This is a genomic window from Actinomadura citrea (assembly GCF_013409045.1).
In the GTDB taxonomy this organism is placed as follows: Bacteria; Actinomycetota; Actinomycetes; order Streptosporangiales; family Streptosporangiaceae; genus Spirillospora; species Spirillospora citrea.
This window is the reverse complement of record NZ_JACCBT010000001.1, coordinates 1966621-2077845: the sequence shown is the minus strand read 5'-3', so window position 1 is coordinate 2077845 and position 111225 is coordinate 1966621. Positions and strand designations below refer to the sequence as shown.

Below are 111225 nucleotides of genomic sequence, written 5' to 3'. Positions count from 1 at the left end.
CAGGTCGCCCAGCGGTTCTACGAGGTCCAGGACCGGCTGCTCGGCTTGTCGACGATGTACAAGATGGACCTGCTCCACGAGGGCGGGAAGGCCGGTGCCATCCCGGTGGGGCAGGCTTCCGCGGCCGTCCAGGACGCCCTGGAGAGGGCGCACCCGGGGGCCACCTGGGTGATCCTCGGCTGGCAGAGCAACCCGCGCCCCGAGACCGTGGCCGCCGTCGACCGGAGCAGGATGCTCGTGGTGGACGGCCTGTCCGACCGGGCGCTCAAGGTCGACCGCGACACCGACTGGAAGGGCGCGCCGTACGCCTTCGGGTCGATCTGGAACTTCGGCGGCAACTCCACCGTCGGCGCACCGATCAAGGCCTGGAACGAGCGGTTCTGGGACTGGCGGGCACGGCGGGCGAGCGCCCTCGACGGCATCGCGATCATGCCGGAGGCGAGCTACAACAACCCCGTCGCCGTCGAGTTCCTCGCCGAGCTGCCCTGGCACGACGGCCCTGTCGACCTCCACCGGTGGTTCGACGACTACGCGGACGCCCGCTACGGGGGCGTCGACCCGCAGGCCCGCGCCGCCTGGCGGGTGCTGGCCGACACCGCGTACGCGATCCCTCCGACCGGGGGCCGGTCGTCCGGCCACGGCGGGCTCTTCGCCGCGGAACCGAACCTGGCGACGACCAGGCCGCACCGGTGGGCGCAGGCAGCGTTCGCCTACGACCCCGCCGCGTTCGCCCGTGCCCTGCCCGCGCTCCTGGCGGTCCGCGGGTCCCTGCGCCGCAGCGACGCCTACCGCTACGACCTGCTCGAAGTGGCCCGCGCGGCGGCCGACGACCGGTCCCGGACCCTGCTGCCGCAGATCAACGCGGCGTACCAGGCCCGGGACCTCGCCGCGTTCTCCCGGCTGACCGACGCGTGGATCGGCTACATCAGGGCACTCGACGACCTGGCCGGCACCGACCGGCAGCACAGCGTCGGGCCGTGGCTCCAGCGGGCGCGGCAGGCGGCCGCGACCCCCGGGGAGGCCCCGCGGCTGGAGTACGAGGCGCGCAAGCTGATCACGTCCTGGGGCGACCGCGACACCGACCTGCACGACTACGCCTATCGCGAGTGGTCCGGGGTGCTGCGCGACTACTACGCGCCACGATGGGAGCGGCTGTTCGACGGGCTGAAGACCGAGCTGCGGACGGGCGCCGCCGCCCCGGGCGTCGACTGGTACGCCATGGCCGAGGCGTGGGCGAAGGACCCCGGCGGGTACCGGACGAGGCCGGTCGGCGACACCTACACCGAGGCGTCCCGGATGCTGCGGCGGCTGACCGGCGACGACTACGACCTGCCGCTGTCGCTGCGTCCGCAGGGATCGCTCTCCGCCTCCGCCGGGGTGGCCGCCTCCGTGACCAACGCCAACTACTTCGCGCCGATGAGCGGCGTCACCTTCGGCGTCTCCGCACCCGCGGGGGTGGAGGCCCGTCCCACCGGTCCGGAGCAGGGGGAGATCGGCCCCGGCGCCACGCTGGAGCGGTCGTGGACGCTGCACCGGACCGGCGACCTCCCGGACGGGACGACGCAGGTCACGGTGCAGGTCACGGTCGGGTTCGAGCAGGCCGGCCGGCACGTGGTCCGCAAGGCGACCGCCGTGCTGCCGGTGGCCGCGGACGGCCGCGTCCAGCTCAGCGACCTGCCGTTCTCCTACTCGCGCAACCATGACGGCATCTACCCCGTCGCCCGCGACACCGTGACGCCCGCCACCCCCGTGGGCGACGGCAAGCCCATCCGCCTGGACGGGACCGCCTACAGCAAGGGGCTCGGGACCAACGCGAACGCCGACGTGCGCGTCGAGCTGGACCGCGGCTGCCAGAGGTTCACGACGGTCACCGGGATCGACGACGCGATGAACCACTCGGCCGACGGCGACGTGGTCGTCCGGGTCTTCGGCGACGGCCGGCTGCTGCACGAGTCCGGCGTGCTGCGCAGCGGGCTCGCGACCTCCGGAGCGGAGGCGGTCCGGCTCGACGTCGACGTGACGGGCGTCCAGCAGCTGCGCATCCAGGTCGACCAGTACGACGCGAACCGCTGGTTCGACGCCGTCTCGTTCGGCGTGCCGACGCTCGCCTGCACCTCGCCGCCACCGGCCCGGTGAGCCGTCCCCCGGGCCCGCGACCGCGAGCGGGCGAGCGGGCCCGGGACAGGGCCGATCCCTATACGCTCCCCTTGCAGGAGGTGGCGGCACGGCGCGGCGGACCGGCGCGGCGGCACGGCGCGCGGGGGAAGGCGAGGATGACCAGGTCCGTCCGGATCACCGAGAAGGCGACTCCCGCCGTCCTGCGCGAGCGCAACACCGAGCTCGTCCTGCAGAGCGTGCTGGCGGGCGGCGGCACCGTGTCCCGCGCCGACATCGCGCGGTCGACCGGACTGGCCCGCGCCGTCGTGTCGCAGATCATGGAGGGCCTGGTGTCGCGGCGGCTGGTGGTCGAGGAGGCCGGCCGGCCGAGCGGGCGCGGCAAGCCGGCCACGCTGCTCCGGATCGACACCGAACGGCACTGCCTGCTCATGGCCGACGTCCGCCCGGCCGAGGTACTGGGCGGCGTCGTCGGGCTGGACGGGGCGATCGGCGCGACGGCGCGCACGGCGCTGCCCGCCCGGCCGCGCGGCGCGGACGTGGTGGCCGCCCTCGTCCCGATGCTCACGGCCCTCGCCGGCGACGACCGGCGCGCGGTGCTGTCCGCCGGAGTCGCCGTCCCCGGCATCGTCTCCCCCGAGCAGCGCGTCATCGAGGCGCTGCAGCTGCGCTGGAGGGACGTCGACCTGGCCGGGCCGCTGGCGGCCGCGCTCGGGCACGAGGTCGTGCTGGTCAACGACGCGACCGCCGTGGGGATGTCGGAGCTGTCGGTGCAGAGCCGGGCCGGTGACAGCGTCATCGTGCTGCACATCGCCGGCGGCATCGGCTCGGCCATCCTGCTCGACGGCCGCGTGCACCTGGGAGAACGGCAGCGCGCCGGCGAGGTCGGCCACATCGACGTCGGGGTCAGCGACCGCCGGTGCGAATGCGGGCGGCGAGGGTGCCTGGAGACGGTGGCGAGCCTGCCGGCCGTCCTCGCCGGCGCCCCCGTCGAACTGCTGGACGCCGTGTCCTCGCCCGGTGGCGCGCTCGCGACACCGGAGCTCGAGGCGCTCGCGGCGCGGGTCGACCACGCGGGCAGGAGCCTCGCCGCCCTGCTCTGCGTGCAGGCCGCGATCCTCGACATCGGGGACGTCGTGATCGACGGTCCGATCCGCCGGGCCGGTGAGCGCCTGCTCGACGCCATCGAACGGGAACTGGCCGTGCGGCTGCCGCCGAGCGACGTCCGGCGTCCGCGCTTCTCCACGATGGCGGAGAACAGCATCATGCACGGCGCCGCCGCGACCGCGATGCACCACCGGCTCGGCGTCATCTGGCACATCGCCTGAACGGGCCGGCCGCCCGCGGCGCTCGCGATCCCGTGGACCCGCCGCACCGCACCGCCGGTGAGGCTCAGGCCCGTCCCTTCGGGGGCGCGTAGGTCAGGCCGAGCTCGACGGTCACCTCGCGGAGCATCAGCTCGAACATGGGGGCGGCGTCGCTCAGGGCGAACTCCAGGTGGCCGAAGACCTCCAGGCTGACGCCGCCCTGGAGCCTGATCCAGCACTTGAGGAACTGCTGGATCACGCCGAGCGGAAGGGAGATGCCGAGCACCTCGTCGCGGTAGCGGCGCAGTTCCTCGCGCAGGCCGGGGTCGATCTCCTCCTCGGCCATCACCGGGAACGGCTGCTTCCTCCACAGCTCCAGGAACAGGGACATGAACGTCCAGCCGAACTGGCGGGCGCACTCCTCGGCGAAGTCGACCTCCTCCTTGTGCGCGGCTCCGCGCACGGGGGTGCCGAAGAGCAGCGAGTACTCGCGGGGATGCGCCAGCGCCCAGAGGCGGAACTGGCGGGCCACCGTCATGAACTTGCCGCTCATGTCGCTCTTCGGCACCTCGTCCATGGCGACGTGCAGGTCGCGGGTCAGCTCGGTGAACAGGTCGCCGACCAGATGCCGCAGCAGCTCGCCGTGGCTGCCGAAGTAGCGGTAGAGCGCGGGGGCGGTCATGCCCATCTCGCGGGCGATGGCGCGCAGCGTCACCGCGTCGGGGCCCTCCTCCACGAGGATCCGCCGGGCGGTGTCGGTGATCTCCCTGACCGTCGCCGCCCGCAGACGATCACGACGCGATGCCACCTCGCCCCCTCTCTGCCGGGCCCGGCCGCCGCTCCGGCCGCCCTCGCATGATTCCTCAAAAACACCCTTGACGACAGCTAACGCTGTATGCCAAGTTAACGCTGTTCTCAGTTTACGCTGTTCACTAAAATTACTCAAGGTAACGAAGCTGAGGGAGAAGCGTCATGTTCGATCGATGGGGCAGGTGGGTCCACCGGCGCAGGCGGTGGGTCCTCGCCGCGGCCGGGGCGGCGCTGGTGTTCGCCGCGGTGTGGGGCACGGGCGTCTTCGGCGCGCTGACCTCCTCCGGCGGCTTCGACACCCCGGGCAGCCAGAGCGCGACGGCGGAGCGGATCGCCGAGCGCGACCTCGGCCGGGGCGCGGCCGACGTCGTGGTCCTCTACCAGGGCGGGACGACCGTCGACGACCCGGCCTTCCGGGCTTCGGTGGAGCGCGCGCTGGCCGCACTGCCGCCGGGCAAGGTCGCCAAGGCCGTCACCTACTGGACGACCGGCGCGCCGCAGTTCGTCAGCGACGACCGCAAGGCGACCTACGCCGTCCTGCAGCTCGCCGGCTCCGACGAGGCCGCCAGGGAGGACGCCTACACGGCGATCCAGGACGACCTCACCGAGGTCGGCGGCGGTCTCACCGCGAAGGTCGGCGGGGCGGTCGGCACCGAGGTCGCGATCAACGAGCGCGTCTCGTCCGACATCGGCCGGGCCGAGGGCATGGCCATGCCGGTGCTCCTGGTGCTGCTGGTCCTGATCTTCGGCGGGCTGGTCGCGGCGAGCCTGCCGCTGCTGGTCGGCGGCCTGGCCGTCCTCGGCTCGTTCACCGCGCTGCACGCGCTGTCCTACGTCACCGACGTGTCGATCTTCGCGGTCAACATCACCACGTTCCTCGGGCTCGGCCTAGCGATCGACTACGGGCTGTTCATGGTCAGCCGGTTCCGCGAGGAGATCGGCCGGGACGGCGCCTCCGCCGAGGACGCGCTGGCCGCGACGATGGCCACGGCCGGGCGCACCGTCGCGGTCTCCGGCGTCACGGTCGCGGTGTCGCTGTCCGGGCTGCTGCTGTTCGACCAGAACTTCCTGGTCTCCATGGGGTACGGCGGCATCGCCACCGTGCTGGTGTGCATGGCCGGGGCGCTGACCGTGCTGCCCGCGCTGATGGCCGTCCTCGGCCCGAAGGTGAACGCGCTGCCGATCCGGCGGCGCAGGGCGGCGTCCGGCGGCCGGTTCGACGGCTGGTGGGGACGGGTCGCGCGCAGCGTGATGCGCCGCCCGGTCGTCTACATGGTCGCGACCGTGGCCCTGCTCCTCGCGCTCGGCGCGCCGCTGCTGCACATCAACTGGGGCGGCGTGGACGCCAGGGCGCTGCCGGACGGCGCGGACGCACGGGTGGTGTCCGAGACGCTGGAGACCCGCTTCCCCCGCAACGCCACCAGCCCGATCGAGGCCGTCGTGACCGGGACGTCCGACCGGGCCGCCGTCCAGGCCTACGGGGCCCGCCTGGACGCGCTGCCCGGCGTCACGGACGCGACGGTGACCGGCGCCGGCGGGACGACGACCCGGATCGCGCTGCGCTACGACGCCGACCCGAACTCCGGCGCCGCACGCGACCTCGTCCAGCACGTCCGGGACGTCCCGCCGCCGCCCGGCGCGCGCGCCTACGTCGGCGGCGAGACGGCCGACGTGGTCGACCAGCTCGCCAGCATCGGCGCGACCCTGCCCTGGCTGGCCCTGCTCGTCGGCGGCGCCACGTTCGTCCTGCTGTTCCTGGCGTTCGGGTCGGTGCTGCTGCCGCTGAAGGCGATCGTCATGAACATGCTGTCGCTGTCGGCCACCTTCGGCGCGGTCGTGCTGGTCTTCCAGGACGGCCACCTGTCCGGCCCGCTCGGCTTCACCGCGACCGGCGCGATCTCCCCCGCGATGCCGATCCTCATGCTGGCGATGCTGTTCGGGATCTCGATGGACTACGAGGTGTTCCTGCTGTCGCGGGTGCGCGAGCAGTACGACCTGACCGGCTCCAACACCGCGGCCGTCGCCTCCGGCGTGCAGCGCACCGGCGCCATCATCACCAGCGCGGCGCTGCTGTTCATCGTCGTGATCGGCGCGTTCGCGACGTCCGGCATCACGTTCATCAAGATGACCGGCGTCGGGATGGCCGTGGCGATCCTGCTGGACGCGACGGTCGTCCGGGCGCTGCTCGTGCCCGCCACGATGCGGCTGCTCGGCCGCGCGAACTGGTGGGCGCCCGGCCCGCTGGCCCGGCTCTACGGCCGGTACGGGATCCGGGAGGGCGACGCTCCGGCGGCTCCCCCCGCACGGCTGGAGCCCGTGGGCTGAGCCCCGCCCCGGTGGCCGGCACATCGAAGTGCCGGCCACCAATCCCCCCGAACCGCTTGTGGTCTCCTCCACCCGGCGCAAGACTGAACGTCATTCCACCGGCTGCGCCCTCGCGTGACGCATCCCGCGACGGTCCCTGCCCGGCGGATCCCCGAATCCTTCCCGTGCCGGGATGTTCCTTTGGAGGCACCGTGTCCGTGCTGATGATCACCGAGGCCGAGACCGCGCTCGCGCACCTGGAGCGGCTCACCGACGTCCTGCGCTCCGCCGGCTGGGCGGTCGAGGTCGCCGCGCCCGCCGACCGCCGCCCGACCGCGCACATCGCCGACCCGCGCCTGCCGCGGGTCGGCGAGAGCGTCATCGCGGTGCGGGAACGTTCCGGCGACGGCTGGTCCTACTGCTACGGCTGGGGCGAGCGGATCGCGCCGTGCGCCGACCCGTCCGCCGCTGCCGCCGCCGTCGGGCGGGTGCTCGCCGCCCGCCGCGACAACTGAACCGGCCCCGGCCCGGCCGCGGGGTCACGCCGACTTGCGGCCGCGGCTCTTGGCCGGCTCCTTCTTCTCGCCGGACTTGGACGACGCCGTCTTGCGCGCGGCGGGCTTCTTCGCCGGCGCCCCCTTGCCGGACGCCGCCTTCCCCGACTTCTCGCCGCGGCTCTTCTTCGCCGCCTCGACGCTGGCGCGCAGCGCGCTGAGCAGGTCCGCGGCGGGCTCCTCCTCGCCCTCCTCGGCGGGCCGCGCCACCTCGCGCCCCTCGACCTTGGCGTCGATCACCGCCTGGAGCGCCTCCCGGTAGGCGTCCTTGTACTCGCCCGGGTCGAAGTCCCCCTCCATCGACTCGATCAGCGACGTCGCCATCGACAGCTCCTGCTTGCGGACCTCGATGTCCTCCTCCAGGAAGGGGAAGTCGGGGGTGCGGACCTCGTCCGGCCACAGCATGGTCTCCAGGACGAACACGCCCTCGCTGACCCGCAGCGTCGCGAGCGACTCGCGCTGGCGCAGCGCCACCTTGACGATCGCGACCTGCCCGGAGCTCTCCAGCGCGTCCCGCAGCAGCACGTACGGCTTGGCGCCCTGCGCGTCGGGCTCCAGGTAGTAGGACTTCGCGAAGTAGATCGGGTCGACCTCCTCGCGCTCCACGAACTGCAGGACGTCGATCCGGCGGCTGGACGACAGCGGCAGGTCGGCGAAGTCCTCGTCGGTGAGGATGACCATCTCGCCGCTCGGCAGCTCGTAGCCCTTGGCGATGTCGGAGTAGGGCACCTCCTCGCCGTCGATCGTGCACACCCGCTTGTACTTGATGCGCCCGCCGTCCTCCCGGTGCACCTGGTGGAAGGCGACGTCCCGCTGCTCGGTCGCCGAGTAGAGCTTCACCGGTATGGTCACCAGACCGAAGGAGATCGCGCCCTTCCAGATACTGCGCATGATCCGTCCTTACCCAGCACGTTCCTGCCCCTAGCGTCGCAACGTCCTTCGATTTGCGCCAGAACGGCGTCGTGATCCTTTCCCCGTGCGGCGGGACGGGGTAAGACGGCGGTATGACCATGCCGTGGCCCGTCGAGCCGATGATGGCCTCCACCGGAGACCTCCCCTCCGACGGCGGGAAGTGGGGCCTGGAGCTGAAATGGGACGGCGTGCGCGTCCTGTCGCACGTCTCCGCCGACGGCGCCCGCGCCGTCGGCCGGCGCGGCGGCGAGGTGACGAGCCGCTACCCCGAGCTGTCCGCCCTCGCCGACCTGCTGCCCGACCACGACGTCGTGCTGGACGGCGAGGTCGTCGCCTTCCAGGAGGGACGCCCCAGCTTCGAACGCCTCCAGCGCCGGATGCACGTCCAGCGCCCCGACCCCCGACTGATCCGCGAGGTGCCCGTCCGCTACGTGGTCTTCGACGTCCTCTTCCTGGACGGGCACGTCCTGTACGACGTCCCCTACGCCGACCGCCGCTCGGTGCTGGCGGAGCTGGACCTCGCCGGCACCGGCCCCGTGGAGGTGCCCCCGTACCTGCACGGCGGCGACCGGCTCCAGGTGGAGGAGCTGCTCTCCTTCACCCGCGAGCAGCAGATGGAGGGCCTGCTCGCCAAACGCCTCGACTCCCCGTACCGCCCGGGGCGCCGCGTCGACTTCTGGCGCAAGGTGAAGAACTTCATGACGCGCGAGATCGTCATCTGCGGCTGGAAGCCTGGAAAGGGCCGGCGCGAAGGCGGCGTGGGCTCGCTGCTGCTGGGCGAGTACGACATGAAGGGCAGGCTGGGTTTCGTCGGCCACGTCGGCACGGGCTTCAGCGACCGTGTCCTGGACGAGCTGTACGAGACGCTGTGGCCGCTGCGCCGTCCGACGAGCCCCTACGACGAGCCCGTTCCGCGCGAGTTCGCCCGCGACGCCCAATGGGTTGAGCCCCGGCTCGTCGGGGAGGTCGCCTACAGCGCCCGGACCAGGGACGGCCGCCTCCGCTTCCCGTCCTGGCGGGGCCTGCGCGACGACAAGGACCCCCTGGAGGTCACGAGTGAGCAGTAAGAGGACCGCCGTCGAGGTGGACGGCCGTCAGCTCTCCCTCTCCAATCTCGACAAGGGCATGTACCCGGAGTTCACCAAGGGTGAGGTCATCGACTACTACGCCCGCATCGCCCCGGTCATGCTCCCCCACCTGCACGACCGCGCCGCGACCCGCATCCGCTGGCCGGACGGCATAGACGGCGGCAAGTTCTTCGAGAAGAACGCCCCCTCCCACACCCCGGACTGGGTCCGGACGGCGACGATCCCCACCCCCGGCAGCTCCAAGGGCCGCGACACCCTCGACTTCGTCGTCGTCGACGACCTGCCCACGCTCGTGTGGTGCGCGAACCTCGCCGCGCTGGAACTGCACATCCCGCAGTGGAAGGTGGGGCCGCGCGGCAAGGTGCACACTCCCGACCTGGTCGTCTTCGACCTGGACCCGGGCCCGCCCGCCACGATCGTGGAGGCGTGCGAGGTCGCCGCCCTGCTGCGCGACGTGCTCGCCGAGGACGGCCTGGAGTCCTACCCGAAGACGAGCGGCAAGAAGGGCCTGCACCTCTACGTCCCGATCGAGGAGCCGAAGGAGGCCGAGCGGACGTCCGAGTACGCCAAGGCCGCCGCGCAGCGCCTGGCCGACGAGAACCCGAAGCTGGTCGTCGCGAAGATGGAGCGGCGGCTGCGCAAGGACAAGGTGTTCGTCGACTGGAGCCAGAACAACCCGGCCAAGACGACCGTCGCGCCCTACTCGCTGCGCGCCGCGAGCCGCCCGTCGGTGTCGACGCCGATCACCTGGGACGAGTTGGAGGCGTGCGAGGACCCCGCCGATCTCGTCTTCGGCCCCGAGGACGTCCTCGCCCGGGTGGACGAGCACGGTGACCTCCTGGAACCGCTTCTGAAGGACCACCGGCCGCTGCCCTGAGCGACTTCGGCGATCCCGGGTGCCCTATGTGTTCGAATCGGCACTCTCCGGGACCGCGTTCCGTCACCATGGTGCCTGGGGACACCACGGGTGGAAGGAAGAACCGTTGTCGCACAACCATCACTACGACGCCGTGGTGCTGGGCGGGGGGACCGCGGGGGAGCTGGTCGCGACCGGCCTCGCCCGCGCGGGACGGGACGTCGCGCTCGTCGAGAACCGTCTCGTCGGCGGGGAGTCGCCCTACTTCGCGTGCGTCCCGTCCAAGTCGCTGCTGATGTCGGCGCGCCGCGGCGAGACCTGGGAGATGGCCCTCGCCCGCCGCGACGGGCTGGCCGGGAACCGGGGCGACGACCCCGCCGTCGCACGGATGGCCGAGGACGGCGTGACCGTCCTGCGCGGCCGGGGGCAGATCCTCGACCACGGCCGGATCGAGGTGGACGGCGCCGTGCACGGCTTCGGCGACCTCATCGTCTGCACCGGCAGCGAGCCGGTCATCCCGCCCGTCGAGGGGCTGGCCGACGTGCCGCTGTGGACGAGCGCCGAGGCCCTCTCGGTCCCCGACCTGCCGCGCCGGCTGGTGATCCTCGGCGGGGGCCCGGTCGGCTGCGAGCTGGCGCAGGTGTACGCGGCGTTCGGCTCGCAGGTCGCGGTCGTCGAGGCGTCCGGGCGGCTGCTGGACGCGGAGGCGCCGTTCGCCGGGGAGGTGCTCGCCGACGCCCTGCGCCGGATGGGCGTCGACCTGCGGCTCGGCGCCGCCGTCGCCGACGCCGAGCGCAAGGACGTCGGCCTGCGGCTCTGGCTGACCGACGGCGGGACCCTCGACGCCGACCGCGTCCTCGTCGCCGCCGGGCGCCGCCCACGCGTGGAGGGCCTCGGGCTGGAGCACCTCGGCATCGACGTCATACCCGGCCAGGGAATCCCCGTGGACGAGACGTGCCGGGTGCCCGGCGCCGCGGGCGGCGTGTGGGCGGCCGGCGACGTCACCGGCGTCGCCCGCACCGCGCACGCCGCCCGCTACCAGGCGCAGGTCGCGCTGTCGAACCTGCTCGGGCACCGGCGCGAGGCCGACTACCGCGCCATCCCCCGCGTCGTCTACACGACGCCCACCGTCTACTCGGTGGGCATCTCCCCCAGGCAGGCGGAGGAACTCGGCATAGACCTCCTCACCGCCGGGTACGACCTCGCCGCGACGGCCCGGGCGGCGGTCGAGGCCGACGAGCGCGGCCGGGTGGAGCTGTACGCCGACCCCACCCGCGGACTGCTGGTCGGCGCCGCCGCCGCCGGACTCCACGCCGACGAGTGGATGAGCGAGATCGCGCTGGCCATCCGCGCGGAGACGCCGCTGAGCCTGCTCGCCGACGTCGTCCACGCGTTCCCGACCCACGGCGAGTCCGTCGAGGCGCCGCTGCGGGAGCTGGCCGGACGGCTGTGAACCTGGAGGAGGATCCCTGATGAGCGAGACCGACGACCTGGAACAGCCCGCGCCCGACGACGCCAACGAGGCCGACGCGGCGGAGCAGCGAGCCGCCCTCGACGAGGAGGAGGAGCGCGTCGAGCGCGGCCCCATTCCGGAGGACGCGAACGAGGCCGACGCGGCCGAGCAGCGGCGGGAGGTCCGGCTGGACGAGGACGACTACCGGTGACCCGCGTCCACCGGTGACCTGAATGTTGGCGCCCGGCACAGGAAGGAAGGTTGACAGAAAGATCGGGGCGGACCGCTCCCGGTTCCGGCGGGAATACACTGACCTGCGCGAAGGAACGACGGCGGGCGGTGCCCGTGACCAACGGAGTTACTCGCGCGTAGGATGATGAGATTGTTTCCCGGTGACGGACGACCCCCATCCGTCCCCACGATTCGGTGATCGGAGAGTGTGGTGACCGCGACCCCGGACGCCCGCCCCCGTGGCACGAGACTGCCGCGACTGGCGCGCCGCAAGCAGTTGCTCGGCGCGGCCCAGGAGGTGTTCGTCGCGCAGGGGTACCACGCCGCGGCGATGGACGAGATCGCCGAGCGCGCGGGCGTCAGCAAGCCCGTGCTCTACCAGCACTTCCCGGGCAAGCTGGAGCTGTACCTGGCGCTGCTGGACGAGCACGCCGAGGCCCTGGTGAAGATCGTCCGCGAGGCGCTGGAGTCCACCACGGACAACAAGCTGCGCGTGCAGGCGAGCATGCAGGCCTTCTACGACTTCGTGGCGGGCGACGGCGAGGCCTACCGCCTGGTCTTCGAGTCCGACCTGCGCAACGTCGCGCCCGTCCGGGCCCGCGTCGACCGCGCCAACCAGCAGTGCGCCGAGATGATCGCGCAGGTGATCGCCGAGGACACCAACGCCCCCGCCGAGGAGGCGCACCTGCTCGGCATGGGCCTGGTCGGCATGGCCGAGGTCAGCGCCCGCTTCTGGCTCTCCCAGCACCGGGCGATCCCCAAGGACACCGCCGAGAAGATCATCGCCCGGCTGGCCTGGCGCGGCATCTCCGGCTTCCCCCGCACCAACGACCAGGGCTGACGCCGCGAGTGATCCCGGCCGACGCCCCGGCGGCCGGTAACGGGCCTGTGCCCGTCCATCCCGCGGCCGGGGGACGTTCACCCTGGGCACAACCGGATGGCGGCACGTCCCGGCGATCTCCATGCGACCATCGGAGCCGGGCCCGCCGGCGGTCGGCGGGACGCACCCGACGACGGGAGGCATCGCGTGCAGGTTCGCATCGGGGTCCAGAACGTGGCCAAGGAGCTGGTGGTCGACACCGACCAGACGGCCGACGACGTCCAGGACGCGCTCGGGGCGGCGCTCGCCGACCCGCAGGGCGTGCTGGTGCTGAAGGACCGCCGCGCCGGCCGGGTCGTCATCCCCGCGGCCCGCGTCGGCTACCTGGAGATCGCCGAGGACGAGCAGCGCAGCGTGGGCTTCGGCACGCAGTACACCTGAGCCGCGCGCCTGCGCAGGCGCGATCCACCTGCATCATGCCGCGTACCTGCGGCTTTACCCTCTCCCCACGCGCCTTGACCTGGATTTTGTTTCAACCCGGCAGGCGGGGCATATCGATGACCGACCTCGGGCGACCGGCCCACGAAAGGAATGGTTGATCGACATGCTCACCACGATCCTTTGGTTCATCGTCGTCGGTGCCGTCATCGGTGCACTCGCGCGGCTGGTCGTGCCGGGCCGCAACCCGATCGGCATCCTGCTCACGGTCCTCGTCGGAATCGCCGGCGCGATCCTCGGCGGTGTCGTCGCGGACGCCCTCGGGGCGGGGATGCTCGTCGCCTTCGTCTTCGCGGTGGTGATCGCCGCGCTGGGCGTGGCCGCGCTCACCACGATGAACACGCGCGGCCGCGGCCGCGGCCACGGCTCGCGGACCCGCCGCCGGAGCTACTGACCCCCGGCACCACCCCGGCGCAGGCCCCCGCCTTCCACGGCGGGGGCCTGCGCCGTCGCGAAGTGTCCGGATGTGGCCGTCCCGCCCCGCTACAGACCGGGTCAGGAGGCCTCGCCGCGCCGGGCGCGTAACGCCTGGCGGGCCGGGGACGGAATAGATGAAACCATGGAAACGTTGGGCCGAGTGACCGGCTATTGGTGTAGGCAATCAACGGTCGGTACACTGCGTCGCGGAGTGTGACCGCACGCAGCCACAGTGAGTGACTGCTTTCAACCCCTGACTGCGGTCGCCGACAGATTTGTGCAACGGCTGGTCCCTCCCGCGCGAGCGCGCGGCCACAGGAACGGCGGACACGCCGGTTCGGCGGTGTCCCGCCGGCGAGCCGCGCCGCACCCGGGAGCGGAGACCCCGCATATTGGAGGCTGAAAGCCCTGACTACCTTTCGTGAACTCGGGGTCGTACCCGAGATAGCAGACGCCCTCGAAGCCGAAGGCATCGTGGACGCGTTCCCCATCCAAGAGCTCGCCCTGCCGATCGCGCTGGGCGGCCACGACATCATCGGCCAGGCCCGCACGGGCACCGGCAAGACCCTCGCGTTCGGCGCCGCGCTGCTGCAGCGCATCGAGCACGGCGGCCGCGAGCCGCGCGCGCTCGTCGTCGCGCCGACCCGCGAACTGGCCCTCCAGGTCACCGACGACCTTCTCGTCGCCGGCGGCAAGCTCGGCAGCCGCGTCCTGTCGGTGTACGGCGGTCGCGCCTACGAACCGCAGATCGAGGCGCTGCGCGAGGGCGTCGACGTCGTCGTCGGCACCCCGGGCAGGCTCCTCGACCTCATCAAGCAGAAGTACCTCGACCTGTCCAAGGTCGAGGTGCTGGTGCTGGACGAGGCGGACCGCATGCTCGACCTCGGCTTCCTGCCGGACATCGAGCGGATCATCGACCGGATCCCGGCGCGGCGGCAGACCATGCTGTTCTCGGCGACGATGCCGGGCGAGATCGCCGCGCTGTCGCGCCGGTACCTGACCCGCCCGACCAACGTCCGGGCCGAGTCGCACACCGAGTCGGACGCGACGCCGCAGGTCGTCCAGCACGTCTTCCAGGCCCACCAGATGGACAAGCCGGAGATGCTGGCCCGCCTGCTGCAGGCCGAGGGCCGTGGTCTGACCATGGTCTTCTGCCAGACGAAGCGGGCGTGCGACCGCGTGGCCGCCGACCTCGCACAGCGCGGCTTCGACGCCGCCGCCGTGCACGGCGACCTCGGGCAGAGCCAGCGCGAGCGGGCACTGCGCGCGTTCCGCAACGGCAAGATCGGCGTGCTGGTGGCCACCGACGTGGCGGCCCGCGGCCTCGACGTCGACGACGTCACCCACGTCGTGAACTACGAGTGCCCCGACAGCGCCGACACCTACGTGCACCGCATCGGCCGGACCGGCCGCGCGGGCAAGGAGGGCGTCGCCGTCACGCTCGTCGACTGGTCCGACCTCACCCGGTGGAAGCTGATCAACGGCACGCTCGATCTGCCGTTCGCCGCCCCGGAGGAGACCTACTCCACGTCCCCGCACTTCTTCGAGACGCTCGGCATCCCCGCGGGCACGAAGGGGACGCTGCCCACCGACATGCGCAACGGCCGCGCCGGGCTGGACGCCGAGGAACTGGAGGACATCGGCGAGACGGGCAAGGTCCGCAGCCACGACCGCGGCCGCGACCAGAACCGCAACCGGGAGCAGGAGCAGGAGCGTCCCCGGCCGCGCCGCCGCAAGCGCGACCGGACGCGCACGCGGGCGGGCCAGCCGGTCGAGGCCGCCGCGGCGGAGGCCGAGACGGCCGCGGACGACAACGTCGTCGACGCGGTCGCCACCGAGCGCAAGCGCAGCAGGCCCCGCCGCCGCACCCGCGCCGGCAAGCCGGCCGCGACCGCGGGCGGCACCGCGGAGGCGTCGCAGACCGCCTGATCGGCGGCGGAACACCCGACCGCGAGACTCGTGTCAGTCCCGCGGTCGCGTTCCGTCCGGGCCTCCACCCTCGCGCAACCTGAGGGCGAGGCCCGGATGGTCGGTCACGAGGACGGCGACGCGCGGGTCGCGCAGGAAGCGGTGCATGACGGGCTCGGCGTTGACCGTCCAGATCATGGCGGGGATCCCGGCGCGCCCGCACTGGCGCAGCACGCCGACGCGGGCGAGCCGGTGGTTGAGGGCGACCATGTCGGCGCCCGCCCGCCGGATCAGCCGCAGCGGCGCGAAGTCGTGCGCGGCGCCGCGCTCCCACAGGTTGCGGCCGACCGAAAGGGCCGTCCGCACCCCCGGGAAGCTCTTCTTGATCTCCACGAGAGACGTGATCTCGCTGGTCGTCACCACGAAGTTCCCGGTGCCGAACGCCTCGACCGCCAGCGCCACGGTCTCGTGCTCGCAGCCGCGCTCCTTGAGGTCCAGATGCCCCTGCGCCCGGCCCGCGATCACCTTCATGGCGTCGCCGGCCAGCGGGACGGGCCGTACCGCGAGCTCCTGGATCCGCTCGTAGGGGAGCCGGTTCAGCCGGAGCCCGGCGATCTCGGGATCGTGGTGGACGACGAGCCGGCCGTCCCCGGTCCGCCGGATGTCGATCTCCACGTACTCGGCGCCGGACGCGACGGCGTCGCCGAGGCCCGTGAGGCCCGCTTCGTCGCGACGGTGGGCGGAGATGGCAGGCATGGCGACCACGCTGGCGACGCTACCACCGAAGATTTCTTACCGAAGCCCGCAGGCTCCCATTGACTAAGGTTTCCACCGTGAGTACGCCCCGGTTCGTGAGTCTGCCCCCCGGTGTTCGCCGGACGACCGTCGAGACCTCCCGCGGCCCGTTCGCCGCGCTGGAGGCCCTTCCGGGATCGGGCGTGCCCGACCGCTGTCCCGCCCTCCTCGTCCCCGGTCTCACCGGCAGCAAGGAGGACTTCCTCGCCGTCCTGGAGACCCTGGCCGCGTCCGGGCGCCGCGTCGTCGCGATCGACATGCGGGGCCAGTACGAGTCCATCGGCCCGGACGACGAGAGCGCCTACACCCGCGCGGCCCTCGGCGCCGACATCGCCGCCCTCCTGTCGGCGCTGGGCCCCGGCCCCGTCCACCTGGTCGGCCACTCGTTCGGCGGCCTGGTGTGCCGCGAGGCCGTCCTCGCCGGGGCCCGTCCCGCGTCCTTCACGTTGATGAGCTCGGGCCCGGCCGCCGTCTCCGGTCCGGCAGCCGCCAAGGCCCGCGCCCTGCGCGACGCCATCCCCGAACTCGGCATGGCGCAGATCTGGGAGCTCAGCCTCGAACCCGACTACCTGGGACGGGGCGTCCAGCGCGAGGTCGTCGCCTTCCTCAAGGCCCGCACGCTCGGCAACTCCGAGAAGGGGCTGGCCTTCATGGCCAACGAGATCCTCACCGCCCCCGACCGCGTCGACGAGCTGGCCAAGCACTGCGCCGACACCGCCCTGCGCGTCCTGGTCCTCTACGGCGAGGACGACGACGCCTGGGACCCCCGCGCCCAGGCCGCCATGGCCGAACGCCTCAACGCGCCCAAGGTCGTCATCCCCGGCGCCGCCCACTCCCCCGCCTGGGACGCCCCCGAGACCACCGCCGCCGCCCTCCTCGCCCTCTGGGCCGACACCGAGCGCACCCTGAAATAGCGACGGGCGGTCGGCGCCCGGTCAGGCGGCCTTGAAGTAGTGGCCCTCCTCCAGGTCGTCGATGAGCCCGGGGCGGGTCGGCCGCCAGCCCAGCAGCTCCCTGGTCAGCGCGCTCGACGCCGGGGCGTCGGTGCCGGCGGGCCCGGCCAGCCAGCCGAAGTGCCCGGCGGCGTCCCCCGGGTCGACCGAGGCCGTCGCCACGCCGAGACGGCGGCCGATCACCTCGGCCACGGCGCGGAGCGGTACCCCTTCCTCGGCGTTCGCGTGCAGCACCGAGCCCGCCGGCGCCTGCTCCAGCGCGAGCCGGAACAGGCGCGCGGCGTCGAGCACGTGCCCGGCGGGCCAGCGCTGGGACCCGTCCCCGACGTAGCCGGAGACGCCCTGGTCACGGGCGACGCCGACCAGGGTCGCGATGAAGCCCTTGTCCCCTTCTCCGTGCACGGTCGGGGGCAGCCGGACGACGGACGACCGCACCCCGCGCGAGGCGAGCGAGAGCGCCAGCCGGGCGGTGCCGTGCCGCGTCCCGAACCCGGCCTCCAGGGACGGGTCCGTCCCGTCCCGTTCGGTCGCCACCCGTCCCGGCGCGAGGCCGAGCAGGCCGGAGGCGAGGACGAACGGCCGGTCGGAGCCCGCGAGCGCGTCGCCGAACGCCTCGACGGCGCGCCGGTCCGCGTCGGCGGCGTCCTGGAATCCGCCCGAGAACGCGATGTCGTGCTTGAACGCCAGGTGGACGACGCCGTCCGAGGCCGCGGCGGCGTCGCCGAGGACGCCGAGGTCGTCCAGGGTGCCGCGGCGCACCCCGGCGCCGGCCGCGGTGAGGGCGGCGGCCGAGGCGTCCGAGCGGGCGAGCCCGGTGACGCGGTGCCCCGCCGCGACGAGTTCGGGAACGAGCGCCGAGCCGATCCAGCCGGACGCCCCGGTGACGAAGACGTGCATGGAAACCTCCGATGATCCGCCGGGCACGGTCATGCCGGGCGGGCGCGAGCGATGTCAGTCACTGTCGTCAGCATACACACACCATGTCAGTGACTGTCATCGGCTAGGATTCCGGGCATGGGGCGATGGGAGCCGAACGCACGCGGCCGACTCGAAGAGGCGGCACTCGCCCTCTACGGCGAGCACGGTTACGACAGGACCACGGTCGCGGAGATCGCCCGCCGGGCGGGCCTCACCGAGCGCACGTTCTTCCGCCACTTCGCCGACAAGCGCGAGGTCCTGTTCGGAGGCTCCGCGCTGCTCCAGGACCTGCTCACGAGCGCCGTCGCCGACGCCCCGGCGACCGCGGTGCCGCTCGACGCGACGGCCAGGGCCCTGGAGGCCGTCGGCGCCGTCTTCGAGGGACGCCACGCCCACGCCCGCCGCCGCCAGGCCGTCATCGACGCGAACGCGGAACTGCGCGAACGCGAGCTGATCAAACTCGCCACCCTGGCCACGACGCTCGCCGAGGCCCTGCGCCGCCGCGGCGTCCCCGACCCGGCCGCCGCCCTCAGCGCCGAGGCGGGGATCGCCGTCTTCAAGGTCGCCTTCGAACGCTGGCTCCGCGACGGCCTCCAGGGCCTCTCCCACCACATCCGCGAATCCCTGGACGAACTCAAGGCCGTCACCGCCGGCAGGTGACCGGCGCTCCCCGGCCGTCAGATGAGGTCCGGGTCGCCGTCGACGGCGAGAAGCCGGTGAGCCAGGCGGCGACCCCGCTGGGCGACGCTCGTTCGCGGGCGGCAGCACGTCGTCCGAGGTCAGTCGAGGCAGAACTCGTTGCCTTCGGGGTCGGCCATCACGATGTGGCCGGCGCCGAGCGGGGGCTCCGGGTCGTGGCGCTGGAGACGGGTGGCGCCGCGGGAGACGAGGCGCTCGGCCTCGGCCTCCAGGGCCGCCATCCGCTCGTCGCCGTCGAGGCCGGGGGCGGCCCGCACGTCGAGGTGGACGCGGTTCTTGGCCTGCTTGCCCTCCGGGACGCGCTGGAAGAACAGCCGGGGGCCTGATCCGCCGGGGTCGACCACCGCCGAGGCGTCGTTCCGGTTCTCCGGCGGGATGCCCATCGCCTCCAGGGCCTCGTCCCACGACGCGAAGCCGCCGGGCGGGTCCTGCAGCCGGTAGCCGAGGGCCTCACCCCAGAAGGCCGCGAGCGCGGCCGGGTCGGCGCAGTCGAAGGTGATCTGAACGTCGCGGGCCACTTCAGCTCGCCTCCCGATGAGTGTGCAGGTAGAGGTCGCGGAGCAGGCACACCTCGGACAGGTGGTGGATCAGCTCCCGGTTGATGTGCAGGACCAACGCTGCCAGAGGCCGCTCGCCGTACGGTCCCTCGGCCTCCCCGCAGGGGCGGGCGAGGCCGGACTCGCCGAGGGAATCGACCCCGGCCAGCCAGGTCGCGTACTCGGCGTCGAGCTGCGCCAGCGCCTCGTCCGCGGTCCCGGCGTACTCGAACGCCCGGTAGTCGGTGGGCGGGCGCCCGAAGTGCGCGGCGCTGCGCACCGCGAGCACGCCGACGATCACGTGCGCGAGCCGCCAGGCGATCGTGGTGAACGGGGCCGGGTCGGGCTGCGGCATCGCGAAGTCGATGGTCATCGCGCCGGAGCCGACGCGCACGGGCGCTGGGCCGGCGCCGGGGCCTCGCGGGCGAACGCTCCAGCAGCCGGGCACCGGCTCCCAGAAGTACTCGTCGTCGGCGAGCCCGCTGATGCGGGGCCGAAGCTGGTTGTCCCAGTGCCAGGCGATCTGGTCCCGGAGCAGTGGGTTCCACGTCTGGGTCATGGGCCCAGTGTCACCGGAATACCGGACAGGTACGTTCCGCGTTTCGTGGGACGATGGGCGCGTGAGCGTCGAGGCGACGACCGAGCGGGTGCTGCGGTTGCTGGGACTGCTGCAGCGGCGGCCGTCCTGGACCGCCGCCGACCTCGCCGCCGAGCTGGGCGTCACCGACCGCTCGGTGCGGCGCGACGTGGAGCGGCTGCGCGCGCTCGGGTACCCGGTGCACGCGACGGCGGGCGTGGGCGGCGGCTACCGGCTGGGCGCGGGGACCCGGCTCCCGCCGCTGCTCCTGGACGACGAGGAGGCGATCGCGACGGCGGTGTCCCTGCGGATGGCCTCCGGCGGGACGGTCGCCGGGGCGGGCGATGCGGCCCTGCGGGCGCTGGCGAAGCTCGACCAGGTGATGCCGCCCCGGCTGCGCGCCGAGGTGCGGGCGGTGCACGGCGCCACCGACACCCTCGTCGGCCCGGGGGTCCAGATCGACGCGGAGCTGCTGGTGACGCTCGCGCGGGCCTGCCGCGACGCGGTGCGGGTGCGGTTCCGCTACCCGGGGCGGGACGGCGGGAACCGCGAGCGCACGGTCGAGCCGGTGCGGATGGTCGCCACGGGACGCCGCTGGTACCTGATGGCGTGGGACGCCGACCGCGACGGCTGGCGCACCTTCCGCCTGGACCGGATGCGCGAGGCGGTGGCGACGACCTGGCGGTTCCGGCCGAGGGAGCATCCGGACCCGGTCGCCTACGTGCAGCGGGCCGTGACCGAGGCGCCGTACCGGCATCTCGCGCGGATACGCGTCCGCGCCGGGCCCGACGAGGTGCGCGCACTGGTCCCGCCCCAGGTGGGACGGGTCGAGGACGATCACGACGGCTGGTGCGTGCTCGTCGTCGGCGGCGCGGACCTGGACGCGCTCGCCGTGCACGTGGCCCGGCTGGGCTTCGAGATGGAGGTGCTGGAGCCCGCCGCGCTGCGGGAGGCCGCCGCCCGGCTCGCCCGCCGCCTGGCGGCGCTGGCCGGCTAGGGCACCGGCTGGAGTTGCACGAGGATCATCCAGTTGCGGTCGTCCCGCGTGTGGGCGGCGCGCACGCGGTAGCGGCCCGGGGCCAGGTCGATCTTCAGGTGGTTGCCGGGTTCGGGGGTCGCGCCGGGCCAGGCGGAGTCGAAGAGGACGACGGCCCCGTCCACGTCCCAGTCGAGCTCCTCCTCCCACTCGACGCCGCGGACGGCCTCTCTGGCCGCGTGGACGAGCTCGGTCTCCGACTCGGCCGCCGCCCAGCGCAGGAAGAGGCGCTCCTCCGGCAGGTAGGTCGTCGTGGCGGGTTCGTCTCCGAGGACGAGGCCCTGCGCGCCCCCGATGCCGACCAGCCCGATGTAGCCGTCGACCGCGCAGGCGCGCCCGTAGTCGCCCCAGGTCTCCACGGGGGCGTCGTCGTCCTCGTCGTCGGTGGCGCCCTCCCAGCGGGCCAGCTGCGTCGCGGGCGCGGCCAGCAGCGGGCCCCCAGCGGACTCGACCCAGTCCATCGGCACACCCTCTCGTCTGTGGAGGCGTCACCGTACAACGTGCGTCGGACACCTTCCCCCTGACATGGGGATATGCGACGATTGTTATGGATTGTGACGGTGTGGCGGGAAGAACGGCCGGACGGGGCGCCGCCGACGGATCTCACCTCGCACGCGGGCGCCGGCCCGGCGAGGGGGAGACATGCGCAAGACGGCCGACTGCAGGGACATGCCGAGCGAGTCGGGCTGCACGCTCACCATCAGCGGCGAGGAGGACGAGGTCGTCCGCGCCGCCGCCGAGCACGCCGCCTCGGTGCACGGGCACGACGACACCCCGGAGATGCGGCAGGAGATCCGCACCCACCTCAAGGACGAGCGCGCGACGGTAGGGGGCTGAGCCGGATGGGCTTCGTACAGATCATCGACTACCGCACCGACCGCCAGGACGAGCTGGAGGGCCTGTTCGACGAGTGGGCCAAGGCCAGCGAGGGCACGCGCACGGCGACCCACGAGCTGCACACCAAGGACCGCCAGGACGCGTCCCACTACGTCGACATCGTCGAGTTCCCGTCCTACGAGGAGGCGATGCGCAACAGCGACCTGCCCGAGACCCGGCGCATCGCCGGGCAGATGGAGGCGCTGTGCAGCGACGGCCCGCGCTTCCTGAACCTGGAGGTCATGCGCGACGAGTCGCTGTGAACCGATAGTCCACCGGGCCCCGGGCGGCCGAGGACTCCTCACCGCCCGGAGAGGGGGCGGTGTCGCGGGCGGACTGAGGTAATGACACACTTACTTCAGTTTGTCTCATGGAGGTGTACATGCCGGCGACCGTCCAGCCCCCCGAGAGCGTCACGTGGCGCGTCCACATCGACCGGTCCATGTGGATCGGCGGGGTGCGCAGCCTCATGCTCCAGGCGCTGCACCCCATGGCGATGTGGGGCGTCTGGCAGAACTCCAACTTCCAGGAGGACCCGTTCGGGAGGCTCCAGCGCACCGCCGACTTCGTCGGGGTGGCCACCTTCGGGTCGCACGAGGAGATCGACGAGCTGGCGTACCGCGTCCGGGAGATCCACCGGAGCCTGCGCATCCTCAACCACGACACCGGCAGGCGGGAGCGCCTCGACCAGCCCGAGCTGCTGCGGTGGGTGCACTGCGCCGAGGTGTACTCCTACCTGGAGGTCGCGCGGCGGGCCGGGCTGCCGCTGACCGGCGCCATGGCCGACCGGTACCTGGACGAGCAGCGGCACACCGCTACCTACGTAGGGCTGCACGCCGACGACGTCCCCGGCAGCGTCGCCGAGATGGAGGCCTACCTCGCCGAGATGCGGCCCCAGCTGCGCGTCACCGAGGAGGCCGCCGCCACGGTGCGGTTCCTCATGTGGCCGACGATGCCGGAGAACCTCAGGTTCCTCGCGCCCGGGAAGCCGGGCTACTTCCCGTTCGGGGCGCTCTGCTACTACTCGCTGCCGGACTGGGCCCGCCGGATGTACGGGGCGCTGCCCGAGGTGCCGCAGCCCGCGGTGACGGCGGCGCTCCGCTCGTTCCGCCTCGCGATGAACGCGGTACCGGAGCGGCTGCACGACCACGCCTTCGCCAAACCCACCCGCGACATGCTGGAACGCGCCCGGCAGCGGCTCGCGGCCGACGGCTACGACCTGGGCAAGGGCCTCTACGGCCTCCGCGACCCGCGCCGCTGGCCCGGGCAGCCGGCCCTGGCCACCGCGTAGACGGCCCTAGACGGCGTCGACGGGGAGCGCCGCCCACGGCTCCTTGCGCGGGGCGGCCTCCCGGCCCTCCGGGCAGTGGCGGGCGAAGTCGCACCAGGAGCACAGGTTGCCCGGACGCGGCGGGAACAGCTCGTCGTGCGGGGCGTGGTCGACCTCCCCCGCACGGGGCTTCGGCACGTCGGCGCGCTTCCCCGCGCCGGCGCGGTACGCGTCGTCCGCGGTCGCGGCCTCGGCGGCGATCTGCTCCGCGCGCCGGATGTGCCGGGCCAGCGACTCGTCGGTGTGCTCCCACACCGCGACCTCGCCGGACGGCAGATGGTGCAGCTCGACCCGGCGGCACGGGCGGCGCAGGACGCGCGACGCCGCCACCGCGTAGATCGCCAGCGCCAGCGAGCCGCGGGCGTCGTCGGAGGTCAGGACGTGCCGCCCGGTCTTGTAGTCCACGACGACCAGCTCGGGGCCGCGCGCGTCCAGCCGGTCGATGCGCCCGGACACCGCGATCCGGTCGGTGCGGGTCGCCACGGTGCGCTCGACGCCGAGCGGCTCGTCGGACGGGTCGAGCCCGGCGACGTACCGCTCCGTCATCTCCCGGGCCCGCTCGCGCCACTGCGCGGACTGCGCCTCGTCCCGGAACCCGTCGGTCAGCCAGCCCCGGAGCAGCAGCCTCCCGGCCGCCTCAGGGCTGCGCTCGTCGACGGGCAGCCGCCACCAGGCGGCCAGCGCGTTGTGCACGCTCGCCCCGACGCTGTTGTGCGCCCATGGCGGACCCTTCGGCGGCATCGGACGATCGAGATACGTCATCCGGTACCGGCGCGGGCAGTCCAGCCACGTGTTCAGCCTCGACGGCGTGCACGTGTAGAGCCGCCGAGGCATCCCCTCGAACCCGAGCTGCTCCAAAACTAGTCGTCAGACTCCCGCGCCATGGAGCCCCAGCTCTCCCAGCGGGCGTCCTCGTCGCCGACCGTGGTCTCCTCGCCCTGCGCGGGCAGGACCCGCAGGTCCTTCGGCAGCGGGGTGAGCAGCGCGCCGATCGAGTTGAGCTGCTTGCGCAGGTCCTCGTAGACGCCGCCGACCGAGCCGGGACGGCCGCGGTGCAGGGTGTCGCCGGAGAACAGCAGGCCGAGCTGCTCGCTGATCACGCAGACGGCGCCGGGCGTGTGGCCCGGGGTGTGCACGATCTCCAGCTGGGCCTCGCCGATCTCGAAGACGCCGCCGTCCTCCAGCCAGATGTCGGGTTCGAGGGAGCGCAGCGCCTTGGCGTCGTCCTCGTCGTCCTCCTCCTTGGCGAGGCGGCCGAAGTAGTCGCGCCACAGCAGCCGGTCGGCGCGGTGCAGCGCGATCGGCGCCCAGTTGTCCTCGTCCTCCTCGCCGGCCGCGGCCACTTCGAGGACCACGCTGAGGCGGTGCTCGTTGCCGTCGGTCAGCAGGACGGCCATGACCTCGCGGTCACCGACCTCCTTGAGGATGGCCTCGGCGTCGTTGGCCGGGTCGATCACGATGACCTCGTCGTCGTCGCCGACGATGTAGGTGTTGTTCTCGACGTCGTACTCGGTGTCGTCCAGGGTGAGCTTCCCCGACGTCACCACCTGTTCGATGCGCGCGTCCACGCTTCGCACCCTACCGCGATTCGCCGCGCCGGTCGGGCAGACGGAGATCACCGCCGGTGGCGGCCGCGCGGAGCGTCTCGAAGGCGTCCGGCGCGGTGGTCTCGGCGCCGATCCGGTCGCCGGTGAACGCGCCGTGGTCGTCGCTGGAGCCGGTGACGGCGAGGCCGAGCGAGGCGGCCAGGTCGCGCAGGCGGGCGCGGTCCTCGGGGACGTGGTCGGGGTGGTCGGTCTCGACCCCGGCGAGCCCGGCGGCGGCGAGTCTCTCGATCACCTCGTCGCCGAACACGTACCCGCGGCGGCGCGCCCGGGGGTGCGCCAGGACGCACACTCCCCCGGCCGCGCGGACGAGCCCGATCGCCCGCTCGGTGTCGAGCGCGTACCGCTCGACGTAGGCGCGGCCGTCCTGCGCGATCCACCGGGACGTGAACGCCTCGTCCGCCGTCTCGATGACGCCCGCCTCCACCATGGCGCGCGCGATGTGCGGGCGCCCGACCGCCTCGCCCGTGGCCAGCGCGCGGACCATGTCCCACGTGACGCCGGCGCCGAGCTCGTTCAGCCGCTCCACCATGCCGCGCGCCCTGATCACCCGGTCGTCGCGGATCCGGGCCAGCTCGGCCGCCAGCACCGGCTCGCCCGGGTCGAACAGGTAGCCGAGCAGGTGCAGGCTCCGGTCGTCCTCCTTGCACGACAGCTCGATGCCGGGGACGAGCGCCAGGCCGTCCGGGAGGGACGCGGCGGCCTCGTCCCAGCCGGCGACGGTGTCGTGGTCGGTGAGCGCGACGACGTCCACGCCGTTCTCGCGCGCCCGGCGGACGACCTCCGCCGGGCGCCGGGTTCCGTCGGACGCGTCGCTGTGACAGTGCAGATCGATCCGCATGGCCCCTTCATACCAACCGGGGGGCCGCTCAGCCGTCGAGGCGGGGGCTGTACGCGCCGTAGGGGAGGTCGAGGTCCATGCCCGGCTCGCGGAGGTCGAGCAGGGTGAGGCGCTCCACCATGAGCACCCCGGCGTCGGCGGGCCACAGCACCGCCCACAGCCAGTTCCCCATCGCCTCGCCGACGTAGGCGGCGCGGTCGGGACGGTCGCCGACCGCCCACATCGGCACCGTCTGCCCGCAGGTGGCGGGGCCGCCGACATCCAGCTTCACGTGCGGCGGGCCGCCGTTGAAGGCGGTGCCGGGATCGGCGCCCGCGAGCCCCGCGAAGTGGGCGCCGAGGCCGATACCCGGCTCCTCGGCGATCAGGACCATGTCGGCGGGGCCGTGCAGCAGTCCCGGCCCGGACACCGCGACGGCGGTCGCGCGGGCGCCCGAGCGGTCGTCCCCGACGGTGGTGAAGCCCGTGACGAGCCAGGCCGCCGGAAGCGGCCAGGGCGTCCAGACGGGGACCCTCGCGTCCTGCAGGGCGACGGCCAGCCCCTCGGGACCGGGACGGTTGGACGGCTGCCTCGGCAGTACGGCGCCGTGCACGCCGCAGCTCCAGTCACTGGACCAGAGGCTCGGCTCGCTCAGTGGGCCCGCGCAGCGCGGGCATGTGGGCTCCGCCCTCATGAGTAACCACCCTGCGCGGCAACGTCCCGCCTCGTCAAGGGGCCGCGGGGGCGCGGCCCCGGAAAGTGGCGACAAAATGGGGTCATGCGAGTGCGCTGCGTGGGCGGGATCGTGCGGGACGGCGAGGGGCGGTTCCTGCTGGTCAGGCGCGGGCAGCCGCCGGGCGAGGGCCTGTGGTCGATCCCGGGCGGGCGGGTCGAGCCCGGCGAGGACGACGCGGCGGCGGTCGCCCGCGAGCTGAGGGAGGAGACCGGTCTGGACGTCCGCGTCGGCGCCCTGGCCGGGACGGTGGAGCGCCCCGGCCCCGGCGGCGTCGTCTACGAGATCCACGACTACACGGCCACCGTGGCCGGCGGGACGCTCCGTGCGGGCGACGACGCGTCCGACGCTCGCTGGGTCCCCCCGGACGATCTCGGCGGCCTCCCGATGACCCCCGGCCTCCTCGACGCCCTCACCGGCTGGGGCGTCCTATGAGGCGTGCGCCGGCGCCGCCTCCGCCGTGACCGGCACGCCGCCGTCCCCGGGGCCCGCCGTGACGGTCTGGACCCGCATCCGCCGCGCCAGCCACACGACGGCGGCCGCGTAGAGCAGCATCGGGACGATGTCCGCCACGACGACCTGCCAGGGGACGCTCCCCTGCTCGATGTCGAGTTGGCCGATCGCCGCGGGGCCGAGGAACGCCATCAGGTTGTTGAACACGTGCATGGCGATGCCGGACTCCAGCCCGCCCGTCCGAACCGCGAGCCACGCGGCGATCGCGCCGAACGCGAAGATGTCGAGGATCCCCCAGCCCGTGTAGCCGTGCCCGGCCGTGAACAGGGCCGAGCCCACGACGATCCCGGGCCACGGCGTGCGGAGGACGACGCTGAGAACGCGCCCGACGCGGTTCCTGGCGTTCTCCAGAGTGCACGCGCCCACGGCCTGGAGCATCCAGCCGCGGAACGCGTACTCCTCCGCCGCCGACTGGAGCGGCACCAGCAGGACGATGACGACGGCCGGGGCGAGGAACCGCCCCCACCCGACCCAGTGCTCATCGCCGCCCGACTGGTCGTGCATCGCGGCGGCGGCGGCGATCGACGTCCCGTAGGACACGACGCAGAACACGATCGCCAGGCCCGAGCAGGCGAGGAGCCAGCGCCAGCGCAGCCGTCCCGCGACCGAGGAGAGCGTGCCCGGCCGCCGCCGCTGGACGAGCCACGCCGCGGCCAGCGAGACCGGCAGGAACAGCGCCAGCGCCCCGAGGTTGTACGCCAGGTCGGCCGTCTGGTCGCCGAAGATCGAGTCCGTGTCCGCCCCGGAGGTGTCGGGGGCCTCGCCCGTGGCCACCACCCGGACGATGATGCCCGCGATCATCAGCCCGATGGCCAGGACCATCCCGACGGCCGCGATCCCGAGGGTCCCCACCAGCGGGCGCCACCACCGGTGCACCCCGTTGCGCGCCAGCCGGTGGAACGGGGCCGACTCGGGCGTCTCCACCGTCCAGGGCCGCTTGGCCGCCTGGATCCCGTACCCGGGGCCGTAGGGGGCCGGGTAGGGCCCGCCCGGCGGCTGCGCCGGTGTCCCGTCCCAGTACGGGGTCCCGGGCGGGTACCCCTGCCCCTGCGGCCCCCCGGGGCCGTACGGCTGGCCGGGGCCGTACGGCTGCCCAGGTCCGAAGGGCTGCTGAGCACCGTGGGGCTGCTGAGCACCGTAGGGCTGCGCGGCGCCGTAGGGCTGCCCGGCGCCGTACGGCTGCTGAGCACCGTACGGCTGCGCGGCGTCATGAGGCCGGGCCGGGTTCGGCGGCCAGGTGGCGGCGGGCGCCGGCGGCTCGCCCTCCGGCATCGGCCGAGGACCGGACGGCCGCGGGTTCCGCTGCGGCTCGCGTCCCAGATCGGGGTCTAGGGGCGCCCAGCCGTCGCCGTCCCCTGGTCCTCCCACGTGTGGCCCCTCCTGGTAGATCTCGTGTACGTGGGACGAATCGTACGGGGCCTTCAGTTCCCGGACGGATCGAAGCGCTCCGTCCGGGTCATCCCCGCGGCGCGGCCCTTGGCGGCGATGACGAGCGCCATCTTGCGGGACGCCTCGTCGATCATCTCGTCGCCGAGCCGGGCGGCGCCGCGGCCCTCGCCGAGCGAGTGCTCGTAGGCGTCCAGGATCAGCTCGGCGTGGTCGTAGTCGTCCTGGGACGGGGAGAACACGGCGTTGCCCGCCTCGATCTGGGACGGGTGCAGCACCCACTTGCCGTCGAAGCCGAGGGCGGCGGAGCGCTCGGCGACGCGGGTGAAGGCCTCCACGTCGCGGACGTTGAAGTAGGGGCCGTCGATCGCCTGGAGGTCGTGGGCGCGGGCGGCCATCAGGATCCGCATGAGGATGTAGTGGTAGGCGTCGCCCTCGGTGTAGCCGGGCGGCTGCTCGCCGACGACGAGGGTCTTCATGTTGATCGACGCCATGAGGTCGCCGGGCCCGAGGACGAGGGCCTCCAGCCGGGGTGAGGACGCGGCGATCGCGTCGACGTTGACCATGCCGCGGGCGTCCTCGATCTGCGCCTCGATGCCGATGCGGCCCGCGGGCAGGCCCGTCGCCCGCTCGATCTGGGTGAGCAGCCGGTCGAGCCACTGGACGTGGGCGGCGTCCGACACCTTCGGCAGCATGACGGCGTCGAGGTTGGCGCCCGCGCCCTCGACGACCTCGATCACGTCCCGGTAGGCCCAGTGGGTGTCCAGGTCGTTCACGCGCACCACCCGCGTCCTGCCCGTCCAGTCGCCGTCGTTGAGCGCGGCGACCACGGTCGCGCGGGCGCCCTCCTTGGCCGACGGCGCGACGGCGTCCTCCAGGTCGAGGAAGATCTCGTCGGCGGGCAGCCCCTGCGCCTTCTCGATGAAGCGGGGGTTGCTGCCCGGTACGGCGAGGGTGGTACGTCGTGAGCGCATGGCCCCGGATGCTATCCAGCGGTGTGAGACCCTCGGGGCATGGGTCTGAACAGGGCACTGCTGGAGGAGGCGGCCAAGAAGTCGGGGCTGCTGTGGCTGGACCTGCCCGGCCTGCCCCAGCCGCGCGCCGCCTGGCACGTGTGGCATGACGGGTCGGCTTACGTGCTGACCGGCGGGGAGGGCGAGCAGCCGCTCCCGGGGCTGCCGGAGGCCGCGCAGGTGACGGTGATCCTGCGCAGCAAGGACAAGGGCGGGCGGCTCCTGACCTTCGTCGCCGACGCCGAGCAGGTCGAGCCGGGATCGGCGCTGTGGGACGAGGTGGCGCCGGTCCTCGCCAAGGATCGCCTGAACGCCCGGACCCACGAGGGCCAGGTGGAGACGTGGGCCGAGAAGTCGTGGATCGTCCGGCTCACCCCGGCCGACGAGGTCGTCGAGGCGGACGAGGAGTACGCGACCGTCCGGCCGGTGCCGACGCCCGCGACGACCGCCGGGCCGCCGCCGCGCCTGTACGGCGGCAAGCGCCGGCACGTCGACCGGTAGCCCCGCCTCACGGGCGCCGGCCACGCCTCACAGGGGCAGGTGGCGCCCCTCCGCGAGGGCGCGGAGCTTGTCCGGGTTGGCCACCAGGTGGATGGCCTGGACCCGGCCGTCCGCGTCGACGTCGGCGGCGACGGCGCTGATCGGCCCGTTCGGGCCGTCCACGATGACCGCCGGCCCGCCGTTGAGGTCGACGCGCCGGATGCGCATGTCGGCCGGGTCGATCCCCTGGTAGGGCTGCCCGCCGATGCCGGCGAAGAAGCGGGCCACCTTCCCCGCTCCGAAGATCGCCCGGCGGGGCGCCCGGACCTTGCCGCCGCCGTCGGACCACAGCGCGACGTCGGGCGCGAGGACCTCCATGAGGCGGTTGACGTCGCCGCCGACGACCGCCTCGAAGAACCGCTCGGTGGCGGCGCGCCGCTCGGCGCCGCCGGCCTCGAAGCGGGGGCGCCGCGCCTCCACGTGCTTGCGGGCGCGGGTGCCGAGCTGGCGGACCGACGCCTCCGAGCGGTCCAGCGCCTGGGCGATCTCGGCGAAGGGGTAGCCGAAGACCTCCTTCAGCACGAACACGGCGCGTTCGAGGGGGCTCAGCGTCTCCAGGACGACGAGCATCGCCATCGACACCGACTCCGAGAGCTCGGCGTCCTCGGCGACGTCCGGGGAGGTCAGCATCGGCTCGGGCAGCCACGGCCCGACATAGGTCTCGCGCCGGACCTGCGCCGAGCGCAGCCGGTCGAGCGCGACGTTGGTGGTGATCCGGACGAGGTAGGCCTTGGGGTCGGCCACACCGGACCGGTCGCCCGCCGACCAGCGCAGCCAGGCGTCCTGCACGGCGTCCTCCGCGTCGGCCGCCGTGCCGAGCATCCGGTAGGCCACCGCGAACAGCAGGTTGCGGTGCTGCTCGAAGGGCTCTGCGAAGGCGTCGCTCACGGTCCTCCACCCTTTCACGTCCCTTTCGCCCCCTGGACGCCGGGTCACGGCCGGATGTGACATACCCGTCCGGATCAGCCGGGAGATCACGGGTAGTGTCCAGGTCATGAGCGGTGCTCCGTCACGGGTGTTCCTCGCCCGGCTCGCGGGCGTCGCGGTGTTCGACCCGGTGGGAGACCAGGTCGGCCGGGTCCGCGACGTCGTGGTCGCGCTGCGCCTCGCGCCCCGGGCGCCGCGGGTGCTCGGGCTGGTGGTGGAGGTGGCCACGCGCCGCACGGTGTTCCTGCCGATCACCCGGGTCACGGTGATCGAGGCGGACGCGGTCGTCTTCGACGGGCGGCTGAACGTGCGCCGCTTCCAGAAGCGCGAGTCCGAGACGCTGGTGATCGCCGAGATGCTGGACCGGACCGTCCGGTTCCGCGACGCCGGCGAGTCCGTCTCCGTCGTGGACGTGGCGATGGAGCCGACCCGCACCCGCGACTGGCTCATCACGAAGATCGCCGTCCGCCGTACGACCGGCCGGGGCCTGCGCAAGCGCGGCGAGAGCAGGATCGTGGACTGGGACGCCGTGGAGGGGTTCTCCGCCGTCGAGCTCGGGCAGGGCGCGGCCGGGCTGATCGCCGCGTTCGAGCGGATGAAGCCCGCCGACCTCGCCAACATCGTGCACGAGCTGCCCGAGAAGCGGCGCACCGAGGTCGCGGTCGCGCTGGACGACGAGCGGCTCGCCGACATCCTGGAGGAGCTGCCCGAGGACGACCAGATCGAGATCCTCGGCAAGCTCGGCGTGGAACGCGCCGCCGACGTGCTGGAGGCGATGGGCCCCGACGACGCCGCGGACCTGCTCGGCGAGCTGCCGACCGAGCAGCGCGAGCAGCTGCTGACGCTGATGGAGCCGCGCGACGCGGCCCCCGTCCGGCGGCTGCTCACCTATCCCGACCACTCGGCGGGCGGGCTGATGACGACCGACCCGGTGATCGTCCCGCCGGACGCGACGGTGGCCGAGGCGCTCGCGCTGATCCGCCGCCCCGACCTGAACCCGGCCCTGGCCGCGCAGGTGTACGTGTGCCGCCCGCCGGCGATGACGCCGACCGGCCGCTACCTCGGCACCGTGCACTTCCAGAAGCTGCTGCGCGAGCCGCCGCCCACGCTGGTCAGCGGGATCGTCGACTCCGCGCTGGACCCGCTGCGCCCCACCATGACGCTGGAGGCCGTCGCGATGTTCCTGGCCACCTACAACCTCGTCGCGGGCGCGGTCGTGGACGAGAACGGGCACCTGCTGGGCTCGGTGACGATCGACGACGTCCTCGACCATCTGCTGCCCGAGGACTGGCGGGAGGCCGCGATGGACGCGGCCGCCGAGGAGTCCGCCGATCCCGAGGAAGAGGCTCTGCGGGGGACCACATGACGACGACACGCGAGATCAGCGCGCGCCTCGACCAGCCGAGGGAGCTGCGCCGGACGCTCCTTCCGCGCCGCCTCTACTACGACCCCGAGTCGTTCGGGCGGGTGTCGGAGCAGATCGCCCGGTTCCTGGGGACGGCCCGCTTCATCGTCTACATGACCGTGTTCGTCGCGGTGTGGCTCGTGTGGAACGTGGCGGCGCCGGTGCCGCTCCGGTTCGACCCGTACCCGTTCATCTTCCTGACGCTGATGCTGTCGCTGCAGGCGTCCTACGCGGCGCCGCTGATCCTGCTCGCACAGAACCGGCAGGACGACCGGGACCGCGTCCAGTACGAGCAGGACCGGTCGCGCAACGAGCGCAGCATCGCCGACACCGAGTACCTCACCCGCGAGATCGCGGGGCTGCGGGTCGCGCTGAGCGAGGTCGCGACCCGCGACTTCCTGCGCTCGGAACTCCAGCAGATGCTCCGGGAGATGGACGCCAAGAAGCCCGTCCCCTAGGCCCCTCGGCTAGGCCCCCTCGTCGGCGAGCTTGTCCAGGATGTGGCCGAGGGTGCGCAGGTCCGGCTCGTCCAGGCGGCTCAGGAGGTGGTCGCGGACGCCCTGCCGGTAGGTGGGGGCGGCCTCGGCGAGCCGGGCCCGGCCCTCGGCGGTCAGGACGGCGAACAGCCCGCGCGCGTCGCTCGCGCAGGACTGCCTGACCACCAGGCCGTCCCCCTGCAGCCGGTCGACCAGCCGCGTCAGGCCGCTGCGCGACAGCAGCACGCGGTCGGCGAGGTCGTTCATCCGCAGCCGCCCGTCCGGCGCCTCGCCGAGGTGCACGAGCACCTCGTAGGAGCCGAGCGCGAGGTCGTGGCGGGCCGTCAGATCGGCCTGCAGACGGCGGGAGATCTGCGCCTGGGCGCGCAGCATGGTCCGCCACACGATCAGCTCGGCGGCGGCCGAGGCGAGGTCGGTGGTCACGGACCGATGGTAGGACGGGCGGGCCGCCCGCGCGATGGACCCGGCCGCCGCGTGTACGGCGCGTGTGACGACCGACACCCTGATTAGCAGGTTGGCGCGTCGGGTTCATACCATGGAGGCATGGCCTCCCTTCTGACGACCGAGCGGGTGAACGCGGCTCTCGCCACGGTGAACGATCCCGAGATCCGCAAGCCCATCACCGAGCTCGACATGGTCAAGAGCATCGACATCGACGCGGACGGCGCCGTCCGCGTCGGCGTCTACCTGACCGTGGCCGGGTGTCCGATGAAGGACACCATCACCAGGAACGTCACGGAGGCCGTGTCCAAGCTCGACGGCGTGTCCTCGGTGCGCGTCGACCTCGACGTGATGAGCGAGGATCAGCGCAAGGACCTGCAGACCAAGCTGCGCGGCGGGCAGCCCGCCAAGGAGATCCCGTTCGCCCAGCCGAACTCGCTGACCAAGGTGTACGCGGTGGCGAGCGGCAAGGGCGGCGTCGGCAAGTCGTCGGTGACGGTGAACCTCGCCGCCGCGCTGGCCGCCCAGGGCCGCAAGGTCGGGGTCGTGGACGCCGACATCTACGGCCACTCGGTGCCGCGGATGCTGGGCGTGGACGCCCCGCCCACCAAGGTCGAAGACATGATCATGCCGCCGACCGCGCACGACGTGAAGGTGATCTCGGTCGGCATGTTCACCGCCGGGAACCAGCCGGTCGTGTGGCGCGGGCCGATGCTGCACCGCGCGCTGCAGCAGTTCCTCGCGGACGTGTACTGGGGCGACCTCGACATCCTGCTGATGGACCTGCCGCCCGGCACCGGCGACATCGCGATCTCCGTCGCGCAGCTGCTGCCGTCCGCGGAGATCCTCGTCGTCACCACCCCGCAGCAGGCCGCCGCCGAGGTGGCCGAGCGGGCGGGGGCGATCGCCGCGCAGACCCACCAGCAGGTCGTCGGTGTGATCGAGAACATGTCCTACCTGACCTGCCCGCACTGCGGTGAGCAGCAGCACATCTTCGGCGAGGGCGGCGGCCAGACGGTCGCGGACGCGCTGACGAAGACGCTCGGGACCCGCGTCCCGATGCTCGGCCAGGTGCAGATCGACCCGCGCCTGCGCGAGGGCGGCGACAACGGCGTCCCCCTGGTGCTCTCCGACCCCGACGCCGGTGCCGCCAAGGAGCTGCGCACCATCGCCGACAAGATCGCGGGCCGCAGCCGCGGCCTCGCCGGCATGTCCCTCGGCATCAGCCCCAAGGGCCGCTGAACACCGCCCGCCCGGGGCCTTCCCGGGCGGGTGTTCACGCCGGGTCGAGCCGGTGGAGAGGCCGCGGGGCCGCCACGGGGGCGCGGGCCGGGCGGGCGGTGCGGCGGAGGATCAGGTCGCCTCGCTGTCGAAGGGCGGCTTCTCGCTCGGGTCGAGGCCCGCGGTCGCCGTCGCGTACGAGGGCTCGTCGTCGAAGATGCCCGAGTCGTTCTTCAGGTACGTGTCGTCGTCCTCGAACAGGTGCTTGCGGACGAACGTCTTCGGGTTGAGGTCGTTGAGGTCGAAGTCCTGGAACTCGGGGCCGAGACCTTCCTGGAGGTCGGCCTTGGCGCTGTTGGCCATCTCACGGAACTGCCGCAGCATCCGGCCGGCCTGCCCGGCGACCTGCGGCAGCTTGTCGCCGAAGATGACCAGGGCGAGGACGACGAGCATCGCCATCTCACCAAGTCCGACGTCGAACAACCCGTCCTCCACACCCACGGCAGGCCGCACGCGCGGCCGGCTGCACACAACCCGAAGGGGACCGGCCCAGAGACGGGCCGGTCCCCCCAGCGTATCCCCAGCCCGGATGAACCGGACTTGAACATCACTGCCTAGTCGGAGCTCAGGGTCACCTGGGCGGTGGCCTCCTTGCCGCCCCGCTGGTAGGTGAGGGTGACGCGGTCGCCCGGCGCCCGGCTGCGGATCTGCGCGATCAGGTCGGTGGCGTCCTCGATCGGCTTGTCGTCGACCTTGGTGATCACGTCGCCGGGCTTGAGGCCCGCCTTGTCCGCCGGGCCGCCCTTGGTCACCGGGTCCTGCCCGTTGACCGGCTGCGGCATGATCCGGGCGCCGCCCTCCTGGTAGCGGGGGTCGGGCAGCACGCCGAGCTTGGCCTGCTTGACGGTGCCGCTCCTGATGATCTCCTCGGCGATCCGCTTGCCCTGGTTGATCGGGATCGCGAAGCCGAGACCGATGCTGCCGCTCTGCTGCTCCCCGCCGAGCGACTGGCCGCCGAGCGTCGCGATGGCGGTGTTGATGCCGATCACGCGGCCCTTCCCGTCCACCAGCGGCCCGCCCGAGTTGCCCGGGTTGATCGCGGCGTCGGTCTGGATGGCGTTGAGGTAGGACGCGTCGGCCCCGCCCTCGCCCTGCGTGGGCACGGCGCGGTTCAGCGAGCTGACGATGCCGGTGGTGACCGAGCCCTGCAGGCCGAGCGGCGAGCCGATCGCGATCACCGGGTCGCCGACGGCGATGGCGCTGGAGTCGCCGACCGGCAGCGGGGGCAGCGAGTGCTGGCCCTCGGGCTTCAGCACCGCGACGTCCGAGCTCGGGTCGGCGCCCTTGATCGTGGCGGGCAGCGTCTTCTTGTCGTTGAAGACGATCTGGATCTGGCCGCCACCGCCGCCCCCGCCGGAGGCGACGTGGTTGTTGGTGACGACGTAGCCGCCGTTGACGATGAAGCCGGTGCCGCCGATCTCGCCCTGACCGGACTGGACGCGGATCATCACGACGCTCGGCAGCGCCCGCTGCGCGACGCCCGCGACCGAGTCCGGCGGGCGGCTCTGCACCTTGGTGTCGCTGCTGTTGCTGCCGCCGAGGCTCACCGAGCCGTTGTCGTCGTCTCCGCCGGTGGCGATCACGCCGATCCCGGCGCCGACGGCCCCGGCCACGAGCGCGACGATCAGCGCGACGACGGCGAGGAGCCCGAGGCCCGGCCCGCCGCGCGACGACGAGGGAAGCGCCGGGACGGGCGCCCAGTTGGGCCCGGTGCCGCCGGGCGGCATCCCGTACCCGGCCATCGGGCGGGGCCCCGGACCACCGGGCGGCGGCGGGCCGGGCGGGGCGGGCGGCGGGCCCATCGGCGGGCGGCCGGGGGCGGGCGGCGGCGGGCCCTGGTGGGACTGCTGCGGCCAGCCCCCGTACGGGGCTCCCCGCGCGGCCCTCGGGTCCTGGTTGTGCGGGACGAACCCGGGCCGCATCCGGTCGTCGTGCATCTCCACGGGTGGCTTGTCGAGCGGGACGGGCGGCGGGGGCTGCGGCATGTCGCGCGGCGGGACGTCCTGCAGCGGCACCTCCTGCGGCATGTCCGCGGCCGCCCTGGAGAGCACGTCCTCGCTGGTGTCGGGCGGGCCGCCGAGCGAGTCCGGCGGCGCGAACCCCCCGGCCACCAGGCGGTCGCCCTCCTCGCCGGCGTCGCGCCCGTCGCCGCTCGCGGGGCCGGTCTCGGCGCCGTCCTCGGCACTGGCGGATCCGGGCTCGGGGTCGTCGACCTCGGGCTCGTCCGCCGGCTGCTCCACGGGGATCCCCTGGTCGGCCACCGTCTCGGGAGGAGCCGCCGCCTCCTGCCGCTCAGGCTCCTGCCCGGGGACGACGTCGTCGTCCTCTGACGGCGCCCTGACCGGGCCGCGGTTGTCTTCCGTCATCCCCATCTCTCCTACCGAGCATGGTCCTCGTTATCGGTGCTCATGCTGCCCGGAACGGCATGTGGCGAGCATAAGACTCGCCGCCAATACCCACATCTGGGGTCAATCGAACGGATTCGCCGCCGATGTCAGGCGGCGGGCGCCGCGGGAAAGGCGTGTCCAGAAGGGCGCGGAGTCGCGCGGCATGTTCAGCGCCACCGTCGTGGCCGTGCTCTGCGGAGCGTCCGTCACGACGGTGTAGACGTAGCCGTTCCCTCCGGACACCGCCCACCGCCTCAGCGATTCGCGGCGGTACACCGTCCGGCCCCGGCGGACGGTCTTCTGCCAGCCCGCCATGCCGCGTTCGTCGAGGCCGCCCCGCTGCACGAACACCGAGACTGCGGCGAGGCCGTCGGAGTAGCTGAGGTGCAGGGTGCCGCCGCCGTGCTCGCGGCGGGCCTCGTGGAGGGTGAGCCGTCCCGGCAGGTCCTTCGGGACGGGCCAGCCGCTGCCGCGCAGGCCGGCGAGGCCGGCGCCGTCCAGCTTCTCGCCCCACGCGCCCGCGGCGGCGCGGGCGCCGGTGGTCTCCACGGGGCTGCCCGCGCTCGCCCCCGGGAAGCGGGACGGGCCGCCGAGCGGGCGGCCGAGGGGGGAGGGCTCGACGGGCGAGGCGGTGAAGCTGATCTCGGTGAAGCCGGTGGTGATCACGGGACGCCCGGCGGCGTCGATCAGCTCGCGGTGCAGCATCAGGCCGGTGTCCCGGTCGATCCAGAAGCGCCCGGCCGGGCTGCCGTCGGCGCGGCGCGCCTCGACCACGCGGGCGGGGCGACCGCAGATCGACGCGTCCGCGGCGCGCACCACCGCGTAGTTGCGGGTCAGCAGCGCCAGCGTCGCGGGCGTGAAGCCGGTGGTGTCCCCGGCGGCGGACTCGGGCCGGTAGCCCTCACCGGAGGTCCCGGACCGGTACCGGATGCCCGCGCCGGGCGTGTGCGACACGACGACGCGGGAGGTGGCGGCCCGCCCGCCGCCGCGGGTGGTGAGGAACCGCCGGCCCTCGTAGGGGACGCGGCGGGCGGCGTCGGCGGCGCCGCGCAGCAGCCCGAGGGCGCCCGGGTCGGTGCGGGCGCGGCGTACGGGGGCGGGGTCGCCGGTCAGCGCCCCGGCCAGCGCGAGGGCGCCCGCGAGCCCGCCGGCCAGGACGGCGTTGCGCCGGCACCGCCCCGTCGGGGCCGCCCGCCTCACGGCCCCGGGGAGACCTGGACCTGGTTGACCGGGTCGGTGAGCGGGTCGGTCATCGGCGCGTCGCCGGACGTGAGCGCGTGCTCGACCGCGAACCGGTCGAAGGCGGGCGTCACGGCGGGGGTGTCCTGGCGTCCGCCCGCCACGTAGGAGGCGGTGCCGAGGCCGAGGAAGAGGGTGGCCGCGCCGACCACGAGGTAGCGGCGCCGGGGCTGGACGCGGATCGCGGTCGCGTGCCCGACCGGGCGGTTCTCGCGCGGGCGGACGGCGTGCGGCGGCCTGACGGGACGGGCCGATGATCGAAGGGGCCGGGAGGGGTGCCGGGGCCGCGCGCCCGCGTGCGGCACGACCGACTTCGGCGAGACGCCGGGAACGGGGGGTGCGTCGGAGGCCGCGGGCGCGTCGGGGAGGCCGGAGACGCCGGGCAGGGTGCGCAGCCGGCTCAGGAAGTCGGGGGACGGAAGGTCGTCGGTGCCGTCGGTCGCCGGCAGTTCCGACAGGCCCCGCAGCCGTCCCTTGAGCTTGCGCAGCTGGTCGGCCTCTTCCCGGCAGCCGTCGCATCCCGCGAGATGGGCGTGGGCGCGCTCGCGCTCCTCGTCCCCCAGCTCACCGTCGACCAGCGCGGTCAGACGCTCCCCCAGACAACTCACGCCGCCTCCGTCGATTCCGTTCGGTCAGGCGCGCGGTCCCGCACCGCGCGCGGTGCACAGCTTTACACGCCCTCCGGCAGCGGCCGGATACCGCCCGCCGCGTGCGCTCCCCCGGGCTCTCCCTCGAAGACCGCGTCATCGCCGGCGAAGGCTGCCTGGTAGTCGTTCCTGGTCCCGGGCCGGCGCCGGGTGGGCGCGCGGTGCTCCAGCGCCGAACGCAGCTGCGCACGCCCCCGGTGGATGCGGCTGCGCACGGTGCCGAGCTTGACGCCGAGGGTCGCGGAGATCTCCTCGTAGGACAGCCCCTCGATGTCGCACAGCACGACGGCGGCGCGGTAGTCGGGGGCCAGCGCGTCGAGCGCGGCCTGGACGTCGGCGTCGAAGTTGTTGTCGTCGAACGCCTGCGCCGGGGTCGGCTCGCGGCCCTGGAGGCGTTCCGCGGCGTCGTCGGCGAGTCCCTCGAAGCGGATGCGCTGGCGGCGCCGGGCCATGTCGAGGAACAGGTTCGTGGTGATCCGGTGCAGCCAGCCCTCGAACGTGCCCGGCGTGTAGTTCGACAGCGAACGGAACACGCGGACGAAGACCTCCTGTGTGAGGTCCTCGGCGTCGTGCTGGTTGCCGGTCAGGCGGTAGGCCAGCCGGTAGACGCGGGCGGAGTGCTCGCGGACGACCTCGTCCCAGGACGGCGGCGCCCATTCTGCCTCGGGTGCGTTCTCGCGGGTACGAGCGGCGTTTCCCAGACCCTGCCTGGCGCCGACCCCAACAGCGCTTCTGAAACTGAGTGCTGCGACTCCCATGGTGCCGGGCTGTTCCTCTCTTGTGAGCCAAGGTCTCGCCTTGGAACGGCACGGTCTCGCCTGGGCTGGGGCGGTTCTGATACCGACTCGGTGCTTGCCTGTGTTGGTAACAACGCACTGAAAGGCCAGTTGGTTCCCCTGCAACGATATGGTCTTTCCAGCATGAGCCATGCGGGGGTCCCACGAGGAGGCAGCCATCGACGCCATTGAGGCCACCCGGGCCTATGTGGAGGATTTCCTCCCCGAGGACGAGCCGCTCCTGAACGCCAGGCGGCGCGGCCAGGAGGTCGGTGCCATGCCGATCGGTCCGGCCGGGGGCGCGGCGCTGCGCTTCATCGCCACGCTGATCGGCGCGCGGACGGTCGTGGAGGTCGGCTCGGGCTGCGGCGTGTCCGGCGTCTACCTGATGCGCGGCATGCCGAAGGACGCGGTGCTGACCAGCGTCGACATCGAGCCGGAGCACCAGCGGCTGGCCAAGCAGGCCTACCGGGAGGCGGGCCTGTCCGGCTTCCGCACCCGGATGATCATCGGCCCGGCGCTGGAGGTGCTGCCGCGCCTCACCGACGGCGCCTACGACATGGTGTTCTGCGACGCGGCGAAGCGGGAGTACCCCGAGTACCTGGTGGACGCGCTGCGCCTGCTGCGGCCGGGCGGCGTCGTCGCGTTCGACAACGCCCTCTGGCACGACCGGGTCGCCGACCCCGACCGGCGCGACCCCGACACCGAGGCGATCCGCGAGGTGCACCGCATGATCCGCGAGGACGACCGGCTCGTCCCGCTGCTGATCCCGGTGGGCGACGGCCTGCTCTGCGCCGTCAGGCGTGACTGAGGACGTCGAGCGCGACCGGGCCGCCGGGGAGGCGTTCGCGGTCCGGGTGCGGGTCACGTGGCGCGGGGTGTGGCGGCTGGCCGCTTTCGTGATCCTCTTCCTGGCGTCGGTGGCGTTCGTCGCGGGCGGCGTGATGCGCGGTGCGGGCGCCGGCAGCATCGTGGTCATGGTGCTCGGGGTCGCGGGGCTCGGCCTGTTCGGGGCCGGCCTGCTGGTGTCGGCCGGGGCGATGCTGTCGCGGCGGCCCGTCCTGGAGTTCGACGGCGGCGGAGTGCGGCGCCCCGCGCGATGGCCGCTGCCGCGCCGGTCCGGGCGGACGCTGCCCTGGGATGACGTCGCCGCGATCGCGGCGCTGCGGCGCGGGGTCGGCGGCACCCGCCGCGGCGAGCAGGACTACCTGGTCTTCCTGCCGACCCCGGAGCTTGCGGAGATGGCTCGCACGTCCGAGCGGCCGCCGCTGGTGGCGCTCACGATGCGGGACGTGCCCGCCACGGCCGCGGCCGTCCCGTGGTGCTTCGCGGTCGAGCCGGGCTGGGACGCGACGCTCCCGGAGATCGTCAAGCAGGCCAGGCGGCGCCGCCGCGTCCCGGTGATCGACCGCCGGAACACGTGACCGGCCGCGGGGCCGGACGGCCCGGTCAGGCCGTCAGCCAGTCCAGCAGGAGGCGGGCGCCGTAGCCGGTGGCGCCACGGGTGATCTCGGCCTCCTCGGAGGCGGATCGGCCGGGCCCGGCGATGTCGAGGTGCGCCCAGGGCCGCTCGCCCACGAACTCGCGCAGGAACAGCGCCGCCGTGATCGAACCGCCGCCGTAGCCGCCGCGCCCGATGTTGTTGATGTCGGCGACGTCGGAGTCGATCGCGGCGCGGTAGTCCTCCACGAGCGGGAGCCGCCACACGGGCTCGCCGGCGGCCGCCCCGGCGCGGGTGAGCTCCTCGGCGAGGGCGTCGTCGCTCGCGAACAGGGCCGCGTGCTTCAGGCCGAGCGCGACCTTGGCGGCGCCGGTCAGCGTGGCGACGTCCACCAGCGCGTCGGGGTCGAGCCGCGCGTCGGCGTAGGCGAGCGCGTCGGCGAGGACGAGCCGCCCCTCGGCGTCGGTGTTCAGCACCTCCGACGTCGTGCCGCCGTAGTGGGCGATCACGTCGCCGGGGCGCATCGCCGACCCGGACGGCATGTTCTCCGCCGCGGCGACCAGGCCGGTGACGCGGGCGCGGACGCCGAGGGACCGCAGCGCGCTCATCACGGCGATGACGACGCCGCCGCCCGCCATGTCGGTCTTCATCGCCTTCATGCCCTCGTTCGGCTTCAGCGACAGGCCGCCGCTGTCGAACGTGATGCCCTTGCCGACCAGGACGACGTGGCGCGGAGAGGGCCCGCCGGCGTCTCCCGGGTCATAGGAGAGCTCGATCAGCCGGGGCGGGCGGGCCGAGCCGCCCCCGACGGCCACCAGGCCGCCGAACCCCTCGTCCACCAGCTCCTTCTCGCCCCGCACGCGGACGGTGAGGCCGGACTCGCCGGCGACGCGCTCGGCCTGGGCGGCGAGCCAGGACGGGTCCTTCTCGCGGGACGGGGTGTTGGCGAGGTCGCGGGCGAGGGCGGTGGCCCGGGCCCGTGCGGTGCCGAGCTCGATCGCGGGGGCGTCGGACTCGGGGCCGGACTCGGTCAGCACGGCGAGGGTGCCGAGCGCCTTCTTCGGCGGGGCGGCCCCGATCCTGTACGCGTAGGAGGCGAGCAGCGCGCCCTCGACGAAGGCGGCGAGGTCGCCGTCCGGGACGCCCGCGACGAGCGCCGTGCGCCCCTTGCCGCGGCGGGCCAGCGCGGCCCCGGCCCTGCGCAGGTCGGCCGGGGTCGCCTCGCCCACGCCGTAGAGCAGCAGTTCCCGTACCCGGTCGCCGACGCGGACCTGCGTGGCGACGATCTCTCCGGGCTCGCCCTTGGCCTGGTGCAGCGCGAGCAGTTCGTCCAGCGTGAAGGGGAGCGAGGCCGCGACCTCCGCCGCCGGGGCGGCGGGACCGGACCGGACGGGCACCGCCACCACCTCGGCCCCGAGGTCGACCGCGGTCTGCGACACGGTGCCGCCGGCGCCGTGGATGCGGGTCTCGATGGGCATGGCGGTGGTTCCCCTTGATCGCTGAATGGTTACGGGAATGGCAAGGGCCCCGGCGTCGTCGCCGGGACCGTCACCAACAGGCCGGAAGAGCCGGGACCGTCAGCCCACGACGCCCTTGAGGGCCTCGCCGAGCTCCTTGGCCTCGTCGGCGGAGAGCTCGACCACGAGGCGGCCGCCGCCTTCGAGGGGGACTCGCATGACGATCCCGCGTCCCTCCTTGGTCACTTCGAGCGGACCGTCTCCCGTCCGCGGCTTCATCGCCGCCATGCGTGCATCCCCTTCCCAGGTAGGGCCGCGGCCTCGCACACCTCTGGCCGCGTGGCCGCGTGTCGCATCCGCGTCATCAGTAGTGGTCCATTATCTCGTCTTCCGGGCGCGAAGTGGTAACGATCAGCCTCCAGATCGGCAGCCGGGGGCCGTGGACGCAGGTCGCGGGCCGCCCCGGGGGTCCCGATCGGCGGGGGCGGGACGGCCCGTCCTCCCGGCCCCGGACGCCCCACGGGGCAGGACCTCCCTTGCCCGGGCCGCCGGTGTTCGCCGAAGGTTGCCTGGGAAGATCTACCGACGACCGAGAGGACGACGATGTCTGAGACCGTGCTGTACGACGTGACGGACGCAGTGGGGACAATCACACTCAACCGTCCCGACGGGATGAACTCGCTGACCGTCGAGATGAAGGAGGCCCTGCGCGCGACGGTGGTGCGGGCCGCCGCCGACCCGGCCGTCCGCGCGGTCATCCTGACGGGCGCCGGGCGGGCGTTCTGCGCGGGCCAGGACCTGCGCGAGCACGGCGACAACCTCGCCGCGGGCCGCGGGCTGGACGACACCGTCCGCAAGCACTACAACCCGATCGTCCTGGCGATCGCGGGCATGCGCAAGCCGGTCGTGGCGGCGGTGAACGGCGTGGCGGCGGGAGCGGGCGCGTCGCTGGCGTTCGCGTGCGACCTGGTCGTCGCGTCCGACAAGGCCCGGTTCGCGACCGCGTTCACCGGGATCGGCCTCGCCCCCGACAGCGGCATGTCCTGGACGCTGCAGCGCCTCGTCGGCCGCGCCAAGGCCGCCGAGCTGCTGCTGCTGGGCGAGCCGGTGAAGGCCCCGGAGGCCCTGGAGATGGGCCTGGTGACGCGGGTCGTCCCGGCCGACGAGCTGGCCCCGGCGTCGGTGGAGCTGGCGCGCCGCCTCGCGTCCGGCCCCACGGCCTCCTACGGCGCGGTCAAGGCGGCCCTCGACCACGCGGCGACGCACGACCTGGCGTCCGCGCTCGAACGCGAGGCCGAACTCCAGGACGAGTGCGAGAGGACGAGCGACCATCACCACGCGACCGAGGCGTTCCTGAAGAAGCAGCAGCCCGTCTTCGAAGGCCGTTAGATCTTGGGGCTCCCCCGGGGGCGGAGGTAGGGGCTTCCCCCGCAAGAAGTGGGGAGCCCTCGTCAATGTGGGCGGTGGGCGCCCGGCGGTTTGCTGGACGGCATGACGCAGACAGCCGCCGCATCCCTCGCCGGGCAGGTCCACGACCATGTCGCCGTCGCGCGCGACATCGTCAAGTCCTTCGGGGCGGGCGAGAACGAGGTGACCGCGCTGCGCGGCGTCTCGGCGGCCTTCCCCCGGGGCCGGTTCACCGCGATCATGGGGCCGTCCGGCTCGGGCAAGTCGACGTTCCTGCACTGCATGGCCGGGCTCGACACCGTGACGTCCGGCTCGATCCTGATCGGGGACGTGGACATCACCCGGCTGTCGCGGACCCGGCTGACGAAGCTGCGCCGCGACCGGCTCGGGTTCGTGTTCCAGTCGTTCAACCTGCTGCCGATGCTGACGGCGGAGGAGAACATCCGGCTGACCGGGCGCCTGGGGAACCGGCGCGCCGACCGGGAGTGGTTCGACACGATCGTGGACGCGCTCGGGCTGCGGGAGCGGTTGACGCACCGGCCGAGCGAGCTGTCGGGCGGGCAGCAGCAGCGGGTCGCGGTGGCGCGGGCGCTGCTGACCCGGCCGGAGGTGCTGTTCGCCGACGAGCCCACCGGCAACCTCGACTCCCGGTCGGGCGCCGAGGTGCTGGGCTTCCTGCGCCGCGCGGTGGACGCCTACCGGCAGACGGTGATCATGGTGACGCACGATCCGGCGGCCGCCGCGCACGCCGACCGGGTGCTGTTCCTGGCCGACGGGATGATCGTGCACGAGCTGCCCGCGCCGACGATCGACGGCGTCCACGCCATGATGCGCCGGATGGAGGGCTGACCGCCATGTGGCTCATCGCGCGCCGCTCCTTCGCCGAAAGCTGGACGCGGCTCGCCGCCACGCTGCTGGCGGCGGTGTTCTCCATCGGGCTGATCGCGGGCGCCCTGCAGTTCACGCTGCGGGCGCAGGAAGCGGTGTCGGGCAGCGACGCCAGCGAGTACTCCCGCGCCGACGTGCTCGTCCAGGGCGGCTCCGCCGACCCCGACGACCCGTACTCGCCGCCGGACGGCCGGGTCGCGCTGGGCGCCGTGGCGGGACGTCCCGGCGTCGCGGCGGTCGCGGGCGACGCGACGGTCCCGGTGACCGCGAGCGGCTCGGACGGCAAGCCGATCCTGCCGCCCGCCGGGGCGGGGACGGCGCTGCGGCCGTGGACGGCCGACGGCCGCCTCAACCCCTACCGCCTGGAGTCGGGCCGCGCGCCCGCCGCCGACGGCGAGGTCGCCGTCACCCGGCACGTCGCCCGCGCGGGCGGGCTCGACGTCGGAGACACCCTGAAGGTGCTGCTGCCGAGGCAGGGCCGGGACATGAAGATCGTCGGTGTCGTCACCGTGCAGGGGCACAGCGCCGTGGCCAGCGGCGACCTGGTGCTGGCACCCTCCGGCACGGTGGCGCAGGCGGCGGGCCTTCCGGCGGGGACGTGGCAGAGCGTCTGGGTCAAGGCGTCGGGCGGATCGGTGTCCGGACTCCGCGCCGCCCTCGCACGCGACCTCGGGAAGGGCGTCACCGTCCGGACGGCGGCGGAGGTCCGGCACGCGCAGTCGGCCGACCTGCAGGGCGCCGGGGCGTCGATCGGCGGGGCCATCGGCATGCTCTCGTCCGTCGCGGTGTTCGTGGGGCTGTTCGTCGTCGCCAACACGTTCGGCACGCTCGTCCGGCAGCGGACGCGGCGGCTGGCGCTGCTCAGCGCGATCGGCGCGACGCCCCGGCAGATCAAGCGGCTGATCCGGTTCGAGGCCCTCGTGCTCGGCGTCGTCGCCTCCGCCGGCGGAGTGGCGCTCGGCTTCCCGATCTCGGCCCTGCTCACGCACCTGTTCGCCAAGGACGGCTTCGACATCTCCGCCGCCGACGCGCAGTACGGCTGGGTCGCGCTCGCCGCCCCCGCCGCGGCCGGCGTGCTCGTCACCCAGCTCGCGGCCCGGCGCGCAGCGCGCCGCGCCGCGAAGATCTCCCCGATGCAGGCGCTGCGCACCGCGAGCACCGAGACGGCGGGCCGCCGCTGGCCGCGCGTCCTCGGCGCCCTGGCGGTGTTCGCCTGCGCCTGGCTCTTCTTCGGGGGCGTCTTCGGGATCCGCTCCGAGGAGCCGCCCGGTCCCGAACGCACCGCCGGCACCAGCGCGATGGTCCTCCTGGGCTGCATGACGACCGTGGCGGCGCTCGCCGTCCTCGCCCCGTTCTTCGTCGGCCCCCTCGGCGGCCTGGTCGGCCGCATCGGGACCGCCGTGAGCGGCGAGGCCGGGCGGCTCGCCCGCGCCACCATCACCCGCAGCCCGCGCCGCGTGTCGTCGGCGGCGTCCTCCCTCATGCTCGGCGTCGCGCTGGTCGCCTCGACGGCGATGATCGTCCTGTCGGTGGACGCGCGGTTCAACGAGACCGGCCGGGAGGTCATGCGGGCCGACCACGCGATCACCACGACCGGGATGACCTCGAACGGGCAGGCGCCCCTCCCCCGCGACGCGGCCGGCAAGGCCGCCGCCGTGCCCGGCGTGTCCGCCGCGGCGGCGCTCACGATGTCGCAGGTCAAGCTCGTCTCTCCCCCGCCCAGGCGACCGTCGCCCGAGGAGGACCCGGAGCCGGTCTACCTCACCGTCACGGGCGCCGACCAGAGGGCGATGCCGTCGGTGCTGAAGCTCGGCGGGCACCTCCCGCACCTCGGCGACGGCCAGGTCGCCCTCACGTCCACGGTCATGAAGGGCCAGAAGATCAAGAAGGGGCAGCGGATCGTGGTGCGCGGCGCCCGCGGCAGGGTCGCGCTCACCGTCGCCGCCGCCTACCACGACCCGTCCCACCTGTTCGCCGACCAGGCCCTCGTCTCGGACGCGACGATGGACCGGCTCGACCCGACCGCGGCGGCGCAGGTGGTGCTCGTCCGCGGGGGCACCGAGCGGGCCCTGTCCCGCGCGTTCGCGGACGCGCCGGGCCTCAGGGTGGTCGACGGCGCCGACTACGTGAAGGCGGCGTCCGACGCGATGACCAAGGGGATGAGCGTCATCTACGGGTTCATCCTCATGGCCCTCGTCCTCGCCCTGTTCGGCATGGCGACCACCGTGTCGATGAGCGTCGGCGAGCGGACCCGCGAGTTCGGCCTGCTCGGCGCCGTCGGCGCGACGGCGGCGCAGATCCGCTCGATCGTCCGCTGGGAGGCGGCGACGGTCGTCCTGCTCGGGAGCCTCCTCGGCCTCGGCACGGCACTCGGCACGGTGACCCTGCTGCACATCGCCACGGGCAGCTCGTTCCTGGTCCCGAACGCCCCCTGGTGGCTGTTCGCCACGGTCATCACCGGCGCCGCCGCCGTCACCCTCGCAACTTCAGCCCTCCCCGCCCGAAGAGCCGTGTCCCTTGCTTCTCCTCTGGCTGAGGGCCCAGGGAGCCCGAGGCCAAAGGCGACGTTGCGACCGTCGGCCCGCTGATTCGGCCCTGATCACCGCACGCGCCGGCCTCAGCCACGGCACAGGCCGTCGCCCCAGCCGGCAACGACCTCAGGGTGTGCGATCGCTTGCGAAGCCAGTTTCGAGCCTGCGAGAAACTGATCGCGCAGTGAGCCGCCAGGCGAGCCGGAGCGATGCCAGCGATCGCCGCGTCACCTCGGTCGGAGGGCCTCCGGGCCCGACGACAGAGGCGACGCAATGAGCGCCGCACCGTGTCGGTGGCAGTCGGTGAGGTGGTCGTCTACCAGGCCGCAGGCTTGCATGAGGGCGTAGGCGGTGGTGGGGCCGACGAAGCGGAAACCGTGCTTCTTCAGCTCCTTGGCCAGGGCCTTCGAGGCGTCGGTGTAGGCGGGGACGTCGGACGTGTCGGCATAGGACGGGGAGTCGGGGTCGGCGTGGCGCCAGGCGGTGGCGGCGAGGCCGCCGGGCAGGTCGAGGGCCGCGCGGGCGTTGGCGATCGTGGCCTCGATCTTGGCGCGGTTGCGGACGATGGCGGCGTCGGCCATCAACCGCTCGACGTCGTCGGGGCCGAACGCGGCGACCTTCTCGGGGTCGAAGCCGCCGAACGCGGCGCGGAAGCCCTCGCGCTTGCGCAGGATCGTCAGCCACGACAGGCCGGACTGGAACGCCTCCAGGGACAGCCGCTCGTAAAGCCCCTGGTCGTCGCGGACCGGACGGCCCCATTCGTCATCGTGGTAGGCGACGTAGTCGGGCGTCGACAGCCCCCACGGGCAGCGCGCCAGCCCGTCCTCGCCCAGAATCGCGGTGCTCACCCGCCCGTTCTACCTCATGGCTGCGACAGAACGGCGAGGCGGCGCAGCCCGACCGTCATGAACGCCCTCACCACCGGCCCCGCGACCAGCCAGGCGGCGCGGCCGAGGGGGCCCAGCGGCAGGTCGACGCGCTCCGCCCAGACGATGCGGCTGCCGGAGCCCTCCGGGACGACCTTGAAGAACGCCTCGCCGCGCACCACGCGGCCGGTGTGCCGGACCGCGACGCGGCGGCCGGCGCGCCAGTCGGTGATCACCATGGTGTCGAGGAAGCCGACCGGGCCGACGCCCGTCCACGCCCGCAGTTCGTCGCCGACCTTGTCGCCGCCTTCCGCACGGGTGAACGGCATCCACTCGGCGTGCCGCGGCCAGTCGGTGAGGACGTCGAAGAGCCGCTCGGGCGGGGCCGCCGAGACCGCTTCCGCGTGGACCGCGACCGCGCTCACCGGTTCTCCTCCCCGTCAGGCTCGAAGGACTCCTTGCGGAGCGGCACCCGGGCGCCGGGCTCCTCGATGCCGTGCAGCGCCCCGACCGGGGTGGCCGGTTCGGCGTCGCCGGCGCGCTCGCGGACGTCGTGGAGCCGGCGTTCCAGGTCCGCCACGCGGGCGTCGCGCTCGTGCAGGGCCTCGGTGAGGCGGTGGAACGCGTCGTCCGTCACGTGCGGCTGGTACCCCCACAGTGTCCGGGGGAACCGGAGGTGGGCGCCGTCCCAGCCGAGGACGGGCCGCCCCTCGGCGTCCACGCCGACCGGCGGATAGTCGGGATGGGCCTCGGCCAGCTCGCCGCCCCGGCCCATGGCGAGGACGACGACGGCGCCCAGCACGGCCACGCCGGCCAGGACGAGAACCACGACCACGATCACGCTCCGATCTGACGGCACCCCATCGGGAAGACGATCCTCCGTCCCTGATCGTGCCACGCTTGGCGGCATGGGGGTGCACGAGCGCGGGGTCCTTCCACCGCGCGCCGCTTCCCGGCGGGGTCGCGGACGCGGGCACGGCGCCCCCGGCGAGCCGGGTGGAGCGGCTCGTCGCGTCCGGGGACGCCGTGCTGGTCACTCTGGAGACCGCGCCTGGGCGTCAGCCGCGCAGCCGGTGCCAGGGGCCGGTGATCGCGAACGTGGCGCCCGGGTCGGACTGGCGGTTGGCGAACAGGATCCGCCCGTCCGGGGAGAACGTCACGCCGGTGAACTCGCTGCCGTTGAGGGCGTTGCGGGCCATCGCGAACGGCTCGTTCCGGCGGGTGGTGCCGATGAGGTACTGCTCGCCGTCGCCGTCCTCGGCCAGGATCACGCCGCCGCCGTACGGGGAGACGGTGATGTTGTCGGGGCCGTCGAAGCGCCCGCCCGGCTTGAAGACGAGCTGCAGCTCGATCTCGCCCCGGTGCGGGTCGTAGGTCCAGACCTGCCCGGCGTGGTCGGCGGCGCCGCCGTCGGCCTTCTTGGAGAAGCTGCACACGAAGTAGGCCTTGCCGTGGCCCCACCAGGCGCCTTCGAGCTTCTGGCTCCGCGTGATCGTGTCGAACTGCTTGCGGACCGACGTCTGCTTCGCCGACGGGTCGGGCACCTCCACCCAGCCGGCGCGCAGCCGCGTGCCGGGCTCCTGGACGGCCGACAGGTCCGGGACGCCGCGGACGTTCAGCGCCTCCAGCTTCCCGCCCGACATGTAGGCGTGGTAGCCGCCGCGGTGGGCGCGGGGCCGGAACCGGTAGAAGAGCCCGAACGGCTTGGCGGCGTCCTCGGTCAGGTACGCGGTGAGCGTGTGCGGGTCGACGGCGACGGCCTCGTGCGCGAACCGGCCGAGCCCGGCGAGCGGGACGGGCTCGGTCCTGCGGCCGTTCGGGTCGACCTCGAACACCCAGCCGTGGCTCTTGGTCTCGCCCGCGAACCCTTCGGTCTCCTCGCAGGTCAGCCACGTCCCCCACGGGGTCCGCCCGCCCGCGCAGTTGGTGGACGTCCCGGCCAGGCTGACGTACTGCGACAGCAGGTCGCCCTGGCCGTCCACCTCCAGCGTGGTGGTGCCGCCGTTGGCCGCCGGGTCGTAGGTCCACTCGGGACGGCCCACGGCGCGGGTGCCGTTGTTGCTCTGCTCGTGGTTGCGCACCAGCCGGGTGCGACCGTGGCGGCTGCCGGGGAACGTGGCCATCCCGTCGTGGTGCCCGGGGACGACGACGCCCTCGGAGACGGGCTCGCCTTCGACCGACAGCGTCTTGTAGGAGAAGCCCTTGGGCAGGTCCAGGACGCCCTTGGGGTCGGGGATCAGCGGGCCGTAGCCGTAGGCCTCCCCTGTCTCGGCGCCGGCGGACGTCTGGAAGATTCCGTCCAGGCTTCCGGCGAGGGCGATGGACAGCGCGCCGGCCGCGCCGCCCTTGACGACTCCGCGACGGGTCACGGACATGGGCACTCCTTCACGTAAGGGGATCACGCGGGAGCCTGGTCGCCGTCCCTGAACCGCGGATGAACGATCACTGGCCGGAAGGAGAAACCCCAGGACAACGTTGGTCCGCGCCCGCCCGGAGTGCCGGGGGGCGTGCGGAGCGCGACCTCAGAGGAGCTCCACCGCGGCGTCGACGGCCCCGGCGACGTCGCCGTCCGGCGGATACAACAAGGACCGGCCCACCACCAGACCCCGCACCGTCGGCAACCGCAACGCCCGCCGCCACCCCTCACGAGCCGCAACCGGATCAGCCGCCACCTCCCCGCCCAACAGCAAGGCCGGCAGGGTCGAAGCCGCCATCACCCGCTCCATCCCCGCCACCACCGGCACCTTCAACCACGTGAACGCCGACGTCGAGCCCAACCCCGAAGCGATCGCGATCGCCCGCGTCATCGCCTCCGGCGACAGATCATTACGCACCCGCCCCTGCACCCGACGCGAGATGAACGGCTCCACCATCGCCATCAACCCACGCCCCGCCAACTCCGACACCGCCCCCGCACACGCCTCCAACGTGCGCACCGTCGCCGGATCGGCATCATCCACCCGCAACAACATCTTCCCGCCGTCCAGACCCGACGCCGCGATCGCACCCGCCCCGTAAGCAGTGAAACGATCATCGATCTCGAACGACGCCCCCGCCAGCCCGCCCCGGTTCATCGAACCGATCACGACCTTGCCCCCCAGCACCCCCAGCAACAACAGATCCTCGATCACATCCGGCGTCCCCAGCACCCCGTCCACACCAGGCCGCTCCAACGCCGTGCACAACCGATCCAGCAACTCACCCCGATCCGCCATCGCCCAAGGATCACCCCCGGCCGCCAGCGAACCCCGAGCCGGATGATCAGCAGCCAGCAACATCAACCGCCCCGACCCGCCCAGCAACGACGCACGCCGCACCCGCCCCCGCGCCGCCTCGGCGACCGACTCCGGACGCACCGCCCGCACCTCGGCCAACCCCGCGATCCGCTCCACCCGCGCCTCGGCGGGAGTCACGAAGCCACCTGCCCCACCAGCACATCGATCATCGTTCACCGTCCCTGTCCGCGAAACGCGCGCGGTGCCGGTCGCGCCACCGGCACCGCCGAGTCTGGTCAAGATCACAAACGGCTGTCAATGCACCACCGGGCGCACCATCGGTGCCCCACGCGGGCGAATGCTCAGGCCCCGGCGCCCTTGTACTCCGCGACCTCGGCGATGACCGACCCGGCGAGGTCGAAGCCGCCCACGCACGCCAGGTACCCGGGCGCCTCCCAGTCGTCGCCGCCGGGCTCTCCGCCGAGCGGCACGTACGTCCCGCCGGCCTGCCTGACCAGCAGCAGCCCGGCGGCGATGTCCCACGCGTTGATGGACGAGTCATAGGCCACGTCCGCCCATCCGGCGGCGACGTGCGCGAGGGTGAGGGCGGCGCTGCCCGGACGGCGGACGGTGGCGAACGCGTCCACCACGCGGCCGTAGCGCCGCAGCGCGTCCTCGCGCCCGAGGCTCAGGTCGTGGGCGCTCGGGTAGGACGTGGCGACGACGGCGGTCTCGTCGCGGGTCGCGCCCCGGCTGCGGATCGGCTCGCCGTTGCAGGTGGCGCCGTCGAGGGACGCGGTGAACATGTCGTCGCGCACCGGGTCGTACACCACGCCCGCCACCAGCTCACCGCCCAGGGCCGCGCCGATGGACACGCAGAAGAACGGCAGGCCGACCGCGAAGTTGGCCGTCCCGTCGATGGGATCGACGAACCAGCGCAGGTCGCCGTCCCCGCCTCCCACGCCGCCCTCCTCGCCGACGACCACACTGCCGGGGGTCTGCTCGCCGAGCACCTCCCGGATCGTCTCCTCCGCCGCCCGGTCGTGCTCGGTGACCGGGTCGTGGATGTCGCGCTTGAGATCGACCTCGGGACGCGACCGGAACGCCGTCCGCAGCCGGTCCCCGGTGGCGCGGGCGGCGAGTTCGGCGATCCCGGCGAGCTCCCGCGAGGCGGGGACATCAGCGTTCATCGGTCTCCTTCGATCACGGCAAGGTCACGAATGCGCACATCACGACCGTATCCGAGCCCCGCAAGGCACCCGGGCGGGCCCTTTGTTACAGGGCCCCCGACTCGGGCAGTGGGTCCCTGGGCCGGGTCCGACGTCGCCGACGTGGACGAAAGGACCCGTCGTGGTGACGGAGTCTCCGGCGGCATCGGGCGCGCCGCACGAGCGACGACGAAGGAGCGAGCGATGGTGCAGCAAGTGGCCGACTACGTCCTCCAGCGGCTGACCGAGTGGGGCGTGAAGCGCGTCTACGGCTACCCGGGCGACGGCATCAACGGGATGCTCGGAGCGTTCGACCGCGCCGAGGGCGAGCCGGAGTTCGTCCAGACGCGGCACGAGGAGATGGCCGCGTTCATGGCGTGCGGCCACGCGAAGTTCACCGGCGAGGTCGGCGTGTGCGCGGCGACGTCCGGGCCGGGCGCGATCCACCTGCTGAACGGCCTGTACGACGCGAAGCTGGACCACCAGCCGGTCGTGGCGATCGTCGGGCAGCAGAAGCGCCTGGCGCAGGGCGCGCACTACCAGCAGGAGGTCAACCTGGAGAACCTGTTCTCCGACGTCTCGGAGTTCTGCCAGATCGTCATGCACCCCGGCCAGATGCGGCATGTCGTCGACCGGGCGTTCAAGACCGCCCTGACCACCCGCGGTGTCTCGACGATCATCATTCCGGAGGACGTCCAGGAGGCCGACGCGGTGCCGTCGCCGCCCAAGGAGCACGGCTCGGTCTACTCCAGCGTGGGGTGGAGCAGGCCCCGCGTCCTGCCCGACCCCGAGGAGCTGCGCAAGGCCGCCGACGTCCTCAACGAGGGCGCCAAGGTCGCGATGCTGATCGGCCAGGGCGCCGCCGGCGCCGAGGCCGAGGTGATCGAGACGGCCGAGCTGCTCGGCGCCGGCATCGCCAAGGCGCTGCTCGGCCGCGAGGTCGTCCCGGACGACCTGCCGTTCGTCACCGGCCCCGTCGGCCTGCTCGGCTCCAAGGCCAGCGACGAGATGATGATGAACTGCGACGTGCTGTTCATGATCGGCACGAGCTTTCCGTACGCCGAGTGGCTGCCGGACGAGGGCAGCTGCAGGGGCGTGGAGATCGACATCGACGGGCGCATGATCGGCATTCGCTACCCGATGGACGCGCACGTCGTCGGGGACGCCGCCGAGACGCTCCGAGAGCTGATCCCGCTGCTGCGCCGCAAGGAGGACCGCTCCTGGCGCGAGGAGATCGAGGAGAACGTCCGCACCTGGGACACGGTCATGGAGAAGCGGGCCGGCCAGAGCTTCGAGGGCAAGATCAACCCGCAGGCCGTCGCGCACGAGTTGTCCCCGCTGCTGCCGGACGATGTGATCCTCACCGCCGACTCCGGCTCGGCCACCAACTGGTGGGCCCGGCACCTCAAGCTCCGCGACGGGATGCGGGCGTCACTGTCGGGCACCCTCGCCACGATGGGCCCCGGCGTCCCGTACGCCATCGCGGCCCGGTTCGCCTACCCCGACCGCCCGGTGATCTGCTTCGTCGGCGACGGCGCGTTCCAGATGAACGGCATGAACGAGATGCTCACCGTGAAGCGGTACGCCGAGCGGATGGCCGGCTCGCCGCTGGTCTTCGCGGTGTTCAACAACCAGGACCTCAACCAGGTCACCTGGGAGCAGCGCGCGATGGGCGGCGACCCGAAGTACGAGGGCTCGCAGAGCATCCCGGACTTCCCCTACTCCGAGTTCGCCGAACTCTGCGGTCTCAAGGGCATCTACTGCGACGATCCCGCGAAGGTCACCGAGGCCTGGCGGGAGGCCCTGGCGAGCGACCGTCCCGTCGTGCTGGAGTTCGTGGTCGACAGCGAGATCGCCCCGATCCCGCCGCACATCATGAAGGACCAGGCGAGGAAGGCCGTCAAGGCGGGCCTCAAGGACCCGCAGAGGCTCGGTATCGCGGCCCGCGGCTTCCGCCAGAAGCTGACCGACATGTACGAGAACATTCCGGGCCGCAGACATGACTGACCGGCGTCCGGAGCGGAGTGGTTCGCCCGTCGGTCAGAGTTCGGCTTCGGCGTAGTCCTCGGGGGAGAACTCGATGCGGGGCTGTGTCCGCTCCAGGAGGTCGAACGCCTCGGGGACGGTGCTCGTCCAGCCGACGGCGTCCCAGATCTTGGGGCGGGCGAAGCCCTGCTCGGTGAGGCCCTTCATCAGCTCGCGCAGCGGCTCGTAGACGCCGGTCGGGTCGAGGATGACGACGGGCTTGTCGTGCATGGCGAGGACGCGGGCCGTCCACACCTCGAACAGCTCCTCCAGCGTGCCGATGCCGCCGGGCAGGACGAGGAACGCGTCGCTGAGCCGGTCCATCTCGCCCTTGCGGGCCCGCATGTCGGCGGTGACGATCAGCTCGTCGTTGTCCTCGTCGGAGATCTCGACGCTGACCAGCCCCTCGGGGATCACGCCGACCGTGCGGGCGCCGCCGTCCCGCGCGGCGCGGGCGACGGCGCCCATGCACGAGACCTGGGCGCCGCCGCTGACGAGGCTGTGGCCGCGCCGGGCCAGCTCGGCGCCGGCCTCGGCGGCGAGGTCGACGTACCGGCGGTCGATCTTGCCACTGGACGAGCAGAACACGCACACGGCGAGGGGTTTCCGGGAGTTCACCCGGCCCAATCTAACGGGTCCGTCCGGGTGGGGCCGGAGGAGGGCTCACGCCGTGGAGAGGTCCCGGCGACGGAAACCGAGCATGCCGAGGGCGGACAGGACGGCCGCGATCGCGAGCAGCCAGAGCAGCGGCGTGGCCGTGAAGTCGTGCCCCGGCAGCTTCGGAACGTGGGTGAACGGTGAGACGTCCAGGGCCCACTGGTTCAGGTCGAGCCCGGCTCCGAAGAGCGTCACGACCGCGAAGACGCCGACCGCGGCCCAGGCGCCGCCGGTGAGCCTAGGCGCGAGGCCGAACAGCGCGAGCGCGATCGCCCCGACCAGCCACACGGCGGGCAGCTGCGCGAGCGCGGCGCCGAGGACGCGCGGCACCTCGCGGCCGGGGTCGCCGGTGTCCAGGCCGTGCGCGAGCCCGGCGGCCAGGCCCGCGACGCCGAGGCCGGCGACCGGGCCGAGCAGCGCGAAGGCCAGGTGGCCGGACGCCCACCGCAGCCGCCCGACGGGGGTGGCGAGCAGCGGCTCGGCGCGCTGCCCGGTCTCCTCGGTGCGCAGCCGCAGCGTGGCCGAGACCGTGTAGGCGGCGGCGATCAGGCCGAGCATGCTCATGATCGAGGCGAAGTAGGCGTCGGTGATCCCGCCCTGCCCGCCGAGCCGGGTGAAGATCTTCTCCAGGTCGGGGTTGTCCTTGACCATGTCGCCGACGCCGCCCGCCACCGCGCCGTACACGACGCCGAGCGCGGCGAACCCGGCGAGCCAGCCGTAGAGGGCCCGGCTCTGGAGCCGCCAGCCGAGGCCGAGGGACCCCGAGAGCATGCGCGGGGCGTCCGCGGGGCCGAGCTTGGGCGGCAGCACGCCCGCGCCCACGTCCCGGCGCGCCGACAGCAGGCCCGCGGCGGCGACCAGGGCGGCCGTCAGCACGGCGACCAGCGCGAGCGTCCACCAGCGTTCGCCGCCGTAGGCGCGCAGGCGGTTCTCCCAGCCGAGCGGGGACAGCCAGCCCAGCCACGACAGCTCGTTGCCCGCGCCGCCGACGTCGGCGGCCATCCGGACCACGAACGCGGCGCCGAGCGCGGCGATCGCCGTGCCCCTGGCGGCGCCCGCACCCTCGCTGAGCTGGGCGGTGATGCCCGCGACGGCGGCGAAGACGCATCCGGCGGCGGCCAGTTGCAGGCCGAACGCCAGCGAGCCCGCGAACGGCAGGCCCTGCGCGGTCATGCCCGCGGTCAGCAGGACGGCCAGGACGAGGTCGGCCGCCATCGTCACGACGAGCGCGGCGGCCAGGCCCGCCCCGCGCCCGGTGACGGTGGCGCCGAGCAGCTCGCGGCGGCCCGCCTCCTCCTCGGTCCGGGTGTGCCGGACGACGGTGAGCACGCTGATCAGCGCGATGACCACCGGGATGAACCCGGAGCGCTGGGCGATGATCGCGCCGAGGCTCGTGTCGTACAGCGGCCCGTACAGGGCGAGGAACGTCGGGTTGGTCCCCGTCGTCCGCCCGTACGCGAGCCGCTCGGCGGCGGTCGGGTAGAGGCTGTCGGTGGCCGCCACGAAGTTGATCGGGATCAGCGCCAGCACGATCACCCAGGACGGCAGCAGGAACCGGTCGCGGCGCAGGATCAGCCTGATCAGCCCGCCGGTCCCGGTGAGCGACCGCAGCGGCGTCGCCCGGGACGGCGCGGCCGACCGCGCCTCGTGGATCGCCGTGCTCATCGGGCCGCCTCCGATGCGAGCTCGTCCTTGTAGTGGCGCAGGAACAGCTCCTCCAGCGTCGGCGGGCGGCTGCTCAGGCTCCGCACGCCGACCTCGGTGAGCTGCCGCAGCGCCGCGTCCAGTTCGGGGGTGTCCACCTCGAAGCGGATCTTGTTGCCGTCGATGCGGACGTCGTGCGCGCCGGGCAGCGGCAGCCCGTCCGGCGCCGACGCCAGCTCCGCGTCGATGGACGTGCGGGTCAGGTGCCGCAGCTCGTCCAGCGTCCCCGACTCCACCGCGACGCCCTTGCGGATGATCGTCACCCGGTCGCAGAGCGCCTCGACCTCGGACAGGATGTGGCTGGACAGCAGCACGGTCCGGCCGTCGCGCCGCTCCTCCCGGACGCACTCCTGGAACACCTCCTCCATGAGGGGGTCCAGGCCGGAGGTGGGCTCGTCGAGCAGCAGCAGCTCGGCGTCGGACGCCAGCGCGGCGATGAGCCCGACCTTCTGCCGGTTGCCCTTGGAGTAGGCGCGGCCCTTCTTGCGCGGGTCGAGCTCGAACCGGTCGAGCAGTTCGGCCTTGCGGCGCGCGTTCACGCCGCCGCGCATCCGGCCGAGCAGGTCGATCACCTCGCCGCCGGACAGGTTCGGCCACAGCGTGACGTCGCCGGGGACGTAGGCGAGCCGGCGGTGCAGCTCGGTCGCGTCCCGCCACGGGTCGCCGCCGAGCAGCCGGGCGGTGCCCCCGTCGGCGCGCAGCAGGCCGAGCAGGACGCGGATGGCGGTCGACTTCCCGGCGCCGTTCGGGCCGAGGAAGCCGTGCACCTCGCCGGGCTGGACGGTCAGGTCCAGGCCGTCCAGCGCGCGGGTCCGGCCGAAGTTCTTGACCAGGCCGGAGAGGGCTATGGGGGGCGTGTTCGGGGTCACCGGTCCTCCTCGTCGGGGGGTCGCCCGCCGGGGGCGGGCAGGGTCTTGAGGGCGGCGCGCGTCTGCGCCACCAGTTCGGGCGTCAGGAGCCGGTCGTCGAGGACGTCCAGCATCGCCAGCGCCATGCGGGGGTAGCCGTCGCCCATCAGGACGTCGGCGCCGAGCGCGCGCGACATGTGCTCGTGCAGGACGATCAGGCCGAAGCTCATGCCGGTCATGACCGTCGCGTAGCCGTGCGGGTCCTCGGTGTGCGGCCGGGACATGCCGGGCGCGCCCCGTTCGAGCATCTCCTCGCTGAACGCGACCGCCTCGTCGAAGAGCACGGCCGCGGCGGCCGACCCGTCGGTCAGGGCGCGGGCCAGGTAGCGCTGGATCGGCAGGGCCGTCCGCATGGCGATCGCGAGGAAGTTCGGGCTCGCCATCCTGCCGCGCAGGGCCTCCTGCTTGGTCTCGCGGATCACCTCGATCACGTGCTCGTCGCAGGCCGCGCGCAGCGCCTCCTTCGTCCCGTAGTGGTGCTGGACGAGGGCGGGCGACACGCCCGCGGCCTTCGCGATGCCCCGGATCGTGGCGCCCTTCACCCCGTGCTCGGCGAACTCCAGCAGGGCCGCGTCCCTGATCCGGGCGCGCCCGGTCAGGTCCTCGGCCCGCTCCTGCGTCGCCATTCCCACCCCCTGTACGAATGTTCAGTTGCCTGTACGCTTGTACACTGTACTCACGTACAGGCTTCCGTCAACCGTGGGGGCCTGCGGCCCGGGCCGGGCGGTGGGGCCGGACGGTGGTCCGGGCGGGTCAACCGCCTCCGGGCAGCTCGCCGAGCGTCACCTGGACCTGCTTCTTCGAGCCGTCCGGCTTCTGGATCTCGACCTTCACCGTTTCGCCGGGCCTGAGGTCCGTGAGGACGGTCGTCAGCACCGTCTGGTCGGGCGTCGCGGTGCCGTTCACCGAGAGGATCAGGTCGCCCTTCTGGATCCCGGCCTTGGCGGCCCCGCCGCCCTTCTGCACCTCCACGACGGCGACCGCCGACCGCCGGCCGGTCTGCGGGTCGACGATCGTGCGCACCGCCACGCCGAGCGCGGCCCGGCCGGAGTTCGACACCTTCCCCGACTCGATGAGCTGCGGGACGATCCGTTTGACCGTGTCGCTCGGCGTCGCGAACCCGATGCCGGGCGCCGCGGCGCCGATCTGCGGGTCGGAGGCCGCCGCGGTGGGGATGCCGATCACCTGCCCGTCCAGCGTGACCAGGGCGCCGCCGCTGTTGCCCGGGTTGATGTCCGCGCTCGTCTGGATGGCGTCGGCGATCGTCGAGCCCTGGAAGTCCCCCTCGCCCTTGGTCGACACCGTGCGGTGCAGCGCGGAGACGATCCCGTTCGTCACGCTTCCGGCGAGGCCGAGCGGGTTGCCCATCGCCAGAACGATCTGCCCGACCTGCGCCTTGCTCGACTCGCCCCACGAGGCCGGTTTCAGCGACCCGCCGCCGACCTTGATGACGGCCAGGTCGTCGGCGGTGAACGCGCCGACCATCGAGGCGTTCAGCGGGGAGCCGCCGCCGGACGAGGTGACCTGGATCTTCTTCGCCCCCGCGACCACGTGCGCGTTGGTGACGATGTCGCCCTGGGCGTCGAACACGACGCCCGACCCCTCGCCCTGGTCGGTCTGGATCTTCACCACCGACGGCAGGACGGCGTCCACGACCTTCACGTACTGCTGCTGCAGGTCCGACCCGGCCCCGGACACCGGGGGCGACGTCTGCACCGACGCCGGCCCGGCGTTCCCGGCGTTCCCCGCGTTCTCGGACTTCCCACTGCACCCGGCGAGCACCATCGCCCCCGCCAGCGCCGCCGCGCATGCCTTCGCCCTCGCGCTCCTGTCCACGCTCCACCTCCAGAGGGGACGGTTCCCGCCCGCCGAGCGACGGGCGCCGCGCCACGCGCGATTTTGCGACGTCATGCCGCAGGTCAGAGCCGCAGCTGATCTTTGGAGGCGCCCGGTGCGCGCCCGGCCGCGCGGGGCCCGGCCGGTTTCTCATGATCGGAGCCGGGTAGCCGTCCGACATGTCGCGCGCAAGCGGGCACCGGGACGTCCCCCACGCCGCCGACCTGAGGATCGAGGCGTGGGCCCCGACGCGGGAACGCTGCGTCGCCGAGGCGGTGGCCGGGCTCGTGGAGTCGTTCGCCGACGTCTCCGGCGTCCGCCCGTCCGGCGACATCCTCCGGGTGGACGTGCCGCCGGGCCCGGACGCGGACCTGCTCGTCGCCGTCCTGGACGAGGTCGTCTACCGCCTGGACGCCGACGGCGCCCTGGTCCTGGACGCCGAGATCACGGGGGCGCCGGACGGCGGGCTCACCGTCCGGCTCGCGACCGGGGACGCGGCGGAGGCGGTGGGGACGGGAGCCGTGCCCAAGGCGGTGTCGCTGCACGAACTGCGGTTCGGCCGCGACGCCCGCGGCTGGTCCTGCGCGGTGACGATCGACGTGTGACCGGCGGCGCACCGGGCGGAAGGCGTGGGCGACCGGCCGGTCAGCCCTTCACGACGCCCAGCGGGACGAGGCGGGCGACCTTCCGGCAGAGTCCCGCGCCCTCGGCGGCCTCGACCACGGCGGACACGTCCTTGTAGGCGTCCGGCGCCTCCTCGGCCAGGCCGCGCCACGACGACGGCCGCACGGCGATGCCCTGCTCCTCCAGCGCCGCCCGCAACTGCCTGCCGCCGACGCCGCGTGCGGCCTGGTGGCGGCTCTGCACCCGTCCGGCGCCGTGGCACGTGGACGAGAACGCCGGCGCGCCCGGCACGCCCGTCAGGACGTAGGACGAGGTCCCCATCGTCCCGGGGATCAGCACGGGCTGCCCGGCCTCGCGCAGGTCGGGCGGCAGATCGGGATGGCCGGGCGGCAGGGCGCGGGTGGCCCCCTTGCGGTGCACGCACAGCCGCCGCGGCTCGCCGTCCACCACGTGCTCTTCGAGCTTGGCCAGGTTGTGCGAGACGTCGTAGACGAGGTCGAGCCGGGCGCCCGCGACCCGGCGGAACACCCGGCGCGCCGCCTCGGTGAGCAGCTGGCGGTTGGCGCGGCCGTAGTTGGCCGCCGCCGCCATCGCGCCCAGGTAGGCGCGGCCCTCGGCGGAGTCGACCGGGGCGCAGGCGAGCTGCCGGTCGGGGACCTCGATGCCGTGCCGCGGCATCGCCGCCTCCATCGCCCGGACGTGGTCGGTGCAGATCTGGTGGCCGAGCCCGCGCGACCCGCAGTGGATCATGACGCAGACCTGGCCCGGCCGCAGCCCGAACGCCCCGGCCGCGTCCGCGTCGTAGACCTCGGCGACCCGCTGCACCTCCAGGAAGTGGTTGCCCGAGCCGAGGCTGCCGACCTGCCGGGCGCCGCGCTCCACCGCGCGCTCGCTCACCTGGCCGGGGTCGGCGTCGGCGACCGCTCCCGCGTCCTCGCAGCGGCGCAGGTCGCGCTCGTTCCCGTGGCCCTGCTCGACCGCGTACCGCGCTCCCCCCGTGAGGATGCCGGTCAGGTCCCGCCGTCCCGGCAGATGCCACACCGCGCCCTTGCCCATGCCGCGCGGGATGACGGGGTCGAGGCCGTCCATCAGGTCCCGCAGGGCGGGGGCGAGGCCGGAGGCGTCGGTGTCCGCCGCCAGCAGCCGGACGCCGCACGAGATGTCGAATCCGACGCCGCCGGGCGAGACCACGCCGCCCTCGCGCGGATCGGTCGCCGCCACGCCGCCGATCGGGAAGCCGTATCCCAGGTGGACGTCGGGCATGGCGTACGAGGCCTCCACCACTCCCGGGAGCGCGGCGACGTGGGCGACCTGCTCGATCGCGTTCTCGGCGGGCGCCAGCAGCTCCCGCGACGCGAACAGCACGCCGGGCACGCGCATGGCGCCGGTCGGCTCGATCCGGAACCGGTAGGGGCCGTCCTCGACCAGGTCGGCGTGCACAAGGCGGGGGTTACCCCCGGCCCCGCCCCCCATGCGTCCTCATGCGCCCCGGTGCGTCGGGGGCCGGGGGGTTCACGGGCATCATGCGGGTAGCGTGCGAATCATGCTGGCCGAACCCGCGCCCTCGCTGAGCGACCTCGCGCTCGGGCTGGTCGTGGTGGTGCTCGCGCTGCGCCTGGGACGGGCCCCGGCGCCGCATCGGCACTGGCGCACGGCCTTCTGGTGGGTCGGGATCGCGGCGCTCGCCGGATCCGTCCACCACGGGCTGATCACGTACTCGGAGCGGTGGTCGGGGCCGAGCTGGGCCGTGATCAGCGGCATGGTCGTCGTCGCGGTGTCCTACCTGCTGGCGGCCACCGTCGCCGAGGTGCTCGGCCCGCACCACGGCAGGACGTTCTGGCTGCTGCGCTCGATCGGGATCGTCGCCTACGCCGTCCTCGCGGTGACCGGACACGCCGGGGTCGGCGCCCTGCTCGCCTGCGAGAGCCTGACGATGGTGTGCATCCTCGCGCTCTGGGGCTGGGCGGCATGGCACCGCCACCCGATGGCCGGCCCGGTGATCGTCGCGCTGGTCGCCAGCGCCGCGGCGGCCGCGACCAAGGCGATCGACCCGAGCGTCACCCGCCGCGTCGCGCTGGACCCGACCTCGGTCTACCACCTCGCCCAGATCGTCGGGATGGTCCTGCTCTACCTGGCGGTCACCAAGCCGCGCCGCCCGGATCGCCCGGACCGCGAGCCGCGCGCCCTCCTCCGATAGCACGGGCTCGGCCGGTCGCGCGGCGCCGGCGGACAGCAGTGGCCGCGGTGGCACATTCCCCTAACGGAGGTGTCTTCCTTCTGTGCTGAAGGGTGGCCTTTCGGACACGGACGGTCACCATTAGCTTTCAAGCCGTGATCCGAAACCACCGTCCCCGTGGAGGAAAGCGTTCATGACGGCCATCGCCAGCGTCTACCAGCACGACGTCGCCACCTACTGGAACACCGAGCGCAACCCGGTCAACCTGCGCCTCGGCGACGTTTCGGGGATCTACCACCACCACTACGGCATCGGCGAGGTGGACTGGTCGGTCCTGGAGACCCCGGAGGACGCCCGCGAAGAGGCGATCATCACCGAGCTGCACCGGCTGGAGAACGCCCAGGCCCGGTTCCTGCTCGAACACCTCGGCGACGTCCGGCCCGACCACCGGCTGATGGACGCCGGCTCGGGCCGCGGCGGCTCCAGCATCATGGCCAACGCCGCCTTCGGCTGCCGGGTCGACGGAGTGTCGATCTCCCAGGCCCAGGTGGACTTCGCCAACGGGCAGGCCGCCCAGCGCGGCGTGTCCGACAAGGTCCGGTTCCACTTCAAGAACATGCTCGACACGGGGTTCGAAGCGGGCGCGTTCCAGGCGATCTGGAACAACGAGTCGACGATGTACACCGTCCTGGACGACCTGTTCGCGGCGCACTCCCGGCTGCTGGCCCGCGGCGGCCGGTACGTCACCATCACCGGCTGCTACAACGACGTGTACGGGCTGCCGTCCCGGGCGGTGTCGACCATCAACGCCCACTACGTGTGCGACATCCACCCGCGCAGCGCCTACTTCCGGGCGATGGCGGCCAACCGGCTCGTGCCCGTCACCGTGGTCGACCTGACCGCCGACACCATCCCGTACTGGGAGCTGCGCGAGAAGTCGTCGGTCGCGACGGGGATAGAGAGCGCCTTCCTGGAGGCGTACCGCGACGGCAGCTTCCAGTACCTGCTCATCGCCGCCGACCGCATCTGAACCCGTCAACCCGGACCGGTCGCCTTCGGGCGGAGGCAGGTGAGCAGACCATGGAAACGACGCACCACGGGTGCAGCGGCCGGCGCGCGCCGTACGGCTCGTCCGCGGAACCCCGGCCGGAGCGACCGTCCGGGGTGGGGACCGAGGCGGTGTCCCTGCCGTCGCTGATCGCCGCGGCACGTCCCAGCCGGGAGCCGTCCTACGGCGACCTCCTGGCCGGGAGGCATCCGCGGCCGGTCGGCGGCGGGGGGCCCGGCTACGTCGAGCGCGCCTGGGGGGACGGGTCGCACTCCCCGCTCTACTGCCCGCTCCCCGAGCGCGCCGACGACGCCCTCGCCGCCGAGGTCGACGCCCGGCTGGCCTCCTGGGCGCGCGACCGCGGGTTCGACGACCACGAGCTCGACGCGCTCGGCAAGGCGGCCTTCGGTCGGCTGGTCACCCTCGCCCACCCCGACACCGACGACCCGGACGCCCTGCTCGTCGCCGCGCAGATGAACGCCGGGTGGTGGGCGGCCGACGACTACTACGCCGACGACACCGCCCTCGGCGCCCTGCCCGCGATGCTGCCGCAGCGCCTCACGCTGGTGATGTCGGCGATGGACCCCGTCCCGCCCGCGGGCGAGTTCACCCCGCCGCTGAGCGAGGCCCTCCAGGGCGACGTCGTCCTGCGGATGCTCGGCTCGGCGGTCGACCACCTGAAGCGCCACGCGTCCCCCGTGCAGGTCCAGCGGATCTGCTACTCCACCTTCGCCATGTTCGTGAGCTGGACGGCCTACGCGGCCTGGCGCGAGAAGGGCGAGCACCCGCCCGCCTGGGAGTATCTGGCGGCGCGCCAGCACGACAGCTTCTACACCTCGATGACGCTCATCGACGTCCTCGGCGGCTACGAGGTCCCGGCCCAGCTGTACTACGACCCGCGCGTCCGCCGCGCCGCCTTCCGGGCCGGGACGGCGAGCGTGATCGTCAACGACCTGCACTCGGTGGCCAAGGACGCCGCCGACGAGAACCCGGTCTGCAACCTGGTGCTGCTGATCGCCGCGGACGAGGGCTGCTCGGTGGAGGAGGCGACCGAGACCGCCGTGCGCCTGCACAACGACCTCGTCCGCGACTTCGAGGCCGGCCACCGGGAGCTCGCGGGCGTCCCCTCCCCCGAGTTGCAGCGGTTCCTGCGCGGGCTGCGGGCCTGGATGGGCGGCGGCTTCGAATGGCATGCCACCAACCCGCGCTACCGCGAGGGTGCCTGAGGGCCCGCCGTTCCCGTGGCGTCCGGCGCCGGGCAGCCCTACGGCGCCGTCGCCCGCAAGCCCTGACCCGGCCTGCCGCTCCTCATCCCGCCCCGCGGGTGATCGTTGTCGGCAGCTCGGCGAACCCGCGCGCGTACGGCGAGTTGACGCGCCGGGCCCCGGCCTCGTCGATGTCGTAGCCGCCGGTGCGGGCCGCGAGCTCCTCCAGCGCGACCCGGGCCTCCAGCCGGGCCAGGTGCGCGCCGATGCAGTAGTGCCGCCCCGACCCGAAACTGATCTTGGCCGTGGTGTCGCGGCCCAGGTCGAACCGGTCGGGCTCGGCGAACACGCGGGGGTCGCGGTTGGCCGCGCAGGCGCTGCTGCGGGCCGGGGAGCTGGACGAGCTCGAACTGCACGTCGTCCCCGTCCTGCTCGGTCAGGGCCGCCGCCTGTTCGACCACCTGCCGCCCGACCACCACGAACTGCGCCTGATCCGCCAGTTGGCCACGCCGGAGACCGGGGACCCCGCGCAGGCCGTCCTGCACCTGCGCTACCGCGTCCTCCGTCCCTGAGCCGGTGTCGCCGGGGTCCCGTCTGAGTACCGCAGCGTACGAACATGAGTAGAGGCACGGATCGATCAGGCGACCGGAGACTGTTCACTGGGCTCGTGACCACAGAGAACACCGTTGCGGGCCCTCGGAAGCGCTCGGGCTGGCGAGTGGCCGCGGCGAGCACGCTCGCCCTGCTCCTTCCCGTCACCGTGCTCGCCTGGATCGCCGTGCTCGCGACCCCGGAGTACGGCCGATGCCTCACCTACGGGGAGCAGTGCGATCCGGCCTCCGACGTCCTCCTGCCCATCGCTTGGTGGTGCTTCTGGGGCAGCGGCGCCGCCGGCGTCATCGCGCTGCTCCTCCGGTCCCCCTGGACGGTGACCTCGCGGATCCGCCCGGTCCTGGTCATCGGGCAAGTGGCGCTTGCGATCGTGACCCCGACGGCCGTGATCGTCAGTGGATGAGCCGGCCGCCATGTGAGGTAGCTCACGGGAACCCGGTCGCTCCGGCGAACAGTCCTTCCTGTGGAGATGAGTATGCGTGCCCGGGTTCATTCCGGGGATCCGGATGCGTTCAGAGAACTGTTCGACGAACATGTGCGCTCGGTGTACAACCACGCGTTCCGCCTGACGGGGAACTGGTCGACCGCAGAAGACGTCGTGTCGCTGACCTTCCTGGAGTCATGGCGGCTGCGCGAGAGGGTCGACGTCGAGGTCGAGGGGTCGCTGCGTCCATGGCTGCTGGGCATCGCGACCAACGTCGCCCGCAACGTGCGCCGCGCCGCCCGGCGCCATGACGGCGCCCTGGCGCGGCTTCCGAGGAACGACGTCGTGCCGGACTTCACCGACGAGGTCACGTCCCGCATCGACGACCGCGAGCGGCTCGCCCTGATGCGCACGGCCCTGGCGGCGCTGCGCAAGCCCGAGCGCGAGGTGCTGGCGCTGTGCGTCTGGTCCGGGCTCGGCTATGCCGAGGCCGCCGAAGCGCTCGGCGTGCCGGTCGGCACCGTGCGCTCCCGGTTGTCGCGCGCACGCAAGAAGCTGGAAAGGCTCGCCACCGCGAGTGCGGGGCCGCCCGGAGAACGCCGGGAACCGCTTCCCGGCCACGGACAGGAAGAGGATGACCGCGCGATCGCGGTCCGGTCCGCTCAGGAGAGAACCCGATGAACCCCACCCCGACCCAGCCGAACTCGAACGAACACGAGGAGCTGGCACGGCTGCTGCCGGCTCCGGTGGAGCGGGACCTTCCGGGCGACCGTCAACAACGACTCCGGGAGTTCGTGATGAGCGAGATCGACCAGGACCTTCGACCGGCCGAGCAGGCCTCGCGCCGTTCCGCACGACGGCGGCCCGTCATCCTGGCCTCGGCGGGAATCGCCGCGGCCACCGCGGCCGCCGCGGTGGTGGTCGGGATCGCCGGCACCGGGGGCGCCGAGGGGGCGAAGGAGAGTCCGTCCGCGTCCGCCACGGGCTCCCCCTCCGGTCGGCAGGTCCTGCTCGTGGCCGCCACCACCGCGTTGAAGGCGCCCGCGGGTTCCGGTACGTACTGGCACGTCAAGACGATCTACACCGACCGCGACGGCGGTGCGCGCACCACCATGGAGAGCTGGACCCGGCGCGACGGCCGGGTCTGGTGGAAGGGAGGGAAGACCCAGGGCAGGGTGGTCATGCTCACCCGGCCCGCTCCGTTCCGGCTGGGCGGGCCCGCCGTGACGCTCGCGCAGCTGCAGGGGCTGCCGACCACACCGGGCGGGCTGAAGGCGTGGATCGTCGCCGCCGTGAAGAAGAGCGACGTCACGACCAGCGCCGGGCGCCCCGACGCGGCCGCGCAGGAGCGACTCGTCTTCGAGGGGCTGCTGTCCCTGCTCTCCCAGCTGCCGGCGCCGCCGCAGGTCCGCGCCGCCGCCTTCCGCGCGGTCGCCTCCTACCCCGACGTCGAGGACCTCGGCCCCGTCAAGGGCGGGCAGGGCCTGTCGATCTCCTTCGGCGGGGGGCGGAAGGCGAACCTGGTCATCGACCCGAAGACCTCGCGGATCACCGACACCGACTACTTCGTGTCGGCCGACGGCGCACAGGTCACGGCTCCCGGCGGCGCCGAGATCGTGGCCGAGTGGACGAGCGTGGCGCCCGGGTAGCCGATCCGCGCACGGGGATCGCCTGGACCTGCATGATCGGGCCGATCATGCAGGTCCAGGGCGGGGGGCTACTCCCCGGCGCTGTCGGCCGCCTCGACCGCGGCGCGGGACTCGATGATCTCCTGCTGGGCCCGGGTGTGGCCCTCGATGATGATCTTGACGACCTCCTCCGGGTCGTCGGTGAGGTGGAACAGGTCGATGTCCTGCGGCGAGATCTTGCCGGAGGTCAGCATCGACTCCTTGACCCAGTCGAGCAGGCCGCCCCAGAACCGCGTGCCGACCAGCACGATCGGGAAGCGGGTGATCTTCTTGGTCTGGACGAGGGTGATCGCCTCGAACAGCTCGTCCAGCGTCCCGAACCCGCCCGGCAGGACGACGAAGGCCTGCGAGTACTTGACGAACATCGTCTTTCTGACGAAGAAGTACCGGAACTCCAGGCCGATGTCGAGATGGTCGTTCAGCTTCTGCTCGAACGGCAGCTCGATGCCGAGGCCGACCGACAGGCCGCCGTTCTCGTCGCAGCCCTTGTTGGCCGCCTCCATGATCCCCGGGCCGCCGCCGGTGATGACGGCGTAGCCGGCCTCGTGCAGGCGGGCGCCGATGTCGACGGCGAGCTCGTACTCCGGGGAGTCCGGCTTGGTGCGGGCGCTGCCGAAGACGCTGACGGCCTTCGGCAGCTCGGCGAGGAGGCCGAAGCCCTCGACGAACTCCGCCTGGATCCGCAGTACCCGCCACGGGTCGGCGTGCACCCAGTCGACCGGGCCGCGGCCGTCGAGCAGCCGCTGGTCGGTCGTGGTCGGGGGGACGGCCCGCCCCCGCAGCATGGCCGGCCCCTGCCGGCGCGAGCGGGAATTCACTTCCGTTGTCATGAAGCCACGGTAATGGGACCCTCCAGCCACGTGCGCATACGTTGCTCGCACTCGGCGATGAGGGGGATCTCGACGTACTCGTCCCGTGTGTGCGCGAGGGTCGGCTCGCCGGGGCCGTAGTTGACGGCCGGGACACCGAGTTCGGCGAAGCGGGCGACGTCCGTCCAGCCGAGCTTGGCGCGGACCTCGGCGCCGCTCATCGCGGCGAACGCGGCGGCGGCCGGGTGGTTCAGCCCGGGGCGGGCGGCGGGCGCGCCGTCGGTGACCGTCACCTGGAAGCCGGCGAAGATTTCCCTGAGGTACGCCTCCGCGTCGGCGAGGGACTTGTCGGGCGCGAACCGATAATTCACGGTGACGACGCACTCGTCCGGGATGACGTTCCCGGCGACGCCACCCGAGATGAACACCGCGTTCAGGCCCTCGTGGTACTCCAGCCCGTCCACGACCGGACGTGACGGCTCGTAGGCGCGCAGGACGTCCAGGATCGCCCCGGCGGAGTGGATCGCGTTCGACCCCATCCAGGCGCGAGCGCTGTGCGCCCGCTCCCCCGTCGCGGTGATCTGGACGCGCATCGTGCCCTGGCAGCCGCCCTCGATCAACCCGCCGGTCGGCTCCATCAGCACGGCGAAGTCGCCCGCGAGCAGTTCGGGCCGGGACTCCGCGAGATGCCGCAGCCCGTTGCGCGCGGCCTCGACCTCCTCGCAGTCGTAGAAGACGTAGGTGACGTCCCGGCTGGGCGCCTCGACGGTCGCGGCGAGCCGGAGCGCGACCGCGACGCCGCTCTTCATGTCGGTGGTGCCGCAGCCGTAGAGCCGGTCGCCCTCCACGCGGGAGGGGAGGTTGCCGTTCAGCGGGACGGTGTCGAGGTGCCCCGCCAGCACGACGCGTTCGGCCCGTCCGAGATCGGTGCGCGCGACGACGTTGTTGCCGACGCGCTCCACCGCCAGGTGCGGCAGCGTCCGCAGCGCCTCCTCGACGGCTCCGGCCAGGGATTCCTCCCCGCCGCTCACCGACTCGATGTCGACGACCGCCGCCGTCAGGCCCGCGACGTCCGAGTACAGATCAAGCCCCATGGCCGAAGGTTATCTATCATCGCGTTCGTGGAGATGCCCGTACTGGAGTGCGCCGTCCATTGGGCGCGTCCCGCCGACGACCCCCGGATGCGCGACCTCCTGGACGACGGGGAGCGCGACCGCTACGCGCGGTTCATGCGCGCCGAGGACAAGGCCCGGTTCGTCACCGGGCGGTTCCTCGCGCGCACGGTCCTCGCCGAGGCCACCGGCCGGCCCCCGCACGACCTGCACTTCACCACCGGCTGCCCCCACTGCGGCGACGCGCACGGCAAGCCGCGCCTGCCCGGCAGCGGCCTGGACTTCTCGCTCTCCCACTCGGGCGACCGCGTCCTGCTCGTCCTGGTCGAGGGCGCCGAAGTCGGGGCGGACGTGGAGCAGGAGAGCGACCGCGACGTCGACAGCCTCTCCCGGATGGTCCTCACCGCCGCCGAAGCGGAGGTACTCAGGACCATGGCCGACCGGAAACGCGGCTTCCACGCCTACTGGAGCCGCAAGGAGGCGCTCCTGAAGGCCACCGGCCACGGCCTGGCCGCCCCGATGACCGCCATCCACGTCTCCGGCCCCGACGAGCCCCCCGAGGTCGTCGCCTGGGAGGGCGAGGCGGCCGTCTCCCCCGTCCGGCTCGCCGACCTGGACGCGGGCCCCGGTTACGCCGCCTCGGCCGCCGTCCTCACCGACCGTCCCCTCAGGCTCGCCGAGTTCCCGCTCAGGTGTTGATGCCGTGGTCGCGGAGGATGTCGTTGAGGGACGCCTTGTCGTGGCGCTGCCCCTCCTCCAGCCGCTTGAGGATCAGCACCGCCGGAAGCCCGAACGTGCCGCCCTTGAACTCCTTGTAACGGGTGCCGCCCACCGCGACGCACCAGTCGGGGATGCGCCCGCGGCTGATCTCCTCGCCCGTCTCGACGTCGATGACCGGCATGGACGCCGACAGGTTCGTCCCCGACCCGACGACGGCGCCGCGCCCGACCCGCGCCCCCTCGACGATCATGGACCGGCTGCCGATCATCGCCTCGTCCTCGATGACCACCGGCTTGGCGTTCGGCGGCTCCAGCACGCCGCCGATGCCGACGCCGCCCGACAGGTGGACGTTCTTGCCGACCTGCGCGCACGACCCCACGGTGGCCCAGGTGTCGACCATCGTCCCGGAGTCGACGTAGGCGCCGATGTTGGTGAACGACGGCATCAGCACCACGCCCGGCGCCAGATGGGCGCCCCACCGCGCGATGGCGCCGGGCACGACGCGCACGCCGTCCAGGCGCGTCTTCAACGGGATGCGGTCGTGGTACCGGAAGTCGCCCACCTGCGATCGCGCCATGCCGAGGACCTTGAAGCTCAGCAGGATCGCCCGCTTGGCCCGCTCGTCGACGACCACCTCGTCGGTCGCGGGGTCGATCCGGGCCACGCGGGCCTCCCCGGAGTCGAGCTGGTCGACGGCGGCGACGATCGCCGCGCGCGCCCCGGCGTCGTCGGGCGTCAGCTCGGCGCGCCGCTCCCACAACTCGTCGATGTCGCCGGAGATCGGGCTGGTGAACGTTTCGGTCATGCCTCCTGAGCTTACTGGTGGCCATCTCCCAGTACTGTCTTCGCGTGGCTGTTTGGGCGAGGTTGAAGGCGCGCCCCGAGGAGGGGGCGAGCGGCGGGCGCCGCCGGCGCGGCGTCCGCTGGGCCGCGGTCCTGTGCGTCGTCGTGCTGCTGGTGGGCGTGGGCGTCTACGTGGCCTTCCAGCGAGCGCGCCCGTACCTGCACGGGTCCGGCTGCGAGGTGCGCACGAGCCTGGGCAAGATGCCGCTCGACCTGGAGCAGGGCGCGAACGCCGCCACCGTCGCCGCCGTCGCGTTCCGCAAGCAGCTCCCCGAACGCGCCGTGGTGATCGCCTACGCGACCGCGATCCAGGAGTCGCACATCCACAACCTGCCGAACGGCGACCGCGACTCGGTGGGCATGTTCCAGCAGCGCCCGTCCCAGGGCTGGGGCACGCCGGACAAACTCCGCGACCCCGTCCAGGCCACCAGCAAGTTCTTCGACGCCCTCGTCAAGGTCAAGGACTACCTCGACCGCGACCTGCACGACGCGGCGCAGAAGGTCCAGCGCAGCGCCGACGGCCGCGCCTACGCCCAGCACGAGCCCGACGGCAAGCTCCTCGCGACCGCCTTCACCGGCCGCGAGCCCGCCACGGCCCGCTGCTGGTACCCGCCCGACAAGAAGACGACGTCCCGCCGCCCCGAGGCCCTCCTGGAGATGCGCCGCGCCTTCGGCAGCCGCCTCAAGGTCGGCGGCCCCGGCCCCCTGAAGGCGGGCTCCCCGTCCGACCCGAAATCGTGGAACGCGGTCCAGGTCACCAACCCCCGCTCGGGCTGGGCGGTCGCGAGCTGGGCCGTCACCCACGCCCAGGCCTACGGCCTGACCGAGGTCCGCTACGCGGGCAAGCACTGGAAGTCCAACGCCGGCCACGACGGCTGGACCGCAGACGAACAAGCCGCCCAGACCACCGTCATCGTCCAGTAGCCCTCCGGGTGTGCCCCCCTTTCCCGTTCGCGACGCCGAGCCCGAGCAGGCCGTGCCCGCCGGTCGGATGGGCTACGACCTCGACGCGGAGCGGCTGCTGCTTCACACCGTCCAGTCGGCCGAGGCGTTCGAGGCCCTGCTCACGACGGGCACCCTGACGACGGACCCGGACCTGGCGGAGGCCGAGTTCACGGACGCCTACGACTGGATCCACCGGATGATGGCGGCCCGCCTGCCGACCAGCGGCGAGGGCGCACTGTGGCTCTGGGCACGCACCCGCCGCGAGCATCTGGTCGACAGTTGCCGCCGCTCGCGCGGCCAGGTACTGCTCACCTGCCGGGTCCCGCGCGAGCGGGTGCTCCTCTCACACTTCGACGAGTGGCATCTGGTCCTGAACAGGGCCCTGGGAATGCCGAGGCTGCCGGGCGAGTCCGAGGACGACGCCTTCGCCCGCTGGGAGGAGGCACAAGACGTTTTCGACGCCCGTCTACGAGCAGCGGGACTGCGCGACGCCCCGATCCGAAACTGGACCCCCGACCTGCGGAACGAGATCGAGACCTCCTGGGAATGCATCCTCGACCGAGCCAACTACGGCCCGTCCGAGTGCTGGCAGGCCACCGTGCACGCCTTGAACACCAACGACGTGGTGGAAGCGACCCGAATCACCTGAAGCGAGGGCGACCGCCAGGGCTCCGGCGCGTGGGCCTGACATTCGCATTCTGCGGAACGGTTGGTGTACAACTTCGCCATGGATGCCGTGGACCTTCAGAAGCTGCTCGACAAGGTTTTCAAACAGGCGGTGGTCTATCACGGGTTTGTCGACTACATGCGCGACTACGAGGTCATCGTCCGCCCGTCCGGAGATCCTGTGACCGGCGTTCGTCCTGCCCATCTGCGGTACCTGTTCCGGTACTGCGTTGAGGCCCGCTGCCAGACGACCCTGTCCGCTGATGCCTGGACAGAGTCGCTGGACGACCGTCTCACCGACTACCGGAGCGGCGTTGATATCTACGGCTATCTCTGGGGCGTGAAATGGCACGTCCTCTATCCTGGGGCGAGCGTGGTCGCTGAGTCGAAGTCGGCCGACAAATGGACTGCGGCGCTTGGAATCGACTTCCACGAGGTACGCATCGAGACCAACGCACATGACCTGACGCTGGTGTTCTCCGACCTGCAGACGAGCGAAGTGCCGGCCGGCCACGCCCCATTCACTGTCGGCGAAGGCCCCGCGAGGCCATAAGACGGCTCGACTGGACACGCCACATCGGTGTCCGATGCCGAACGGGGCCTTCGGCCGGTCACACCTCGTCCGTCCGGTCGCCCTTCGCTCACTTGTCACTCGTTTACCGTGCCATGAGCAACCTCTTCAAGACAGCACCCTTTTCTTTGCCTTTGGGCGGTTGTGCCGGTGACCTTGGTAAAGGGCATATCGACGAGTGGCCCGGGGGTTGGTTGGGGGGCGGCTGGGCGGGAAATCGTGGACGCATGGAGATACCACGGACGTTGGTGCTGACCGGGCATTTTCCACCGGAGCCCGGCGGGGTGCAGACGTTCACGTGGGAGTTGGTGCGGCGGCTTCCCGCCGACCGGCTGGTCGTCGTGGCGCCCGCGTGGCCGGGGGCCGCGGAGTTCGACGCCGATCTCGGGTTCCCCGTCGTCCGGCGGCACGCGTACCTGCTGTTCCGGGGGCTGCGGCGGCTCGTCGTGCGGCATCGGGTCGAGGCGGGGTGGATCACGGCGGCGGCGCCCTTCGGGATGTACGCGCCGCTGGTGCGGGCGGCCGGGGTGCGGTGGCTGGTCGGGTCCGCGCACGGGCAGGAGCTGGGGTGGTTCCGTGCGCCGCCGACGCGGCTGGCGCTCAGGACGGCGGCGCGGTCGTTCGACGTCCTCACCCATCTCAGCGCGACCACGCTGCCGGAGCTGACGGACGCCGTCGGCGACCGGACGCGGCTGGCGCGGCTCGCCGGGGCGGTGGACACCGTGCGGTTCCGGCCGGGGCTGGACGGGACGGCGGTCCGCCGCCGGCACGGCCTCGGCGACGGGCCGGTGGTGCTCAGCGTCGCGCGGCTCGTGCGGCGCAAGGGCCACGACATGCTGATCCGCGCGTGGGCGGACGTGGTGCGCCGGCGCCCGGACGCCCGGCTGGTGATCGTCGGGGACGGTCCGATGCGGCGCAGGCTCACCGAGATGGCGGACCGGGAGGCGCCCGGGACGGTCACGGTGACCGGGCCCGTCTCCGCGGCGGAGCTGCCGCGCTACTACGCCGCCGCCGACGTGTTCTCGCTGCCGTGCCGCGACGACCGGGCCGGGCTTCAGACCGAGGGGCTCGGCCTGTCGGTGCTGGAGGCGTCCGCGGCGGGGCTTCCGGTGGTGGTCGGCCGGTCCGGTGGCAGCCCCGAGTCCCTGATCGACGGCCGGACGGGGGTCCTGGTCGACGCCACCGGACCGGACGAGATCGCCCTGGCCCTGCACCGCCTGCTCGGCTCCCCCGCACGCGCCGCCGCGATGGGGGCCGCGGGACGGCGATGGACGTGCGAACGCTGGAGCTGGGACGCCGCCGCGGCCCGGCTCGCCGCCCTGCTGAAGGGCTCCGTCCTCGACGCGCCGCCCAAGCACGACACACCGGGGATGGAGCCCGCATGGGACTCAGGGAGCAGCTGAACAAGCGCGACTTCCGGCGGCTCATCGTCGGCCAGACGGTGTCCTCGTTCGGCGACTGGATGGGCACGCTGGCGCTGATGTACTTCGTGCTGGAGCTCAGCGACTCCACGACGGCGGTCGGCGGCGTCCTGGTGCTGCGGCTGCTCCCGTCCGCGCTCGGCGCGCCGGTGGCGGCGCGGGTGGTGACGCGGTGGCGGCGGCGGAGCGTGCTGATGTGGTCGACCCTCGTCCAGACGGGGATGGCGGTGGCGCTGCCGATCGTGCCGTGGCTGGTGTGGGTGTACTTCTGGGCCTTCATGATCGAGGTTGCGGGCCTGATCTTCCTGCCGGCCCGGGACGCCTCCATCCCGTTCCTCATCGAGGAGGAGGAGAACCGGCACGACACCGGCACGCTGGAGATCGCCAACGGCATCACGATGGCGACCTCGTACGGGATGATCCCGGTGGGGGCGGGCGCGTTCGGGCTGATCCTCTACTTCTCGCAGCACATCGGCCTGGAAGGCCACTGGCGCTACGTGGCGGTGTTCTGGCTCGACGCCCTGACCTACCTGGGCTGCTACTTCGCCATCCGCTCGATTCCCGATCTCGGTCCGGGGCCGGTCGAGCGGCGGGAGGTCGAGCGCAGCGAGCAGGAGGCGTCGCCCCGCGGTCTCCTCTCGGCGGTGCGGCTGCCCGTGGTGCGCGGCGTCCTGCCGGGGGTGGCGGTGGTGTCGCTCGGGCTGGGCGCGCTGTTCTCGCTGGGCGTGGTGTTCGTGCGGAACGTCCTGGCGGCGGGCCCGGTGGGGTTCGGGACGCTGGTGGTGCTGTTCGGGGTCGGCGCCCTCGTCGGGCTGCTGATCATCCACCGCAAGGTGCGGAACCTGGCGGTGCAGATCCGGGTCGGGACGGCCGTGCAGGGGGTGGTGATCTTCCTCATGGCCCTGCTCGGGACGGTGGTGTGGGCGTTCATCGGAGCCGTGCTGTTCGGCGCGGCGGCGACCAGTGCCCTGGTGGGCGGCATCACCTACCTTCAGGAGTCGCTCAGCGGCGTGAACCGGAACCTGGCCCTCACGGCCTTCCACGCCGTCCTGCGGTTCGGCCTGGCACTGGCCGCGCTGGTGGCGGGAGCCGCGGCCGACCTCCTGAGGAGGGCCGGCGCGGCTCCGCTCGGCTTGCCGCCGTCCCAGTTCGTGCTGGCGGTGTCGGGGCTGATCGTCCTGTTCGGGGCGACCCTGATCCGGGTCCCCGGCGCCAACGGCCTCTCCGCTAGGTGACCGGCACGGCGCCGGCCTTCCTCTCCGGCTCCGCCGCGGACGCCTCACCCCGGCTGTTGGCGGCGCGGAGGGCGACCACGGCCGCGGCGACCAGGAAGAGGGAACTGGCCAGCAGCGCCCGGGAGAACCCGCCGGTGAGCGCCTCGGGGACGGGTCTGCGGTCGGCCAGCAGGTCGTCCGTACGGGACGTGGCGACCGCGGAGAAGATCGCCAGGCCGAGGGCGCCGCCGATCTGCTGGGAGGCGTTGAGCAGCGCCGCCGCGAGCCCGGCCTTGTCCGGCGGGACGTTGGCGTTGGCCGCGGTGGTGACGGCCACGAACGTGAAGCCGAGCCCGAACGAGGTGACCATCAGGCCGGGCAGCAGGTCGGCGAGGTAGTGGCCCTCCACCGGGATGCGCGACAGCAGGTAGATGCCGGCGGCCGCGAGCAGCAGCCCGGCGATCATCACCGGGCGCGTCCCGGCGCGTCCGATCAGCGGGGCGGACGCGCCCGCCGCGACGGCCACGCCGAAGCAGAGCGGCAGGTAGGCCGAGCCGGTCTCCAGCGGCGAGTAGCCGAGGACGTTCACCATGTACAGGCTGAGGAAGAAGAACATCGACAGGAACCCGGCGACGGCGACGAGCTGGGTGACGTCCGCGGCGGCCAGCCCCCTGATCCGGAAGATCGACAGCGGGAGCAGCGGGTTCCGGCTGCGCTGCTCGTTGACCAGGAACGCCAGCAGGAGCGCGGCCGCTCCGGCGAGGCCGCCGATCGTGCGGCCCGCGTCCCAGCCGACCTCCGGGGCCTTGACCAGGGTGAACACCAGCAGCAGCATGGCGCCGGTGACGAGGACGGTGCCGAGCGCGTCGAAGCCCGCGAGCCGGGCGGTGCGCCGGTCGCCCTCGACGAGCAGGAACAGCCCGGCGATGACGATCACGCAGACGGGGACGTTCACGAGCATCACCCAGCGCCAGCCGGGCCCGTCGGTGAGCAGCCCGCCGAACAGGACCCCGGCGGCCGACGCGCCGCCGCCGACGCCGCCCCACACGCCGAGCGCCTTGCCGCGGTCGCCGCCCTCCTTGAAGGTGGTCGTCAGGATCGACAGCGTGCCCGGCAGCATCAGCGCCGCGCCCGCGCCCTGGGCGAGCCGCGCCGCGATGAGCGTCCCGGACGTGGTGGCGAGCCCGCCCGCGATCGACGACAGCGAGAACAGCACGGTGCCCGCGACGACGACCCGGCGGCGTCCGAGCAGGTCGGCGAGCCGTCCGCCGAGCAGCATGAACCCGCCGTAGGTGAGCAGGTAGCCCGACGGCACCCACTGCAGGTCCTGGACGGAGAAGTCCAGGTCGGCGCGGATCGCGGGCAGCGCCACGTTGACGATCGAGGCGTCGATGAAGTCCAGGAACGCGATGGCGCACAGCAGGGTCAGGGTGAGCTTGCCGCGTCCCGTCGCGAGGAAGGACGGAGGGGATTCGGTCATGGAGACCTCCGGTCGGTGGACCCGCGCCGCTGACCGCCGGGCGCGGGGAGCGCAGAGGGCCCTTCGGGTTCCCCTGGCTGATTCGTTCCGCGACCCATGAGCGGATCCGGGGGCGGGAGTGTGACGCGAGGCGGCGCCAATGAGGTCCAGGTCACACTTCGTCCGCGGATGTCACATTCCGGGGCCCGTCCTCCCTCTGAGGGGGGAGCGCACAGGAGGCCGAACCATGTCCGAGGGGACCACGGACGACACCGCGACGCGGGTGTTCGCCGATCACCGGGAGCTGCTGTTCTCGGTGGTCTACAACATGATCGGGAGCGTCGCCGACACCGAGGACGTCCTGCAGGACACGTGGCTGGCGTGGGCCTCCCGCAGCGCCGCCGGGGACCCCGGGGAGATCGAGAACCCGCGCGCCTACCTGGTGCGGATCGCGGTCAACACGGCGCTGTCGCGGCAGGCCGCGATCAGCCGCCGCCGCGAGACGTACGTGGGGCCGTGGCTGCCCGAGCCGCTGGTGGCCCGGGACGACGTGAACGAGTCCACCGAGCGCACCGAGGCGGTCTCGATGGCGCTGCTGGTCGTCCTGGAGACGCTCACGCCGCTGGAACGGGCGGTGTTCGTCCTGCACGAGGTCTTCGGCTACGCGCACACCGAGATCGCGCCGATCCTCGACCGCAGCCCGGCGGCGGTCAGGCAGCTCGCGCACCGCGCCCGGGAGCACGTGCACGCCCGCCGCCCCCGCTACCAGGCGGACCCGAAGGTGCAGCGGCAGGCGACGGAGCGGTTCCTCCAGGCCGCCCTCGGCGGCGATCTGGACGCGCTGATGGACATCCTCGCGCCGGACGTGACGCTGTGGACGGACGGCGGCGGCAAGTCCAAGGCCACGGCGGCCCTGCGTCCCATCCACGGGGCCGACCGGGTGGCGCGCGCCATCACCGGGACGACGGCCCGCAGGCCCATGGAGCTGGACATCATCTACCGCACCGTCAACGGCGACCCGTCAGCGGTGCTGTTCAACGAGGACGCGCCGTTCGCCGTCATGGTCCTCGACCTGGACCCGGACGGCCATCGCGTCCGCGGCGTCTACGCCGTCACCAACCCCGACAAGCTGACCCATATCGAGGAGGACGGCTGACCCCGCTCCGCACCGCCCGGCGGCGGCCGGGAGCCATGATCCCTACTAAAAGAGTCGGAATAGTTGACTATCATGGAGGGCCGTGATTCGCTGAGTTCTGGGTCCGAAGGGGTTCGCGGTTCCGCCCGGAGACCAGGGCCCGGTGCGGGGTGGCACCGGGCCCGTCTCCGGTTCAGGGACGGGGCAGGACGCACATGGCGTCGAGGCCGAGGACGCGGTTGAGGCGTCCGAAGGCCAGCCAGGAGCCGATGCACATGCTCAGCTCCACAATCTCCGCCTGGGTGTAGCAGGCGGACATCCGGGTCCAGAAGTCCTCGTCCAGCCCGTGGTGGTCGAGGACGTAGCGCTCGGCGTACTCGGCGGCCAGGCGGGTGCGGTCGTCGAAGGCGCCGGTGGTGCGCCATTCGGTCACCGCGTCGGCGAACCCCTCCTCGACCTTCTCGCCGTCGCGGTCCGTCCGCCAGTCGAGGCAGAACAGGCAGCCGTTGAGCTGGGCGACGCGCAGCCGGGCCGCCTCGAACTCGCGGAGTCCGAGGGTGGTGTGCGCGTAGACGGCGAGGGAGAGGTTCGAGGCGGCGGGGCCGATGCCCGGCACCATCTCGCCCCACACGTACTGGATCGGGTCCTTGCCCTCGGGGATCTCGATGTTCACGGGCCTGCCCTTCTGATGCCGCCTCTGATGCCGCCTCTGATGACGCCTCTCACGACGCCGTCCTGCCGAGTTTGCCCGCGGCGGGACGGACGGGAACGTCGAGCGCGTCGTAGAGCCCCGGTTCGGCGTCCACGAGCCAGTCGATGGCGTTCACCAGGCGCCCGGCGGCGGTGGCGTTCCCTCCGGCGGCGCGGTTGCCGTGCTCGTCGGTGGCCTCGACGGTGACCTCGATCCGCGGGACGCCCTCGATGACCACGCGGTGGGCGCCGTCGCCGTCCGGGGGCACGGGCCAGTCGGGCGCGCAGGACGGGTGGATGCGCGTGACGTGCTCGACGACGATGCGCGGCTCGCCCGCCACGATGCCCTGGACCTCGAACCGCACCGCGCCCTGCGTGCCCTTCTCGAACTCGCCCATGGACGCGGTGGTGATCGTGGCGTCGAGCGGGCGCCGGTCCACGGTCTCGCGGATCTCGTCCAGCTCGGCGCCGAGGGCGCGGGCCATCAGCCCGACCTGGCCGCCCCACACCATGGTCGGGACGGTCGCGGCGAGCATCGGCGGCTCGTAGTCCATCGGCTGGCCCATGCCGACCAGGTACCGGACGGAGTCGGGCTGGTCGTAGGTGGAGTAGTCGAAGATCTCCTGACAGCGGACGACGTCGATCGTGCCGGCGAGGCCGCTGACCAGCAGCGGCAGGACGTCGTTGCCCCACCCGGGGTCGACGCCGGAGGCGAACAGGGAGCCGCCGCCCTCGGTGATGGCGTCCAGCACCTCCGCGCGCATCTCGGGCGGCGCGCCGCGCTGGTCGTAGAGGGCGTAGAGGGCGGGGGTGACGACGACGGCCCCGGCGCGGATCGCCGTGAGGACGTCGGCGAGCGCGTCGTCCGGCCGGATGTCGCCCGACGCCGCGTACACGACGGCCTGCGGGCGGGCGGCGAGCACGGCGCCCGCGTCGGCGGTCGCCGCGACGCCCAGGTCGCGGCCGAGGCCGGCGAGGTCGCCCGCGTCCCGTCCGACCTTGGCGGGATCGTGGACGATCACGCCGGTCAGCCGGAGCGCCGGATGCGCCTCGACGGAGCGGACGGCCAGCCGTCCCATGTTGCCGGTACCCCAGACGACCACGGAGATCATGCGCGGAATGTACCAGGTCCCAAGCAAGCACTTGGTAGTCCACATGTGGACACGAAAAACTTTCAGGTAGCTCGTGACGCGGCTCACATTTGCATATAGAACACGTTCTAACTTCACGAGTGAGGGAGGTCACATGCGTGACTCCACCCCGTCCCTTAGCGTGTCCCGTCGCGGCTTCATCGTTGGAACCGGTTCTATCGTCGGGCTGGGCATGCTCGGTCGGACCGGCGCCGCGGCGGCCCCGGTTCCGGCGCCGATCCCCAACGGCGCCCGCGTCCCCGTCCTCGTCATCGGCACCGGGTACGGCGGCTCGGTCGCCGCGCTGCGCCTCGCCCAGGCGGGCGTCGACGTCCACATGGTCGAGATGGGCATGACCTGGGACACCCCGGGTTCGGACGGCAAGATCTTCTCGGGCATGAGGTCGCCGGACTACCGGGCCTACTGGCTCCGGACGCGGACCAAGCAGCCCCTCAGCAACTTCCTCGGCTTCCCGATCGACAAGGACGTCCCCAGGTACACCGGGATCCTGGACGCCGAGGACTTCGGCGGCATCCTCGTCTACCAGGGCCGCGGTGTCGGCGGCGGCTCCCTGGTCAACGGCGGTATGGCGGTCACGCCGAAGCGGTCGCGGTTCAGTTCCGTCCTGCCCTCGGTGAACGCCGACGAGATGTACAACGTCTACTACCCGCGCGCCAACGCCGGGCTGGGCGTCAACGAGATCGACCGGGCCTGGTTCGACACCACCGACTGCTACCAGTACGCGCGGGTCGGACGTAAGCACGCCCAGCGCTCGGGGTTCGAGTTCGTCTACGTCCCGAACGTCTACGACTTCAACTACATGAAGCAGGAGGCGGCCGGCGCCGTGCCGAAGTCGGCGCTCAACGCCGAGATCCTCTATGGCAACAACTACGGCAAGAAGTCACTCCAGAAGACCTACCTGGCGCAGGCCAAGGCCACGGGCCGGGTCGCCATCTCGGCGCAGCACCGGGTGACGTCGGTGTCGCCCGCGTCCGGCGGCGGGTACACGGTCGCCATCGAGCAGATCGACACGACCGGCGCCGTCGTGGCGACCAAGACGGTGACCGCCGGCCGGGTGTTCTTCGCCGCCGGCAGCGTCGGCACCAGCAAGCTGCTGGTCAAGCTGAAGGCGACCGGTGCGCTGCCCAACCTGAACGGCGAGATCGGGAAGGGCTGGGGCGACAACGGCAACGTCATGGTCGGCCGCGCCAACCACCTGTGGGACCCGACCGGCAGCCTCCAGTCGGGCATGCCGACCGGCGGCATCGACAACTGGGACGCCGGCGGCGCGTTCGCCGAGGTCGCGCCGCTGCCGACCGGGATCGAGACGTACGCCTCGTTCTACCTGTCGATCACCAACACCCCGCACCGGGCCCAGTTCTCCTGGAACGCCTCCGCGGGACGGGTCGACCTCGACTGGCAGACCGCCTGGAAGCAGTCCAGCATCGACATGGCCAAGTCGATCTTCGACAAGATCAACAGCAAGGAGGGGACGATCTACCGGACCGACCTCTTCGGCACCTACAAGATCTGGGGCGACCACCTCACCTACCACCCGCTCGGCGGCGCCGTCCTGAACAAGGCGACCGACAACTACGGCCGGCTGCACGGCCACCCCGGCCTCTACGCCATCGACGGCTCGCTCATCCCGGGCAACACCAGCGTGAACCCGTTCGTCACCATCACCGCCCTCGCCGAGCGCAACATCGAGAAGATCATCGCCACCGACCTGTGATGATCCGCCGGGATCCGGCCACGGGCGCGTGTGGCCGGAACCCTCTACGGGCAGGCGGGGAGGCGGCTCACCGCCGCACCGCGCCGTACAGCGATCCCGCGAGCAGCGTGATACCCGACAGGGCGCCGCTGACGAAGGGGATCCACTCCGCGGACGACACCGCAGCCATGATCATTCCGGCTGCTCCGAGACCGGTCAGCACGACCCCCGGCACCGCGATGGCGCCCCTCTTCCACACCCGTGCCAGCACGACGAAATGCAGGCCGACGATCAGCGCGATCCAGGCGACATTGATCTCCTGCGGCGCGTCCAGCGCCCTCAGCCCGGCGATCCCGCCGAAGATCAGCGCGAACTCCACGAGCACCACGAGCCCGAACCGCGGCCCGAACCACCCCGGCCGCGCGTCGCCGCGCCCCGTCCCCTCGCGCCGGTCCCCGCGAAAGCCGATCAACAACACCGCGATCAGGCACAGCACCGCCAGGACTCGCATCGCGATCCCGGCGGCCCCCGGCAGGGGCTCTCCCGAGTTCGCGAGCACAAAAGCCGTACCGAAACTGGCACCGACCAACAAACCAAGCAATTGCGGCGACACGCGGAGCAGCCTACTGCCGGCGCGCTGCCAGGCGGACGGCCGCCCGCCTGCGCTTCGCCGTGTCCGTCGGCCGGTCACAGCCCTGTGATGGTCCGCCGGGATCCGGCCACGGGCGCGTGTGGCCGGAACCCTCTACGGGCAGGCGGGGAACAGCCGCCGCGTCCCCGTCCCGGCCGCGTAGGCGGCGGGATCGCTGAACCGGCAGCCGTAGTCCGGACGCGCCACCTCTGACGGCCTCGTGGTCACATCACCCGCGGGCCGCGCGCCCCCGTCGATCCAGCGGACGAGATCGTCCCAGGCCGTGCCCGCTTCCGCGTTCGAGAACTCGCAGTGCTGGGTCGTGCGGACGGCCCGCTGGACGAGCAGCCGCGCCCGGTGGTTCCGCGCGACGTCCCTCGCGTACGCCTGCTCCATGGAGAACGGGACGAACAGATCCCCCAGCCCGTGCAGGCTCAGGACCGGGACGTCCGGACGCCCGTCGATGCGCGGCACCTGAGAGAGCCGGTTCGACAGCCGCGCCCGCGGGTTCTCGACCCGCACCCGCTGGACCGTTCTGTTCACGTCCACGGGCCCGTTCGGCTCGTACCGGGTGAACAGGTTCGTCCCCACCTGGCCCGGATCCTCGGCGAGGGTGGCGTCCGGGTCGGACGGCTCGGCCAGCGTGAAGGGGAAGTCCTTCCACAACGCGAACGACGGCACGGCACCGGGACGCGTCCCGCCCGTCCGGTTGATGACGATCGAGCGGAACTGCTTCCCGCGCTCGTTCGTCGTGTCCGGCCCGCCCGGCCGCAGCGCGGTCAGCCCGAGCGCCGCCTCGATCTTCGGGACGGTCACCGTCGCGTACTGCTCGGTCACCGGGTACTCGCGGACGCCGGACAGGTCCTGGGCGACGAGGTTGTAGTCGAGGAAGTAGTCGAACAGCTCGTTGTCGCCGAGAACTCCGCACATGGGAAGCGCGCCGTCGTAATAGCCGGGGAATTGCTCCAGGGAGCGCCCGATGATGTGCCCGCCCATGGAAACACCGGCGATGATGCGCTGCCGGGGGCGTCCCACTTTGCGGGCGAACAATTCGGCCACGTCCCGAGTGCTCAGCACGCCCGCGCGGACGTCGTAGCCGTTGTCGTAGTAGGACGACGCGGCCCATGCGTATCCCTGGTCGAGAAGGCGTTGCCGCAGGCCGTACGGCGGCGGCTCCACCGTCAGCACGCGACCCTGACCTGCGTATCCGTGGGCCCAGAGCGCCAGCCTGCCGTTCCACTGCGGCGGCACCTCGATGTCGTAGGCCGCATGGCGGTGGACGCCCTGGAGCACCCGTGACGGTTTCCCGTGCACCGGGACGGGCGGCAGCGGCGGATTGTCGATCGTGTATCCGGGGAGCGGCTGGTCGTCGGGAACGCGGTCGGCGCGGGCCGCGCCCGCCGGGACGAGCACCGACAGAACGAGAGCGGAGAGAACGGCCAGGGGGCGGAGGCGCATGGTGCGCATTACATACCGCCCGGTCGGTCAGTGGAATGGCGAGACCGGATCCGGCCTCGCCTTCACGAAGGCGGGGTCGTTCAGGGCCTGCGGCCGTGGAAGGTGCGGCGCAGGTCGCTCACCCAGGCGTCGGGGTTCTCCCAGGGGATGAAGTGGCCGCCGTGGTCGTGGGCGTTGACGTTGACGTGGTTGAACCAGTCGGCCTGCGGGCCGTTCTTGAACGCCCGGACGCGCTCGTCGGCGGTGTGGATGCCGGGCGGGTTCTCGTAGGTGACGAAGGTGAGGCCGACCGGGGCCTGCACGACCGGGGTGCGGTCGTGGGCGGGGGCCCAGGGGTAGCGGTTGGCGTTGGCGTAGTAACGCATGGACGTGGCGATGGAGTTGTTCACCCAGTAGATCGTGGCGTGGGTGAGCAGGTCGTCCTTGGTGAAGACGAACTCGACGTCGCCGCCGTTGTCGCTCCAGGCGTTCCAGCGCTCCAGCAGCCAGGCGAGCAGTCCGGCGGGTGAGTCGCTCAGCCCGTGGGCCAGCGTGGCGCCGTCGAGCATGTGCACGGTCAGGTGGGACGCCGAGCGGTGGTCCATCTCGATGATGCGGGCGCGGACTTCGGCGGGCTGGTCGTCGGTGAGGGGACGGTTCCGGGCGAAGTCCCAGGCGCGGGGCCCGGTGAAGAAGTCGAGCGGCAGCCCGGAGCCGATGTGGATGCCGTACAGCTCGTCGGCGTACTTGTGGCCGAGCTGGCTGGTGACGATCCCGCCGATGTCGCAGCCCCCGGCGGCGTACTTCTCGTATCCCAGGGTCTCGGTCATCAGGGTGTGCCAGAGGTCGGAGACCTTCCAGAAGTTGACGTCCGGAAAGCCCGTGAGCGGGCCGGGGAAACCGAAGCCGGGCAGGGACGGCACGATGACGTCGAACGCGTCGGCGGGGTCACCGCCGAACGCGGCCGGGTCGGCGAGCGGGTCGATCACCTTCGACCAGTGCCAGAACGTCCACGGCCAGCCGTGGGTGAGGATCAGCGGGATCGGGCGAGTCCCGCGCCCGGGCTTGCGCATGAAGTGCACCGGGACACCGGCGACGTCCACCTGGAAGTGCTCGTAGGCGTTGATGGCGGCCTCGGCCTTGCGCCAGTCGTAGCCGTCCCGCCAGTAGGCGACCAGCCCACGGAGATAGCCGTCCGGGACGCCGTAGGACCAGTCCGCATTCCCCTCGTCCAGCGGCGGACGGGTCAACGCGAGGCGGGCGCGCAGATCATCAAGGACCTCATCGGCCACATGGATCGGCGTGGGCTCCAAGGGGAAGTCGTGCGGGGCGGTCATAGCGTGTTTCCTCACTGATGGACGGAGGCAGTGCCGTTGGCCTGTTGGTGCTTGTTCAGCGACGCCGGCGGCACCGACAACATGCTGTCCCCGGCCCTCCACCTGCGCAACCAGGAGATGAGCCTGCGCGACATCGGCAAGCGCCCCGCCACCCGTGCGCGATCACAGCCCGCCGTTGGGCTGGGGCGCGTCCTCGTCCGAGCCGGCCCGGCCCTCGCCGGAAGTGATTCTGAGGATCAGTGCGGCGATGTTCCAGGCATCGTCGACTCCGCTGTGGTGACGGCCCTCCAGGGGAAGGTCGGCGTGGTCCAGCGCCGCGCTCATGCCCAGCTTCCGGTTGAGGCCGAAGTAGTCGGTGAATGCTTGTTTGGCGTTGGTGTGCCGCGAGCCGAACGGGTAGGAGACCCGCCCGCCCGAACACTGACGCTCGAACTGCTTGCGGTCGTAGTCACCCCAACTCGCCCAAGCACGTGACCTCGACCGATGTTCCCGTTCCAGGAGGGCGCACGCCTCCCGGAATTCGACACCGCCCTCGACTTCCGCCTGGGTCAACCCGGTCAGCTCAGTGCAGAAGGCGCTGACCGCAGACCGGACGGGACGGACCAGGATGCGGTGCTTGGCCACCCGCCGCCGCGACTCCACGTCCACGACGCACAGCCCGATCTCGATGATCTCGCTGACCTGACCAGGCGGCGGCCGCCCGTCCCAGCAGGTCGCCTCCACATCGACGACGTTGAGAAACCGCCCGAAACTCTCCATGGACAAGCGACGCTATAGGCGGCACCCACGCCTGGCGACCGATTTCTCACCGCCCGAAACACTGGGGCTCTGACGAACGCGGCCATCTGCCCCCGTGCTTATTCGCTGGAAGGCCCGGGGGCGGGCCAGGTAGCGTGAGCGGCATGGCACGAGGCATCTGGTCGCAGAAGGTCCGCAGCGCCCGCTGACGGCGGCGCCTTCTCCCTTTCTGAATCCGCGCTCGCCGTCCCGGTTCCCGCCGGGCGGCCGTTCGCCGCTGCCCGGCTCCACTGCGAGCTGCGGAGCACCTGTTGAGCCTCACCCCGATTCCCGAGAGCATGCCCCTGCCCGTCCCGGCGGGCGACAGCGCGCACGTCCGCGCCCAGGACGTCGCGGTCACCCGCGGGTCGCGGCGTGTGCTGCACGACGTGTCGGTCACCGTCTCGGCCCGGTCCCGGATCGCCATCGTGGGCGAGAACGGCCGTGGCAAGACGACGCTGCTGCACGTCCTCGCCGGCCTGATCCAGCCCGATGAGGGCACCGTGCACCGCGCCGGCGCGATCGGCCTGGCCCGCCAGGAGCTGGCGGCGCACGACGGTGAGACCGTCGGCACCCTGACGTCCGCGGCGCTGGCCGCGCCGCTCGCGGCCCTCGCCGCGCTGGACGAGGCGACCGCGGCCGTGACCGCCGGTGATCCGACCGCCGACGACCGCTACGCCGCGGCGCTGGAGGCCGCCACCCGGCTCGACGCCTGGGACGCCGAACGCCGCGTCGACGTCGCCCTCGACGCCCTCGGCGCATGCACGGACCGCGGCCGCCGGTTGACGACGCTGTCGGTCGGGCAGCGCTACCGGGTGCGGCTGGCCTGCCTGCTCGCCGCCCGGCACGACGTGCTGTTGCTCGACGAGCCGACCAACCACCTCGACGCCGGGGGGCTGGACTTCCTGACCCGCCGGCTCCGGGAGCACGACGGCGGCCTCGCCGTCGTCAGCCACGACCGGGCGCTGCTCCGCGACGTCGCCGACCGGTTCCTCGACCTCGACCCCAGCCGGGACGGCACGCCACGGCTCTACGCCGGCGGCTATGACGCCTGGCAGGACGCACGGCGCAGCGAGCGTGAGCGCTGGGAACAGGACTTCGAGCAGCAGCAGGCCGAGCACCAACGGCTGCGGGACGCGGTGTCCAAGGCCCGCGACCGGTTGTCCACCGGCTGGCGGCCGGACAAGGGCACTGGCAAGCACCAGCGCCAGTCCCGCGCCCCGGGCGTCGTTCAGGCCCTGAACCGGCGGCAGGACGCCCTTGAGGCGCACCGCATCAACGTGCCGGAGCCGCCGCCGACCTTGCGATGGCCCGACCTCGGGATCCGAGCGCGAACACCACGGCTGCGGGCCCATGAGGTCACCGTCGAGGGGCGACTGACCGGGCCGATCGACGTCACCCTCGACGGCGGCGACCGGCTGCTCGTCACCGGGCCCAACGGTGCCGGAAAATCCACGCTTCTCGCGGTGCTGGCCGGTTCTCTCCAACCCACGCACGGACGCCTCTGGAGAGCGAACGACACCCGAGTCGCCCTGATCACGCAGGAGACCACCGAGCACGACCCCGAACTCACCGCCCGCGAGGTGTACGCCCACCATGTGGGGCGGCTGGTGGCCCGCGCGGCGCTGCGCGACGCCGACATCGTCCCGCTCGGGGCGCTCGGGCTCCTGGACTCCGCTGCGATGCGCACGCCGACCGCGCGGCTGTCGCAGGGCCAGCAGCGGCGCCTCGACCTGGCCCTCGCGCTGGCCGAGCGCCCGGGCCTGATCCTGCTCGACGAACCGACCAACCACCTGTCGTCGGCGCTGGTCGACGAGCTGACCGACGCGATCCGCGCCACCAGCGCCGCCATCGTCGTCGCCACCCACGACCGGCAACTTCTGAGAGACCTCGCCGACTGGCCGCGCCTCGACATCGGACGCCTGGAGGACTGAGGGAGATATCTGGCGGGGTGGCCCGGTCGGCGACAGGACCACCCCGCGGATGCCGAGGTGGCCCGTTCGGGCGAACGCTCCCCCCAGGGGCGCCACCACCTGGTGCCACCGTCGCCGTCCGGACCACGGACTCACAGGTCGGGTTCGAGGCGGCGGCGGTTCTAGCCGGGGGCGCGGGCCTGGAGGCGGGTTTCGAGGCGGCGGAGGACGCCGTTGCCCAAGGGCAGCTTGCGGAGCAGGGGGTCGACCAGGCGCATGCCGGGGATGCGGAGGGCTCCGACGAAGGCGACGCGGGTGCCCTCGTCCTCGGGCGCGGCGGCCATGCCCCCGTGGAGGAATCTGCTCTGCATCCAGCACCATCCCGGGCGGAGGACGATATCGAACCTGGCGCGTTGTCCCAGGCGGCCGACGGCGATCGCCTCCAGGTGCTCGCCCTCGGCATGAGCGATGCGCATCGTCCGGACGTCGGCGAGCAGCATGGGCAACTCGGTCTCCAGGTCACCCGCGACCGCCCACACCTCGTCCACGGAACGGGCGAACACCCCCTCGGCGTAGGCGGCACCGGGGATGGAGCCGGCCATGATGCGCAGGCGCCGGACCGGGTCGAGATCGGCCGCGGGCCAACGGGGCTCGTTCATCCTTGCCATCCCTTCCGGAAGCTCTTGCGTGCTCGGTGGAGACGCGACTTCACCGTGCCCGTGGAGATGTGGAGCAGTTCGCTCACGGTTCGCTCGTCCAGGCGCTCCACGTCGCGCAGGACCAGGACGGCGCGGTGCTCGGGTGAGAGCCGGTCGAGGAGATCGCCGACCTCGGCGGCCAGGTGCGGATCGTCCGGCCGGGGGACGGAGTCGAGGTCCAGCGGCTGTGCGGGCGCCCCGGCCCGTCGCGCGGTCCGGACGGCTTCGCGGATCGCGATGGCGCGGACCCAGCCGAACAGGGCGGCGGGCTCGCGCAGACGGGAGATCCCGCGGAACACGGCGATCAGCGTCTCCTGCGCGGCGTCCGGGCCGTCCTGCAGGGCGATGGGCCCGCAGAGCCTGCCGACGTAGGGGGCCAGCAGGTCGAGCAGTTCCTGCATGGCCATGCTGTCGCCGCGCTGGGCGCCCCGGACCAGCGTGGCGATGTGCTCGGGATCGGCCGTCACCCAGCGTGCTCCCGCCTGGTCATGTGCGCGCCTGCGCCGGGGCCGGCGCGCGGTCGGGCCGGCTCCGTGGAAGCGGCCTGTGCTGAACGGTGGCCCCTGTGGTGGGGAAGAGCTCCCGGATGGTCGCGGCGACCAGTTCGGGTCGTTCGTCAGCAAGGTAGTGCCCGCCGGGGACGGTTCGGGAGTCGAGCTCGTCGGCATGGCGGGCCCCGCCCGCCAGCATCTCCGGCACGAACGCGAAGTCATCGGCGCCGAGCAGGACCGTCGCGGGCACGGCGAGGCGCTCGCGGCGGAACCGGCCGGTGGCGAGGGCGGGGATGTCACGCAGCACGTACTGCCAGTGCAGGGCGCGCCCCGCGTGGGCGCGAGCCCGCGAGCGCACCGATTCCACGAACTCCTCCATCTCCCCCGCGCGCCAGCAGGAGGGATCGGCGACGCCCCGGCGCAGGTGGAACCGCGTGAACCCTGGCCAGTGCCGGAGGATCGCGCCGCCGAGCAGGGGATACTCCCATAGCGCGGTGTGCCACATGCGCCAGGCGTTACGGCGGGTGGCGCCCTGGTCGGGCCAGGGGTGGACGATGTTGAGGGCGAGGAGCCGGGTGAACCGGTCGGGCGCGTCCAGACAGGCCCGGAAACCGGCCCAGGCGCCCCACTCATGCCCGACCAGGCCCGCCCGGTCGAGCGCGAGGGCGTCCATGAGAGCGAGCAGGTCGGCGGCCCGGGCCCGGGTGCCGTACCCCCGGTAGGGCGCGTCCGACCAGCCCGCCCCGCGCATGTCGGGCATCACCAGGCGGTACCGGTCGGCGAGCAGGGGAACCAGATGCCGCCACGCGTACCAGTGCTGCGGGAAGCCGTGCACCAGAAGCAACGGTGGCCCCTCCCCCGCTTCGGCGACGTGGAAGCGTATCCCTCGCGCCTCCACGAACCGGTGCTCGACGCCGTCCACCCGAGGCATCCGCCGAGGTGATCCCATGTACGCCTCCCCTGAGAAATCCGTCTGTCATAGATAGGGGAGGCGCCTGGAGCGCCGAACGTTCCACACGACTTTGGTTGATCTTGCAGGCCGCCCGCACGCGCTCCGCCACGCCCGGCGCTCGCGACCGGGTAGATCTGAACGCACCGGAATGGAGTGTGGCGCGGGGGGCGTTGAAGCTGTGATGACCACCGCTGAGGAACGGCTGATCGCGGATCGTGCCGGCACGTTGAAGCTCATGGCGTCGCTGACCGGCGACTGGGAGGGTGTCGTCGAGGCGTCGGCGCAGACGGGGGTGGACGACGAGCACGATCCGGAGGGCGCCACCATCGCCTTCGAGCGCGCCCGGATCGAGGCGTCCCTGAGCCGGTCCCGCGCGCATCTGGCCGACATCGATGACGCGCTGGGCCGGCTCCGCGACGGCACCTACGGCGTCTGCGAACGCTGCGGCGGCCCGGTCGGGGCGGAGCGCCTGGCCGCGCGGCCGGCCACCCGCATCTGCTTCGCCTGCGCCGACGCGTGAACCGTCCAGCGGAGCCCGAAGCAACCGGTACTGTCGCCGACGCGGTGACTCGCCCCTAAAGTCGTGTTAGTACGAGAGGGTGCATGTATGACCGGTAGATGCCGGAATGGGGTGAGCATGATCAAGGTGCGCTCCTTTGCGGAGACCGACCGCGCGGAGCTGCGCGGGCTGTTCCGGCGCGCGGGCGAAGCGTCCCCGAGCGCCGCCCAGTGGGGTCACGAGGACTCCGAAGCGGCCATCTACCTGAACCCGTACATGGATCTGGCACCGGACTCGCTCTTCGTCGCCGTGCTCGACGGAGCCCTGGTCGGTTACCTGACGGGGTGCCTCGACAGTGCGAAGTTCCCCAGTGAGAGCGAACGCGTCGGCCGGGCCATCCGGAAGTACCGACTGGTCTTCCGGCCAAGGACCGCCCCCTTCTTCGCGCGCGCGGCACTTGACGCGGCGTCGGTGGCGCTCCGGCGGGAACCCACCGCGCGGGAGTTCCACGACGCCCGGCGGCCGGCGCACCTGCACATCAACCTGACGCCGGAGGCCCGGGGAACGGGTGCCGCCGACGCGCTGATGAACCGTTGGTTCGACCGGCTCAAGGAGACCGGCTCGCCCGGATGCTTCTTGCAGACCCTGGTCGAGAACACCCGTGCCGTGCGGTTCTTCCAGCGCATGGGTTTCGTCGAGCACGGCCCGACTCCTCTCGTCCCCGGCTTCAGATACGGCGGCCGGCGGATGCACCAGCAGACGATGGTCTGGACCCCTTAGACGCCACCTCCTGCACTCCGACCTGTCCATTAGCGGTCACAGTGCGTGGCCGGTGTGCACGGCGCCGTTAGCCTTGACTCGCGCACTGTCAGAACGGTCGGTCGAGGTTCGGGGTAGTGCATGGGGTCGGTCAGGCGTCTCGTGTCGTCGGCCCACTCTCCTTTCCGCGACGCTCGCCGCATCCGCCGTCCCCGGGATCAGGGTGACCGTCGACGGTTTCAAGCGGTACGAGACCGGCGCGCCGCAGTTCGCCGGGGCGGAGCGGTCCTGCTGCTGATCGCCGTCCGCCGAACCCGGAGACGGGCGTAGCGGCCCCTTGGAGGGAGAGCAGACATGGCTCACGGCCGCCGGACCCGGCGCACCGCCGCTCCGACCAGGCGCCCCCACGCCGCGAAGAGCTCGCCGGGGCCGCTCGCGAAGCTTCTGGGAGCCGCGGGCGTCATCGCGATCGCGGTCGGGACCGCGCAGGCCACCGGGGCGTCCAACACCCTCGTCGGCTGGGTTCGCGACCGGACGTCCGGCGCGCCCGTCGAGGTCATGTCGGTCTCGTACGCGGTCAGGGACAGCGGCGGCTACGTCTTCGCGGACCCCGTGCGCTTCACGTCCGCCGACCTGGCGCGGCTGTCGTCCCTGCCGTGGGGCGAGCCGGAATACCACCGGTGGGCGCGGACGCGGGGCGGCGTCGATCCGGAGCGGGCCGTCATCAAGGTCGTCCTCGCGGGCACGCGGGCGAACAGCGTGCGGATCACCGACCTCCGGCTGACGGACCTCACCTGCTCCGCCCCTCTCTCGGGAGCGATCATCGCGGCCCCGTCGCAGGGGCCGCAGGCGGTCGCGCGGCTCGGCTTCGACCTGGACGGCTCGGTCCGCAACGCCCGGGTCGAGGACAGGGGGAGACTGGGGGCCCGGTACTTCGACGACAAGACCGTCGAACTGAAGCGGAAGGAGCAGCAGAGCTTCCAGATCGCGGCCGTCACCAAGCGGAAGTACTGCGAGTTCAAGCTGTCGGTCGCCGTCCTGGACGGGAAGTCGCAGAGTTCCGTGACGGTGGACGACGGCGGCGAACCCTTCAGGGTGTCCGGAATGCGGGCAGGACACCCCGGCCCGCCCTTCAGGCACTACGAGCGCCTCTACGTCGGCGCGTCCAACACCCCGAACGGCCACTACGCCGAAAAGAATCCCAGAACCTGGACCGGCCCGGGCACCTGACCCGCCGTCGGGTGGTGAACGGCGGCGCGAAACCGCCTTCGGCCCGGGAGCGTCGAATCAGGTCTTGTCGGCCCTGCGATGGACGATTCCTGGTGGTGCACTGGTGTGGAGGAACCGAACGGCGTGGCTGGGCGTCGCAGGCGGACTTCTGGTCGCCGTGGCCGGGCTGGCGGTGGCGAATCCGTTCCGCTGGATCGGGCTCGGGGACCGAACATGGCTCTGGACGTTCGTCGGGGCCGCCGGGCTCGGCGCGCTGTGCGCGACGTGCGGGCGGCTCGCGGTCGCGGGACGCGGTCTGGCGCGCCTGGCGTCGGCACTGGCGGCGGTCGGCCTGTGCCTGGCGGCGCTGGTCGCCGCCGGGGGCGGCCTGCTGGTCCTCGCCTTCCGGGACGGTGACCAGCGGGTCGTGGCCGCCTCCCCCGACGGGCGGTTCGAGGTGGTCGTGCACGACACCAGCAACATCATCGACCCGGTGCAGGGGGCGTACGTGCAGACGACGAACGGACCGTTCAGCCGCCGTGCCTATCTCGGCTGCTTCAACTCCGAATCCGGTGCGTCGGTGGAGTCCGCCCGGTTCGTCGGTCCGGACACGGTCATCCTGGAGGGGACGAAGCGATGGGAGCTGCGCTTCGACTCCGCGAACGTCCGGAGCATCGAGACCGTCGAAGAAGGCGCCTGCACGCGCCAGCTCTATACCGGCTGATGGGGCGCGGGCACGATATAACGGCGGCATGGACTTCAAGCTTGAGCTGGTCGCGGTGCCCGTCTCGGACGTGGACCGTGCCAAAGCGTTCTATACCGAGAAGGCCGGGTTCGATCTCGACCATGACCACCGGGTGAGCGAGGAGATCCGGTTCGTGCAGCTGACGCCGCCCGGATCGGCGTGCTCGATCGCCATCGGCAAGGGGCTCGTCGACACGGCGCCCGGGTCCGCGCAGGGGCTGCAACTGGTCGTCTCGGACGCCGATGCCGCCCGGGCGGAGCTCGCCGGACGGGGTGTCGAGGTCAGCGAGGTGCAGGAGTTCCCCTGGGGCCGGTTCGTCTACTTCCAGGACCCGGACGGGAACGGCTGGAGCGTCCAGCAGCTCGTGGCGCAGGGCTGAGCATCGCCCATGCCGCGCCGACCCCTGTGACGCAGGACATAAAACCGCCTGTCACGGGGGTCGGATCGTCGGTGTCTGGTGTGTGACAGCCCGACATCGAAGGATGGGAACGACATCATGAGCAAGGTCTGGTTCATCACCGGTTCGTCGCGTGGCCTGGGCCGCAGTTTCGTCGAGGCCGCTCTGTCGCGCGGCGACAAGGTGGCCGCGACCGCTCGGAACACCGCAAGCCTGGATGAGCTGGTCGCCGCCTACGGCGAGGCGGTGCTCCCGCTCGCGTTGGACGTGACGGACAGGGGTGCCGCCTTCGAGGGCGTGCGGCGGGCCGCCGAGCACTTCGGCCGTCTCGACGTCATCGTGAACAACGCCGGTTACGCCCAGGTCGGTGCGATCGAGGAGCTGACCGAGCGGGAGCTGCGCGACCAGATGGAGACCAACCTGTTCGGCGCGGTGTGGGTCGTGCAGGCCGCACTGCCCTACCTGCGAGAGCAGGGGTTCGGGCACATCGTCCAGCTGTCGTCGGCCGCCGGTCTCATCGCGATGCCGCTCGGCGGCGCCTACCACGCCTCCAAGTGGGCGCTGGAGGGCCTGAACGAAGCCCTCGCCCAGGAAGTCGCCGGCTTCGGAATCAAGGTGACCGTGATCGAGCCCGGCGGGTTCGCCACCCGGGCCGGCAAGAACCCCGACCCCCTCGACAACGGCCACATGGCCGACCCCGATCCGGCTTACGGCGCCCTCCGCCGACGCCTCGCCGAGGTCACCGGGAAACAGCCGACCGGCGACCCGGCTGCCGCCGCCCAGACCCTCCTCAAGATCGTCGACTCCGACGACCCGCCCCTGCGGGTCCTGTTCGGCCAGGGCTTCTACCCGATGATCCAGAAGGCCTACGCCGACCGGCTCAAGGTCTGGGACGACGGACAGGAGCTGTCGGCCGAGGCTCACGGCAACCTTGATCTCAAGACCCGGTGATCTCGGCGGCCGGCATCTGACGCGCGGAACACGCGCGCGGGTGGCCTCGAAGCGGCGATGGGGCGAGGTGCTGCCCCCCCCCGCGGCCCTTGGCCGGGCCAGATATTGCTTTGCGGGTGAAATGCGCGCCTGCCTAGGCTCCCGCGGGTGGGACGCACTGTCATCGTGGGCGACGTTCACGGCTGCTTCGACGAGCTGATCGAGCTGCTGGAGAAGGTCGGACTTCGGCCGGACGACCTTCTGGTCAGCGTGGGCGATCTGGTCGACCGGGGGCCGGCGCCCGGTGAGGTCGTCGGCTTCTTCCGCGGGCGTCCGAACTCGGTCGTGGTCATGGGAAACCACGAGCGCAAGCACGTGCGGGGGATCTTCTCCTATGCGCAGGAGATCACGCGACTGCAGATGGGGGACGGCTACGCGGAGGCGGTCGCTTGGATGCGGACGCTTCCGTACTTCTTCGAGGACGAGCATGTGCGGGTCGTCCATGCCGCGCTGGTTCCCGGCGTTCCGCTCGCCGGCCAGCGGGAGGAGATCCTCTGCGGGGCGACCAGCGGCGAACGGCGGCTCGCCACGCTTTTCCCGGACGGCCACTGGCACGACCGCTACACCGACGGCAAGCCGGTCGTGTTCGGTCACCACGTCGCCGGGCGGGAGCCGCTGATCCGGGACGGCAGGGTCTTCGGGCTCGACACCGGCGCCTGCCACGGCTGGAACCTGACCGCGCTGTGCGTTCCGGGCTTCACGGTCCACTCGGTGGAGGCGCACGCCGACCACTGGTCGGTGGCCAAGCGCCGATGGCAGTTGCCGGTACTGAAGACCAAGCCTTGGGGTGACTTCGCTTGGGAGGAGCTGAGCGAGAAGATCGCTCGGTTCTCCGGCACGTCCGACGCGGCCTCGCGGGAATGGCTTCGGGCGGTTGAGGAGTGGGCCGCGGGGGTGCGGGCACTGATTCCCGCTCTGGTCGACGCGGCGTGCCGGGCCGCGGGGGCGCTGACCGCGGACGAGATGCGACGGCACCCGGCCGCGTCCGTGCTGTTCCAGGCCCATGGCGGACGGCTCGGCCTGGGCGTCCTGGAGAAGCGGTGCACGACCCCGGGCCGCGTCCTGGAACTGGCGGCCGCGCTGGGGGTCGCCGCACCCGAACCTCCGGACGCCGCCGGGCGATCTCGTCAGGGATAATCTGCTCCTTCGGGACCGTGTCGAATAGCGGAGGGCGCGTGGCCCAGGAGGCGCACCGGGAGCGGATCGGCGGTCGTTACCGGCTCGTCGAGGTACTGGGGTCGGGCGGGTTCGGACGGGTGTGGCGGGCCCATGACGAGACGCTCGGCGTGGACGTCGCCGTCAAGGAGGTGCGGCTGCAGCCGACCGCGTCCGAGGAGGAGCGCGCGGAGTTCCTGACCCGGGCGAAGCGGGAGGCGCGCAACGCCGCCCGGCTGCGGGACCATCCCGGCATCGTCCCCGTGCACGACGTGGTGATCGAGGACGGCGTGCCGTGGATCGTCATGCGCCTCATCGACGGGCAGTCCCTCCAGGACCGGCTCGACAAGGACGGGCGCGTCCCCGCCGGCGAGGCCGCCGGGATCGCGGCGGCGCTGCTGAGAGCCCTGGACGCGGCGCACAGGGCCGGGGTCGTGCACCGCGACATCAAGCCGGCGAACGTGATGCTGACCCGGGGCGGGGAGGTCCTGCTCACCGACTTCGGAATCGCGGTGCACCATGCGGACACGGCGATGACGGCGTCCGGCGCGCTCATCGGCTCGATGGCCTACCTCGCGCCCGAGCGGCTGCGCGGCAGGAACAACGGCACGGCCGGTGACCTGTTCTCCCTCGGCGTGACCCTCTACCGGTGCGTGGAGGGCGTGTCGCCGTTCCGCCGCGACACCCCGGCCGAGACGGTCACGGCGCTGCTGCGGGACGACCCGCCGCCGCCGAGGCACGCCGGGGCGCTCGCGCGGCTGATCGTCCGGCTGCTCGACAAGGACCCCGGGACGCGTCCCACCGCCGCCGAGGCCCTGCAGCTGATCGGCCCGGCGCCGGCTCCCCGGCGGGAGGCCACGGCGACCCGGCGGCTGGACCGTGACGAGCCCGGGAAACGGCGGTGGCTCCACTTCGTCGTGGGCCGCCGGGGCCTGGCCCTGACCGCTGCCTCGGTGCTCGCGATCCCGCTGCTTCTGGGGATCGGCTACATCGGGGCCTACGGCGGCACCGCGTACGACGCCATGGCCGACGAATGCGTCCACCCGGACGGTCTGGACCTCGACGGGCTCGGCGGGTGGCGAACGCATCCCTGCTCGGTACCGCCGCCGGGAGCGAAGGGCTACCTCGTCACCTACCGCTACGAGTGGGAGACGGCCTGCGCCAGCAGCAACAAGATCCTTGTGCTGCCCGCGCGCAAGGAGAAGGGCACGACCACCCTGTGCCTGGTCCCCGCACGCTAGGCGCGGCGTTAACCATCGCCTTATCGCGATTCTGCGGGAATGGCAGGATGCGGATACTCGTGGCCGAGGACGAGCGGTTTCTGGCCGATCTGGTGGCGGAGGGGCTGCGGAAGCGGACGATGGCGGTGGACGTCGCCTACGACGGGGCGGGCGCGCTGGAGCGGCTCGCGGTCAACGAGTACGACGTCCTCGTCCTGGACCGGGACCTTCCCCTGGTGCACGGCGACGAGATCTGCCGTGAGCTGGCGCAGCGCGAGGAGGCGGTGCGCATCCTGATGCTGACCGCGTCGGGCGCGGTGCACGAGCGGGTGGACGGGCTGAACCTCGGGGCCGACGACTACCTGGCCAAGCCGTTCGCGTTCGACGAGCTGGTGGCGCGGATCCGCGCGCTGGCGCGGCGGAACGCGCCGCCGCTGCCGCCGGTGCTGGGGCGCCGCGGCGTCACGCTGGACACGGCGCGGCGGGAGGCGTCCCGGGACGGACGCCTGCTGGCCCTGTCCCCCAAGGAGTACGCCGTGCTGGAGGTGCTGATGCAGGCGCGGGGCGGCGTGGTGAGCGCCGAGGAGCTGCTGGAGCGGGCGTGGGACGAGAACACCGACCCGTTCACCACCGTCGTCAAGGTGACCGTGAGCAAGCTGCGGGCCAAGCTCGGCGAGCCGCCCGTCATCGTCACCGTCCCGGGAAGCGGGTACCGGCTGTGAGGCCGATGACGGTGCGGGCCCGGATGACGCTGCTGTACGGGGGCCTGTTCGCCGTGATCACGCTGAGCGTGCTCGGCGCCGTCCTGTGGATCCAGAGGAGGATCGTCAACGACCGCGTGCAGGACGTCCCGATGAAGTCCCGGTTCGACGTGGTTCCGTGCGGTCAGGGTCACGGCGTGCCGTGCCCGCCGCAGCGCCCGATCGAGTTCGCGGATCCCGGGCCCCGCGAAGGGCCCAAGGAGGGCGTCGGCCGGGAGCAGTTCCAGGAGAGCCTGGTCGGGTCGCAGCGGCTCGTCATGCTGGTCGCGATCGTGGTGATCGTGGTGCTGGCCTTCGCCGTGTGCTGGTGGCTGACCGGGCGGCTGCTGCGGCCGCTGCACCGCATCACGGCGACCGCGCGCCGGCTGTCGCTGTCCACCCTGGACGAGCGCATCGCGCTGGACGGCCCGCAGGACGAGCTCCGGGAGCTGGCCGACACCTTCGACGCCATGATCGACCGGCTGGAGAAGGCGGTGGACAGCCAGCGCCGCTTCGTCGCCAACGCGTCCCACGAGCTGCGCACGCCCCTGGCCATCCAGCGCACCGCCGTCGAGGTCGGCCTCGCTGACCCCTCGCCGGAGCGGCTCGCCGAGGTGCGGGAGGAGATGCTGCGCAACACCCGGCGGTCCGAGCGGCTGATCGAGGGGCTGCTCGTCCTCGCGCAGGGGGAGCGCGGGCTCGACGCCCGCGCGCCGGTGGACCTCGAAGCGGTGGTCGGCCAGGTCGTCGAGGACAACGCCGCGGACGCCGGGCGCGGCCGGATCAGCGTCGCCGCCGACACGCGGCCGGTCACCGTCGCGGGGGACGAGGTGCTGCTCACCCGGATGGTCGCCAACCTGGTGCAGAACGCGATCCGGCACAACCGTCCCGGCGGGGACGTCAGCGTGGGGCTGTCGGAGGAGGCGCTGGTCGTCCGCAACACCGGGCCGCGCGTCCCGGCCGAGAAGGTGGACGAGCTGTTCGAGCCGTTCCGCAGGCTGCACGCCGACCGGACCGGGTCGTCGCAGGGGGCGGGGCTCGGCCTGTCCATCGTGGCCGCGATCGCGCGCGCCCACGGCGGCCACGTGAGGGCCACGGCGAACCCGGACGGCGGGCTGTCGGTCATCGTGGCCCTCACGTGATCCGTCACTCGCTGCGCAGCACGGCGGCGGTGCGGATGGCGGCGGCCCGGACGGCGGGCGGCCAGGCGCCGAGGACGGCGACGACCAGCCCCGCGCACGCCGGAGGCAGCAGCAGCGTCCACGTGTAGACGTGGATCCAGGAGGTCGCCATCCCGCTGCCGAGCATCTCGCCGGTGAGCACCACCACGCCGTGGTGGGCGAGCACCCCGAGCGGCGCCCCGAGCGCGCCGCCGACGATGCCGAGCGCGGCCATCGAGATCACCATCATCGCGACGACCTGCCGCGGGGTCGTCCCGACGGCCTTGAGCACGCCGAGGTCCCGGCTGCGCTCCCGCGCGCTCAGCAGCACGCTGTTGAGGACGCCGAGCGCCGCCGCCCCGCAGATGATCAGTGAGAACAGCAGGAACAGTCCGTCGAAGACGGCGCCGTTGCCGAGGTCGGGCTCGACCGGCTCGGCGATCAGCCCGGAGGACGGCGCCGCGGCCAGGACACGGCGGGCGTAGTCGGCCGGGTCGGTCCCCGGGGTGAGGATCACCGAGAAGGGGTGGGGGTGGGGCTCCTTCGCCTCCGAGGCCGAGGCCGAGGGAGGCAGGCTCGCGGTGTCGAGCATCAGCCGGTCGGTGTCGGGGTGCGCGAACGCGCCCACGATCCGGACGGTGACCCGCGCCCCGGATGTCTGGAGGGACAGGGTGTCGCCCACGTCCAGGTCGTGGAGCCGCAGGAAGGCCTCGGTCGGCACCGCCTCGCCCGGCCCCGAGAACCAGCGCCCGCGGACGAGGCTGTCACCGAGGAACGGGCGGTAGTCGCCGCTGTAGGTCTCGGCCGTGAGGCCGGACGTGAGCCCGGGGATCCGCACGGTCGCCGGGGAGGACGACATCACGTGGGCGGTGCCCGGCTGGGCCCGCAGAAGCGCGGCCAGCTGATCCTCGGTCATGCCGCCGGAGGCCCTCGGGTCGAGCCCCACGGTGACGGAGGTGTGCCCTTCGGTGTCCGCCGTCAGGATCTTCATGACCGTCTGCTGCATGCCGAGGCCCATGGTCACCGCGGTCACACCGAGGCACAGCCCCGCGAGGGTGAGCGCCGTCCTGGCGGGACGGGCGGCGGGCAGCCCGAGGCCCAGCCCGGCCGGGACGGGCAGCCGGGTGCGCAGCAGCCACCGCTGGAGGCGGCGCCCACGGCCGCGGCGCGACACGGTCCCGGCGCTGATCGCCTGCACCGCCGGGAGACGTCCGGCCCGCAGCGCCGGGAGGACCGCGGCCAGCCCCACGAGGGCGAGGACCCCGGCGCCCCCGGCCAGGTCGAGCGTGGGCGCCCCTCCCCCGGCCGACGGCAGGTCGAATCCCTCCGCCACGCCCGCCGCGGTCCGCCCGGCGAGCAGGTGCCCCGCCACCAGGCCGACCGCGCAGCCGAGCAGCGCCGGAACGGTGACCATCACGACGTAGACGGCGGTGACCTGCGCCGGGGTGAAACCGAGCGCCTTCATCACGCCGATGTGCCGGAACCCGGAGACCACCGCGCCGCTGACCACGTTGGCGATGATGAACACCGCCACCGCCATGGCGAGCGCCCCGAAGACGGTGACGAACGGGATCAGCTGGTCGAACTTCTCCTCGAACGACCGCCGGGCGGCGACGTGGGACTCGTAGCCGCGCGCCGGCACCCCCGCGGTCGCGGTCGCCACGCTCTGCCGGACCTCGGACACGCCGTCCGCGCGGTCGAACCGGTAGAGCATCTGCAGGCCGTCCGGCCGCAGCGCGGCGACCTGGGCGGGCGTCACCCAGCCCATGAGACCGTCCGTCGCGGAGTTGGCGAAGCCGACGATGGTGAGTTCGGGCAGGCCGGGAGGCGTCAGCCTGCCGCCCAGCCGGAAGGGTCCGCCGGGCCGGAAGCGGAGCACGATCTCACCGGGGCCGCGCACCCACCGGCCCTGCGTGAGGGTGAGCCTGTCGACGGGACCGCCGGGGTCGGCCCGTCCCGCCACCAGGAGTCCGTCGCCGCCAGGCCCCGCCGGGCCCGGTCCTCGCGGCAGCACCGCCGTCCGGAACGGGCCCGCGGCGGCGGTGACGCCGGACGCGTGGGCGGTGGCGGCGAGCCGGTCGGCGCTCACCCGCGCGGCGTCGAAGGAGACCGTCGCGTGCGCGCCGCGCGCCCGCGCGAAGGCGTCGTCGAAGAGGGATCCGGACGCGGCCAGCAGGCCGAGCCCGAACACGAGCGTCGCCGTGGCCAGCGCCACGACCACGGCGATGCTGACCGACTGCACCCGGCGCCGCCGCACCCCGGCCCGCGACGCCGCCCAGACCGCGCTCACCGGGCTGCCCACGACTCGTCCCTCTCCCGCGCGGACTCCCGGACGATCCGGCCGTCCCTGAACTCGACCAGGCGGGACGCGCACCGGTCGGCCAGGCCCTGGTCGTGGGTGACCAGCAGCAGCGTCTGGCCCTTGCGGTTGAGGTCGAGCAGCAGGCCGCTGACCTGCTCGCCGGTCGCGCTGTCGAGCGCGCCGGTCGGCTCGTCCGCCAGCAGCAGCGCCGGACCGTTGACCAGTGCCCGCGCCACGCCGACGCGCTGGCGCTCGCCGCCGCTCAGCACCGCCGGGTAGGCACCGCGGCGGTCGGCGATGCCGAGCTCGTCCAGCAGCTCCAGCGCCCGGGCCCGCGCCTTGCGCGCCGGGACGCCCGCCAGCCGGGCGGCCAGCGCCACGTTCTCCAGTACGGGCAGGTCGTCCAGCAGGTTGAAGAACTGGAAGATCATCCCGACCCGGCGGCGCCGGAAGCGGGCCAGGGCCGCCTCGCCCATCCCGGTGAGGTCGTCGCCGCCCACCGCCACGGAGCCGGACGTGGGGCGGTCCAGGCCCGCGACCATGTTGAGCAGCGTCGACTTCCCGCTGCCGGACGGCCCCATCACCGCGACGGACTCGCCGCGCCGGATCCCGAGGCTCACCCCGTCCAGCGCGGCGACGTCGCCGAATGCCTTGCGCACGGCCTCAAGCCGTACGACCGTTTCCTCGCGTGTGTTCACGGCCCCCAACGTGGCAGCCGGGAGGTTTCGGCATGGTGAGCGCGGGCGCGTCAGACTCCGAGGCCGCGGCCGATGATCTCCTTCATGATCTCGGTGGTGCCACCGAAGATCGTCTGGATGCGGACGTCCTGGTAGGCCTTGGCGATCGGGTACTCGGTCATGTAGCCGTAGCCGCCGTAGAGCTGGACGCAGCGGTCCACGACCCGCTTGAGCAGCTCGGTGCTCCACCACTTGAGCATCGCCGCCTCGTCGGGGGTCAGCTCCCCCCGGCTCTCCTTGACGATGCACTCGTCGGTGAAGGACCGCGTGACGGTCAGCTCGGTCTTCATCTCGGCGAGCGTGAACCGGTTGTGCTGGAACTTGCCGATGGGACGGCCGAACGCCTCGCGGGTCTTGCAGTACTCCAGGGTCTGCTCGAAGGCGCTCTCGGCGGCGGCCTGCGCGGTGGCGCCGATGGACAGCCGCTCGCGGGCGAGGTTCTGCATGAGGTAGATGAAGCCCATGCCCTCCTCGCCGAGGAGGTTCTCCTTCGGGACGCGGACGTTGTCGAAGAACAGTTCGGCGGTGTCCTGGGCGTGCATGCCGACCTTGTCGAGGTTGCGACCGCGTTCGAAGCCCTCCATGCCGCGCTCGACGGCGAGGAGGCTGACGCCCTTGGCCCCGGCGGACGGGTCGGTCTTGGCGACGACGATGACCAGGTCGGCGAGGATGCCGTTGGAGATGAACGTCTTCGACCCGTTCAGGACGTAGTGCTCGCCGTCCTTCACCGCCGTCGTCCTGATGCCCTGCAGGTCGGACCCCGCGGCGGGCTCGGTCATCGCGATCGCGGTGATGATCTCACCGGAGCAGTAGCCGGGGAACCAGCGCCGCTGCTGCTCCGGGCCGCACAGCTGCCGCAGGTAGCCGCCGTTGATGTCGTTGTGGACGGCGAAGCCGGGCCCGTGCACGCCGGCCTTCGCCAGCTCCTCGTTGAGGATCACGTAGTAGCGGTAGTCGGGGTCGCCGCCGCCCCCGAACTCCTCCGGCATGTCGATGCCGAGCAGGCCCGCGCGCCCCGCCGCCAACCAGACCTCGCGCGAGACGATCCCGTCCTTCTCCCACTGCTCGTGGTGGGGCGCGACCTCCTTGGCGATGAAGGAGCGCACCATGTCGCGGAAGGCCTCGTGCTCCTCGGTGTAGATGTCGCGTCCCATCGGCCGGTCTCCCAACGTCGTGCGTGTTGACGGTCGTGCGTGTTGACAGGTCGTGCGTGCCGGCACCCAGCGTGCGCCGGCAGGTAAGTGTCTGCTGATACACGATTAATGTAACACTGGCGCTGTCACATACAGGGAGGCGGCGTGGAGGAAGACGGCGCAGAAGAAGGCGGCGTGCAGGAGAGCGGCAGGGAACTGACCGTGGACGAGCTGGCCTCGCGCGCCGGGGTCACCGTCCGCACCGTGCGGTTCTACGCCGGGCGCGGTCTGCTGCCTCCGCCGAGGCTGCGCGGCCGGACGGGCCTCTACGGCGCCGACCACCTCGCACGGCTCGAACTCGTCCGGGAGCTCCAGTCGCTCGGGCTCACGCTCGCCTCGATCGAGAAGCACCTCGAGCGGATCCCGCTGGACGCGCCGGCCGAGGACCTCGCCCTCCAGCGGGCCCTGCTGTCCCCCTGGGCGCCGGAACGTCCGGAGGACCTCGACCGGCACGAGCTGGACCGCCGGGCCGGGCGCCACCTCGACGACGAGACGATCAGGCGGCTGGAGGCCCTCGGGGTCGTCGAGCCGATCTCCGGCGGCCCGGCGGGCGAGGTGCGGGTCGTCAGCCCCGCGCTGCTCGGCGTCAGCGCCGAGCTGGCGGCGCTCCCGCTGCCGCTGGACACGCTGATCGCCTCGTACCGGGCGGTGGACCGGCACACGACCGCGCTGGCGGCCGAGCTCCAGCAGGTCTTCCAGGACACCGTCGTCCGCCCCTACCGGGCGGGCGGTCGCGCGCCGCAGGAGCGCGAGCGGCTCATGGAGATGGCCGGGAAGCTCAAGCCCCTGATGATCCAGTCACTGGTCACCTCGTTCCAGCGGGCCGTCGACAAGGCGCTCCGCCGGTCGGTCCCCGACTAGCGTCCCCGGCCCCCGGTCAGGAGTTCTTCCACTCCTGGCCCTCGTACTCGACCAAGCGCGGGTGGACGAGGGTGTTGACGTCCACGTCGCGACTCCGGCGGTCCTTGGGGAAGACCGCCGCCGCCTGGAGCACCGCCCCGTCGAGGAAGCGCAGGTCCGGAACGTCGCGCGGCAGCTCCAACGCGGGCGGCCGCGTTCCCGGGGATGCCAGGACGAACCCCCAGTCGCCGAAGCTCGGCACGTCCACGTGGTACGGGGTGGTCGCGAGACCGGCGGCGGCGACGGACTTCTGGATGCTCCAGAACGACTTGGGTGCGAAGTAGGGCGACCCTGACTGCACGACCATCCGCCCGCCCGGCGCCAGGGCCCGCTTCACCATCCCGTAGAACTCGACCGAGTACAGCTTGGCGGTGGACACGTCGTCGGGGTCGGGCATGTCGACGACGACCGCGTCGAACTGCCGGTCCAGGCCGCGCAGCCAGGAGAACGCGTCCGCGTTGACGATCTGGGCGCGCGGGTCCTCGAACGAGCGGCGGTTGAGCGACTCCAGCGGCTCGTACGTCCGGGCCAGGTGGATCATCTCGGGGTCCAGCTCGACCAGTGTCGCGCTCTGGACGTCCTTGTAGCGCAGCACCTCGCGCAGCGCCAGGCCGTCCCCGCCGCCGAGGACCAGCACCCGCCCGTGCGGGCCCGACATCAGCGGGTGGACGAGCGACTCGTGGTACCGGTACTCGTCCACCGAGGAGAACTGGAGGTCGCCGTTCAGGAACAGCCGCAGGTCCGAGGGGCCGAGCCCGGCCTGCCGCGTGATGACGATCTCCTGGTACCTCGTGCGCTTCGAGACCGCGATCGGGGCGTCGTACAGCGCCTGCCGCGCCGACACCTCGAACCCGTCGGCGAGCGTGTACGTCGCGCCGAGGACGGCGAGGACGGAGACCATGCCGAGGGCGAGCGCGATCCGGGCGACGCGGCCGACCTCGCGGCGGAACAGCCACATCACGACCGCCATCCCGGCGACGGCGTTCACGACGCCGACGAGCAGCGCGCCCTTGATGTGGCCGAACGTGGGCAGCAGCAGGAACGGGAACGCCAGCCCGCCGATCAGCGCGCCCACATAGTCGGCCGCGAACAGGTCGGCCACCGCCGACCCGGCGTCCTGCCTGCGGATCCGCTGGAGCAGCGTCATGAGCAGCGGGATCTCCGCGCCGATCAGCGCCCCGACCGCGAACGCCACCACGACCAGCGCCGGGACGTACAGGTCGAGCCACGCGAACGCCGCGTACAGCAGGAGGACGGACACGCCGCCGATCAGGGCGAGCACGCCCTCCACGACGGCGAACGCCACCACGGCGCGGCCCTGCAGCGGCTTGGCGGCCAGCGAGCCGACGCCCATCGCGAACACCATCACCGACAGGACGATCGACGCCTGCGTGACGGAGTTCCCGACGAGGTAGCTGCCGAGCGCGACGAGGGCCAGCTCGTACACCAGGCCGCACGCCGCGCACGCGAACACGGCGGCGAGGACCAGCGCGCGCGCCGCCCGCGCCGGGACGCGCAACCTCCCCGGGCCGTCCCCTTCGGGACGGGACGGCTCCGGGGAGGGATCGCCGGACGGCCGGACGGCCTGGTCCAGGTCGCGGGACGTCAGGAGACCGCCCCGGCCACGATCGCGGCGACCCCGAGGTCGGCGGCGGCGACGACCCAGCCCGCCGGGTGGATCGCGGCGCCCGTCCCGCCCGTGTCCACGAGCGTCGCGCCGAGCTTGCCGGGGGTGAGCACGTCCAGCAGGAAGAACGCGACGATCATCAGCACGATGCCGATCCCGCCGAACACGGCGGTGTCGACCAGGCCGTCGGTCAGGTCGCTGTCGCTGGTCACGATCGCGGTGGTGACGATCGCGGCGATGCCGAGGAGCTTGGCGGCCAGCAGGAGCGCGGCGCCCCGGTTGCCCTCGGTCCAGATCTGCCTGCCGAGCTTGCCGGGCGTCGTCACCTCCACGACCAGGTAGCCGAGCGCCATCAGGGCGATGCCGACCGCGCCGTAGGCGAAGGTGGCCCCGATCTCGTGAAGGATGTCGTCGTTCATGTGTCGCTCCTCATCTGCCCGGCCCCGTCATTTGCCCGACCCTGGTCCGCCGCCGCGGAACGACGCGGCGCCGCTCCTCGTCCATCCGTTGCTGCCCGGGCTGCTCCAGCGCCCGCTCACGTGCGAGTAGTGGCGGCTGTAGCCGCTGCGCGGGTTGTCGACCGTGATCCGGCTGCCCGTCCCGTTCGGCAGGACGCCCACGACGAGCTTCGGGTAGCGCATGAAGATGCCGCCGTTGGCGCCCATGGTGACCATGTCGTCCACCCGGTCGATCGGCTTGAACTTGCGGCCGATCTCCGAGGCGACCGTCTGGGGGGCCTTCGGCGACCGGTAGGTGTCCGCCCCGATCCTGGTGTACTTGCCGGCGATCCAGGACGACTGCGACTTCCCGCAGCCGCCGAGCGCCGTGGCGGTCAGGGCGGCGGCGACCACCGCGCCCGCCACCCGGTATCTGCTGTTCATGAGGGTCTCACCAGCCGGCTCCGCGTCATCACGATCTCCCGGGTCTGCGGGTAGGCGTGCCAGGTGCGCCATCCGAGCGCGCCCTCCTGCCCCGCCGTGTCCTCCAAGGCAAGGACGGTGACGGCATGCGGGGAACCGGGGAACGCCCCGGTCAGCGCGTCACCGCGGTCCGCGAGCCGGGCGCACACGGCCTCGACGGCGCGGGCGAACGCCGTCTCGTCGCTGTGCGCCGCGGTCGTCGCGGCGAAGTCGTACGCCCAGCCGGGCACGCTCGTCGTCGCGTGGCCCGGCAGCGGCTCGGCGCGTCCGGGCAGGCACGCCACCGTCTCGCTCAGCGGCCCGGCGATGACCTGGTGGGACGCGCCGAGCAGGCGCAGCTCCACGGTCAGGCCCGCGCGCTCCACCGGCAGGACGGCCAGGGCGTCCATCGGCGGCAGGCCGAGCGCGAACGACAGCCCGTCGGCGCGGGCGTCCTCGTAGGGGGTGTCGAGGGTGGCCTGCAAGATCAGCTACCGCCCGGGTAGATCGTCATCGATCCCGTCGGGACGCGCTCGCCGAGACCCGCCTCCCACTGGCCGCCGCCGTACTGCTCGAACGACAGGTACCTGCCGCGCGGGCCCTCGTAGTCGACGTACTCGACGCGGCCCTGCACGCCGACGCCCGTCGTGCCCTCGCTGGTGTAGTCGGCGGTGCCGTGCTCGTCGCGCCGGTACTCGACGCCGTCCACGACGACGCTCTTCTCCCCGGGCCGCAGGTCGCCGATCTCGTACTCGGTCCACCAGACCACTTCGAGGTCGGGATCCTCCTCGACGGAGATCCACACCTTGGTGCCCTCGATCGTGTCGGCGTCCAGGAGGTGCTCGCTCCAGGTGAAGCCGCCCTCCTTCAACCGCAGCGAGCCGCGGACGAAGTAGCGGGTGCCGAGGTACTCCACCATGTCGCCGGCCTTGAGGGCGCGCGGGTCGCCGGCCACCTGGTCCTCGGCGGCGAACGGGTCGCGCGGGACGGCCGGGGCGGGCGCGGGCGCCGGCGCGCCCGAACGGCGCCGCAGCAGGACGACGATGAGCACGACCAAGGCGATCAGGATCAGTGCCAGCAGGACCACTATCGCCGCTTTGCCCACGGCACCTCCATCGTTTCGTCCGTTCTAGGGGGACAGACCTGCGGATCCTACCGACTGTGGCCTTTCAAGCCCATACCGCGATCAGACGTATCGAAGGAAGATGCGGTTTCGTCCGACAACACCGGATTCCGCCCGACGCCCGGACCAGAACCGGGCGGGCACGCGCGCCGGGGCGGGTCAGAGACGGGTGGTGGCGGCGGCCACGCGGGCGTCGGTGGCGGTGAAGGCGATGCGGACGTGGCGGGCGCCGCCCGGGCCGTAGAACTCGCCGGGGCCGACCAGGACGCCGAGGGACGCCAGGTGGGCGACGGTGTCCCAGCAGGGCTCGTCCCGCGTGGCCCACAGGTACAGGGACGCCTCGGAGTGCTCGATGCGGAAGCCGTGCCTCTCGAACGCCTCGCGCAGGGCGGCGCGGCGCCGCGCGTACCGGGCCCGCTGCTCGTCGACGTGGGCGTCGTCGCCGTAGGCCACGGTCATCGCGGCCTGCACCGGAGCCGGGACGATCATCCCGGCGTGCTTGCGGACCTCCAGCAGCCGCTTCACCAGCGCGAGGTCTCCGGTGACGAACCCGGCGCGGTAGCCCGCCATGCTGGACCGCTTGGACAGCGAGTTCAGCGCGAGCAGCCCCTCGTGGGAGCCGTCGCAGACGTCCGGGTGCAGGATCGAGATCGGCGGGTTCCGCTCGTCCCAGCCGAACTCCAGGTAGCACTCGTCGCTGACGACGACCGCGCCGCGCCCGCGCGCCCACGCCACGACCTTGCGCAGGTGCTCGGCGGGCAGCACCTTGCCGGTCGGGTTGGACGGCGAGTTCACCCACACGATCTTCGGGGCGACCGGGCCGAGGGACAGCAGGCCGTCCGTCGCGACGGGGTCGGCCCCGGCGAGCCGGGCGCCCACGTCGTAGGTCGGGTAGGCCAGCGCGGGGAAGACGACCTTGTCGCCGGGGCCGGCGCCGAGCAGCGTCGGCAGCCAGGCGACGAGCTCCTTGGTGCCGATGACGGGGAGCACCGCGTCCGGGTCGGCGCCCGTCACGCCCGCGCGGCGCCGCAGCCATCCGGCGACCGCCTCGCGCAGCTCCGGCGTCCCGTAGGTCTGCGGGTAGCCGGGCGCGTCGGACGCGTCGGCCAGGGCCCGCCGGATCGGCTCGGGCGTCGGGTCCACGGGGGTTCCGACCGAGAGGTCGACGATGCCGTCCGGGTGCGCCAGCGCCCGCTCCTTGTACGGCGCGAGCCGATCCCACGGAAAGTCCGGCAGCGTGAACAACGCCCATACCTCCTTGGAGAAAACCGCCGGGCCGCGGTCGTCCACGACCACGGCCCGGTTCCCGGCGCAGGCGGGCCCTCGGAACGCGCCAATGGGAGCGCTCCGGACCCGCCCTAGATCAGTCGTCCTGGCTCTGCGGGGGCAGCGCGGCGACGATCGGGTGGTCCTTGTCGATCTTCCCGACCTTGGACGCGCCGCCGGGCGAGCCGAGGTCGTCGAAGAACTCCACGTTGGCCTTGTAGAAATCCTTCCACTGGTCAGGCGTGTCGTCCTCGTAGTAGATCGCCTCAACCGGGCAAACCGGCTCGCACGCACCGCAGTCGACGCACTCGTCCGGGTGGATGTAGAGCATGCGCTTGCCCTCGTAGATGCAGTCGACCGGGCACTCCTCGATGCATGCCTTGTCGAGCAGGTCCACGCAGGGCTGCGCAATGACGTAGGTCACGTCAGTGACTCCTCTCGGATTTCCGGCCCCGCCGCACGTCACGGCTCACCGCAAGCTCGCTGTGAATAGTATGGCCACCCCGCCGCCGTCCATTCGACATGGGGGTCCCTACATGTCCGGCCGCTTCGCCGCACGCCTGGTGGTGGCCATCAGTGGCGCGGACGTGGGTCAGCGGATCTCGCTGCGCCGCCGTCTGCCAACGGGAGAGTACAGCGACGTCGTGGGCGTACTCGAATCATGGTCCGGCGGGACGCTCGCGGTGCGCCGCCGGAACGGCGAGCTCGTCGAGGTCCCGGAGGGGACCATGGTCGCGGCGAAGGTCGTCCCGCCGCAGCCCCCGCCCCGGCGGCGCCCCCGCCGGGAGGAACCCGAAGACGACTAGCGAGGACTCGCCGGGACGGGCGGAGCGGGCGCCAAGCCACTGGGCGACGGGCCGCTGGGCGCAGGACCGCTGGGCGCAGGGCCTCCGGAAGCCGGCCCGCCGGGAACCGGAGTGTTGGGCGCCGGGGCGGTGGGGGTCGTGCTCGCGGCCGGCGGGCCGGCGGACGATCCGGCCGGCGGCGGGCTCGCCGTGACCCGCGTGGGCGGCGGCGTCCGCTCGCTGTAGGACGCGCCCGGCACGAGCCGCCGTCCGGTGAACAGCTCCGAGACGGTCACGAACGTGAACCCGCGTTCGCGCAGCCCGTCCACGACCTTGGGGATGGAGTCGACGCTCGGCTTGTGGATGTCGTGGAACAGGACGATGCCGCCGGTCTTCGGCTCCTTGACCCCGACGCGCGTGTCGCGGGCGGCGTCGCGGTAGCGCCAGTCGAGCGTGTCGACGCTCCAGAGCACCAGCGGCATCCCGATCGCGTGTTCGACGCGCTTGTTCGTGGACCCGTAGGGCGGCCGGACCAGCGTGGGCGCGACGCCGGAGGCGTCCTTGACGGCCTTCTGCGTGCGCTGGATCTCAGACCGCACCTCGGCGGACGACAGGGTGGTCAGATTCGGGTGCGACCAGCTGTGGTTGGCGACCTCCTGGCCCTCCAGGGCCATCCGGCGCACGATGTCGCGGTGGGCGCCGACGTTCTCGCCGAGCATGAAGAAGGTGGCGCGCGCGCCATGCTTCTTGAGCGTGTCGAGCAGTCGCGCCGTGTAGGGGCCGGGGCCGTCGTCGAACGTCAGCGCGACGCACTTCACCCGGTCGCAGTCGATCTTCCTGGGCGGGGGCGGCGTCGGGCTCGGTGGCCGCGTCGCCGGTGCCTTGCTCTTGATCGCGCCATGCTCCCCGGCGGTCCGCGCGTGCCGCTCCGCGTGGCTGCATCCGGCCGCGAGCAGGATTCCGGCGACGATGACGGCACAATTCCTGATCCGCACCAGGCACCCCCGTAACGTGTCACCTCGGGCGGCTTAATACCCTCCGTAACCGATGCAACACGCCTCCCGATGGTCCGGAAAATCAAGATCGTCCTTGGGACGCACCGGGGGATTCCCCTCCATCACGCGACAGTCCGCTCCCCCCGCACGTCATCGGGGTCGCCACGCCCGGACGCCCCGCCGACGGCTCTGCGGCAGGCACCTCGATGGCCGAAGGCGGCCATCGAGCGAGGGCGTCCCGGACGTCTCCCGGCCCTTCGCGAGGGCCGTCCTCAGCGGACGGGCCAGTCGGGGACTTCGGGCGGCAGGTCCTTGCTGACGCGCAGCGGGAAGGCGGCGTCGCGCTTCTCCAGGAAGGACGAGACGCCCTCGACGGCGTCGGCGGCGCCGCCGAGCGAGGCCATGAGGCGGGAGTCGGCGATGTGCGCGTCCCAGGGGGACGGTGCGGACAGGCCGGACCACATGAGGCGCCGGATCGCGGCGACCGAGACGGCGGAGGTGTTGTCGGCGATCTCGCGCGCCAGCGCGTACGCGGCGGGGAGGAGTTCGCCGGGCGCGTGGACGCGGGAGACGAGGCGGCCGGCGAGGGCCTCCTGCGCGTCGAAGATCCGGCCGGTGGCGGCCCACTCCATGGCCTGCGCGATGCCGACCAGGCGCGGCAGGAACCAGCTGGACGCGGCCTCGGTGACGATCCCGCGCCGCGCGAACACGAAGCCGAACCTGGCCTTCTCGCTGGC

The 111225-nt window shown here is 72.8% G+C and carries 118 protein-coding genes (2 of these 118 cut by a window edge); 58 read left to right on the top strand and 60 right to left on the bottom strand.

All coding sequences use genetic code 11. The features are described 5' to 3' along the window. Positions 1-2136, top strand: the 3' portion of a protein-coding gene (locus tag BJ999_RS09805) for an alpha-N-acetylglucosaminidase TIM-barrel domain-containing protein (protein ID WP_179833004.1). It extends 897 nt beyond the left edge of the window; only the last 2136 of its 3033 coding nucleotides appear in the window; its start codon lies off the left edge, out of view; it ends in the stop codon at positions 2134-2136. A 137-nt stretch (positions 2137-2273) separates the two neighbouring features. Continuing rightward, complete coding sequence (locus BJ999_RS09800) at positions 2274-3443, top strand: ROK family protein (RefSeq protein ID WP_179833003.1); 1170 nt, start codon at positions 2274-2276, stop codon at positions 3441-3443. A 64-nt stretch (positions 3444-3507) separates the two neighbouring features. On the opposite strand, the gene BJ999_RS09795 is transcribed toward BJ999_RS09800, so the two are convergent. Continuing rightward, positions 3508-4230, bottom strand: a complete 723-nt coding sequence (locus tag BJ999_RS09795) for a TetR/AcrR family transcriptional regulator (RefSeq protein ID WP_179833002.1) — start codon at positions 4228-4230, stop codon at positions 3508-3510. 164 nt (positions 4231-4394) lie between these two features. On the opposite strand from BJ999_RS09795, the gene BJ999_RS09790 reads away from it, so the two are divergent. Further along, positions 4395-6557 carry an MMPL family transporter gene (locus BJ999_RS09790; RefSeq protein WP_179833001.1) on the top strand — a complete coding sequence of 721 codons (2163 nt, stop codon included), beginning with the start codon at positions 4395-4397 and terminating at the stop codon, positions 6555-6557. Positions 6558-6748: 191 nt separating this feature from the next. Next, positions 6749-7051 carry a hypothetical protein gene (locus tag BJ999_RS09785; protein ID WP_179833000.1) on the top strand — a complete coding sequence of 101 codons (303 nt, stop codon included), beginning with the start codon at positions 6749-6751 and terminating at the stop codon, positions 7049-7051. 24 nt (positions 7052-7075) lie between these two features. Here BJ999_RS09785 and ku read toward each other — a convergent pair whose 3' ends face one another. Continuing rightward, a complete protein-coding gene (ku, locus tag BJ999_RS09780) occupies positions 7076-7981 on the bottom strand; it encodes a non-homologous end joining protein Ku (protein WP_179832999.1) in 906 nt (301 codons plus the stop codon). 113 nt (positions 7982-8094) lie between these two features. Between ku and ligD (BJ999_RS09775) the strand changes: the two genes are divergently transcribed. The 8 genes from ligD (BJ999_RS09775) (at position 8095) to BJ999_RS09740 (ending at position 15294) form a co-directional block, all read left to right on the top strand. Continuing rightward, positions 8095-9069 (top strand): non-homologous end-joining DNA ligase, encoded by a 975-nt coding sequence (gene ligD, locus BJ999_RS09775; protein ID WP_179832998.1) that lies wholly within the window; start codon positions 8095-8097, stop codon positions 9067-9069. Then, a complete protein-coding gene (gene ligD / locus BJ999_RS09770; RefSeq protein ID WP_179832997.1) occupies positions 9059-9967 on the top strand; it encodes a non-homologous end-joining DNA ligase in 909 nt (302 codons plus the stop codon). The genes ligD (BJ999_RS09775) and ligD (BJ999_RS09770) overlap by 11 nt, the downstream gene beginning before the upstream one ends. 106 nt (positions 9968-10073) lie before the next feature. Further along, positions 10074-11399, top strand: coding sequence for a dihydrolipoyl dehydrogenase family protein (locus BJ999_RS09765; protein ID WP_218935008.1), 1326 nt, complete (start codon positions 10074-10076; stop codon positions 11397-11399). Between the two features lie 19 nt (positions 11400-11418). Beyond that, the gene (locus BJ999_RS09760) at positions 11419-11610 is read left to right on the top strand and encodes a hypothetical protein (RefSeq protein ID WP_179832996.1); all 192 of its coding nucleotides are present in this window, start codon (positions 11419-11421) and stop codon (positions 11608-11610) included. Between the two features lie 231 nt (positions 11611-11841). Then, positions 11842-12471: a TetR/AcrR family transcriptional regulator gene (locus BJ999_RS09755; RefSeq protein ID WP_179832995.1), complete on the top strand. Its 630-nt coding sequence runs from the start codon at positions 11842-11844 to the stop codon at positions 12469-12471. Between the two features lie 186 nt (positions 12472-12657). Continuing rightward, positions 12658-12891 carry a DUF3107 domain-containing protein gene (locus BJ999_RS42910; RefSeq protein ID WP_179832994.1) on the top strand — a complete coding sequence of 78 codons (234 nt, stop codon included), beginning with the start codon at positions 12658-12660 and terminating at the stop codon, positions 12889-12891. Between the two features lie 163 nt (positions 12892-13054). Continuing rightward, positions 13055-13342, top strand: coding sequence for a GlsB/YeaQ/YmgE family stress response membrane protein (locus BJ999_RS09745; RefSeq protein WP_179832993.1), 288 nt, complete (start codon positions 13055-13057; stop codon positions 13340-13342). A 497-nt stretch (positions 13343-13839) separates the two neighbouring features. Beyond that, positions 13840-15294: a DEAD/DEAH box helicase gene (locus BJ999_RS09740; protein WP_179832992.1), complete on the top strand. Its 1455-nt coding sequence runs from the start codon at positions 13840-13842 to the stop codon at positions 15292-15294. A 33-nt stretch (positions 15295-15327) separates the two neighbouring features. Here BJ999_RS09740 and BJ999_RS09735 read toward each other — a convergent pair whose 3' ends face one another. After that, positions 15328-16029: a glycerophosphodiester phosphodiesterase gene (locus BJ999_RS09735; protein WP_218935656.1), complete on the bottom strand. Its 702-nt coding sequence runs from the start codon at positions 16027-16029 to the stop codon at positions 15328-15330. Positions 16030-16106: 77 nt separating this feature from the next. On the opposite strand from BJ999_RS09735, the gene BJ999_RS09730 reads away from it, so the two are divergent. Further along, entirely contained in the window at positions 16107-16982 is an 876-nt protein-coding gene (locus BJ999_RS09730) for an alpha/beta fold hydrolase (protein ID WP_179832990.1), read from the top strand. 21 nt (positions 16983-17003) lie between these two features. Here the strand turns inward: BJ999_RS09730 and BJ999_RS09725 are convergent, their stop codons facing one another. Next, positions 17004-17918: an SDR family oxidoreductase gene (locus tag BJ999_RS09725; protein WP_179832989.1), complete on the bottom strand. Its 915-nt coding sequence runs from the start codon at positions 17916-17918 to the stop codon at positions 17004-17006. Positions 17919-18035: 117 nt separating this feature from the next. Here BJ999_RS09725 and BJ999_RS09720 point away from each other — a divergent pair, with 117 nt between their 5' ends. Beyond that, positions 18036-18599, top strand: coding sequence for a TetR/AcrR family transcriptional regulator (locus tag BJ999_RS09720; protein WP_179832988.1), 564 nt, complete (start codon positions 18036-18038; stop codon positions 18597-18599). Between the two features lie 119 nt (positions 18600-18718). On the opposite strand, the gene BJ999_RS09715 is transcribed toward BJ999_RS09720, so the two are convergent. After that, the gene (locus tag BJ999_RS09715) at positions 18719-19156 is read right to left on the bottom strand and encodes a VOC family protein (RefSeq protein WP_179832987.1); all 438 of its coding nucleotides are present in this window, start codon (positions 19154-19156) and stop codon (positions 18719-18721) included. 1 nt (position 19157) lies between these two features. Beyond that, positions 19158-19733 carry a DinB family protein gene (locus tag BJ999_RS09710; protein ID WP_179832986.1) on the bottom strand — a complete coding sequence of 192 codons (576 nt, stop codon included), beginning with the start codon at positions 19731-19733 and terminating at the stop codon, positions 19158-19160. A 61-nt stretch (positions 19734-19794) separates the two neighbouring features. On the opposite strand from BJ999_RS09710, the gene BJ999_RS09705 reads away from it, so the two are divergent. Next, on the top strand, positions 19795-20748 hold the full coding sequence (locus tag BJ999_RS09705; protein ID WP_179832985.1) for a helix-turn-helix transcriptional regulator: 954 nt from the start codon (positions 19795-19797) through the stop codon (positions 20746-20748). Here BJ999_RS09705 and BJ999_RS09700 read toward each other — a convergent pair. After that, the gene (locus BJ999_RS09700; protein ID WP_179832984.1) at positions 20745-21248 is read right to left on the bottom strand and encodes an Imm21 family immunity protein; all 504 of its coding nucleotides are present in this window, start codon (positions 21246-21248) and stop codon (positions 20745-20747) included. The two genes, BJ999_RS09705 and BJ999_RS09700, sit on opposite strands and share 4 nt — an antisense overlap. Before the next feature lie 181 nt (positions 21249-21429). On the opposite strand from BJ999_RS09700, the gene BJ999_RS09695 reads away from it, so the two are divergent. The 3 genes from BJ999_RS09695 to BJ999_RS09685 all read left to right on the top strand — a co-directional run bounded on the left by BJ999_RS09695 (position 21430) and on the right by BJ999_RS09685 (position 22954). Next, positions 21430-21624 (top strand): DUF1059 domain-containing protein, encoded by a 195-nt coding sequence (locus BJ999_RS09695; protein ID WP_179832983.1) that lies wholly within the window; start codon positions 21430-21432, stop codon positions 21622-21624. 5 nt (positions 21625-21629) lie between these two features. Then, positions 21630-21926 (top strand): hypothetical protein, encoded by a 297-nt coding sequence (locus BJ999_RS09690; protein WP_179832982.1) that lies wholly within the window; start codon positions 21630-21632, stop codon positions 21924-21926. A 119-nt stretch (positions 21927-22045) separates the two neighbouring features. Continuing rightward, positions 22046-22954, top strand: coding sequence for an oxygenase MpaB family protein (locus BJ999_RS09685; RefSeq protein WP_179832981.1), 909 nt, complete (start codon positions 22046-22048; stop codon positions 22952-22954). 6 nt (positions 22955-22960) lie between these two features. Here the strand turns inward: BJ999_RS09685 and BJ999_RS09680 are convergent, their stop codons facing one another. From BJ999_RS09680 to BJ999_RS09665, 4 genes are read right to left on the bottom strand one after another with little or no spacing between them, the layout of a single operon-like run. Continuing rightward, entirely contained in the window at positions 22961-23827 is an 867-nt protein-coding gene (locus tag BJ999_RS09680) for a RecB family exonuclease (protein WP_179832980.1), read from the bottom strand. A 26-nt stretch (positions 23828-23853) separates the two neighbouring features. Further along, complete coding sequence (locus tag BJ999_RS09675; protein WP_179832979.1) at positions 23854-24561, bottom strand: MBL fold metallo-hydrolase; 708 nt, start codon at positions 24559-24561, stop codon at positions 23854-23856. 10 nt (positions 24562-24571) lie between these two features. Beyond that, the gene (locus BJ999_RS09670; protein WP_179832978.1) at positions 24572-25438 is read right to left on the bottom strand and encodes a PHP domain-containing protein; all 867 of its coding nucleotides are present in this window, start codon (positions 25436-25438) and stop codon (positions 24572-24574) included. A 28-nt stretch (positions 25439-25466) separates the two neighbouring features. Continuing rightward, entirely contained in the window at positions 25467-26111 is a 645-nt protein-coding gene (locus tag BJ999_RS09665) for a DUF6758 family protein (protein ID WP_179832977.1), read from the bottom strand. 84 nt (positions 26112-26195) lie between these two features. Between BJ999_RS09665 and BJ999_RS09660 the strand changes: the two genes are divergently transcribed. Beyond that, positions 26196-26585 carry an NUDIX hydrolase gene (locus BJ999_RS09660; RefSeq protein ID WP_179832976.1) on the top strand — a complete coding sequence of 130 codons (390 nt, stop codon included), beginning with the start codon at positions 26196-26198 and terminating at the stop codon, positions 26583-26585. Here BJ999_RS09660 and BJ999_RS43480 read toward each other — a convergent pair. Both BJ999_RS43480 and BJ999_RS09650 read right to left on the bottom strand, forming a co-directional pair. Next, positions 26580-28031: a CPBP family intramembrane glutamic endopeptidase gene (locus tag BJ999_RS43480; protein WP_179832975.1), complete on the bottom strand. Its 1452-nt coding sequence runs from the start codon at positions 28029-28031 to the stop codon at positions 26580-26582. The genes BJ999_RS09660 and BJ999_RS43480 overlap by 6 nt on opposite strands. Positions 28032-28084: 53 nt before the next feature. After that, complete coding sequence (locus BJ999_RS09650) at positions 28085-29023, bottom strand: HpcH/HpaI aldolase/citrate lyase family protein (RefSeq protein ID WP_179832974.1); 939 nt, start codon at positions 29021-29023, stop codon at positions 28085-28087. 39 nt (positions 29024-29062) lie between these two features. On the opposite strand from BJ999_RS09650, the gene BJ999_RS09645 reads away from it, so the two are divergent. Continuing rightward, on the top strand, positions 29063-29563 hold the full coding sequence (locus BJ999_RS09645; protein ID WP_179832973.1) for a hypothetical protein: 501 nt from the start codon (positions 29063-29065) through the stop codon (positions 29561-29563). Positions 29564-29590: 27 nt separating this feature from the next. On the opposite strand, the gene BJ999_RS09640 is transcribed toward BJ999_RS09645, so the two are convergent. After that, positions 29591-30490 carry an RNA polymerase sigma-70 factor gene (locus BJ999_RS09640; RefSeq protein WP_229810418.1) on the bottom strand — a complete coding sequence of 300 codons (900 nt, stop codon included), beginning with the start codon at positions 30488-30490 and terminating at the stop codon, positions 29591-29593. A gap of 106 nt (positions 30491-30596) precedes the next feature. Here BJ999_RS09640 and BJ999_RS09635 point away from each other — a divergent pair, with 106 nt between their 5' ends. Then, positions 30597-31895 (top strand): magnesium transporter MgtE N-terminal domain-containing protein, encoded by a 1299-nt coding sequence (locus tag BJ999_RS09635; RefSeq protein WP_179832972.1) that lies wholly within the window; start codon positions 30597-30599, stop codon positions 31893-31895. Next, on the top strand, positions 31892-32392 hold the full coding sequence (locus tag BJ999_RS09630) for a DUF1003 domain-containing protein (RefSeq protein WP_179832971.1): 501 nt from the start codon (positions 31892-31894) through the stop codon (positions 32390-32392). The genes BJ999_RS09635 and BJ999_RS09630 overlap by 4 nt, the downstream gene beginning before the upstream one ends. 9 nt (positions 32393-32401) lie before the next feature. Here the strand turns inward: BJ999_RS09630 and BJ999_RS09625 are convergent, their stop codons facing one another. Then, positions 32402-32854, bottom strand: coding sequence for a MarR family winged helix-turn-helix transcriptional regulator (locus BJ999_RS09625; RefSeq protein WP_229810419.1), 453 nt, complete (start codon positions 32852-32854; stop codon positions 32402-32404). A gap of 120 nt (positions 32855-32974) precedes the next feature. Here BJ999_RS09625 and BJ999_RS09620 point away from each other — a divergent pair, with 120 nt between their 5' ends. Beyond that, entirely contained in the window at positions 32975-34114 is a 1140-nt protein-coding gene (locus BJ999_RS09620) for an Mrp/NBP35 family ATP-binding protein (RefSeq protein ID WP_179832970.1), read from the top strand. 111 nt (positions 34115-34225) lie between these two features. Here BJ999_RS09620 and BJ999_RS09615 read toward each other — a convergent pair whose 3' ends face one another. The 5 genes from BJ999_RS09615 to sigE all read right to left on the bottom strand — a co-directional run bounded on the left by BJ999_RS09615 (position 34226) and on the right by sigE (position 39184). After that, positions 34226-34606 (bottom strand): sec-independent translocase, encoded by a 381-nt coding sequence (locus tag BJ999_RS09615; RefSeq protein WP_373292767.1) that lies wholly within the window; start codon positions 34604-34606, stop codon positions 34226-34228. A 101-nt stretch (positions 34607-34707) separates the two neighbouring features. Beyond that, positions 34708-36519, bottom strand: coding sequence for a S1C family serine protease (locus tag BJ999_RS09610; protein WP_179832969.1), 1812 nt, complete (start codon positions 36517-36519; stop codon positions 34708-34710). A gap of 102 nt (positions 36520-36621) precedes the next feature. After that, positions 36622-37740, bottom strand: a complete 1119-nt coding sequence (locus tag BJ999_RS41900) for a MucB/RseB C-terminal domain-containing protein (protein WP_229810420.1) — start codon at positions 37738-37740, stop codon at positions 36622-36624. Further along, positions 37737-38387, bottom strand: coding sequence for an anti-sigma factor family protein (locus BJ999_RS41895; protein ID WP_229810421.1), 651 nt, complete (start codon positions 38385-38387; stop codon positions 37737-37739). Before BJ999_RS41895 ends, BJ999_RS41900 begins: the two co-directional genes overlap by 4 nt. A 62-nt stretch (positions 38388-38449) precedes the next feature. Then, positions 38450-39184, bottom strand: a complete 735-nt coding sequence (gene sigE, locus BJ999_RS09600; RefSeq protein ID WP_229810422.1) for an RNA polymerase sigma factor SigE — start codon at positions 39182-39184, stop codon at positions 38450-38452. 169 nt (positions 39185-39353) lie between these two features. On the opposite strand from sigE, the gene BJ999_RS09595 reads away from it, so the two are divergent. Together BJ999_RS09595 and BJ999_RS09590 are read left to right on the top strand one after the other, a co-directional pair. Next, positions 39354-40013 (top strand): O-methyltransferase, encoded by a 660-nt coding sequence (locus BJ999_RS09595; protein WP_179832967.1) that lies wholly within the window; start codon positions 39354-39356, stop codon positions 40011-40013. Then, positions 40006-40626, top strand: coding sequence for a hypothetical protein (locus BJ999_RS09590; RefSeq protein ID WP_229810423.1), 621 nt, complete (start codon positions 40006-40008; stop codon positions 40624-40626). The genes BJ999_RS09595 and BJ999_RS09590 overlap by 8 nt, the downstream gene beginning before the upstream one ends. Before the next feature lie 25 nt (positions 40627-40651). On the opposite strand, the gene BJ999_RS09585 is transcribed toward BJ999_RS09590, so the two are convergent. Next, the gene (locus tag BJ999_RS09585; RefSeq protein WP_179832966.1) at positions 40652-42121 is read right to left on the bottom strand and encodes a leucyl aminopeptidase; all 1470 of its coding nucleotides are present in this window, start codon (positions 42119-42121) and stop codon (positions 40652-40654) included. A 99-nt stretch (positions 42122-42220) separates the two neighbouring features. After that, entirely contained in the window at positions 42221-42388 is a 168-nt protein-coding gene (locus BJ999_RS09580; protein WP_083946426.1) for a DUF3117 domain-containing protein, read from the bottom strand. 315 nt (positions 42389-42703) lie between these two features. On the opposite strand from BJ999_RS09580, the gene BJ999_RS09575 reads away from it, so the two are divergent. The 3 genes from BJ999_RS09575 to BJ999_RS09565 all read left to right on the top strand — a co-directional run bounded on the left by BJ999_RS09575 (position 42704) and on the right by BJ999_RS09565 (position 46983). Further along, on the top strand, positions 42704-43489 hold the full coding sequence (locus BJ999_RS09575) for an enoyl-CoA hydratase-related protein (protein WP_179832965.1): 786 nt from the start codon (positions 42704-42706) through the stop codon (positions 43487-43489). A 102-nt stretch (positions 43490-43591) separates the two neighbouring features. After that, on the top strand, positions 43592-44356 hold the full coding sequence (locus BJ999_RS09570) for an ABC transporter ATP-binding protein (protein ID WP_179832964.1): 765 nt from the start codon (positions 43592-43594) through the stop codon (positions 44354-44356). A gap of 5 nt (positions 44357-44361) precedes the next feature. Continuing rightward, positions 44362-46983 (top strand): FtsX-like permease family protein, encoded by a 2622-nt coding sequence (locus BJ999_RS09565; protein WP_179832963.1) that lies wholly within the window; start codon positions 44362-44364, stop codon positions 46981-46983. Between the two features lie 170 nt (positions 46984-47153). Here the strand turns inward: BJ999_RS09565 and BJ999_RS09560 are convergent, their stop codons facing one another. The 6 genes from BJ999_RS09560 to BJ999_RS09535 form a co-directional block, all read right to left on the bottom strand. Further along, positions 47154-47774 (bottom strand): DNA-3-methyladenine glycosylase I, encoded by a 621-nt coding sequence (locus tag BJ999_RS09560; protein ID WP_179832962.1) that lies wholly within the window; start codon positions 47772-47774, stop codon positions 47154-47156. Positions 47775-47788: 14 nt separating this feature from the next. After that, positions 47789-48217: an SRPBCC family protein gene (locus BJ999_RS09555; RefSeq protein ID WP_179832961.1), complete on the bottom strand. Its 429-nt coding sequence runs from the start codon at positions 48215-48217 to the stop codon at positions 47789-47791. After that, the gene (locus tag BJ999_RS09550; RefSeq protein WP_179832960.1) at positions 48214-48633 is read right to left on the bottom strand and encodes a hypothetical protein; all 420 of its coding nucleotides are present in this window, start codon (positions 48631-48633) and stop codon (positions 48214-48216) included. Before BJ999_RS09550 ends, BJ999_RS09555 begins: the two co-directional genes overlap by 4 nt. Before the next feature lie 217 nt (positions 48634-48850). Continuing rightward, positions 48851-50167, bottom strand: a complete 1317-nt coding sequence (locus BJ999_RS09545; protein WP_179832959.1) for an alkaline phosphatase PhoX — start codon at positions 50165-50167, stop codon at positions 48851-48853. A gap of 147 nt (positions 50168-50314) precedes the next feature. Continuing rightward, positions 50315-51184: a Cgl0159 family (beta/alpha)8-fold protein gene (locus BJ999_RS09540; RefSeq protein ID WP_179838430.1), complete on the bottom strand. Its 870-nt coding sequence runs from the start codon at positions 51182-51184 to the stop codon at positions 50315-50317. Between the two features lie 185 nt (positions 51185-51369). Beyond that, entirely contained in the window at positions 51370-52197 is an 828-nt protein-coding gene (locus tag BJ999_RS09535) for an inositol monophosphatase family protein (RefSeq protein WP_179832958.1), read from the bottom strand. A 222-nt stretch (positions 52198-52419) separates the two neighbouring features. Here BJ999_RS09535 and BJ999_RS09530 point away from each other — a divergent pair, with 222 nt between their 5' ends. Next, on the top strand, positions 52420-54222 hold the full coding sequence (locus tag BJ999_RS09530; RefSeq protein WP_179832957.1) for a thiamine pyrophosphate-requiring protein: 1803 nt from the start codon (positions 52420-52422) through the stop codon (positions 54220-54222). Between the two features lie 33 nt (positions 54223-54255). On the opposite strand, the gene BJ999_RS09525 is transcribed toward BJ999_RS09530, so the two are convergent. The 5 genes from BJ999_RS09525 to BJ999_RS09505 all read right to left on the bottom strand — a co-directional run bounded on the left by BJ999_RS09525 (position 54256) and on the right by BJ999_RS09505 (position 59345). Then, positions 54256-54858 (bottom strand): LOG family protein, encoded by a 603-nt coding sequence (locus tag BJ999_RS09525; protein ID WP_229810425.1) that lies wholly within the window; start codon positions 54856-54858, stop codon positions 54256-54258. Between the two features lie 45 nt (positions 54859-54903). Then, the gene (locus BJ999_RS09520) at positions 54904-56562 is read right to left on the bottom strand and encodes an ABC transporter permease (RefSeq protein WP_229810426.1); all 1659 of its coding nucleotides are present in this window, start codon (positions 56560-56562) and stop codon (positions 54904-54906) included. Next, positions 56559-57470 carry an ABC transporter ATP-binding protein gene (locus BJ999_RS09515; protein WP_179832956.1) on the bottom strand — a complete coding sequence of 304 codons (912 nt, stop codon included), beginning with the start codon at positions 57468-57470 and terminating at the stop codon, positions 56559-56561. The genes BJ999_RS09520 and BJ999_RS09515 overlap by 4 nt, the downstream gene beginning before the upstream one ends. Beyond that, the gene (locus BJ999_RS09510; RefSeq protein WP_179832955.1) at positions 57467-58135 is read right to left on the bottom strand and encodes a TetR/AcrR family transcriptional regulator; all 669 of its coding nucleotides are present in this window, start codon (positions 58133-58135) and stop codon (positions 57467-57469) included. Before BJ999_RS09510 ends, BJ999_RS09515 begins: the two co-directional genes overlap by 4 nt. A 127-nt stretch (positions 58136-58262) precedes the next feature. Then, complete coding sequence (locus tag BJ999_RS09505) at positions 58263-59345, bottom strand: S1C family serine protease (RefSeq protein WP_229810427.1); 1083 nt, start codon at positions 59343-59345, stop codon at positions 58263-58265. Between the two features lie 179 nt (positions 59346-59524). On the opposite strand from BJ999_RS09505, the gene BJ999_RS09500 reads away from it, so the two are divergent. Next, the gene (locus tag BJ999_RS09500; protein WP_179832953.1) at positions 59525-59950 is read left to right on the top strand and encodes an archease; all 426 of its coding nucleotides are present in this window, start codon (positions 59525-59527) and stop codon (positions 59948-59950) included. A 40-nt stretch (positions 59951-59990) separates the two neighbouring features. Here BJ999_RS09500 and BJ999_RS09495 read toward each other — a convergent pair whose 3' ends face one another. Further along, on the bottom strand, positions 59991-61409 hold the full coding sequence (locus BJ999_RS09495) for an RtcB family protein (RefSeq protein WP_276530295.1): 1419 nt from the start codon (positions 61407-61409) through the stop codon (positions 59991-59993). 103 nt (positions 61410-61512) lie between these two features. On the opposite strand from BJ999_RS09495, the gene BJ999_RS09490 reads away from it, so the two are divergent. The 3 genes from BJ999_RS09490 (at position 61513) to BJ999_RS09480 (ending at position 64419) form a co-directional block, all read left to right on the top strand. Next, positions 61513-62166 (top strand): DUF6962 family protein, encoded by a 654-nt coding sequence (locus BJ999_RS09490; RefSeq protein WP_179832951.1) that lies wholly within the window; start codon positions 61513-61515, stop codon positions 62164-62166. Between the two features lie 172 nt (positions 62167-62338). Beyond that, the gene (locus BJ999_RS09485; protein ID WP_179832950.1) at positions 62339-63175 is read left to right on the top strand and encodes a geranyl diphosphate 2-C-methyltransferase; all 837 of its coding nucleotides are present in this window, start codon (positions 62339-62341) and stop codon (positions 63173-63175) included. A 50-nt stretch (positions 63176-63225) separates the two neighbouring features. Further along, a complete protein-coding gene (locus BJ999_RS09480; RefSeq protein WP_218935003.1) occupies positions 63226-64419 on the top strand; it encodes a family 2 encapsulin nanocompartment cargo protein terpene cyclase in 1194 nt (397 codons plus the stop codon). Positions 64420-64501: 82 nt separating this feature from the next. Here BJ999_RS09480 and BJ999_RS09475 read toward each other — a convergent pair whose 3' ends face one another. Further along, positions 64502-64747, bottom strand: a complete 246-nt coding sequence (locus BJ999_RS09475; RefSeq protein ID WP_179832949.1) for a cytochrome P450 — start codon at positions 64745-64747, stop codon at positions 64502-64504. Positions 64748-64760: 13 nt separating this feature from the next. On the opposite strand from BJ999_RS09475, the gene BJ999_RS09470 reads away from it, so the two are divergent. The 4 genes from BJ999_RS09470 (at position 64761) to BJ999_RS09455 (ending at position 67083) form a co-directional block, all read left to right on the top strand. Further along, complete coding sequence (locus BJ999_RS09470) at positions 64761-64970, top strand: dihydrofolate reductase family protein (RefSeq protein WP_229810428.1); 210 nt, start codon at positions 64761-64763, stop codon at positions 64968-64970. A 95-nt stretch (positions 64971-65065) separates the two neighbouring features. Next, positions 65066-65413, top strand: a complete 348-nt coding sequence (locus BJ999_RS09465; protein ID WP_179832948.1) for a hypothetical protein — start codon at positions 65066-65068, stop codon at positions 65411-65413. A gap of 66 nt (positions 65414-65479) precedes the next feature. Beyond that, on the top strand, positions 65480-66115 hold the full coding sequence (locus BJ999_RS09460; RefSeq protein ID WP_218935002.1) for an RNA polymerase sigma factor: 636 nt from the start codon (positions 65480-65482) through the stop codon (positions 66113-66115). Then, on the top strand, positions 66112-67083 hold the full coding sequence (locus tag BJ999_RS09455; protein WP_179832946.1) for a CU044_5270 family protein: 972 nt from the start codon (positions 66112-66114) through the stop codon (positions 67081-67083). The genes BJ999_RS09460 and BJ999_RS09455 overlap by 4 nt, the downstream gene beginning before the upstream one ends. 68 nt (positions 67084-67151) lie before the next feature. On the opposite strand, the gene BJ999_RS09450 is transcribed toward BJ999_RS09455, so the two are convergent. After that, a complete protein-coding gene (locus tag BJ999_RS09450) occupies positions 67152-67952 on the bottom strand; it encodes an LOG family protein (protein ID WP_179832945.1) in 801 nt (266 codons plus the stop codon). Beyond that, entirely contained in the window at positions 67949-69025 is a 1077-nt protein-coding gene (gene dapE / locus BJ999_RS09445; protein ID WP_179832944.1) for a succinyl-diaminopimelate desuccinylase, read from the bottom strand. Before dapE ends, BJ999_RS09450 begins: the two co-directional genes overlap by 4 nt. Before the next feature lie 33 nt (positions 69026-69058). Between dapE and BJ999_RS09440 the strand changes: the two genes are divergently transcribed. Beyond that, the gene (locus BJ999_RS09440) at positions 69059-69742 is read left to right on the top strand and encodes a 4'-phosphopantetheinyl transferase family protein (RefSeq protein ID WP_229810446.1); all 684 of its coding nucleotides are present in this window, start codon (positions 69059-69061) and stop codon (positions 69740-69742) included. On the opposite strand, the gene BJ999_RS09435 is transcribed toward BJ999_RS09440, so the two are convergent. Then, positions 69732-70568 carry a 2,3,4,5-tetrahydropyridine-2,6-dicarboxylate N-succinyltransferase gene (locus tag BJ999_RS09435; protein ID WP_179832942.1) on the bottom strand — a complete coding sequence of 279 codons (837 nt, stop codon included), beginning with the start codon at positions 70566-70568 and terminating at the stop codon, positions 69732-69734. The genes BJ999_RS09440 and BJ999_RS09435 overlap by 11 nt on opposite strands. A 44-nt stretch (positions 70569-70612) precedes the next feature. Here BJ999_RS09435 and BJ999_RS09430 point away from each other — a divergent pair, with 44 nt between their 5' ends. From BJ999_RS09430 to BJ999_RS09410, 5 genes are all read left to right on the top strand, one after another. Next, positions 70613-71530: a hypothetical protein gene (locus BJ999_RS09430; protein ID WP_229810430.1), complete on the top strand. Its 918-nt coding sequence runs from the start codon at positions 70613-70615 to the stop codon at positions 71528-71530. Positions 71531-71540: 10 nt separating this feature from the next. Then, complete coding sequence (locus BJ999_RS09425) at positions 71541-72200, top strand: DUF3841 domain-containing protein (RefSeq protein WP_179832941.1); 660 nt, start codon at positions 71541-71543, stop codon at positions 72198-72200. A 63-nt stretch (positions 72201-72263) separates the two neighbouring features. Continuing rightward, the gene (locus BJ999_RS09420) at positions 72264-72770 is read left to right on the top strand and encodes a YxiG-like protein (RefSeq protein ID WP_218935001.1); all 507 of its coding nucleotides are present in this window, start codon (positions 72264-72266) and stop codon (positions 72768-72770) included. 245 nt (positions 72771-73015) lie between these two features. Continuing rightward, entirely contained in the window at positions 73016-74191 is a 1176-nt protein-coding gene (locus tag BJ999_RS09415; RefSeq protein ID WP_218935000.1) for a glycosyltransferase family 4 protein, read from the top strand. Beyond that, on the top strand, positions 74170-75444 hold the full coding sequence (locus BJ999_RS09410) for an MFS transporter (RefSeq protein ID WP_179832940.1): 1275 nt from the start codon (positions 74170-74172) through the stop codon (positions 75442-75444). Before BJ999_RS09415 ends, BJ999_RS09410 begins: the two co-directional genes overlap by 22 nt. Here the strand turns inward: BJ999_RS09410 and BJ999_RS09405 are convergent. Beyond that, positions 75437-76903: an MFS transporter gene (locus BJ999_RS09405; RefSeq protein WP_179832939.1), complete on the bottom strand. Its 1467-nt coding sequence runs from the start codon at positions 76901-76903 to the stop codon at positions 75437-75439. The genes BJ999_RS09410 and BJ999_RS09405 overlap by 8 nt on opposite strands. Before the next feature lie 226 nt (positions 76904-77129). Between BJ999_RS09405 and sigJ the strand changes: the two genes are divergently transcribed. Further along, on the top strand, positions 77130-78038 hold the full coding sequence (gene sigJ / locus BJ999_RS09400; RefSeq protein ID WP_179832938.1) for an RNA polymerase sigma factor SigJ: 909 nt from the start codon (positions 77130-77132) through the stop codon (positions 78036-78038). A 172-nt stretch (positions 78039-78210) separates the two neighbouring features. Here sigJ and BJ999_RS09395 read toward each other — a convergent pair whose 3' ends face one another. Next, positions 78211-78690, bottom strand: a complete 480-nt coding sequence (locus BJ999_RS09395) for a carboxymuconolactone decarboxylase family protein (RefSeq protein ID WP_179832937.1) — start codon at positions 78688-78690, stop codon at positions 78211-78213. Between the two features lie 49 nt (positions 78691-78739). Next, positions 78740-79819 (bottom strand): NAD(P)H-dependent amine dehydrogenase family protein, encoded by a 1080-nt coding sequence (locus BJ999_RS09390; protein ID WP_179832936.1) that lies wholly within the window; start codon positions 79817-79819, stop codon positions 78740-78742. 211 nt (positions 79820-80030) lie between these two features. Between BJ999_RS09390 and BJ999_RS09385 the strand changes: the two genes are divergently transcribed. Continuing rightward, positions 80031-81572, top strand: coding sequence for a GMC oxidoreductase (locus tag BJ999_RS09385; protein WP_229810433.1), 1542 nt, complete (start codon positions 80031-80033; stop codon positions 81570-81572). Between the two features lie 67 nt (positions 81573-81639). Here BJ999_RS09385 and BJ999_RS09380 read toward each other — a convergent pair whose 3' ends face one another. The 4 genes from BJ999_RS09380 to BJ999_RS09365 form a co-directional block, all read right to left on the bottom strand. Then, positions 81640-82164: a hypothetical protein gene (locus tag BJ999_RS09380; RefSeq protein WP_179832934.1), complete on the bottom strand. Its 525-nt coding sequence runs from the start codon at positions 82162-82164 to the stop codon at positions 81640-81642. A gap of 132 nt (positions 82165-82296) precedes the next feature. Further along, positions 82297-83640, bottom strand: coding sequence for a hypothetical protein (locus BJ999_RS09375; protein WP_218934999.1), 1344 nt, complete (start codon positions 83638-83640; stop codon positions 82297-82299). A gap of 80 nt (positions 83641-83720) precedes the next feature. Next, positions 83721-84956: an epoxide hydrolase family protein gene (locus tag BJ999_RS09370; protein ID WP_179832932.1), complete on the bottom strand. Its 1236-nt coding sequence runs from the start codon at positions 84954-84956 to the stop codon at positions 83721-83723. A gap of 162 nt (positions 84957-85118) precedes the next feature. Then, complete coding sequence (locus tag BJ999_RS09365) at positions 85119-85715, bottom strand: 3'-5' exonuclease (RefSeq protein ID WP_179832931.1); 597 nt, start codon at positions 85713-85715, stop codon at positions 85119-85121. A 317-nt stretch (positions 85716-86032) separates the two neighbouring features. On the opposite strand from BJ999_RS09365, the gene BJ999_RS09360 reads away from it, so the two are divergent. Next, positions 86033-87667: an ABC-F family ATP-binding cassette domain-containing protein gene (locus tag BJ999_RS09360; protein WP_218935647.1), complete on the top strand. Its 1635-nt coding sequence runs from the start codon at positions 86033-86035 to the stop codon at positions 87665-87667. Between the two features lie 161 nt (positions 87668-87828). Here the strand turns inward: BJ999_RS09360 and BJ999_RS09355 are convergent, their stop codons facing one another. The 3 genes from BJ999_RS09355 to BJ999_RS09345 are packed head-to-tail and all read right to left on the bottom strand — an operon-like array spanning position 87829 to position 89784. After that, on the bottom strand, positions 87829-88305 hold the full coding sequence (locus BJ999_RS09355) for a hypothetical protein (protein WP_179832929.1): 477 nt from the start codon (positions 88303-88305) through the stop codon (positions 87829-87831). Further along, on the bottom strand, positions 88302-88811 hold the full coding sequence (locus BJ999_RS09350; protein WP_218934998.1) for an RNA polymerase sigma factor: 510 nt from the start codon (positions 88809-88811) through the stop codon (positions 88302-88304). Before BJ999_RS09350 ends, BJ999_RS09355 begins: the two co-directional genes overlap by 4 nt. A 19-nt stretch (positions 88812-88830) precedes the next feature. Next, positions 88831-89784 carry an alpha/beta fold hydrolase gene (locus BJ999_RS09345; protein ID WP_189269948.1) on the bottom strand — a complete coding sequence of 318 codons (954 nt, stop codon included), beginning with the start codon at positions 89782-89784 and terminating at the stop codon, positions 88831-88833. Between the two features lie 184 nt (positions 89785-89968). Here BJ999_RS09345 and BJ999_RS09340 point away from each other — a divergent pair, with 184 nt between their 5' ends. From BJ999_RS09340 to BJ999_RS09295, 10 genes are all read left to right on the top strand, one after another. Next, complete coding sequence (locus BJ999_RS09340; protein ID WP_179832927.1) at positions 89969-90307, top strand: TraR/DksA family transcriptional regulator; 339 nt, start codon at positions 89969-89971, stop codon at positions 90305-90307. Positions 90308-90424: 117 nt separating this feature from the next. After that, positions 90425-91066, top strand: a complete 642-nt coding sequence (locus BJ999_RS09335) for a GNAT family N-acetyltransferase (protein WP_179832926.1) — start codon at positions 90425-90427, stop codon at positions 91064-91066. 333 nt (positions 91067-91399) lie between these two features. After that, entirely contained in the window at positions 91400-92275 is an 876-nt protein-coding gene (locus tag BJ999_RS09330) for a hypothetical protein (protein ID WP_179832925.1), read from the top strand. 103 nt (positions 92276-92378) lie between these two features. Beyond that, the gene (locus tag BJ999_RS09325; protein WP_179832924.1) at positions 92379-92978 is read left to right on the top strand and encodes a hypothetical protein; all 600 of its coding nucleotides are present in this window, start codon (positions 92379-92381) and stop codon (positions 92976-92978) included. A 28-nt stretch (positions 92979-93006) separates the two neighbouring features. After that, entirely contained in the window at positions 93007-93378 is a 372-nt protein-coding gene (locus BJ999_RS09320) for a glyoxalase superfamily protein (RefSeq protein ID WP_179832923.1), read from the top strand. Between the two features lie 117 nt (positions 93379-93495). Further along, positions 93496-94347, top strand: a complete 852-nt coding sequence (locus BJ999_RS09315; protein WP_179832922.1) for an SDR family NAD(P)-dependent oxidoreductase — start codon at positions 93496-93498, stop codon at positions 94345-94347. A gap of 147 nt (positions 94348-94494) precedes the next feature. Next, complete coding sequence (locus tag BJ999_RS09310; protein ID WP_179832921.1) at positions 94495-95523, top strand: metallophosphoesterase family protein; 1029 nt, start codon at positions 94495-94497, stop codon at positions 95521-95523. Positions 95524-95561: 38 nt separating this feature from the next. Beyond that, positions 95562-96782 (top strand): serine/threonine-protein kinase, encoded by a 1221-nt coding sequence (locus BJ999_RS09305; protein ID WP_179832920.1) that lies wholly within the window; start codon positions 95562-95564, stop codon positions 96780-96782. Between the two features lie 47 nt (positions 96783-96829). Then, positions 96830-97483, top strand: a complete 654-nt coding sequence (locus BJ999_RS09300) for a response regulator transcription factor (RefSeq protein WP_179832919.1) — start codon at positions 96830-96832, stop codon at positions 97481-97483. 5 nt (positions 97484-97488) lie between these two features. Further along, complete coding sequence (locus tag BJ999_RS09295) at positions 97489-98643, top strand: sensor histidine kinase (protein WP_179832918.1); 1155 nt, start codon at positions 97489-97491, stop codon at positions 98641-98643. Between the two features lie 4 nt (positions 98644-98647). On the opposite strand, the gene BJ999_RS41890 is transcribed toward BJ999_RS09295, so the two are convergent. From BJ999_RS41890 to BJ999_RS09280, 3 genes are read right to left on the bottom strand one after another with little or no spacing between them, the layout of a single operon-like run. Next, a complete protein-coding gene (locus BJ999_RS41890) occupies positions 98648-100963 on the bottom strand; it encodes an FtsX-like permease family protein (RefSeq protein WP_179832917.1) in 2316 nt (771 codons plus the stop codon). Then, a complete protein-coding gene (locus BJ999_RS09285) occupies positions 100948-101661 on the bottom strand; it encodes an ABC transporter ATP-binding protein (RefSeq protein ID WP_179832916.1) in 714 nt (237 codons plus the stop codon). The genes BJ999_RS41890 and BJ999_RS09285 overlap by 16 nt, the downstream gene beginning before the upstream one ends. Before the next feature lie 50 nt (positions 101662-101711). Then, positions 101712-102854: an acyl-CoA dehydrogenase family protein gene (locus tag BJ999_RS09280; RefSeq protein ID WP_179832915.1), complete on the bottom strand. Its 1143-nt coding sequence runs from the start codon at positions 102852-102854 to the stop codon at positions 101712-101714. A 144-nt stretch (positions 102855-102998) separates the two neighbouring features. Here BJ999_RS09280 and BJ999_RS09275 point away from each other — a divergent pair, with 144 nt between their 5' ends. Then, complete coding sequence (locus BJ999_RS09275; RefSeq protein ID WP_229810434.1) at positions 102999-103754, top strand: MerR family transcriptional regulator; 756 nt, start codon at positions 102999-103001, stop codon at positions 103752-103754. 16 nt (positions 103755-103770) lie between these two features. Here BJ999_RS09275 and BJ999_RS09270 read toward each other — a convergent pair whose 3' ends face one another. The 7 genes from BJ999_RS09270 to fdxA all read right to left on the bottom strand — a co-directional run bounded on the left by BJ999_RS09270 (position 103771) and on the right by fdxA (position 109132). After that, positions 103771-105312, bottom strand: coding sequence for a polyamine aminopropyltransferase (locus BJ999_RS09270; RefSeq protein ID WP_179832914.1), 1542 nt, complete (start codon positions 105310-105312; stop codon positions 103771-103773). 86 nt (positions 105313-105398) lie between these two features. Further along, a complete protein-coding gene (locus BJ999_RS09265; protein ID WP_179832913.1) occupies positions 105399-105839 on the bottom strand; it encodes a DUF350 domain-containing protein in 441 nt (146 codons plus the stop codon). 27 nt (positions 105840-105866) lie between these two features. Then, positions 105867-106301, bottom strand: a complete 435-nt coding sequence (locus BJ999_RS09260; RefSeq protein ID WP_179832912.1) for a DUF4247 domain-containing protein — start codon at positions 106299-106301, stop codon at positions 105867-105869. After that, the gene (locus tag BJ999_RS09255) at positions 106298-106804 is read right to left on the bottom strand and encodes a DUF2617 family protein (RefSeq protein ID WP_179832911.1); all 507 of its coding nucleotides are present in this window, start codon (positions 106802-106804) and stop codon (positions 106298-106300) included. Before BJ999_RS09255 ends, BJ999_RS09260 begins: the two co-directional genes overlap by 4 nt. A 2-nt stretch (positions 106805-106806) precedes the next feature. Next, positions 106807-107424: a DUF4178 domain-containing protein gene (locus tag BJ999_RS09250; protein WP_179832910.1), complete on the bottom strand. Its 618-nt coding sequence runs from the start codon at positions 107422-107424 to the stop codon at positions 106807-106809. A gap of 177 nt (positions 107425-107601) precedes the next feature. Beyond that, the gene (dapC, locus tag BJ999_RS09245) at positions 107602-108687 is read right to left on the bottom strand and encodes a succinyldiaminopimelate transaminase (RefSeq protein WP_179838421.1); all 1086 of its coding nucleotides are present in this window, start codon (positions 108685-108687) and stop codon (positions 107602-107604) included. Between the two features lie 118 nt (positions 108688-108805). Continuing rightward, complete coding sequence (gene fdxA, locus BJ999_RS09240; protein WP_067890974.1) at positions 108806-109132, bottom strand: ferredoxin; 327 nt, start codon at positions 109130-109132, stop codon at positions 108806-108808. Between the two features lie 112 nt (positions 109133-109244). Here fdxA and BJ999_RS09235 point away from each other — a divergent pair, with 112 nt between their 5' ends. Further along, positions 109245-109514 (top strand): putative acetyltransferase, encoded by a 270-nt coding sequence (locus BJ999_RS09235; RefSeq protein WP_179832909.1) that lies wholly within the window; start codon positions 109245-109247, stop codon positions 109512-109514. Here BJ999_RS09235 and BJ999_RS09230 read toward each other — a convergent pair. After that, complete coding sequence (locus BJ999_RS09230) at positions 109511-110488, bottom strand: polysaccharide deacetylase family protein (protein ID WP_229810435.1); 978 nt, start codon at positions 110486-110488, stop codon at positions 109511-109513. The genes BJ999_RS09235 and BJ999_RS09230 overlap by 4 nt on opposite strands. A gap of 272 nt (positions 110489-110760) precedes the next feature. Continuing rightward, positions 110761-111225, bottom strand: partial view of a crotonase/enoyl-CoA hydratase family protein gene (locus BJ999_RS09225; RefSeq protein WP_179832908.1) — the 3' portion only. The gene runs 408 nt beyond the window's last position; 465 of the gene's 873 nt are visible here — the last part of the coding sequence; its start codon lies beyond the right edge, outside the window; the stop codon is at positions 110761-110763.

Bases quoted from the DNA above. Each gene is read 5' to 3' on its own strand.
- BJ999_RS09595 (WP_179832967.1), top strand. From the start codon at position 39,354: ATGCGGGGGTCCCACGAGGAGGCAGCCATCGACGCCATTGAGGCCACC.
- BJ999_RS09610 (WP_179832969.1), bottom strand. From the start codon at position 36,519: ATGACGGAAGACAACCGCGGCCCGGTCAGGGCGCCGTCAGAGGACGAC.
- BJ999_RS09260 (WP_179832912.1), bottom strand. From the start codon at position 106,301: ATGAACAGCAGATACCGGGTGGCGGGCGCGGTGGTCGCCGCCGCCCTG.
- BJ999_RS09760 (WP_179832996.1), top strand. From the start codon at position 11,419: ATGAGCGAGACCGACGACCTGGAACAGCCCGCGCCCGACGACGCCAAC.
- sigE (WP_229810422.1), bottom strand. From the start codon at position 39,184: ATGGGAGTCGCAGCACTCAGTTTCAGAAGCGCTGTTGGGGTCGGCGCC.
- BJ999_RS09510 (WP_179832955.1), bottom strand. From the start codon at position 58,135: ATGGCGACGCAGGAGCGGGCCGAGGACCTGACCGGGCGCGCCCGGATC.
- BJ999_RS09530 (WP_179832957.1), top strand. From the start codon at position 52,420: ATGGTGCAGCAAGTGGCCGACTACGTCCTCCAGCGGCTGACCGAGTGG.
- BJ999_RS09410 (WP_179832940.1), top strand. From the start codon at position 74,170: ATGGGACTCAGGGAGCAGCTGAACAAGCGCGACTTCCGGCGGCTCATC.
- BJ999_RS09405 (WP_179832939.1), bottom strand. From the start codon at position 76,903: ATGACCGAATCCCCTCCGTCCTTCCTCGCGACGGGACGCGGCAAGCTC.
- BJ999_RS09580 (WP_083946426.1), bottom strand. From the start codon at position 42,388: ATGGCGGCGATGAAGCCGCGGACGGGAGACGGTCCGCTCGAAGTGACC.
- BJ999_RS09370 (WP_179832932.1), bottom strand. From the start codon at position 84,956: ATGACCGCCCCGCACGACTTCCCCTTGGAGCCCACGCCGATCCATGTG.
- BJ999_RS09620 (WP_179832970.1), top strand. From the start codon at position 32,975: ATGGCCTCCCTTCTGACGACCGAGCGGGTGAACGCGGCTCTCGCCACG.
- BJ999_RS09375 (WP_218934999.1), bottom strand. From the start codon at position 83,640: ATGCGCCTCCGCCCCCTGGCCGTTCTCTCCGCTCTCGTTCTGTCGGTG.
- BJ999_RS09440 (WP_229810446.1), top strand. From the start codon at position 69,059: ATGCCCGTACTGGAGTGCGCCGTCCATTGGGCGCGTCCCGCCGACGAC.
- BJ999_RS09450 (WP_179832945.1), bottom strand. From the start codon at position 67,952: ATGACAACGGAAGTGAATTCCCGCTCGCGCCGGCAGGGGCCGGCCATG.
- BJ999_RS09460 (WP_218935002.1), top strand. From the start codon at position 65,480: ATGAGTATGCGTGCCCGGGTTCATTCCGGGGATCCGGATGCGTTCAGA.
- BJ999_RS09665 (WP_179832977.1), bottom strand. From the start codon at position 26,111: ATGAGGGCGGAGCCCACATGCCCGCGCTGCGCGGGCCCACTGAGCGAG.
- BJ999_RS09690 (WP_179832982.1), top strand. From the start codon at position 21,630: ATGGGCTTCGTACAGATCATCGACTACCGCACCGACCGCCAGGACGAG.
- BJ999_RS09235 (WP_179832909.1), top strand. From the start codon at position 109,245: ATGTCCGGCCGCTTCGCCGCACGCCTGGTGGTGGCCATCAGTGGCGCG.
- BJ999_RS09725 (WP_179832989.1), bottom strand. From the start codon at position 17,918: ATGCACGTCTTCGTCACCGGGGCGTCCGGCTGGATCGGCTCGGCGCTC.
- BJ999_RS09335 (WP_179832926.1), top strand. From the start codon at position 90,425: ATGATCAAGGTGCGCTCCTTTGCGGAGACCGACCGCGCGGAGCTGCGC.
- BJ999_RS09685 (WP_179832981.1), top strand. From the start codon at position 22,046: ATGCCGGCGACCGTCCAGCCCCCCGAGAGCGTCACGTGGCGCGTCCAC.
- BJ999_RS09355 (WP_179832929.1), bottom strand. From the start codon at position 88,305: ATGAACGAGCCCCGTTGGCCCGCGGCCGATCTCGACCCGGTCCGGCGC.
- BJ999_RS09650 (WP_179832974.1), bottom strand. From the start codon at position 29,023: ATGCGCTCACGACGTACCACCCTCGCCGTACCGGGCAGCAACCCCCGC.
- BJ999_RS09485 (WP_179832950.1), top strand. From the start codon at position 62,339: ATGACGGCCATCGCCAGCGTCTACCAGCACGACGTCGCCACCTACTGG.
- BJ999_RS09520 (WP_229810426.1), bottom strand. From the start codon at position 56,562: ATGAGCACGGCGATCCACGAGGCGCGGTCGGCCGCGCCGTCCCGGGCG.
- BJ999_RS09545 (WP_179832959.1), bottom strand. From the start codon at position 50,167: ATGTCCGTGACCCGTCGCGGAGTCGTCAAGGGCGGCGCGGCCGGCGCG.
- BJ999_RS09790 (WP_179833001.1), top strand. From the start codon at position 4,395: ATGTTCGATCGATGGGGCAGGTGGGTCCACCGGCGCAGGCGGTGGGTC.
- BJ999_RS09320 (WP_179832923.1), top strand. From the start codon at position 93,007: ATGGACTTCAAGCTTGAGCTGGTCGCGGTGCCCGTCTCGGACGTGGAC.
- BJ999_RS09565 (WP_179832963.1), top strand. From the start codon at position 44,362: ATGTGGCTCATCGCGCGCCGCTCCTTCGCCGAAAGCTGGACGCGGCTC.
- BJ999_RS09700 (WP_179832984.1), bottom strand. From the start codon at position 21,248: ATGGACTGGGTCGAGTCCGCTGGGGGCCCGCTGCTGGCCGCGCCCGCG.
- ligD (WP_179832998.1), top strand. From the start codon at position 8,095: ATGACCATGCCGTGGCCCGTCGAGCCGATGATGGCCTCCACCGGAGAC.
- BJ999_RS09570 (WP_179832964.1), top strand. From the start codon at position 43,592: ATGACGCAGACAGCCGCCGCATCCCTCGCCGGGCAGGTCCACGACCAT.
- BJ999_RS09480 (WP_218935003.1), top strand. From the start codon at position 63,226: ATGGAAACGACGCACCACGGGTGCAGCGGCCGGCGCGCGCCGTACGGC.
- BJ999_RS09710 (WP_179832986.1), bottom strand. From the start codon at position 19,733: ATGACCCAGACGTGGAACCCACTGCTCCGGGACCAGATCGCCTGGCAC.
- ku (WP_179832999.1), bottom strand. From the start codon at position 7,981: ATGCGCAGTATCTGGAAGGGCGCGATCTCCTTCGGTCTGGTGACCATA.
- BJ999_RS09435 (WP_179832942.1), bottom strand. From the start codon at position 70,568: ATGACCGAAACGTTCACCAGCCCGATCTCCGGCGACATCGACGAGTTG.
- BJ999_RS09670 (WP_179832978.1), bottom strand. From the start codon at position 25,438: ATGCGGATCGATCTGCACTGTCACAGCGACGCGTCCGACGGAACCCGG.
- BJ999_RS09415 (WP_218935000.1), top strand. From the start codon at position 73,016: ATGGAGATACCACGGACGTTGGTGCTGACCGGGCATTTTCCACCGGAG.
- BJ999_RS09645 (WP_179832973.1), top strand. From the start codon at position 29,063: ATGGGTCTGAACAGGGCACTGCTGGAGGAGGCGGCCAAGAAGTCGGGG.
- BJ999_RS09300 (WP_179832919.1), top strand. From the start codon at position 96,830: ATGCGGATACTCGTGGCCGAGGACGAGCGGTTTCTGGCCGATCTGGTG.
- BJ999_RS09720 (WP_179832988.1), top strand. From the start codon at position 18,036: ATGGGGCGATGGGAGCCGAACGCACGCGGCCGACTCGAAGAGGCGGCA.
- BJ999_RS09280 (WP_179832915.1), bottom strand. From the start codon at position 102,854: ATGGGACGCGACATCTACACCGAGGAGCACGAGGCCTTCCGCGACATG.
- BJ999_RS09365 (WP_179832931.1), bottom strand. From the start codon at position 85,715: ATGGAGAGTTTCGGGCGGTTTCTCAACGTCGTCGATGTGGAGGCGACC.
- BJ999_RS09295 (WP_179832918.1), top strand. From the start codon at position 97,489: ATGACGGTGCGGGCCCGGATGACGCTGCTGTACGGGGGCCTGTTCGCC.
- BJ999_RS09800 (WP_179833003.1), top strand. From the start codon at position 2,274: ATGACCAGGTCCGTCCGGATCACCGAGAAGGCGACTCCCGCCGTCCTG.
- BJ999_RS09735 (WP_218935656.1), bottom strand. From the start codon at position 16,029: ATGCCTGCCATCTCCGCCCACCGTCGCGACGAAGCGGGCCTCACGGGC.
- BJ999_RS09385 (WP_229810433.1), top strand. From the start codon at position 80,031: ATGCTCGGTCGGACCGGCGCCGCGGCGGCCCCGGTTCCGGCGCCGATC.
- BJ999_RS09360 (WP_218935647.1), top strand. From the start codon at position 86,033: ATGCCCCTGCCCGTCCCGGCGGGCGACAGCGCGCACGTCCGCGCCCAG.
- BJ999_RS09490 (WP_179832951.1), top strand. From the start codon at position 61,513: ATGCTGGCCGAACCCGCGCCCTCGCTGAGCGACCTCGCGCTCGGGCTG.
- dapE (WP_179832944.1), bottom strand. From the start codon at position 69,025: ATGGGGCTTGATCTGTACTCGGACGTCGCGGGCCTGACGGCGGCGGTC.
- BJ999_RS09680 (WP_179832980.1), bottom strand. From the start codon at position 23,827: ATGCCTCGGCGGCTCTACACGTGCACGCCGTCGAGGCTGAACACGTGG.
- BJ999_RS09265 (WP_179832913.1), bottom strand. From the start codon at position 105,839: ATGAACGACGACATCCTTCACGAGATCGGGGCCACCTTCGCCTACGGC.
- BJ999_RS09315 (WP_179832922.1), top strand. From the start codon at position 93,496: ATGAGCAAGGTCTGGTTCATCACCGGTTCGTCGCGTGGCCTGGGCCGC.
- sigJ (WP_179832938.1), top strand. From the start codon at position 77,130: ATGTCCGAGGGGACCACGGACGACACCGCGACGCGGGTGTTCGCCGAT.
- BJ999_RS09695 (WP_179832983.1), top strand. From the start codon at position 21,430: ATGCGCAAGACGGCCGACTGCAGGGACATGCCGAGCGAGTCGGGCTGC.
- BJ999_RS09340 (WP_179832927.1), top strand. From the start codon at position 89,969: ATGACCACCGCTGAGGAACGGCTGATCGCGGATCGTGCCGGCACGTTG.
- BJ999_RS09745 (WP_179832993.1), top strand. From the start codon at position 13,055: ATGCTCACCACGATCCTTTGGTTCATCGTCGTCGGTGCCGTCATCGGT.
- BJ999_RS09345 (WP_189269948.1), bottom strand. From the start codon at position 89,784: ATGGGATCACCTCGGCGGATGCCTCGGGTGGACGGCGTCGAGCACCGG.
- BJ999_RS09390 (WP_179832936.1), bottom strand. From the start codon at position 79,819: ATGATCTCCGTGGTCGTCTGGGGTACCGGCAACATGGGACGGCTGGCC.
- BJ999_RS09535 (WP_179832958.1), bottom strand. From the start codon at position 52,197: ATGAACGCTGATGTCCCCGCCTCGCGGGAGCTCGCCGGGATCGCCGAA.
- BJ999_RS09660 (WP_179832976.1), top strand. From the start codon at position 26,196: ATGCGAGTGCGCTGCGTGGGCGGGATCGTGCGGGACGGCGAGGGGCGG.
- BJ999_RS09575 (WP_179832965.1), top strand. From the start codon at position 42,704: ATGTCTGAGACCGTGCTGTACGACGTGACGGACGCAGTGGGGACAATC.
- BJ999_RS09330 (WP_179832925.1), top strand. From the start codon at position 91,400: ATGGCTCACGGCCGCCGGACCCGGCGCACCGCCGCTCCGACCAGGCGC.
- BJ999_RS09500 (WP_179832953.1), top strand. From the start codon at position 59,525: ATGTCGCGCGCAAGCGGGCACCGGGACGTCCCCCACGCCGCCGACCTG.
- BJ999_RS09630 (WP_179832971.1), top strand. From the start codon at position 31,892: ATGACGACGACACGCGAGATCAGCGCGCGCCTCGACCAGCCGAGGGAG.
- BJ999_RS09585 (WP_179832966.1), bottom strand. From the start codon at position 42,121: ATGCCCATCGAGACCCGCATCCACGGCGCCGGCGGCACCGTGTCGCAG.
- BJ999_RS09455 (WP_179832946.1), top strand. From the start codon at position 66,112: ATGAACCCCACCCCGACCCAGCCGAACTCGAACGAACACGAGGAGCTG.
- BJ999_RS09635 (WP_179832972.1), top strand. From the start codon at position 30,597: ATGAGCGGTGCTCCGTCACGGGTGTTCCTCGCCCGGCTCGCGGGCGTC.